The sequence below is a fragment of the Cytobacillus luteolus genome, from assembly GCF_017873715.1.
GTDB classification, from domain to species: Bacteria; Bacillota; Bacilli; order Bacillales; family Bacillaceae_L; genus Bacillus_BV; species Bacillus_BV luteola.
Window position 1 is genome coordinate 230,420 of the sequence record NZ_JAGGKM010000005.1, and the last position, 115,343, is coordinate 345,762.

Consider the following 115,343-nt stretch of genomic DNA (forward strand, 5'->3'; position numbering starts at 1 on the left):
TCTTGCAGAAATAGCAGTATCAATTACAACACTAGCTCAAAAAATGAGTGAAAAAAGACAAGGATACTATTATTAAAAAGAAAGAGGCAGGCCCTTGACTGGGTACTGGCTCTTTCCATTTTTATACTACAGAGGAAAAAATGCATATATCGACAAAGTTCGACACAGTATTTATAATAAATTTATAAGATTAGTAACATTTCTCCCTATTCCATACTTAGAATAGGGCTTTTTTTATGTCCTAATTTTGGGGCGAGCTGAACTTTTATCATTAAGGACAAAAATACATAGGTTATCGGCTTTAACTTAGGGGATATCGGCCTTATCTAAAATATATCGGCCTTAACTGAGAATTATCGGCATGAATATAATAAATATCGGTATTAACACAAAATCCTTATACCAATCATTGGGATCCGATTCTACCCATCAATTTACAAAAATACGAATAAGATTAAAAAGTAAGGACTATACTATAGGTAAGATTAGTATTCTCCCTGATATTTTAAGCGGGGGGAATCTTTTTATAAAGGTAACTTAAAATTTTTTTAGTAAAATTACCCACAACCGTTAAATTATGTGTTATAATCTATTTATCTTAAGTAATAAACATTTAATTACGTTAGTATTCTCCCTTCTCTCTTAGTAGAGAAGGGATTTTTTGCGTTAAAAGAGGGAAATTCCGTCTATCTGTGGAATAATTAATAAACTGCAGAGATACGGAGGATACATAGATGAAAAAACTAATTATCGTAATAGCAACTTTATCCTTTTTGTTAGTAGGCAATTCAGGTGTAATGGCAACAAGTTCTTGTGAAGGAGTAGGACCAGACACTAATATTTGGTGGGGGAAACTAAAACTTCGAGATGGGCAAATAGGAAAAGTAACTGTTAAACAAGCTATCAACCTTTGGACCCGTGAAAATAATAAGCTTGTATTCTCTCGTATATTGCAACCAGGAGAAGAGTACTCAGTCTACCGTTATGATGAGAAGTTTGGAGGACAATATGGTTTAGGGGCAAATCTATGGGTTACGAAAAACCCCGTAAACATAACTTATACAACCCCTTCTAAGAAAAAAATTGAACGTCTTGCATGTAAACAGCAAGCGCAAAACGGAAGAACAGGAGCAAATCACCCCTCTGTAATTACAAAGGAAAAGGGTTTGTATGCTGTCCTACTTGATACAATTCAAAATGTTAAAGATAAGGTTACTATACAGTCTCTAGCTATAAAAACAAACGATCGTGCTATTTTAGATGAACAATTTAGTAAAAACTTTATTGAACTATCAAAAACCCTTGAGCAAATAAATGCTGAGAATCCAGAAATTTTTTATTATAGGGGAACACACTACAAGTCTAATGGCGAACTAACCTTTACCTACTCACATACACCATCTGATGTTCAAAAAATGAGGCAGGAACTAGATACTAAAATAAAGGCAATTATAGAAAGCATTGATACGAACTTATCAAACTATGAAAAAGTTAAAAAAGTACATGATTATATTGTCTTAACTTCTGAATATGACTATCAAAACTTACTTTCAAATACACTTCCAAGTGAATCCTATAGCATCTATGGAGTTTTAGTGAAGAATGTGGCGGTATGTGATGGGTATTCGAAAACGATGAATTTACTTCTTTCGAAATTAGGAATTGAAGCGAAATATATCTCAGGAATGGGAGATGGGATTCCGCACTCTTGGAATCTGGTTAAGTTGGATGGACAGTGGTATCATGTAGACGCAACCTGGAATGATCCCGTACCGGATCGAAAAGGTATGGTCCGCTATGATTATTTCTTAGTATCCGATGAGGTTATGGAGGAAACACATGTTTGGAAGAAAGCTAGTTTTCCTACAGCAGCCAAAAATTATACCCATAAATAATGATATACCCCGCCTGATTTAAATCAGACGGGGATATTTTTTGTGTAAAAAAAGAGAGTTGCTACTTTTATGTAGGCACTCTCAAAAGTTAGGTAAGCACACTGATCATGGAAAACAAATTCACCCATTTTGCTAGTGTGTGTACTTATTAGACGTTTTAGAATTAAAATAGTTTCATATTTTATTAAAAAAAATTATTTAATGTCAATCACTCTAAATTCTTCTTTAGAATCCTCGGATGTAATTTCTTCCTGTTCTTCATCATTCTGATCTTTTTCATCTTCGACTTCATCCGCGTCTGGCAATACAGTTTCTTCACTAACGGCCGTTTCGGTAGAGACACTTTGTTCAGCTGAATCAGATAACGTATCTTCAGCTTTGAACTCTTTATACAAATATGGCCATAAAATGAGATTCGTTATAATAATAAAAGTTAGTAATGAGCTTAGAATGACTTTTTTAAACATAGAGTGCCTCATTCCACATCATAAGATAATCTTTCCACAACTTTATTTTCAGAATTATAGCCTTTAATAGACAGTTTGTCGCCTGATTTTATACCAGCTAGGTTCGCAGTAAATGTGTTATTACCTTCATACTGCATTTCAGATCCTTCAATTATGATTTTTACAATCGAGTTATTTGTTGTTTGAACCGTGAACTCAGATAAATAGGTAAAATGCTTGCTCTTTACCGAAATACTGGAGATCGCTGCAGCGGGCTTTTTATCCTCACCGGCTTGTTCCTTAGCCCTCGTTGATGTTGCATTGCTTTTTTTGTATTTGAACGGCATAACGGTATCAGCCCATAAAAACAATTTCTTAGTCGATCTTAGAGCATCATCCACAATAAGATAATACTGAGCACCTTCTATATAAGATGTACGAGGGGTAACTGTAACACTTAACCCATCTTTTCCGACTAATAATTTTGAAGGAATCTTTTTATTATTTTCATCTACTATATAGATGGTGTTGGCAGAAACAGTTGCAGGAGAAACCGCCATATTAAATGAAACAGTCCATTCCTTATTAGGATTACTTGTTACCTGTGAGGGTAGTTGATCCTCCGTCAATGAGAGAGTGGATGGTGAATAAAGAACTAATCCTAGCAATAGTCCAATTGGTACAATAAATACTATCTTGTAAACAATTGATCTTTTCATCATGGTCTTGAATTGACCTGAACTTTTACTTTGCGAATCTCATTTTCTTTCATTAGTGTGTTAAACAACTTCTCATCAGCAAGAAGCTGTTGTAAAGTGAACGACTTCCCAGCTGTCTCGTATTTATATGTTTCTTTTATATCAGTAATCAACTTTCCATCAGTAGTTCCGAATTTAATTATTTTGGCATCAATCTCTTGGTTATTCATATCAAAAACTCTCACGATTACATCATAATAACCGGGCATCTTTGAAAATCCAATATCAAAGTTAAGTGATCCAGTTTTAGAATCATAATTGAACTTTCTAGCAAACCCCTTGTTAACAAGTCTTCCATCTTTTTTAATATCGACATGTACGTTCTTAACTTCCGTACCTATTGTTTTAATGTCGATATTCGTAACACCATCGGTTGATATTTGATTATCTTCAAATTTACCTTTGTTTTTATGTAAAATATGTACCTCTTCAATATAACGTTTTGGAGTGAATACCTTAAGCTGACGAGGTGAGTAAATTGATAAAACCTGAGTCAATTTTGCTTCATTTAAGACCATTAACTCATAAAACTCCATATAGTTCGTCGAAAATGTAAACGTATATTCATGTGGGTAATATCCATTATTAAGTTCGACAACATATGCAGGCACGACAACCTTGTATTCTTTATTTAGCTTCAACTCATTCAACGTTATGAGTTTTATCGAATCATTGTCTTTTTTCACGTCTTGAAGAAAAACTTCTTTCGTAAAACCAAGACTTGTCTTTTCATATAATTTTACCAAACTAGAGTAAACATTTTTCACCTTATCATTATATGTAACCGTAATAACAGAATCTATCGGTGTATGTAAGTTATTAGGAGAAGGTGTCGAAGAAACGATTGCTGGGTAACTTATAGCTTGTACATCTTTTATAAATAGAAAAGTAAAACAGACTAGTAGTAAGATAGAAACGATCTTATGGTAGGTTTTTATAGGCATTTTGGTTTGTCCTTTCTCGATTGTTACTACAATTTTACTATTTATCTATAAAATAGACCACAGAATTTAAGAAAAAATTGGAATATTACTTTTGCTTAAAACATATTGTTAAAGGTCGATATAAAAGATATAGTAAGAATATGGGAGAATGTTGATTGAATTGTTAAAAAATTCGTCAAATAATCCCATATTGTTACAAAAAGTCTTAGAAATTGCTTTATTTCTAAGAAGAAATAGTATATTATAATGTATATAACTGATGTGGTAATAAAACACTCCATTGGTAAATATACTAAACTTTTTGGGAAGTATTGCATTACCAGGAAAGTTCTAGTATACTATTTTAATAGTTAGGTAAGCAATGAGAGAACATGATAAATAGATAAACAGATGACCTCATTCATTGCTAGAATAAAAAGGATATTTACATATCTGAAGGGAGAATACTAATCTTATGAAGAAAAAAGCTATCAAAATCGCTACTTCAACAGCGATCGCTGCATCTGCATTCGTAGCAGCAGCACCAACTCAAGCAGCATCTAACGTTGATGCACAAGTAAAAGCAGCAGTAGATGCTGGAACAGTACTAAAATGGGCTATCTCAATCGAGGGAACTGGTGACGGTCAAACTCGTCCTTGGGATGCTTACAATGATGCAAAAGCTAAATTAGCTAAAGCAGAGGCTGCAGTTGCTGGTCTTTCAGCTGCTGACAAAGCAGTTGCTTCTGCAAAATTAGAAGCTACTAAACTACAAATCTCTAGAGCGATGGCTTACATCGATGCTATCACTGCTGGTGAGAACATCACTACAGCTAGATTAGCTCTTGAAGCTGCTATCTCTAGTGGTAACCTAGACGCAGTTGAAAAAGCATACCACGGTATGACTGCTCAAGCTCGTAAACAAAACAAATTACTAGACCGCGTTTACGGTCAATCAACTCGTGACCTTATCCGTACTAACTACAAAGTAGCTGCAGAAAAAGTTCAAGCTTCTGTACTTTACGATGTAACTGTTAAAATGGCGTTAGACAAAGCTCAAGGTTTTGTTACTGGAAATGACCTTGATAAAGCAGAAGCATACCTTGCTGAGGCTAAAAAATACCTTGAAAAAGTATCTGCTACATTTAAAACACAACTTTCAACTAAAATTGATCAAGTTGAAGCAACTGTTACTCCAAGAGTTGTTGGCGTAAGTGCGATTAACGCTAAAGAATTACAAATCACTTTCAACAAAGCTATTACAAAAGCTTCAGTTATTGATAGCTCTGACGATTTAATTGCTAATATTATAACTTTAAATTCAACTGATGCTCGTAGTTTATCAGACAATGCTTACCTAAGTGCTGATGGTAAAACTTTAACATTAGTTGCTACTACAACATGGAACGGTTCATATGCTTTTGAAGTAGCTCAAAATAAAGTTGAAGCTGGCGCAACTAAGGTTGCAGAATATAAAGCATTTGTTTCTGCAAGTGATACAACTCGTCCAACTTTTGCAGGTGTATCTTACGAGCCATCTGGACTTGCTAAATTTTCGTTCAGTGAGCCATTAGATGAAACGGCTGCTCTAATTGCTTCTAAATTAGTAGTTTCTGGAGGAACAACTGTTGCAATTACTGATGCAGACATCACTCTTGCTGCTGATAAAAAATCATTCACTGTTTCTTTACCTTCAACAATGACTAAGGATGCTTCATATACATTTACTTTTACTGGATTAAAAGACTTTGCTGGAAACTTATTAAGTCCAAACCCACTTTCAGCTACAGTTGTTAAAGCTGACCGTGATACAGTAAAACCAACAGTAACGAACGTAGTTGCACTTGATACTGGCAAGTTACAAGTTACTTTCTCTGAAAAAATCCGTGCAAATACAGCTGTTGTAACAGTTGGTGCTGGAAATTATTCTACTTATACTCTTGATGCAACAGGAACAATTGCTACATTTACTGGAGTTACTAATTTAACTGCGGGTGTACAATCAGTTCAAATTAGTAGTGCTGCTGACTTAGCTGGATTAGTATTAGATACTATTACTCGTGTTGTTCAAGTATCTGCTGATACAACTGCTCCTGCATATGTTAACCACACAGTTGAAACTGTTGGTTCGGAACGTTTCTTAGTTGTTAATTACAACGAAGAAATTACTGCTAATCAAGCAGTGTCAGTTACTGGAACATATGTTAATTCAAACAGCATTACTCAAGCTATAACTCCAATTACTGGTGCGGATATTACTAGAGGAGCAGATAAAAAATCTGTTCGCATTAAACTACCTGCAACAGCTGGAACTTATACTGTACTTCTACCAGTTGCATTGGCTGAGGATACTTCAGCTGCAACAAACGATTCAGCAGCACGCACTGTATCATTCACTTTAGGTACTGCAGTTGATGCTACAAAACCTGTTACATCTGGTTATGCTCAAGTTGGTAACAAAGTTACTGTAACTTTTGACCGTGATGTAACTGCGGCTACAGCTTTAAATGTTGGTAACTACTCTATCGATGGCGTTTCTTCACCTTTCGAATCTGCTATCTTTAAAGGCAATGCTAGAACAGTTGAATTAACATTAAGACATGATGCAATTACTACTAATGGTGTTCGTAATTACACTGTAAGTAACGTAGCAACATCTGCTGGTTCAGTAATGGTATCTGAAACTTCTACTTATAACTTCAAGGAAAATGTACGTCCAACAGTCCTAGGTGCAAAAATAATTTCTGCAACTGAAATCGAAGTGACACTAAGTGAAGCTCTTGACAGTGCAACTGTAGGAACTGATTTCGATGTTTTCCAAGGGACATCTACAACAGCTTTAACAGATGTTGAAACAATCTCTGGAACTAATAAAGTTCTTATTACACTAGGAACACCACTAGTATCATTAAATGGTCTAACTCTTAAAGCTGCTTCTACAATTGACCTAACAGATGTTAATGGAAATACTGTTAACTTTGTTGGACCAATTACAGTAACTAGCAACTAATAATATTGGAAAGCTCTGTAGAGAGAAATCTCTATAGAGCTTTCTTTTATAGGTAATAAACGGAAAATAAAAATTATATTATAATCATGTACAGCAACATAACATACAGTGAAAATGTTGCTGCTTCAGTTGCTGGTGATGGAGAAGTAGACTTCAAAGTGTTAATTGATGGCGTAGATGTAAGTACATTTGGCACTCCTATTACTATTACTGAAGGTGCTACAACTAACAAAGTAACCCTTACATTAAGCAGAGCTTTAACTCCAGCAGAATATGGAAAAACTATTACTATTGCACCTGCTACTGACTTTGATGTAGCAGATACAAATGGTAATCTACAAGCTGGTTTTACTTCTTTCACAGTAACTAAGTAAGTTAAACCAATAAGATTGTTATAAGGCTATTATTAATAAAAAAAAGAGGTTGTTCCAAAAGAAATTTTGGTAACAATCTCTTTTTTATGATAAATATAAATAAAATGCCTGTGCACCTTAAAAAGTATATCTATGAGAAAAATAGGGAGTTTGGTGAAGAATTATTAGATGTAGTTAAAGAAGATATACTTATGTAATTGGCAAATAAAAGGGGAAATATATGAGTAAATACGTGTTAATTTAAGGAAGACATACGAAAGAAACCTTTCATATGTATGGTTTAGGGGAAATATGGTTTTTTGTATTAATAACTGCTTAAGTTACTTTTTTGTATGAAAGGTAGAGTCCATTCAATATAGGAGTAGCTTTTAATTTTGTCTCCTTTACAGGGGTTGGTAGAAAAGTAGGTGAAGGTACTGGTTGTACACTTCAAAAAGTCTATCTGATTAAATGAAGTCCTTTTTTAATGATACTTAATGTGGCTAAAAGCCTTTGAGTTGCCTTTGCTCAAAAGCCATATCATTTTGTTGCAGAAAAAAGTATATAAATATTCTAAAATTAAGAGGATTATCATAAGGATAATCCTCTATTTTTATTTAAAATAAAAAGTTGTTTAAAAAGTGTCTATGTAAGGTTTTAAGATATTTTAAAACATGGCGATATGAAAATTTTAAAAAATTATTGCATAATATGTTTTAAATTGAAAAATACTCCTAGCGTACCACTCTAATAAATGAGGGTATGCTTTTTAGCTTATATAATTAGTTTAGGTTTAATAGTTAACTAAAGTAGTTAACTAGGAGGTGAGTTAATAATTTAGAAGTTAGTAAATATTGTTCTTTTACCAATTAAACCAAACATTCATCGAAACAGCTGACTCATCATCAGCAAAATAGAAAAATCAAAAATGGAGTGTGATTAATGAAAAGAAAAGCCTTAGGCTATGCTAGGAAATCAATACGACCCTACGGGATTGAAGACCAAAATGAATCTGTTCAATATCAGATTCATCAAATTAAAGAGTATTGTGAAGTTAATGGTTTAGAGTTGATTGAAACATTTAGTGATATAGGATATTCTGGTGTACTAAAACATCGTCCGGAATTAGATAAAATGCTTAAGTTGCTGAAAAATGAAGAGGAAAATATAAATATCCTAGTTATCTATACACAAGATCGTCTTGCAAGGGACCTTCTTACAAGTATTGAATTGTTTAATGAGATTACTGAATTAGTTGAAGAAGTAGTATTTGTAGAAGAAAATTTAACTACAGAATCCCATCACTTCAGGGAATCGTTTCTAATGAAAGCTGCGTTTGCTGCAGTTGATAGGAGAAAGGTTAAACAAAAACTAAGGTTGGGTAGAATGTCGAAGGTTGTGAATAGTGGACTATACCGTTCAACTTATAAACCCATTGGCTATATTCAACTTAATAAAAAAGAGCTTTTATTAGCAACTAATGAAAGGACTCTTGATAAGAGTCTAAAGGTTGATCTAATCATTGTTCAATCTATATTTCTAGCTTATTTATCCCATATGAGTTTAAGGAGTATAACAAAATGGTTAAATGAAGAGTTTGGGTTAACAAAAAAGGGAAAGGAATGGGATTATAAATCGGTAAAATATATCCTTCAAAATCCAATATATGCCGGAATAATATCAGGTGTATTTGTAAAGAGACAAAATCTAGAACCAGTTAATACAGTGGAACCCCTATTAACCCTAGAAACATTCCATTTCATAAAAGAGAAACTAAATATGGAAGTAAGTGGGAACAAAAGAAAAATAAAAAAATATATACCTGATATATCAATTTGTATAAATTGTATTATGCCTTTGAAGGTAAATGGTCCTGAGTTAAAATGTCCTTCATGCCGAAATAATCTTGATATTGACTTGTATATTTACTTAGTAAGAAATGAGTTTATAGATATACTTGAAAATGGATTTAAACAAGTTAAGGTTGATGGATTATTTATGGAAAAGTGAGAACAACTAGGAATTCAACTTTTTTTTCTAAATAAGAAATTAGGGCAGTTAAAGCAAAGGTTAAGAGAGTTACAAGTGGAATATAATAACCAACCCCAAAAATTAAAGGATTTAATTGAAATAAATAATATGGAACAAAGTAAGATAAAGGAACAAATCGTTCTTGTTAGGTCATTCTATAATTTTATGGGTCATAATAATATTAGTCAGCCGTCTCTAGTAATTAAAGATTGTTATCAACCCTATATTTCTTTACCTTATTTAATATTGGTTGATTTTTTAAAGAAATGTATATATGTCAAATTTCATGAAAAGATCTTAACTGAAAATAATGAAAGGGGCCTATCTGATAATTGAAGAGACTATCAAAGGGACATGCATACCTACGGACATCGGGAGAAATAAACCCAGCTGATAGTATAGATAACCAACGTTTCTTTATAGAAGATTATGGACTGGCACATGGGATTGAAATAGTAGAGTACTTAGTTGATGAAAAAAGGACAGGAACAAATCAAAATAGAACATCGTTCCAAAAATTATTAATATTAATTAATAATGGTTTAGTCGATATTATTTTGGTAACCACGTTTGATAGATTAGGCCGGAACAATATTGAACTTGCACTATTTTTAATTAAGTTAAAATCTTTAGGCAACATTAAAGATATCTAAGGAACGCCTTGAGGATGGGCTTTTTTGTATGGATAGAAAAAGTGATAACAGTTTGAATTAAAAGGAATTGTTGTGCACTTCAAAAAGTCAATCTTAAGTTGAAACGGTGTGTTTGGTGAAGAATTGCTAGGTGCAGTGAACGAGATATACTGAAGTAATTGCAACTATGAGGGGAAATATACGAGTGAATACTTGTATATTAAAGAAAGACATATGAAAGGAACCTTCCATATGTAAGGTTTAGAGAAATATGGATTTTAAAATTAAAATTGCTTAAGCTACCTTTTGAGAATGGAAGAGTCCATTCAATATAGGAGTAGCTTTTAGTCTTTCTCCTTACATGGATTGAAAGATATTTAGGTGAAGGTACTGGTGTTTTTCCACCTAAACCTTGGTGTGTACGTTCGGTATTTTAATAGTTATTAATGTATTCACGGAGTACCTTACGTAAATGTAATTTGATTAAGAGGTATGACCTGGGTAGGTAATTCACGCTTGATTGTGCCAAAAAGGAGAACGGGATAGAAAGGAAAAAACCTTGAGATAGTTGACTTTGTATTGGAGTTTATGTATGGAGGGACCAGTAGGTTAGATTTGATACAGCGTATTTATATTGATAATAACTTTGCTAAGATTATTGTTCCAGGAAGAACTAGCGGTAAAACCATACAGATGTCTGACCGTCTACAAGACATGGCTGTGGAGTTTTGTAATGTAAAAAACATTAAACAGAGAGTTTTGAAATTGCATAAAGAAGTTCTTCAAGAAATATGGTTATGAATATGAAATTAATAGTCTACTGATGAGGTCAAATTAGAGGAACTAGCTTATAAAAACTCTAGTTCCTTATTTTTGAGGCCTGTTTTCACGAATTCACCACCTCAGTTATAACAAACTTTCATGTATATTGGAGGGATTTAAAAGTTGTATGAGTTGTATTCAATTGATGAAAGTCTTTACTTCCAGATAATTACTTCTAAAAGATTGGGAAGGCAGCGTATTCTATCCTATTATGAAATGATACAAGATATACAAACCTCCATTAAAAGCGGCTAATAATAGTGGGTGCATGCCCTCCAAATATATAGAAAGCATGGGTATTATATTAAAAAAGAATCAGCCATCAAACGATGACTGACTCTATCAGTTAGGTAAGCACACAAGATATAAACCTTTAATCCATATGCTAGTGTACAATTATATTTTAAACTAAGCTTGCTTAAATGAATATGTAGAATTTATGGTAAAAGTGGATAAAAATAAACAAATTTAGAAAAGCTGTTATAAGAAGATAATTGGTGTTCAAAAACTAAATCTAATGAGTAAAGTTCATTTTCCCTATATAATTCAGAAACCACTTCGTACTTTCTCTCAAACTATTAATTCCCGACAAACTAAAAACGAAACGATAACTAATAATTTTTTCTATTAATATGTAACCTTTTCTAAACTGTTAACGTCATAAGTATTCAGATAAATTCTCTAAAGTCAAGGGATTTTACCTAAAAAGTTTTATGAAACTAAGGATAATTGTCAAGTGAATTATTTCTAATATTTACTAAAAAATTACAATTTATCACTGGTTAAATAAACCCTCCATATGGTATTATCTCATTTGTGAACTTACTATAGTAATAGGAGAGTAGATTAAGATGAAAAAACAAATCATTGTTTTATCTAGTATGTTGTTATTTCTATTTACTTTAGCATTCTTACCAGTTGATACAGCTGAAGCTAGTGTAACTGCGGTTGAAAAGTTAGTAAAGCAAGCAGAGGCGAATGGAGCTAAACTGAAAAAGGAAATCTCAGTAGAATATACAAAAGGGGTAAAGATTCCTGATCAAAAGCTCTATAATGCTACGAAAGATTCATTACATAAGGCAATGGCAGAAGTAAATAAACTGAGTGCATCTCAAAAGCAAGCATATGAAAAACGTTTAAAGGACAATGTTGAGGTTCACTACATACGTGCACAAGCTTATATAGATGCAATGGTTTCGGGTAATAAGATCGTAGCAAAAACAAATCAGTTTAATGCTTTATATGCAGATAATCCGTTAACAGATCAAACAGAAGCCGCTTATCATGCGTTAACATCTGAGATCAGAAAACAAGCCAAACTTCTATACAGAGTATATGGCAAATCAACGCGTGAAGCAATTCTTGCAAAATACAAAGGCCCAGCAGAAAAAGCTAAAAATGACTCTGCGCTTGTTATTTCTGCAAAAATGACTTTAGACAAACTGATTACACTAGTTGAGACAGATGCAAATGAAGCATCCATCACAAAGCAGTTAGAGCTATTAGACGGGTTTTTAAACAAAATTAAAAATCAACTTGTTGTTTCAGCAATTAACGATCTATTATCAGAGTATTTCTTTACAGAAGAAGAAATGGCAGTTTTCGAATTAATTGAACGTAATGTAGATGTTTTTAATAATGAAGACGTTGACGGATACATGGCTGACTTGGCTTCTGATTATCCAAATTTAGCACAGACTAAAGCAACAATTGAAGGAACCTTTGCTATGTATGATTTACTAGCAGAGTTATTTGAAATAGACATTCTTGAAATAACTGAAGATACAGCCTCGGTTCGCATTGTGCTACAGACTACTTCATTAGTAGAATCAGATTTTAAAGACAATGTTGTTGAATTTGTTCAAGTAGTAAAGAAAGAAAATGGTAAATGGGTATTAACTGATCAAGTTGAGATTCTTGCAATTGAATATTTGGAATAAGTTAGAGAAGAACTTGCCAGAAGGCAGGTTCTTTCTTTTTAGCCCTATTTAACATAAAGTTTGTATGTTTTTTAAAGGAAATTCAAACCTTATGAGTAAGGAGGTTGAACATGTTCCTATCTCATAAAGTAACTGAATTAGAAGAAGAAACAATTGTTACGTTATATTTAGATCCACAACTTACGGAATATGCAGATGAATTTTCAGCTAAAAAAGAAGAGCAGAGTTTTAAATATAGTGTTTTTCAATATGTACAGACCCATTTACCGTCGGTTAAAGCAACTGCAATCCGAGTTATGGCGGGTTCTATTTTAGTAACAGTTATTCCATTTTCCACAGATAAAGTTTCAGCTAATGAACCAACTGCAACAGCTGTTAATGTTAACGCTGCAACTACATATATAGTCAAACCGGGGGATTCATTATATTTAATCAGTAAGCAACTTGGTATATCAGTTGACTCGTTGAAACAGGCAAACAACTTAACAAGCGACATAATCCATGTGGGACAAGTGTTAAAAGTTCCAACTGTTGGCCAAAAATCATCTGACACTTCGGTCGTTCTCAAAGGACCTAAAGGAGAAATTGGTTATGTGAAAGTCGTTAAACGTATTAATCTATGGAAAAGGGATGTTAACGGTAAACTTGAATTTGTACGAGTACTAAATCCGGGTGAACGATACCGTGTTTATGGTGAAGACCAGAAGTATGGTGGACAGTATGATGTAGGTGCCCGGCACTACATAACCAAAATGGCAGGCTACATAGAGTTTGAGGGTGTTTCAAATACAGTAGTGAAAGAACCAACTCAAACAAGTTTGCCTACTCCTGATACTGATGTGAGAGGACCACGTGGGGAAATTGGTCATATTCATATTAAAAAACGAATTAATCTCTGGAAGCGTGTAAATGGGAAACTTGAGTATGTGAGGGTACTAAATCCCGGAGAGGTGTATCGCGTATACCGGATGGATGATCGTTTTGGGGGCCAGTTTGATGTTGGAAGCAATCACTTTATTACAAATATGAGTGGTTTTGTTGATTTTCGTCCGTTACAACCAGTTACTCAGGAAACAGTCGGAAGCTTTTACACAGTACAAACTAATGATACGCTCTCTGGCATCGCTCTAAAATTTAAAACGTCTGTACAGAAGATAAAAGAGCTGAATGGATTGACTACGGATACTATATTCGTGGGGCAAAGGCTGAAAATTGAGGGGGATGTGCCTTCACTTACAAGCAAGACGTATATCTCACATACTGTTAGCCAGGGAGACACAATTTGGGGCTTGTCAGTTAAGTATGGAATCCCACAAAGTGAATTATTAAAGGATAACAGCTTAACAACGCAGTCTGTCCTTCGAATTGGACAACAGCTTCGTATCCCACAATATCAAATAGCCGTAAAAGAAACACCAACCCTAAATCACGGAGAATATGTAGATTGGTGGACTGAGGCTCAGTATCTTTTTCCAATAGGAGCGGTTGCAACCGTTACTGATTTTCAAACAGGAGTATCTTTTAAAGTGAAAAGAACCATTGGTGCAAACCATGCCGATTGTGAGCCTTTAACAGCTACCGACACCGAGATTGCAAAAGGGCTCTGGGGAGGATTTAGCTGGAAAGAACGAGCAGTTGTTGTAGATGTAAATGGACGGAAATTAGCAGCCTCGATGAGCTTTATGCCACATGATGTGCAATATATTACTAATAATAACTTTAATGGACACTTTGATATCCACTTTAATAACAGTACAAGGCACATTGATGGAAAAATTGATGTGGCTCATCAAGAACAAATAAGAATAGCTGCAGGATCTAGTTGAAATGGTTAGTGTCAGACTATAGTCTGACACTTTTCTTTTAGGTCAAAAGATGTTTTTTGAGTAAATTTGGTAAAAACTAGCGAAAAAGGTTTAATATTGTCATATAATAATAGATAGAGAGACAGAGACAGAGACAGAGACAGAGGAAATTTTACATAAGGGAGAGGAAGCATCATGTGGAGAAAGATAGTCGTTAGTTTAATGATTGTAGGACTTTTAATTGGAACACCTACAATCTCCCAAGCGGCACATGTTAAAGGTGTTTATTGGGATGGATTGTTAATGGTTAAAGGACAAGTAGGGAAAGTTAAAGTCATTAAACCTATAAATCTATGGCAACGTGTTGGTGACAAATTAGTATTTTCAAGAATCTTAAAACCAGGTGAACAATATCGTGTATATCGATATGATAACAAGTTTGGTGGACAATATGGTTTAGGTGGCGGTTATTACATAACCAATATGGCTGGGTTTATAGAATATAAAACCCCTTCAAAACGAAAGTTAGCTGAACTAGAGGCGTTATACCCTACAATGCCTGGAAAAGTGACATTATCAAATGGTGAAGTGACTTCTCAACTATCGAAAAAGGTTGCTCCAGGTGTGACTGAAACATCATTAGCAGTGAATCATTCACGAGGTAAACAACAAATTCATGTGTTAGACTTTAATCCATCTATTCAAAATATGAGCATGCAAACTTCATTAGCTAAAGGACAGTTATTTGGATTAGAAACCGTCAGTAGTCAAGCAAAAAATAACAGTAGTACAGCACACACAGTTATTGGTGGGGTAAACGGCGACTATTTTGATAGCAATGGTACCCCAATTGATTTGATGATGCAAAATGGTGAGATTTTGGCAACGAGTCGTACTCCACTAGATCAATTGGCTGTTTTTGGCGTGAAAGCGAATGGTTACGGAATCATTGGAAGTCCGGAAGTATCCCTTAATGTTAGTATTAATGGACAAACTACTTATAAAATAGATTCAATTAATCGGATCAGAAGTGCAAATCATTTAGTCGTGTACACACCTCATTTTTCAACTACAACAAGAACCAACCAACTAGGTACTGAGGTTATTTTAACCAATTTATCAGGTAGTATTAGTGGTAATGGGAAATTAACAGGAACTGTAGCTGAAGTTCAAATTGGTAAAGGTAGTGCAGCCCTTTCGAGTGGACAAGTCATTCTTTCTGGACACCATCTTGCTAGTGATTATTTAAAGACGGCAAAGCCTGGTGATCAAATTGAAATTTCATCTTCTTTTACAGACCCAAAATGGCATGATGTGAAGGAAGCAATTGGTGGCAGATATAGACTTGTTAGTAATGGAAATGTTGTAAAGTGGGATATAACAGGAGCTCATCCGAGAACTGCGATCGGCATTAAAAGGGATGGGAAAATCTTCACACTTGTTGTGGACGGAAGAAGCACAACAAGTGTTGGGATGACATTATCTGAGCTTGCGGTTTTGATGAAGGATCTTGGAGCAGTTGATGCAATGACGTTTGATGGTGGTGGGTCATCAACTCTTGTTGCACGTCAAGCTGGTGAACAGAATGTGAGTGTCGTTAACAAACCATCAGATGGATTTGAGCGTTCTGTAGCGAATTCCTTACTTTTCATTAGTAAGTGGGCAGTTGGACCACTTCATGAATTAATCGTAAACCCTAGTGAGGTAACCCTATTTGCAGGTGCAACCTATAATAATCTTAATCTATCAGTGAAAGGTGTAGATGTTTCGTATAATCCAGTTGCTCTATCGAATCCAGCAACAATTACATCTCCTGTATTTGCATCGGTAACAAATGGAATTTATAAAATAGTAGATACGCCAACAGAGGCTCAAATTACGGCAAAGTCTGGTTCAATAACTAATACAGTCAAAGCTAAAGTTGTGAACACACTAGAGAAAATTGATTTTAAACAACCAGATATTATGATAAATAAAAATGAAACAATTACATTAACGCCAAACGGAATAGTTGGCGGCAAAGTAATCGTAACTGACCCAACTATTTATATATGGAATGTTAGTAATAACATTGGTACAGTAAGTAAAACTGGTGTCTTTACGGCTGGAACAAAGGATGGTATTGGTACGATTACAGCTACTGCTGGTGGCGTGACGTCTACAATCAATGTTACAGTTGGTGTGCCTGAAAATGTAGTATTAGCTGATTTTGAAAAAGGTATTGGTAATTGGACGGCTTCTGGTGCGCGCTATAACACTGCAACAATTGAATTAGCAACCGACCAGGTGAAATTTGGCGTTCATTCTTTAAAAATTAACTATGATTTCACAGGGACATCGGGTACATCAGGTGTCTATGCAGGTCCATCTCAAGCAATTGCTATAAGTGGACAGCCTAAGAAGATTGGAATGTGGGTTTACGGTGATGGCCAGGGGCACTGGCTACGATCACAATTACGAGATAAAAATGGCCAAGAGGTTCATCTTGATTTTACAAAAAATCTAGATTGGGTTGGTTGGAAGTATGTTGAGGCAGTGGTTCCTACAACTGTTGCTTACCCAGTAAGTTTGGAAATGCCTGTAAGATACATGGAAACAAACGACGCAAATAAAAACGCTGGTACAATTTATATTGACCATATTCAAGCCATTTATAAATAAACATTTGAGGGGCATTTATCAAAAATGCCCCTTTTTCGGATTGATTTACTGACTTTTCTAAAAAATTTACACAAGAATATTTGATTTGTATAAAAAGTTATGGTACGCTAAAAAATGCAGTACGCTAAAATTGACGAACTATGTAGATACCTGTTTGTATATAAACGTAAATAATGTTTAATATTACATTACTATAGAATTTAAAAACTTTTGAGCCTTGCCTTTTTTACTGGAGGGATGATCATGTCTAAAAAAAATCAGAATACGAAAATCAATGAAATAACTAGTAATCTTAAGGAGAACCCTCCTACCATCATTGGAGGCTATAAAAGACAGGGATGGGCAGTTAAAGCACTAGAAAAAACAAGCAACGCTGATTTAGAAATCGAAAAAGGCGGTTTAGTTACTGCAAAGGCGATTTTAGAAGCAAAGGATGGCACTTTTTATCCTGCCTTTCTTTCAATAAATACAAAACAAAAAGGTCAAATCGTTGATGCGTTTTTCTTATCGGAAAACGACGACCAGTTTGATCTCATTCCGTTACAGATTGCACAAGAGTTTATTGGAAAAGATTCATCTGATTTAATGCCATTTAGATATAAGACACTTGAGAAAATTGAAGGTGATCAGTTCCAAGTAAACTGGCCTGATTTTTCATAGTGGTGTGACAAAGACGCTTTTGGAAGCGTCTTTTTGTGTGGAATTATTGATGAGGAGATGATCGTTGTGAATAAGTGTAAGGCTGGTATGTCGGTTGAGGCCGAAAAAAAATGAGTTAATGTCGATAAATCGATGGACGGGCCGAAAAAGAAGGAGAACAGGCCGATAAATCTAAGAAGAGACCGAAAAAAAACTTCATTCACTATAACCCCATGGTAAAACTTAGCCTCCACCAGCAGGATTTTCCCCTGAACTAGTCGAATACAAACTAAAAATAAAGAAAGGAAGTATACTTTTGATTATAAAACCCCGAACAAAACCATTATCGCTGTTGAAATTAGAGGCTTTACTAAGAAGATTACCCCAAACTCATCCCAAGCGTCCTAAAATTGAAGAGGATTTTGCTAAAAGGTTAGCTGGATACAAGGGTGAACAATCCCTAGATTTTTATCTTAGCCTCCTACCAGAACAGGACATCCACATTTTCCACGATCTACGACTTCCATATAAAAATCATCACTTTCAGATGGACACACTACTAGTTACATCCTCATTTATTAGTATTCTCGAAGCAAAACATTTTAAAGGGACTATCATTTTTGATCAAGCCTTCAGCCAAATGATTCGTATATTGGATGATAAGGAGGAGGCTTATCCTGATCCCATTCAGCAAGCAAAAAGTCATAGGAACAAGCTACAAGGCTTGTTGGAAAGATTCAACATCCCTCCTCTTCCAATCATCCCACTGGTTGTGATTACAAACTCATACTCACTACTTAAGCCATCCCAAAGTGCATCCAAACTCCCTTCAATGGTTATCCGTAGCTCTTTACTTCCAGAAAAAATAGAGGATATAAAACTAAAACACAAAGAAGATATACTTTCAAAGAACGAAATTAAGAAACTTTCAAAAGGACTAATCAAGCTTAACACTCCTCTAGACCAAGATATACTCGAAGTGTACCGTCTATCAGAGCAGGACCTCCTATCAGGTGTCCATTGTCCAAGTTGCTTCGCTCTTCCAATAATGAAGAAGAGAGGGAAGTGGGTGTGCCCGGCGTGTGCAACAGAATCCCAGGATGCTCATATTTTCTCGCTGTATGATTACTCCCTCCTCATTGGCTCAACCATTACCAATCAAAAAGCTAGAAAATTTCTGAATCTAGCTTCAGAATCAACGACAAAAAAGCTCCTCAGATCTCTACAATCTCCTTACTCTGGTATTAAAAAAGGTAGAGAATACTATCTATGCTTTGAAAAATATATGTCGAATCCTTAGGTATTATTTATTAACTAAATCTAGCAAAATTATCCTCTGACTCTGTTATAATGTTAAATAATAGAAGGATTTAGGAGTGATAGAGTTGCTTACCAAGTTTACTAGAAGAGCATTACTAGGTTTTTTATTAAGTATTTCGCTTTTATTTGGAACGACTGTTCAAGCAGAAGAACCGATAGAAGAGCTTAGGCATTATATTGATAATTATTATATTAAAGAGGTATCTGATTCAGTTTTAAAGGAAAGCACCCCGGAAGCAATTTTAAAGCATTTAGATCAACATTCTACTTATTTTACACCTGAAGAATTTCAACAGTTTTTTGAGAACCTAAATCGGACGTTTGTTGGAATAGGGGTAGCTGTTGAAAAACATGAAAAAGGTATTTTACTAGTTTCCATTTATAAGGGCAGTCCGGCTGAAAAAGTAGGGTTACAAGCAGGTGACATAATAACGGAAGTTGATGGAACATCAGTTGTTGGAAAACCTGTAGAAGAGGGAATTAACCTAATTAAAGGAAAAGCAGGTACACAAACGACAATAAAAGTTCTAAGACAAGCAACTAATAGTACACTTCAAGTAACTATTACACGCGAAGTAATTACCTTTCCTACAGTAGATTTTGAACGCTTGAGTGGGAACATAGGATATATTAGACTCTATAGCTTTAATGAAAAATCTAAAGCTGAAATGATAGATGCTATGAATAAATTAGGTAATGTGAATGGGTGGATTGTTGACTTTCGAGATAATGGTGGAGGTTTAGTCACAACTGCCCAAGAAGTAGGGGGATTTTTTAAAAATGTAAACAAAGCTTATTTATTGAAAAATCGAGTAAGCTTACCAACTGTTTATCCAACTATAAAACCAAGCAAGGTGTTTGAAGGTCCAGTCCATTTATTAGTAAATGGGTATAGTGCTAGTGCATCTGAAATGGTTGCCGCAGCTGTAAAAGAAGAAAAAGCTGCAGTTCTCTATGGGCAAACAACATACGGAAAAGGAACGATGCAGCAATTTTTTGAGCTTTCTGATGGAAGTGCAGTAAAGCTTACAACTTCAGAGTTTTTCTCACCTAAAGGAACAAAAATTGATAGTGTTGGTGTAAAACCAGATAAAACAACAGTATCCGGAGCGGAGTTACTAACCTCACACTACGATATGCTACGTGCAAATCTAAGCAAGTATACAAAATTAGCTTCATTAACAAATGTTCCAGTTGATAAGACATTTACAATAGAGATGTCTCATACAATGAAGTGGGGACAGTTCGGTAAAACAGATGTTCAACTTTTTGAGGTAGGCGGAAAAGAGGTTGAGCTAACGCTTAGTGCTAGTGGAACAAATAAAGTGATGGCAACACCAAAGGGAAATTTGAAAAAGGGCAGCACCTATTTCCTCGTTATCAATCCAAAATGGACAGGTAGTAATGGAAAAGCAATGTGGAAGGGTAGTTATCTAGAAGTTACAGTGAAAAAATGATGAAAAAGGCGTCAGGGCTAATCCTGACGTCTTTTTTCTGAGTAAAAAGAGTGCTTACTTGATGTTTATCGGCCTTAAGAAAGGTATTTTGACCTTATAAAAAATATATCGGCCCTATCAACATTATATCGGCCTTAACTCAAAATATTTCGGCCAAACCCTCAATACTTCACAGTACAAAAAGCCAAAGTCCTCCTAGACTTTAGCTACTATCACCTAATAAATCTCATTACCTACTACATCATACACACTCACTGCATACTTCGGTAAGTTAAAAACTGTTTCTTTAGAAATCACAATTAATTGTCCATTACGGTAGAACATTCGGTGAATGTCACTATCCATTTCGTAACGTTTCACTCGTTGCATAGTAGTGTAATCATAGATATCTAAGCTATTTTTTGTACTTGTAAAGAATTGATTATTCTCAAGACCAAACGTAATTTCTGAAAATGAGTGATAAAGCTTTGTTACGTAATGCATATTCGTTTCATTCGAATCAGACGCATAAAACACAACACCAGACCCATTAAAAATATATTTTCCATCTGGGGAAATAGCATAGTTAACATTTTGAGGGTATGTTCCATGGTATGGTGAACGAGTGGATCCTCCGGAAAGCACACCATTAACTATTCTAAACATTTCCATGTTTCTAGGGCTTGAGTCAGTTGTTATCGCATATAACTTATCTTCATTAGGATGTAATTCTAAATAGGATTGCTGTCTAATATTAACCCTTGATGTTTCTAGTAATGTTTCACGATCATAGCTCTTCATGCTTGTCCATTGACCAGAACCAGAAGTTACATAAATGCTCTGCGAATCAGCTACAATATCGTAGGGATCTAGATCGATGTTAAATTGATCTGACAATAAGAAGCTTTCCGCGTCAACAATTGCAATTGCGCCTTCTTGATTTTCATCCCACCAGGTTGAGTCATGAGCGCCTTTTAAGAGGGTTACATAAATTTCGTTATTTGCAAAGTATAACCGTTCAGGAACAAGGTTAAAGGTAATTCTTCTTTCCCCACCTGTTTCATAGTTTAATTCTACTAAATCTTTGTTTTCATTTAGAAAATAAATGCTTGGTAGAGTAGGGTGTATAACTGAATCTCTGACAAGGTCTTTAAGGTGCATTTTTCCAGGGTCAAAAGCTCCTGTCTCTCCAGTTACAGGTGTTTCCTCTGCCACAGGATATTCTTCCTGAGATACAGGTAAATCTGAATATGGAATAACCACAATTGAAGAGTGTTGTAACTTATTTAAATCATTTATCACACTTTTAATTTCATCAATTATAACCGCGAAGTTAAGGTTACCATCACCATAACCAAACGTATTAATACCAACTACCATTCCATCCATCGTAAATAAGGGTCCACCAGAGCTTCCATAAGTTATAGGAGCGGAAAATTGGATAAACTTTTGTGTGAATCCGTCATACTCATAGTCTCTTAACCCACTTATAATTCCAGTAGATACAGTATTTATTAAACCTTCTGGACTACCAATTGTTACAATAGGGTCTCCTTTTTGAAGTATAGCTGCTGTTCCCAATGATAAAGGTGTTAAACTCATTACTTTACTAGTTTTTAATAGTGCAAGATCTTTATCATAGTCATAATGGGCAACCCCTTCAATCGCAATTACTTCACCTGTATCTGATAAAACCTCAATATATTTAGCGCCTTCGATCACATGATAGTTAGTAGCTATAAGACTTTTACCAACAACAAATCCACTACCTTGTCCTAGGTACTCATCATTTTCATCATAGACTTCAATCATAACTACACTTTTCTCAAATTTAATAATATCTTTTAGAGTTAAAGTTGGTAGTGTGGATGGTGTTAGTGTAGAGTTCGTATAAACACTTATAAATTTAGTATTTAGACTAGACTGAACTTGTAAATTACTTATCTCATTTAATAGATTTCTAACAATAGTTGCTTGTTGCTCAATAGTTGCAGAACTAGCATTATTTTGGAGTAACTTACTTAATTTATCTATCTCAATTTTTGTACTGATAGCAAATTTCGTTGCTTGTCGTGCATTCTCACCAGGAGTCTTAAATTTTTCTAAAATAGCATCGCGTGTAGACTTTCCATACACTCTGTAAAGTAAGATAGCCTGCTTTCTAATTTCACTAGATAAGTCATGATAGGCTTGTTCGGTTTGATCGTCTGCTGGATTTAAACCATATAAGCTATAATAAGCTTGGGTCTTATCAATTATTTTCCTACCAGACGTAATTGCATCAATATAAGCCTGAGTTCTAGTAAAATGAATCGTTACATTTTCTTGTAGCCTTTTTTCTAATGGTACTTTTTGACTAGAAGATAGGTATTTTAAAGCATTTTGGGCATTAATCATTGCTAACTTTGTTTGATTATACAAAGTCATATTTGGATAGGTGATTGGGTCCTTAGAATATTTGGTTTGACGATATTCTAACGAAATTTCCCATTTAAGTGCACCAGCAAATCGTTCTGCTATTTGTACTAATTGTTCAGCGTCTTTATATCTATCAGCAGCTGAAACTGGTTTACCGACAGACAATAGTGTAGAAGCTAATAGGATAACTACTAGTAAAATGGAACTAAACCTTTTCAACCTAAATTCCCCCATTAATAAAATCTATAAAAAACCTCCTTTTATTCTATTTATTTTAGCTTTTTGTTACCATGGTAAATAATTCTAAAGCTCGTACGAGAATAGTATTTAAATCAACCAAAATTAGACAAGCTTGTAGTTTTATGTCAAGAAAAATCTCTCAATTGTTACCAAAATGTAACATATGAGGGTAATTTTAATAGAATTGAAATGTTACATTGTCTGAAAATATTGTAAAATTAGGACAGAAATAGCAGATTGCTTGTTTACTATAATTATCTGGAGGGAAAAAATGAGAAAATTTTTGTCAATCTTTGTGCTAACTATAATCATCAGTTTTCCAACAGTATTATTTGGAAATAATACCGCAGCTGCCGAAAGCCACGGGGAAGAAATTGCAACATATGGGAAAGAGTTCCTAGGAGTTTCATATAAGTTCGGTGGAACTACTCCATCATCAGGCTTTGATTGTTCGGGATATTTGACCTATGTTTTTAACAAATTTAATATCTCATTACCACGCACAGCAGCAGATCAATATCAAGCTGGTGAAAAGGTGAGTAACAAAGACATAGTTGTCGGAGATTTAGTATTTTTTACTACATATAAGTCCGGTGCTTCACATGCAGGGATTTACGTGGGCGATAATAAATTTATTCACGCAAGTTCAAGTAAAGGTATTATGATATCTAGTTTAGACGAACGCTACTGGAAAACGAGATATCTTGGCGCAAGAAGATTTATCACTTCTAGTACTAATCTGACTGTAAAAGACGGACAAATTGGTGTACTTACAATTAATGAATCTATTAACCTTTGGAAGAGAACAGATGATAATCAACTACAAGAAGTTCGTGTTCTCCAAAAAGGTGAAAAGTATCGTGTGTATGGGTACGATGATAAATTTGGCGGCCAATACGATCTTGGTGGAGGACTATACGTTACAAATATAGACTCACATATAGTGTATTCAGAGTTAACGAGCAAAAGATAAAGTGGTTACAAATTCCTAAAGTAGATTTCCTATTTTAGGAATTTTTATTTGTGATAGAATAATAGTAGAATCAAAGAGTAACTAGGATTACATAGGAGGTACAACATGAGTTCAAAACGGATGAAACACATGATGATCACATCACTTATTGTAGCAACAGGTATTACAATGCTTGCACCTAGCAATGCATCTGCAGCACAAACGGCAAATAGTTTAGTAGAAAAAGCAGTTAATGCTGGAACTGTTCTAAAATGGTCTATATCTATTGAAGGCTCGGGTGATGGGAAAATACGTCCTTGGGCTCAATATAATGCTGCAAAAGATGCATATTCTAAAGCTAAAATAGCGGTAGATAAACTACCCACAGATCAGAAACAGGTATTAACAGCTCAACTTGAGGAGAAATCGCTGTTACATATCAATAGAGCGATGGCTTATATTGATGCTATTACTGCTGGAGAAAAAATTAATGGTAAGAAAGCAGCGCTACAGGCAAAAAAAGACTTGAATATGTTAGATGCAGAAACAGTAAAAGCCTATCACGAATTATCAACTGAAATTCGTAAGCAAGCAATTTTACTAGACCGTGTATATGGTCAATCTACAAGAGACTTAATTCGTGATAATTATAAAAAGACGGCTGAAACATTAAGGAACGAAATGATGCATCCTGTATCAATTAAAATTTCATTAGATGATGCAGAGACCAAATTGGACCCAACTAAAATATCCGAAGTTCTTAGTCTTTTAGAGTCTAGTAGAGCCCTAGCTCCAATGGTTACAAATGAGCTACTATTTCAGCAATTGTCTAGCCAGTATACTAGAATAGCTAACTATGTCCAAAGTGTTACGGGGCAAGTTGTACCAGGTCTTTATAAAAAAGTAGAATTAACGATTCCAGAAATCAAACAAACTCTTACCCTTGAAGCTATTAAAAGAGGGATTCCACCGGAAGTTTTAAAATCAATAGCAGCGGCAGAAAATAGTGCCCTTAAACAGTTTAATGCTGATGGAACACCATATATGAGTTGGGATGGTGGTATTGGTATTATGCAGGTAACATTAGGCCCTACTGATAACAGCTATGATCGTGAACGTTTAAAATGGGACACTGTTTATAACATCCAGGCTGGTGCAGACATCCTTTTAGGAAAATGGAATTATGGTGGAAAAAGAACACCAACTGTAAATGACAATGATAAAGGTACAATTGAAAATTGGTATTTTGCAATTATGGCCTACAATGGTCTTTCGAAAAAGAATGATCCTTCTATCGCAGGAAATAACCCTTATCAATTAAAGGTGTTTGGCTTGATGGACCGTTATGCTGGGGTTAGACCTGAAATTATTCCTGGTAGTGAAGTTTTAACAACTTATGTTGACAACAGAATGTTATTTACAAATAAGATGAATTATATAACTACGATAAAAACGAAAAGTACTCAGATGTATGTTGCTGGAGATCAGGTTGTCCTTTCAGGTAACGCCAACCTTCGTATCGAACCGCGTACAGGGGTAGCTTATACTGTCTTACCTGCAACTACTACCGTAACCATTTTAGAAGGGCCGTTCCAAGATTCTAATTTTGTGAATTTATTCTCTTGGTATAAAGTGAGAGTAAATGATACAGGAGCAGAGGGTTATATCGCATCATTAAATTTGCAATAAACTTATACATTAATAAAAGAGTGCTACTATATAGCACTCTTTTATTCTATCTATTATTGTTGAGGTACGTAAGCCTTCCATCTTGAAAGATCCATTTCATCCTCTGTCTGTAAAGAAGCAGGGAAAATGAATGTCCATGGCTTACATGTGTTAGCTTTTACCTCGAAGTTTTCAAGTTTAAACAATCCTTTGGCTACGACTGAATTTGTCGCATCTTCGATCACGAGTGGTACTTGCTCTAGGTTGATATTTTGGTTACTAGCATTACGAATAAGAATGGTAGTTAAAAGCTCTCCACTTTCATTCTTAGTAGCCTGTATTCCCATGAAATTGACTTCACCAGGTTTTAGTGCTGGTAGTTTTTCTACCATTTCTCTTAGCTGCTGAACTTTATCTTCAGCTAGGGAATTTTTCCAGGACTCTTCTAAATCAAGTGTTAATTTCATAGGTGCGCTTTGTTTAAGTTCAAACGCTAGATTCCAATCACCATCTTGAGGTAATGGACCATCAATCAATTTATTTTCATTTTGGAATAAAAATCTCCATGGTCTACAACCCATTGAAGGAATCTCACCCAATAAATCCATTTCAAAAGTTTTTCTAGCTAGAGCATTTCCTTCATTATCAATTACCAAAAGATCGATTGTTTCAAATTCTATTCCCTTAGGAAGTGTATTCCTTAAGAAGGCAGTAACGACAAAGCCTTCATCATATTCAATTAAGTTAATACCTGAAACCGAAATTTGATTTGGTTGCAAAGGCTCTAACTTTTGATGTTTGAATTGATACACATACTTTTCGGAAGCGGGTAAGTCCCACTCTGGGTGGAAGCTCAGAGTGGTCTTAACTTGGGTTGTCTCCTCTTGTGATGTGTTGTGTTCATTATTTTCATCAAGCTCTTTTTGAGTATCATTAAAATGTCCCATTATTCGTTGTGTTCCTCCATTTCTTGCATTTGGATTTCCCAATGCTTAACATATGCTAGGAAGGATCTGCTAATAGTTGAGTCCAAGTCTCTTAATAAATGATTGAACTCCTCAAATGCATCAAATTCATATAAGCGATATGGATCTTCTTGACCGTAACTTCTCATGCTTATTCCTTCTTTTAGTACGTTCATTACTTCAATATGAGGAATCCACTTTGAATCTAGTTCTCGTAACATCATGCTTTTAATTTGCTTCTGGAAGTCTAGGTCTTTTTCAATATCTTTAAGTTCATTAACGTATTTATCATAAGCATCCGTAATTATTTTTTGAATTGCTTCTTTTTCGATACCGGTAAGGTCCTCTTGCTTCACATCTAAATGATGGATGGATAGGGTCAATTCCTCATATAATCCGGAGATATTCCATTCTTCAAACAATTCTTCTTCAAGGCAATACTTTTCAACCAGGTCGTTTAAGTGCTTTTTAATATGTTCAAGGACATCAGGAAGGACAATTTCAGTTTCCAGCAGTAAATTGCGTTTTTTATAAATGACTTTTCTTTGTTGATCTACCACATCATCCAATTTAAGAAGGTGTGATCGAGCAGAGAAGTGAGCTCCCTCAACTGTCTCTTGAACCTTGCGAACAAATTTAATAGGATCTGGTGTAATTACTAAGCCTTCTTCATTTGTTTTCAGTTTTTTCTTCCATCTATCTAACTCTTCAAGGTCATACGCATTAAATAAGTCATCTTCTAATGAGATAATGAATTGAGTCGAACCTGGGTCGCCTTGTCTACCAGTACGTCCTCGTAATTGCATATCGATACGTGCACTTTCATGTTTCTCTGTGCCAATAATATGAAGACCACCCAACTCTGCTACACCTTCACCTAACGTTATATCTGTTCCACGACCAGCCATGTTAGTAGCTAGCATCACTTGTCCTTTTTGTCCTGCAGTTGCTATAAGTTTTGCTTCATCTTCAACTGTTTTAGCATTAAGTATTCGATGCTCAATCTTAGCTTTCTTTAGATGCTCAGAGAGTTTTTCAGATTGTTCAATTGAGGTAGTCCCAATTAATACTGGGCGTCCATTTTTATGATGTTGAGTAACTTCTTGGACAATTCGTTTTACTTTGTCCTCTTTTTTTGCATAAACGATATCTTCCAAATCAATACGAATACGTGGTTTGTTTGTTGGAATTGTTACAACGTTAATTCCGTACGTGTCTAAAAATTCTCTCTTAGCAGGTGTCGCACTTCCAGTCATTCCACATAAAGTTTGATACATTCTGAAATAGTTCTGAACGGTAATTGTAGCTTGAGTGTCGTTTTCCTCTTTAACTACTACGCCTTCTTTTGCTTCAATTGCTTGGTGTAGACCTTCACTAAATGTACGCCCTTCCATGATACGACCAGTAAATTGGTCAACTAACAGAATATCATTGCCACGAACAATATAGTCTACATCTTTTCTCATTACTACAGCAGCACGGAGAGATTGCATCAAATGATGAAGTAATTCTCTATGTTCTGCGTCATAAAGATTTTCCAATCCAAAAGCCTCTTCAACAGCTTTAGCACCTGCTTCAGCTAAAACAATTTGCTTTGTTTCTGGATAAAATTCATAGTCCACATCTTTTGAAAATGTTTTTACAATTTCTGCTGTTACATAGAAAAGTTCAGTTGATAGATTTGATTTGTTTGCAATAATTAAAGGTGTTCTTGCTTCATCAATAAGAATTGAATCGATTTCATCAACAATTGCATAATGAAGTGAACGTTGAACTTTTTCTTCCGCATTATGAACCATATTATCTCTTAAGTAATCAAACCCAAATTCTGTCCCTGTACCATAAGTAATGTCAGCGTTATAGGCCTCTACTTTTTCATAAGGGGAGATTTGTGAAATATTCAGGCCAACTGTAAGGCCAAGGAATTCATGTATTTTTCCCATTGTTTCATAGTCACGTCTTGCTAAATATTCATTAGCAGTTATGATATGAACACCTTTTCCTTGAAGGGCATGTAAGTAGCTTGGTAAAGTAGCTACCAATGTTTTTCCTTCCCCGGTTTGCATTTCAGCAATGTCACCGTTATGTAGTACTAGGCCACCGATCATCTGGACATCATAATGACGCAGACCGAGTACCCTTTTCGATGCTTCACGTACCACTGCAAACGCAACTTCCTTAATATCATCCAGGGTTTTACCTTCTTGTAATTTTTGCTTAAAATGAGCAGTAGAGCTCATTAGTTCCTCATCTGATAGCCTTGAGATTTCTTCTTCTAACGCATTTATTTTATCAACATGTTTTGTTAATTTATGAACCTCTCTAGAACCTTCATCAAAGATACGTTTCATCATCGCTAACATTAAGCTCGCTCCTACCTATAGATTCTCGTCAAATTATAACATAGTCATCTAATTTTATCATTTTTTGTCAGTCTATTAATATGTTAAATCCTGCTAAAAAAGACACCATGTAAATATGGTGCCTCCATCAAGTTCTTAATTTGTCGAATACTTCCAAAGGTCTGCCTGATTTCTAAAATAAAGGTCGCCGTTATAATCCTGAGCCAGGTCATACGCTTCATTTTCTTTTAAGGTAGTATGTTTTAAACTGATAGGGTCTATCTGAAGAAGTCTTCCTTCTACTGTTGCATACACATAACCATCTTTTCCAACGATCATTTTCGCATTTTTTAGGCGTCCTGAAATCGTAGAGAGAATCTCTTTCCATCTAATACTATCGTCTTGTGGATTATAAACAAAGAGTGTCCCATTTGCCCATCCCCAAATTGTTTCGTAAGGTCCATGTATCAATCCTGTCACTAAACTAGAATTGACAGGGAGTGGGATAATCTCTTTCTTTGAAGGATTATCAATAGGAAATCTGAATAATTTAGCTGTGTACTTTGAAGCACTGTGATTAGAGAAAATGGATGTGCCTCCATAGATATATCCGTTATGTTTCGCAAATGAAACAATACTTTGTTCAGGTATATAGTTTTTAATCACTTTGTGTTCTTTTGAAATAGGATTGTATATCGCTAGAACTCCTGAATTAGTTTTGTTACCAGGGAATGTACCAACAAATAATTGATTAGAAGCATCATCAGCAATCATGGCAGTTGGTCGTTCTTGGCCGACTTGTTCTAATCTAAATAATTCTATAGGATTTGAAAAGTCCCAAGGTTGTTCTAAATCATATTCAAGTATACGTGCTTTTGGATATCCGCCAAAGTATAATTTACCATTAAGAAAGGCCATAGATTCCACTTGGCTTATTCCTTTTAAATCCTGTGAGTTCCCAGTTATTATATCGTAAATCCCTAAGCCTCCGGACATATAACCATTAACGAAAATTTGACCACCATCTAGACTTTCAATCATTGTATGGAGAGTGATTGGTTGACCAGGTAAGGCTAGTTTTTTTACGGTATGATTTCCAGAAGCTATATTGTAGATAAAGTAATTACCGTGATTATCAAGAAGACCTACTAATGACAATCCATCTTTTAATTGAACAAAATTGAGGGATAAAGCTGAAGTCCCCTCGGGAATTTTAGCACTAAGTTCATTCGATTTTTGGGTGAGTAGATTGTATTCATAAATAGAGCCTTTAGATGAATAATAAACAATTTGACCATTAGGAGATACAGGAGAAACTCCTCTAGAATCAGCTGGAAATTCATCTGCTAATGTATTAGTAGACGTATCAAATACAGCAATTTTTTTACTTGGATACATACGTGCAAATAGCTTGTTACCTGCTAAATCTAAATCCGAAATGAATTTTTCATTTGCATATTTTTTAGGTAAGAAATTACGTTTTAGTCCCGTGATGAGATCCATTTCTACTAATTCTGCATTTGACCCAACCCCAAGATAAATACTATTTCTTGGTTTAAAATATTTAACTGATTTTACAAATTCTTTCTTGTCTATAATCTGCCCATAGTTAATTAGTTCATCTGTTGTTGTTGAAAGCCCAAAAACAGATCCTCCGTATGCGGAACCTGCAAAAAGAATAGTGTCCTCTACATCGATATCTAAAATGGCTGTATCTTTTGGATTCTCTAATTTATTCCCATGATTTTTGAAGACATCAGTATTTGGGTCATAGCTATAAACAGAACCGTTATTTGTTCCGCCAACCCATAGTACTTGATTTTCATCAACATCAAGACCCGTAGCACTTGTAGAGTCTTCAAGGGTTAAAGTCCTTACAAGCGTCTCTGTGTTTAAATCAATGACTGCTACTACAGTTGGAGTACCGTGAAGGATAACGTACATAAGCGGTGTCCCTTTTGAGTCAGTACCAGTGGTTGCAGTTAAGGCCGAGGATGTGAAAACCTGAGGGCCGATTTTTGTAAACCTTGAATCGTTGTCAATCGTATGGTTGTTTTCAAAAGCGAATGTACTACTACTCGAAAAAATAAAAATAGAAATAAAAAGAAACATTACTAGTTTTTTCATATGTCTGTACCTCTTGTTTATTAATTAGATTTATATTATTTACCAATAACAATCATAACATAAAACAACTATTTTGTTTCCAGAAAGTGCTACATTTCTACTAATTTTCCAAAAATACTACAGAAATCTAGTAAACTTACCAATATTAGGTATAATGGTAATATAGCGAATGAACTTAATTACTTACAACTAGGTGAGAGGAGACTTATAGTAAATGTTTCAAAAAAGTATATTAATAGTTTTAGTAGTTTTATTTATAGGGGCGTTACCCAAAGCTACATATGCAACATCAGAACATATTTATGAAGAAGAAAAATTATTGATGGACGCTCACGCACTTGTTTTACAAGCAGAGAGTTTCTCGGGTTCATTAAGGTGGGCGATATCTATAGAAGGAACTGCTGATGGTAGGACGATTCCTTGGGATTTTTATAATGGAGCAGTAACTACTTATAAAGCGGCAAAACAAGCACTGACTCAGCTTCCTAATAGCCCTGAGAAAGAGCAATTAATGAATAGACTAGAGGCAAATGTTTACACCTTAATTAGTACTGAAAAAGGAAATGTTGGGCGAGCGGTTGCTTATATTGATGCTGTGAGTGCAGGTCAAAAGATTGATAAAGCAAGGTTGGCACTTGAGGGGAAATTAGCCAACAATATCTTAGATGATGAAGCTGAACGTTTATATCATTCATTATCGAATGAAATTAAAAAGCAAGCCTATTTGTTAGACAGAGTATATGGGAAAACGACAAGAGACTTTATTCGTGATCAATATAAGTATTCAGCTGAAGCGGTTAAAACCAAATTGCTTTATCCTATATCAATAAAAATGAGTTTAGATAATGCATCCAATTTCACTGAAATGAAGGATTTTAGACAAGCTTCTGATAATCTTAAAAGTGCATCTGGATTAATGAGAACTGGAATAGTAAGAGGTTTTCTTGAGCGAAATCCAACTCCTACAAGTATACAAGGACATCTTGAAACGCGTTATAAGCTTTTGGCTAATGAAATCCCAATGTTCATGATGTTTTCATTAATTGATAAGGACTCAGGAGTCAACAATAGTGAAATTTATAAAGGAAGAAATTATACAAATACTTCTTCTGAGCTATTAAATGAAGCAGATGAAATTGTTATTCGATTATTCGAACGGGCAGCATTTTCAGAAGTGGCAGTAACGAGTGGTTTAACACAAAGTGATTATATTGTAAAAGACTTTAATAACTATGATATAACGATTAATCTAAATGAATTCAAAAACTCAGGGTTAACCCAACAGCTTGATAGTTTGTCACTAAAAATTAAGATAACTGATGATGCTGGAAACATCCGAGAGCAAAGTTATCACTATAATGTTTCGAGTCAGTGATTGAAGAATGGGGGATCCCATTCTTCTTTTTAAATTGGGGGGAGGGTATTAATTTTTATTAAGTATCCCCATAATTCAGAAATTGAAACGTACTTTTTTAAGAGTAAGATCTAATTTCTTAACCAGTTAGCCAACGTAACTTATTGAATATAAATTACGACTGTTTTTATTGTAGCAGGAAAAATTAGGGGTGAATGGAAAGGAAAAAAAGATGTATATTTCTATCTTAATGTTGATTATGTTCTAATTCGGGAAGGTTAAACAATATCCTCGTTGAAACTTCATTGTTTTACAAGGTGTGACACGAATTTCACAAAAAAAATCATTGATTTCCTACACTTATGTGTTAAGATATGAATGTTGTGGGTAAGCTATTAAATTTACACGAAAAAGGTGATAACTAATGAATACACAAATGATATTCGCATTTTTTGCTGCTTTACTAACTGTATTGGTAGTTACACCAATTGTGATAAAGCTTGCTATTAAAATTGGTGCAGTAGACAAACCGAATGAGCGTAAAGTACATGAGAAATTAATGCCTCGTCTAGGTGGTTTAGCCATTTTTATGGGTGTTATTGCAGGTTACTTTGCAGGTGGAGTATACAACGAAAAAGTTACTGGAATTACAGTTGGAGCACTTTTAATTATTGTTATTGGAATCCTTGATGATAAATATGAGCTTTCAGCAAAAGTGAAATTTGCTGGTCAAATAATTGTTGCAGGTTTAGTAGTAGGTAGCGGGTTAACCATTGAATTTCTAACCATTCCATTTGTGGGAACATTCGATTTAGGCTTATGGACATATCCAATTACGATATTTTGGATTGTGGCAATTACAAATGCAATTAACTTAATCGATGGTCTTGATGGACTTTCAGCAGGAATCTCAGCAATCAGTATTGCTACAATTGCGGTTATGGCGGCATTAGCTGGTAAAGGGCTTATCTTAACACTTTCATTAATCTTACTAGGAGCTATTATTGGTTTCTTATTTTATAATTTCCACCCAGCAAAAATCTTTATGGGGGATACGGGTGCACTTTTCTTAGGGTATGCAATCTCCATTCTTTCTCTTTTAGGTCTATATAAGAGTGTTACATTATTCAGTTTTATCGTACCAATCATTATTCTTGGGGTACCGATTTTTGATACAACCTATGCAATCATTCGTCGATTAGTGAACAAAAGACCAATTTCGTCACCAGATAAATCACATTTACATCACAGATTACTTGCATTAGGTCTTTCACACCGTAATACAGTTCTTGTGATTTACTCACTAGGAATTTTATTCAGTGTTAGTGCGATTGTATTTTCAACATCAACATTATGGGGTTCAATTCTTATTATCTTCGGATTACTTCTAATCACTGAAGTTGTTGCAGAAATGATTGGACTTGTTCATGAGAAATATCGACCAGTCCTAGGCCTTTATAGAAAAGTAGTAGGAGTAAGAAAAGTCTCTGGAAGACAAAATTAAAACCAATGTCTTACCTAATAAATGATTAGTAACCGTTTGTGACATACTGTTACAAACGGTTTTTTTAATGTTTTAAAACTGTAACATAATTTCATACGTCATATTGTTACATAGAACGCGTAAACTGTTATAATGATTATCGAAGATTGTCAAAAAAGATAACTATATATTTGACAATTTGTGTTAAACTATACGTGTTATTAACTCTCAAACTTTATTGGAGGAATTTTCAAATGAAAGTACCTATGTTAGACCTAAGCGAACAGTATCAAGAACTAAAATCTGAGGTATTAGCTGCCCTTGATGAGGTTATGAGCTCTTCTCGCTTTATTCTAGGTGATCATGTAAAGAAATTAGAAACTGATGTTGCTACATATAGTAATGTGAAACATGGTATTGGATGTGGAAATGGTAGTGATGCTATACATATTGCACTGCAGGCTGCTGGGGTAGGACCTGGTGATGAAGTTATTACAACTCCATTTACATTCTTTGCAACAGGTGGTGCTGTTGCACGTGCTGGTGCTAAACCTGTTTATGTTGATATTGATCCTGTGACATTTAATATTGACCCTTCAAAAATTGAAGCGGCGATTACACCAAATACAAAAGCAATTATTCCTGTTCATCTGTATGGTCAAATGGCTGATATGGATCCTATCGTGGAAATTGCTAAAAAACATAATCTTGTGATTGTAGAAGATGCTGCCCAAGCAATTGGTGCAAAATATAAAGGTAAAAGTGTTGGTGAACTAGGGACTGCTGCTACATATAGTTTCTTCCCAACTAAAAACTTAGGTGCATATGGTGACGGTGGTATGATCGTTACAAATGATGATGAACTTGCTGAGAAAATGTCAGTTATCCGCGTACACGGAAGTAAGCCTAAATATTATCATCACGTACTAGGTTACAACAGTCGTCTTGATGAGCTTCAAGCTGCAGTTTTGAATGTGAAGTTCCCCCACCTAGATAAGTGGAGCACTCTTCGCCGTGAAAAAGCAGAAACGTATACTAGATTACTAAATGAAGCACTTGGCGAAAAGGTGGTAACACCAGTTGAAGTTGAAGGGAACTATCACGTATTCCATCAGTACACAATTCGTGTGCCACAACGTGATGAATTACAAAAATATTTAAATGAGCAAGGTGTACAAACGATGGTGTATTATCCACTACCATTACACGTACAACCAGTTTTCAAGGATTTAGGTTATAAAGAGGGCGATTTCCCTGAATCTGAAAAAGCAGCAAATGAGGCAATTTCACTCCCAATGTTCCCAGAATTAAAACAAGAACAACAAGAGTATGTTGTTTCAAAAATTGTGGAGTTTTTTAAGAAATAATGAGTTTGGAAAAGAGAACGTCGCCTAGATGATTTGGGGACGTTTTCTTTCTTGCATATATATTTGAAAGTTGGTGCAGAATTGTCTACACAAGAAAAACGTTTTGTCTTATACGAGTATTTATTATTTTTCTGGAGAAAAAAATGGGCGTTCGTTATTATCCCTGTTATTATGATTGCCCTTGGTGCGTTAGCATCACAGTTGTTTTTAAAAGAAACGCCATATGAAGGAAAAGCTACCGTGTTTACTGGTTCAGTTAAATCAAAAGGAGTAACAGATCCAGAGATTGTTGAAAGTAAGTATAAGGAATTTGTTACTGGTGGATTTGATGCGTATGTGGCGAGAGACAGCTATATTAGATTAACAATCAATGGTGATAATGCAAAAACAATTGAGAGTGAACTTAATGAAGTTGCAGAATCTTTATTGAATGATCTTCAAATACAGGCTGAGAACCGATTAAATAATACATCTAAATACGTTACAACTTTAGAGGAAAGAGCAGGGGCCTTAGAAAAGGCGCAAGCTATTTATGAAACACAATTAGCAAGAGTTGATTTGGAATTAGATGAGCAGAACAACTATCGCGAACTTGCAGTTTGGACAAAAGCTCAAATTGCAGAAACGAATGCTACTCTTAACCGAGTTAGAGGTGACTTACTTTTCTTTGAGAAACCAGCTTTAGTTTCATCTACTGTTGGTAAAACAAATACACACTTAAAAGAAAGCATGGCATTAGGTGCTATCTTAGGCTTATTAGCTACAGTTGCATTCTTAATGTTATGGAAGTATTTATTTGATGCAAGGAGGTACTACGAGCATGATTAAATTTGCTATCGTTGGTATGGGGCATATTGCTAGTAAGCATATTGATGCAATTGAAAAAGCAGAAGGTGCAAAGTTAACTGCAATCTGTGATACAAACACTGAACGTTTAAAAGAAGTCCCAACTGGGGTAAAGACTTATACAGATTTATCAGTAATGTTAGAGGAAAATAACGACATTTCTGTTGTAAATATATGTGTGCCTTCTGGCCTACATGCACGTTTAACTAAAATTGTAGCAGAACATAAACGCCATATTATTGTAGAAAAACCAATGTCACTTAAACTTGAAGATGCTGAGGAAATGATTGAAGTTGCTAAAGAAAACGGGGTTAAACTTGCGGTTGTTCACCCTAACCGTTTCCGCCCAGCGATTCAAAAATTAAAAGAAAAAGTTGAGTCTGGTGTGTTTGGCAAACTAAGTCATGCTAATGCTACGGTAAGATGGAATCGTAACCAAGAGTATTATGATCAAGCTCCCTGGCGTGGAACGAAAGAGTTTGATGGCGGGGTTTTAATGAACCAAGCCATCCATAACCTTGACTTAATGCTTTGGTTAATGGGACCTGTTGAATCGGTTCAATCAATGGTTGCAACTAGACTACGAAACATTGAGACAGAAGATGTAGCAACAAGTGTTGTTCGCTTTAAAAATGGAGCACTTGGGGTGATAGAAGCTGCTACAACAATTTATCCTAAGAACCTAGAAGAATCCATTTCGATCTTCGGTGAAACAGCTTCGGTCAAAATTGGCGGTCGTAATGCGAACTATATTGAGACATGGGATATAGAGGGTGTTACAGAGGAAGAAATTAATAGTACGGTTGAAGAAATAAAAGCTGATCCATTTGGTAAACCAGGGCATCAATGGATTATAGAAGATATGGTAGATGCAATCAAAGAAGACCGTGAACCAATTGTATCCGGTGAGGATGGAATGGCTCCAATTAAATTAATTTTAGCAATCATAGAGTCATCTGAAAAAGGTACACAAATTACATTATCTTAAAACAGGAGTGAACGTACCAATGAGTTTATTTGAACAATTACAATCTAAAATAGAAAATAAAGAAGCTGTTATCGGGGTAGTAGGACTTGGTTATGTAGGTCTACCACTAGCTGTTGAAAAAGCAAAAGCAGGTTATAAAGTAATTGGTTTTGACGTACAAGAAAGTCGTGTAGAACAAGTAAATATGGGTATTAATTATATCGGTGATGTTGTAAATGAAGACTTAAGCCAAATGATTAAAAGTGGTCAGCTTATTGCAACGACTGATTATGCCCGTATTGCTGATGTTGATGCAGTAGCAATTTGTGTACCAACACCACTTGATATATATCAACAACCAGATACTTCTTATGTAAAAAGCTCTGCAACTGAAATTGCAAAGTATGCACATGAGGGAATGCTTGTTGTTTTAGAATCTACAACTTACCCTGGTACTACTGAAGAAATCGTACGTCCAGCATTAGAAGCTAAAGGGTTAGTGACTGGTGAATCTGTATTTGTTGCCTACTCACCTGAGCGTGTAGATCCAGGTAACAAACAATTTAAAACAAAAAATACACCAAAGGTTGTTGGTGGTATTACTGATAATTGTACAAAAGTGGCAGCATCTCTATATCGTAGTGTATTAGAGGGAGATGTACACGAAGTTTCAAGTCCAGCTGTAGCTGAAATGGAAAAAATCTTCGAAAATACTTTCCGTCATATTAACATTGCATTAGCTAACGAAATGGCGATTCTTTGTGACAAGATGGGAATTGATGTATGGGAAGTAATCGATGCAGCTAAATCAAAGCCTTATGGATTCATGGCATTTTACCCAGGTCCTGGACTAGGCGGTCACTGTATTCCGATCGATCCATTCTACTTAACATGGAAAGCACGTGAATATAACTACCACACTCGTTTAATCGAGCTTGCAGGTGAAATTAACAATGGCATGCCTGAATTCGTAGTAAACCGTGCAATGCACATCTTAAACGAAGATGGAAAGGCATTACGCGGCGCGAAAATAACTCTTTTAGGTGTAGCTTATAAGAAAGATATTGATGATGTAAGGGAGTCCCCAGTGTTAAACATCCTTGATATTTTAGATAAACAAGGTGCTGAATTCTCAGTAGTAGATCCTTATGTTACATCATTCCGTTCTTGCAACCGTGTTGTAGAAACAGTTGAACTAACAGAAGAGCTTCTGAAAAATTCAGATCTAGTGATTGTAACAACTGATCACTCTGACTTTGATTACGAATTAATTGCAAAGCATAGCCCGGTGATTTTTGATACACGTAATGCATTAAAAGGTGTAGAAAAACCAAACAAATACATTAAATTGTAATAACAAGGGAGAATTTTAATGAACTTTATTGATTCAAGCGTAACCCTAGATGATTCCGTACAAGTAGGTTATTTTACAGTCATTGAAAAAGATGCAAAGATCGGAAAAAATGTCATCATTGGTAACCGTGTGACCATTCATGAAGGTACAGTTATTGGTGACAACACAACAATTGCGGACGGTGCAGTATTAGGCAAACCACCTAAACCTGCTAAAACAAGTACAGTTAAGCTATCAGCTGATATTCCTCCTTTACAATTAGGAGAAGATGTAACGGTTGGTGCTAACTGTGTGATCTATCGTGGCGCAACGATAGGTTCGAATACATTAATTGCTGACTTAGCTAGTGTTCGTGAAAATGTTAACATTGGAGACTATGTTATTGTTGGACGTGGTGTAACGGTAGAGAACTACGTGAACATCGGTACAAGAACAAAAATTCAATCAAATTCATATATAACTGCATATACAACACTTGAGGACCATGTCTTTATCGCACCTTGTGTAACAACAACAAACGATAACTTTATGGGAAGAACAGAAGAGCGCTTTGAAAAAATCAAAGGTGCAATTGTAAAACGTGGTGCACGTGTTGGTGGAGCATCCATCATTCTTCCTGGAATTACGATTGCTGAAGAAACATTTGTAGCAGCAGGTGCACTAGTTACAAAAGACACAGAACCAAAAACAGTTGTGAAGGGGATTCCTGCAAAGTTTAGTAAGAATGTAGACGAGCGGGAGTTGTTGTAGGTTGCTAGCTCAGTTAAAACGATTAGGAGGGGATTCCCTCCTTTATGCGTTAATGAATGTAGGTACAAAGCTGATCGCTTTTATCATGTTGCCGATCTATACACATTACCTGCCAAATCCGGCGGAATACGGTGTACTCGATTACTTAGACCGTATTACTGCGATGCTAACCTTTTTAGTTATCTTTGGTACTGATTCTGCGTTGGCATTCTACTACTTTGATACGAAGGATGAAGCTAAGCGGAAGAGATATGTTCAAAACGTTATGCTCTTTAGGTTAGGAATCGTTGCAGTATGTTTCTTAGCTATCTTAGTTGGAGGGCAATGGTTATCTAATGCTTTGTTAGATAATCCAAATTATGCACATTTTCTGTATTTAAGCATAGGTATTTTGCTTCTAGACACGGTCGTCGCACTTATATTGACAGTGTTACGTTATGAATTTAAGACACTAAAAGTTGTTATTTATACAGTATTAAAAATGCTCTTGGTCGCTGTCCTATCCTATGCGATTCTACGATACTTTTTAACATCAGTTGAAGGGATTTTAATCGGAAGAATTATAAGTGCAGTTGTTGTTCTCTTGTTAATCAGTAAGTACCTATTCTCTTATCTTCGTTTTTCAATTGATAAGCAGGTTTTAAAAGAAATCCTAAAATACGCTGCACCACTTGTCCCTGCTTCGATTGCATTTTGGGTCATTGTAAATGCGAATGTATTTTTCTTAAAAGAGTTCACATCATTCACAGAGGTCGGGATTTACGGAACGGCTATGAAATTTGCAGCACTTATTACTCTTCTAACAAGCGGTGTTCAAATGGCATGGAGACCTTACTCAATGTCGTTAAAAGATAAAAAGGGTAGTGAGCATGTTTTTTCTAAACTGTACATGGCGATTTTATTACTTGGGACAGTAGGGGTATTATTTGTTGCTACAATTATGCCTTGGGTCATCAAGTTATTAGACCAAAACTATTATGAGGCATATAAATATGTCGCTCCAATCGCTGCTGTAACATTTTTAAATTTCTTTTACATGATTATTTCAGTGGGCATTTTCTTCTCGAAACAAACGAAGTATATATCAATTGCATTTGGGATAGCTGCTCTTGTTAATCTAGGATTGAACTTTGTGCTAATTCCCTTATACTCCATTTGGGGTACCGTGGCAGCTTATTTACTATCTTATATTGTTGCTATTATCTTAATCTTTTTCAAAAGCCAAAAAGCGTATTATGTCCCTGTGTCATTTTTTAAAATGGCATTTTTGTTTAGTAATATGCTACTTGCTGTGTTTGCGATTATTTACATTCAAGAAAGTAGCTTACCAGGAATTTATATCCTAGCGGCATGGGGGTATTTCATTGTGATGACTGTCGTGAGCCGAGTTGATCGTGATTTCCGTAAAAAGCCTGTAACCGCTGAAACTTAAAAGATAAAGGTGATGTAATTGAACGGTACAAAAATCTTTCTTCAAAATGAACAACGTTGGAAACAAGGCACCCGTGGTGATGCAACATTTTATTTCAGTGGATATATCTATGTAGGTAATACTTTGTATACCAATCATACAATCACTGATTACCTTTCACAGGTGGAATTTACTGAAAAACTCATTACCGATTGGTCTGGAGAATTTGCAGTTATTTATCAAACTTCTAACTATACGTTTGCAGCATGTGACCGAAAAAGAAGTATTCCTTTGTTTTATTATAAAAAAGGGAATGAAGTGGTTGTAACCGATAGGTTGGTTGATGAAACCCAAGGCACTTCATTAAACCGTACTTCAGCTGTAGAATTTCTCCTTACAGGATTTGTAGCGAACGATCGAACATTGTTTGACGATGTTTTTCAAATAGAAGCTGGGCAATCAATCATAATTCGCCAAGATAAAATAGAAAAGTTACAATACTACCGTTATTATCACAATCCTGAAAACATGGATATCGAAACGGGTGTTGAGGAGTTAACAAAAAGCTTTCACAACTTATTTCAAAAGCTCTATGACAGAGTGAAAGATAAGCATGTAATGATTCCATTAAGTGGTGGCTACGATTCACGGATCATTGCACTGCTTTTAAAAGAATATGGTGTAAAAAGTGTTGAAGGCTTTACCTACGGACGTCCAGGTAATCAAGAAGCGAAAAAAAGTAAGGAAATTGCAGATAAACTTGGGATTCCATGGACCTTTATCCCTTATTCTAGAGAGGATTGGCAACGCTGGTATCACTCAAGTGAATGGAAAAACTATCTTCATTTTGCCACTAATGCCTCATCAATGGCCCACCTACAGGATTGGCCGGCCGTTACAGAGATCATTAATAAGGCAGATAAGGATTATGTGTTTATGCCGGGACATTCAGGCGATTTTATAGCCGGAAGTCACTTATCCTATGAAATTATCCAAGACAAATCTTATACTCTCGATGATGTAGTTGAGCAAATCATGAAAAAGCATCATAGATTATGGGAGACAAGTAATCAGGCAGCTGTGTCGGATGTAATCAGTGAAATTAAATCTTCTCTTAAAGGGTTAGATTATGATAATAAGGAACAAGCAAGTGCTTTATTTGAATATTGGGATTGGAAGGAAAGACAGGCGAAATTCATTATAAACTCGCTACGAGTGTATGAGTATTACAACCAAGAGTGGGAGATTCCACTATGGGATGATGAACTAATGAATTTCTTCCTAAAGGTGCCTACTGAATACCGTTTCAAGAAATATTTATACGATATGACGTTACATCACATGTATCCTACCTTTTTTGAGAAACCTATACAAAAAAGTGGAAGTGCTACTTCCTTGAAAAACAAGTATGGAGCACTCTACCCAATCCTAAAGAAGGCTTATAATAAAAAACGGGTTTACCAGCAGTATTACAAAGACCCAATGGAGTGGTTTGGGATCTATGGTGGATATGTCAACTATCTTCGAAATATATCCTTTAAATACGAAAAGGTAAGGTTCGAGAATCCTTATAATATTAATTCATTTTTGGCAAAAGATTATATTCAGAACGTGAAAGGATGAATGTAATGAAATTCATTACGGTTTTAGGTGCAAGACCTCAATTTATTAAAGCAGCTCCTGTTTCTCGTGAACTACGTAAAGAGCATGAAGAGCTTATTATTCATACTGGTCAACACTATGATGCAAATATGTCAGACATCTTCTTTGAAGAATTACATATCCCAAAACCTGATTTCCACCTTGGTGTAGGCTCAGGATCCCATGGAAAGCAAACTGGCGATATGTTAGCTCAAATCGAGGAAATCTTACTAGCTGAAAAGCCAGACTATCTTCTTGTGTATGGTGATACGAACTCAACATTAGCTGGTGCACTTGCGGCCGCTAAGTTACACATTCCAGTTGTTCACATTGAAGCTGGTTTACGAAGCTTTAATAAAAAAATGCCAGAAGAAATCAACCGCATAATGACAGATCATGTTTCAGAGTATTTATTCTGTCCAACGGATACGGCGATTGAAAACCTTACTAACGAAAACATCACCCACAATGTGATCAACGTTGGAGATGTAATGTATGATGCTGTTGTTTATAATAAAAAGCTCGCTAATGAAGGTTCAGAAATTTTAACGAAACATGGTTTAGAGTCAAAGCAATATCATTTAATTACAATTCACCGTGCTGAAAATACAGATGACGAACAAAAAATCAATAATATTTTAGAAGCGTTTAATAAAATTGACGAGCTGAAAGTTTGGCCAATTCACCCACGTACAAAACATAAGCTTGAGAGCTATGGATTAAAGCTAGATGAAATCCCCAACCTAAAGGTAATTGAGCCAGTAGGTTATTTAGATATGCTTACACTTGAGAGCAATGCCAAAAAAATCATTACAGATTCTGGTGGCGTTCAAAAAGAAGCTTACTTTATGGAAGTACCATGTGTCACTGTTCGTGAGCAAACAGAATGGGTGGAAACACTAGAAGGTGAAGCAAATATCCTTGTCGGCACTGACGTTAATAAAATTATTGAGGCTGTAAATAAAGAGGTTTCTCCTTCTTACAAATTAGTTTTCGGAGATGGAAATGCGTCCCGGAAAATTGTAGAAGCTATCCGAAAATGAGCTAGGTGATGACTATGCTTTATATCTTAATATGGTTTATCGTATTGATGACTTCCGTGATACTCTTTAAAAAAGTATCTGGAAGTCTCTCTATACTAAAACCGAATTTAAATTCAATTATTTTCTATTATTCCTTATTGGTCTCATCATTTATTGGGCCAATCTTTATTGTCTTAGGTAAGGACAATTACTATATGATCAATAAACTAGCACACGAACAATATCGTGTGATTGGTTTCTTAGTTATTTGTTTTGTCATGGTGTTTTTACCATTAACAATGTACATCTTAAGTAAATTGGTAGGCTTTGATGCAAAACATGAATTTAATGACTACTTAAAAAAGCCGGTTGAGCCGACTTTTGGAGTGAGGACTGAGTTTTACTTTTTCTTTGCGACCCTATCATTGATTAGTATGTTAGCCGTTGCTTATACCATGTTAAAAACAAATCAAATTCCCCTTTTAGAACTATTAAAAGGTAATACAGCGGAACTAGCAAAGCTACGTATCGAAGCAGCACGGAATTTCACAGGCAATGTACTTGTTCGTAACATCTTTGCTATTGCCCTTACACCACTTTTATCATTAATTGCTTATGTATATAGTGTAAAAACAGAACATTTTAAATGGAAGATTCTATTTCTAGGGTTGTTTGGTTGCTCGGTCTTGATTAGTGTATACGACCTTGCGAAATCGCCGATATTCTTTTATGTCATTATGTTCTTGTTAGTAAGTATTTATATTGGAAAAACGAAATTTACACCGATGAAAGTGTTTATAATTGGTTCTTTGGCAACGGCCTTACTACTAATTATGTATGTTTTTATTCAAGGTGTTACAAATATAGAATCATATTTATCAATCTCAACTGGTCCAATTGGCCGTCTAATTTTTGCGCAGATATCACCTACCTTCCTCCATCTAAATATCTTTGGAGAATCTCTACCATTTTTACAGGGGAGAAGCTTACCTGGAATGTTAGTTGGCTTATTTGATGTCGAACAAGTTCGATCAGCACGATTAGTAATGGAGCAGGCGTTCCCACAACGAGTTGCAGATGGTACAGGTGGAGTGTTAAATACCTTGTATGTTGCGGAAGCTTACGCAAATTTCGGATATTTAGGGATTGTAATGGCGACTATTTACATTGGTCTAGTCATTCAAGCTGTTTATATTGTGTTTTTAAGACTACCTAAAAACCCAGTGTTTGTTAGTTTATTTATATATTTTTCAATCAATTTACCTCGTACATTAGTTGGCGGGTTTGCAGACTTTTTATTTAACCCAATCTGGTTTATTCTAATCGTCCTATTTACAGGAATGCTATTATTTATTCGATTCCGACTAGATTTAACAGCTTATTTTAAAAGAGTTAGGGAGAATTAATATGAAAAAAGTTCTCGTATATTATCCATTTCAGTTAGCTGAAAATGCAAATAGTGGTTCAAAGGTTCGCCCACATGAAATGCTTAAAGCATTCAAGCAATGGGGTGAAAAGGAACAGGTTGAAATCATTTGCATACATGGAAATACTGTTGAGAGAGAGAAGCAATTCAAGCAACTTTCGCAACAGGGTGTTCTTGAAGATTTATGGTTTTGTTATATGGAAAATCAAACAATTCCACTGTGGTTAACTGACCCGGGTCATAAACCTGCCAGACCGCTTGTCGACCGTGAAATTCTATCCTTTTTAAAAAGAAAAAAAGTACCTGTTGGTATTTTTTATAGAGATGTCTATTGGAAATTCGATGAGCTTTATCCTCTAAAAGGGATTAAAAAGTTCATAATGAAATCCATCTATCGATTTGAAGAAAAGTTTTATGAAAAATACATGGATACCATCTTTCTGCCGAGCAATGAAATGGGAGCTTATGTAGACATTAATCGTCCGATGACTGAATTGCCACCTGGGGGTAAGAATACTGGGGAGTATCATAATTATGACTCAAAAAAACCTTACCAAGGCCTATATGTAGGTGGAATCAATAATGAGGATTATGGTCTCTATCTATTATTAGATGCAATCGAAAAAGTAAATAAGTCTGAACAACTTTGTAACCTGACTGTAGTGTGTCGTGAAGATGAGTATCAATCACTGCCACAAGACAAGCGGAGCCGAATAGAACAGTTGAAAGTTACTGTTAAGCATATTAGTGGGGCGAAGTTGGATGATTTATATAAGGAAATGGATTTTGCATTTATTCCGCGCTACCGCAACGAATATTACGATTTTTCAGTCCCTGTTAAGCTAGTTGAATACTTATCTGCAGGATTGCCAATTGTGGCAACAGATTGTACATCTCAAAAGCACTTCATTGAATCCGGTCAGTATGGTGCTATTTGTAAGGATGAGAAAGAGTCTATGGCTGAAGCCATCAACAATATGATTGCTAACAAAGAACAGTATGCCAAAAATATAAAAGAAACATTCATGGCGAAACATTCTTGGCTTGCACGGGTTGAAAAAGTGAAAAACACGCTTATCAAGGAGGTACTATGAGGGTATTATTACTAGCTCCTAGTAGATCAATTCATACACATAAATGGGCATTGTTTTATAAAAATCAAGGGATTGAAGTCAAAGTTGTAACATTTGCGGATCATTACTCAGAGGAAAATGCGAAAGAAGTCGAAACAGTGGTTTTACCAAAACTTTTTCCCGGGAAATTATCGTATATTTCGAGCTTATTTGCTCTAAAAAAACAGCTTTCGACATTCAAACCTGATATCCTTCATGCTCATTATGTGTCGAGTTATGGCTTCGTTGGTGCTTTAGCTAATTATCATCCATTTTACGTTTCGGTTTGGGGAAGAGACATTTATCAGTTTCCCCAACAAAACCCTGTTAATAAACAAATTGTTGAATTTACATTACGAAAAGCGGATGTTATTTGCTCAACAAGTCACGTGATGGCTGGTGAAACGAGAAAATATATTAATGTTCCGATAGAGGTTACTCCTTTTGGTGTGGACCTACAGAAGTTCAAACCGATCCAGGGTGTAAATAATGATAACGAAACGGTTACCATAGGAACGGTTAAGGCTTTATCTGATAAATATGGAATTGCTGACTTAATAAAAGCTTTTTCCCTTGTCCACGCTAGTAACAACAATACCAAGCTTTTAATCGTAGGAGATGGACCACAGCGTGCGGAATACGAACAGATGGTAGAACAATTGGGTCTTAAGGAAGTAACAACCTTTACAGGTAGAGTTCCTAATGATGAAGTGCCAACCTATATAAATAAAATCGACATTTTTGCAGTCCCTTCAACGGAAAATAGTGAGAGCTTTGGTGTAGCTGCTGTTGAATCTATGGCTTGTGGTGTGCCAGCAGTAGTTTCAAATGTCGGTGGATTACCTGAGGTTGTGATAGAAGGTAAAACAGGGTTTGTTGTACCTAAAGAGGATCCGGAGGCATTAGCCGTAAAATTCATTACCCTAATTGAGGATTCAGATTTACGAAAGCGTATGGGTGAAGCCGGAATCGAGCATGTTAAGGAAAACTACAATTGGACGGACAACGCAAATGGAATGTTAGAGTTATACGGACGAACTCTGAAAGGGGTATAAGATATGAAAAAGGTAAGAAAAGCAGTCATACCTGCAGCAGGTCTTGGAACACGTTTTTTACCTGCCACAAAAGCACAACCAAAAGAAATGCTTCCAATTGTTGATAAACCAACTATTCAATTTATCATTGAAGAAGCGGTTAAGTCTGGAATCGAAGATATTATCATTGTGACTGGACGTAATAAAAGGGCGATAGAAGACCACTTTGATAAATCAGTAGAGCTTGAACTTTTACTTGAAAAGACAGGGAAAAAAGAAATGCTTGAAGTGGTTGAATCCATCTCTAATATGGTCGACATTCATTATGTTCGTCAGAAAGAGCCTCTAGGACTTGGTCATGCAGTACTATGTGCGAAAAAGTTTATCGGTAATGAACCTTTTGCCGTTTTACTAGGAGACGACATTATCGATAGTGAGGTACCTGCACTAAAGCAAATGATTGATCAATATAACGAAGTAGGGTCAAGTATTTTAGGTGTACATGAAGTTCCTCGTTCTGAAGTAAATAAATACGGAATTGTAGACTATTCAGAACAACAAGATGAACTGTTTAAAGTAAACAGTCTTGTAGAAAAACCGGATGTAGAAGCAGCACCTTCTACTCAAGCGATTATTGGTCGATATGTGTTAACACCAGAAATATTTGATTTGTTAGAGAAGGGTCAGCCTGATAAAAAAGGTGAAATACAGCTAACGGATGCGATCGATGCTCTATTAAAAGAACAATCGATCTACTCTTATGTAATTAAAGGTAACCGTTATGACGTTGGTGATAAGTTCGGCTTTTTACAAGCATCCATTGATTTCGCGCTTAAACGCGATGATTTAAAAGATAAACTAGAACAATATTTAAAACAAATTCTGAAATAGCTAATTGTGATTGGAGTAAGACAATGAGAGTAATTTATCTATGTCAACACTTTCCGCCAGAAACGGGAGCACCACAAATACGTGTATATGAAGTAAGTAAAGAGCTTCTTAAACGAGGTCATCAAATTGAGGTGCTAACCGCGTTCCCACATCATCCCCATGGTATCATTCCAGAAGAATACAAAGGGATGTGTTACAAGTTCGAGGAGTACGATGGAATTCCTGTTCATCGATCATGGATCTATCCATCACCAAAGGGAAGCTTTTGGAAAAGGCTAGCCTCATATTTCTCATTTACTTTTAGTTCGTTCTATTCTATGTGGAAAGCCAAACCAACTGATGTAATTATCTGTAATTCTCCACCCCTGTTTTTGGGAATAACAGGCTATGTTGCAGCTAAGTTCAAACGTGCTAAGTTTGTTTTTAACATTGCAGACATCTGGCCTGAATCAGCAGTAGAGTTGGGAATCCTTAAAAATAAAACATTTATAAAACTGGCAACTTGGCTCGAGCACTTTTTATACCGAAAGTCTTGGAAAATTGCTACTGCGACAGACGGTATTAAAGATTATATGATTAAGCATGGCAAAAAGGAAGAAGATGTTTTCCTCTTACCAAATGGGGTAAATACTGACTTCTTTGTGCCAATGCCAAAGCATGAAGGACTTATTAAAGAGCTTGGGTTAGAAGGTAAGAAGGTATTTACTTATGCAGGTGCACTTGGATATGCTCAAGCACTTGATTCCATTTTACGAACGGCAGCTCTTTTAAAAGAAGAGTATCCAAATGTCCACTTTCTGTTTGTAGGAGATGGACAGGAAAAGGATAAGTTGTTGAAGCTAAAAGAAGAACTGGAGCTTTCGAATGTAACATTTTATGGCTCTGTTCCAGTTTCAAGAATGCCAGAGATCTTTTCGATTTCGGATTATAGTATTGTTTCTCTGCGAAATATCGAGCTTTTTAAAGGGGCGCGACCTTCGAAGATATTCCCTGCGATTTCTACAGGTACTCCTGTGTTGTATTGTGGGGATGGCGAGAGTGCTAGTATCCTGGAAGAACATAACTGCGGAAAGATTGCCCCGCCTGAAAACCCAGAGGGGATTGTGAATGAAATCCGCAAGTTAGTGGAGCTATCTGAAGAGGAATACAAGCAACTATCTGAAAATGGCCGGAAACTGGCTATAGCTGAATATTCGTGGTCGAGTATTGTGGATGATTTGTTACGGAATATTGAGAAGTGAATGAGGAAAGAGTGCTAAATCAATAGCACTCTTTTTTATTGTCGAGGGGCTGATATTTAGTGAATGGCCGATATTTTGTTAGTTGCGGCCGATAAAATTGAGTTAAGGCCGATATCCTTCAGATAAGGCCGATAAATCTGATTTGAGGCCGATATCCCGACAAAGAAGGGTGAAAAAACATAAAAGCTTGGAGGTATATAATACTTCCAAGCTTCACATCATTATTTTGAAACGGTTGTACCTTTATAATAATGAGTTAGTATTTGTTCCGCAGTCCACCCATTTTCAGCGTATCCTTTCGCACCATATTGGCTCATTCCAATACGATGACCCCAACCTTTTCCGTTTACCTTTACTGATTCAACGCCACCAGTAGTTGAAATTGTACCGTTTGCTGTTTGAACTGACATATTATCAGTAGAAATGGTTTGGGTACCTGAAGTAGTTTGAACAACATGTCCCTTAACCGAATCTATATTTAGCAGGTTAGAGGTCGTTTGTACTAAGAAACTTCTCACTTCTTTGCTTAGTTCAATAGAAAACCAATTTGATAGAAGTTGATTGTATACACGTGTGTCATTCAGAGGAAACAGCTTTCTTATAACACTTTCATTACCACGAATGGTTTTTTCACCTTCACTTGTTTTTACAGTTACACCACCGACTTCTCCATTCGCACCTTTTTGTTCAGTGATTACATCATACAAAATCGTTGACTCTGAAAAGCCAAAGGATTTTAAAATCGTTAAAGCAGAGAAGGTATGTGACCAAACACTATGTGGAGAGTTTTCAAATCGATCTTCTACACTTACTAAGTAGGGGAAGTTCGCTTGGTTTGAATTCCAGACGTCTCCAACGTTTGCTGTTCTTCCTCCACTTGTTGAATGGAAAAAGGTTTGAATAGGCCTTCCATTATATTTTACAAGTAATCCTCTAGTTGCAGCGATTGCTTCGTTTGTTCGAGGATGTTCTCCCGTAAAACCACGATATACTTGGCTTGTTGCTGTGTTTGATAAAATCATTGAATTTTGAGCAAAGCTTCTAGCTGCAATTGCTTGGGCCTTTAAAGCTTCCATATGCCAAGAAGCAGGCATTTCACTAGGAACAACACCTTTTAAATAATCTTCCATATCTAACACATTGATTGCTTGAATTTTATCGCTTTTTAATCTGATATCAAAACTTCCACGGTATCGTACACCGTTGATTGTAGTAAGAGATAGAGAATTAGCTTCGATAAGTGATGTTGTTGTGCTTTGTACCCAACCAGTCATTTTGTTTGATAGTGTAACACTGTACCAAGTTTCTCCTGAGCCATTTATAAAAATGTCGTTGTAAGTAGCAGTTGTACCAGCTGTTGCAACTGTTAGTTGTTCATAACTCGTGGTCGCACCTTTTCTTACAATCGTGTCTTGAGAAAATGCTGCTACTTTCCCAATGATCTCTTGTATTAAAAATCCGTTAGCTGAAGTGTGAACAGTTTGTCCATTTGTAATGACAACATTGGTACCTGACTTTGATATACCTAATGGATTGGATTGTAAAACAGTTGTTGCTCCAGTCTGTTTATTAACCAACTGATAGTTGCCATTAAGGGTAGCTGTGTAACCAGTGCTATTTTCAAAGATTAATACAGTAACAGGATTCGGGTAAACTAGATTTTGTGCTTTTGAATTCCCAGGTAACACGAGAAGTAGAGCGATAGTCAGCACTGAGAAAAGTAATTTGTTCATTACTTACCTCACCTCGCCTAATTTTCCGAAGATCCACCCACGTTTTCCTGTTGCGGTTTCCACATTATACCATGATTCACCAGCACTATTAGTAAAGACTGATATATACTTTAAGGTTGTACCCTTTTTTAATGTTTCAATTACCCCATAAGAAGTAGTAGCACCTTTTCTAAGATGGACTTCACCAACTGTTACAACTTGTGAAGGAGTTTTTGCTGCAACATCTCCTTTTGTACTAGAAACATTTCCAGAGAAAATCCATCCTTTAAGGGTCGAAGAAAGTTCAATTCGATACCAAGTACCGTTGGATGATACATGTTGATCAATTACCTTTAACGCTGCACCAGATGTTCTTGTAGCAATTACTTTGTAGCTAGCTGTAGCTCCTGAGTGAAGTGTTGCCGAAGCCGTAGATACATATACTGTTGACGGCAGTGAAGTTGATGGCGCAGATGGTGCAGGAGATGTCACTACAGGTGGTGTATATGTTCCACTTCCTACTCCATTTGCAATTTGTTGTTTTAATGTATTAATCTCTTGTTGTTGCTGGTTGATTCTTGTTTCAAGAGCCGTAATTTGAGATTTCATAGGGTTTATCTGTGAGTTCACCCAATCAACACTCGCAAGAATAACGTTATTGGAAGCTGTAATTGAACTAGGTACAAAAGCGGCAATTCCAATTCCTACTGCTAATGTTCCAGTGATAAATAAATGCTTTTTCTTCATATTCGTTTCCCCCATTTTATATATAGTATTTAGTTTAAAAAGTAGAGAAATATTCTTCTAGTGCATTTTTTATAGCCAATGCTGCTTTGTAACGAAACTCAGTCGTTTTTAATAATGCTTCTTCCGTTGGGTTTGATAGAAAAGCTAATTCTATTAGAATACTAGGAAGTTCATTTCTTTTATTCACGTAAAATTCTTGATTTTTTACCCCTCTATTAGATGTGCCTAGGTTCGCTATCAAATGTTTTTGAACTGTTTGTCCTAATTGATAACTCTTAGTGCTATTAAAATTTAATGAAGTATTATAAAAAGTTGTTGTTCCTTTTGCATCCCTATTTGTAAATGAATCTGTGTGTAAACTAATAAAAGCATCATAGTCTGATAGATTTGAAAGTAGAGTTCTATCTTGAAGTGTTAAGAATTTATCATCACTTCTAGTGAGTTGAACGATAGCACCTGCTTTTTCTAATTCTGCTTTTAGTAATAGTGCGGTATCCAGTGTCACTACTTTTTCATATAACCCAGAACGACCAATCGCTCCTGGGTCAGATCCACCATGGCCAGCATCAATGAGAATCTTCTTACCAACCAAGCCAACTTCCATCACCTTTAAGGATAAGGAGTCTGCGTGATTTCTAATAGTAAATGTGTATCCAGGTTGAAAATGAATGATTAGTGAATGGTTAGTAGGACTAATTTTATTTAATTCATATCTAGTGATACCCGGAATTAGGGTGTTAGGTATATCAATCTGTGTTAGTCCAGCTAGTTCCAACCTGTTATTAGATAACATTTTGTATGGGAAACTGAATCCATTAGGTTTTTTCCAGATTAGATGGCTTTCACCATTTATTAATTCGAAGCTAGGTGATAGTAGTTTCTTAATTGAAGTAGGAGAGGTATCACTTTGTTTCACCCAACCTCGTTTACCATCCTTTGTTTCGACATTTAGCCAGTTTCCATGCTGCCATAGACGGATAAGTTCATCTCCTGCTCTGAACGTTCCTGCAACTGCATAGCTATCTGCAGCGCCCTTTCGAATCGATCCATCGTTAAATGGATAAACATACTTATAATCTTGGACTGAAATAATAGCTTCCCAACTTGGAATCCAACCTATTTTTCCGGAAGGAGTCTTTACTCTAAGCCACCTTTGGTTAGAGGCATTTATAAACTCTTGTAACACCGTTACTTTTGAAAAGTAAGTTAGATTTTCTATGGTACTATATTGTAGAGTTGCTCCCTTGTATAACTTCGCATGGCGTGTACCAATAGCCATTAGACGTTGAACTGGCACAACCTTGTCAGTAACAACAGATTCATGCACCCAAGCTTGGGTATTATCTTCAGATAAAAATTTGTACCAGATCTGGCGATTAGTGTCTATGCTTTGGTCAATTACTTTTAGTGCAGTTCCTTTTCTTAAAGTTGTCAACTTGGACTCTGTTAAGGCAGGTCCTTTTCTTACGTTTGCTACATCCACACTAATATAAAATGTTTTATTTACTATTGCTTTTTGTTGTAGGATTTCTTCCTTAACCCAACCCATTTTCCCTAGGGTGTATTCGACTCGGTACCATAGGACTGAATTAGGATCAATAAAATGATCAACAACTGTCACTTTTTGACCAAGTGTTAGGGTACTTACTGATGCATAGGTATGCGAAGCACCTTTTCTCACTGACTCCGATAATGATGTACTGTACATGATTGTCCCGTTTGGAACTGCTTTCACAGTAGGTTCAGGAATCTTCTCCTGGGCAGGGTTTTCTTCAGTAATTGGAGGGTCAGTAGGTTCAATTGTTTCCTCTTCAGGTACTGATACGTTTTCTGAAAGTGCATTTTTAACAAATGCTGTGCTGTGAACCCAGCCTTTTACTGAACCAAGGTCAACACGATACCATAAATCACCTGAAGCATTTGTAAATTCATCAATAATAGATACCTGTTGATCTTGTTTTAAAAAGGATACAATCGGATATGATGTAGTAGCACCTTTATGAACAGGTGCATTCCCAACCTGTATTTGTTTTTGATTAGTCGTTTGTTGAGTTACTAGATTAGATGCTTCAGTCCACCCCTTAACAGAGCCAAGGTCGATTCGAAGCCATTTTTGACCGGTTGAATTGGTAAACTCATCAATGACAGTAACTTTAGCACCTTGTTTTAAAGTAGAAACTATCGGGTAAGATGTAGTAGCACCTTTTCTTACTAAAGCGTTTGTAACTTGTATTAGTTGTTGATCACTAGAAATAGTTTCCTTTTTTTCGATATTAGAAGATTCAGCCCATCCTTTTATTGAACCAAGATCGAGTCGATACCATCTTTCACCAAAGGCATTGGTGAATTCGTCAATTACTGTTACTTTTTGTCCTGCAGAGATTTCACGTACTTTCGCATAAGCAGTGGTAGCACCTTTATGAACAGTTAGCTTATTGATAGCCTTTAGTTCAATCGGGTAGTTTACTTGTGCATTTGTTTCATTTGCCTGAACAAATAAAGGTAAGAATGTGCTAGTGGCAAGGATTGTCGAAACGAGAAGTTTTTTCACACTTTTCCCTCCATATTTTGTAGAAATTTCTCAATATGTATAATAATATCTGATAATAGGTAATAATCCAATCGGTATAAAGTAATAAGGTAAAAAAAATAACGCTAAGAGAACCTCAGGTAGGTTCTCTTAACGTTATTTAATTGAAACATTTTCATTTTTTTCATCAGTATCTATGCTTGAGCTTGTACTGTCATTTTCAAGTACAGCCTTAAGAGTAGTATTAATATTCTTAATGGACTCTTCTTTTGGAATGAAGTAATAGACGCTATTTATATAATCATCATAACCTTCAAGTTGTAAAGTTTGCACTTCGGTGCTCTTCATTTTGTTATAAAGTTGAACAAATGATAAGATATCTTTCGTTGGTAAGTTTGTTTTAACATTTTCGCCAACATCACGAAGTACATCGTCAACCTTAGTAATTGAACCAACAGATGTCCCTTTATCCACAATTGCTTTAATTACTTGTTTTTGTCTATCGTTACGTCCCATGTCACCACGTGGATCTGATTTTCTCATTCTGACATATGCAAGGGCTTCATTTCCATTTAGTTCCATTTCACCCTCGGTATACGTTTTCCATGCAAGTGAACCTGTTAACTGAGCCTTAAAAGTAAATGGAACGTCGACTGTAATTCCATTTAGAGAATCGACAATGTCTTCAAAACCTTGAAAGTTTGTAGTTACATAGTAATCAATTGGGATATCAAATAGTTCTTGAACAGCCCCTACAGTACTACTAACCCCGCCGTAATATGAGTGAGTTATTTTATCGTTCTTCCCAAGTTCAGGTATATATGTTCGAGTATCACGAGGGATACTCACTAGATATGTTTCTTTTGTTTTTGGATTAATGGTTATCAACATTAAAACATCAGAACGTGGTTTCCCACCCTCCTGATTTTCGAGTCCGATAAGAAGGATTGTAACAGGGTCCTCTTTAAGTTTAATCTTTTCAGTGCGGTGACTTGGGATCTTCTCACGATCTATTTCTTCATATGTTTTATTCGCAATAGAATTTGCTGTGTATAAAATATATGCGGCATATGTGCCGGCAGCAACTAGCATAATAATAAAGGATGTAATGAAGAACTTCTTTGTTTTACTAGTCCTTCTCCTTTTATTCATCCTTCTACGGGTTCTTGAATCTTTCATAAAAGCCCTCGTTTCTTTTTAAGTGGCAATATAGTTAATAGAACAACTTCTAATTTTATCTAAAATTCGACAAACAGTAAATAAGAAAAATTTAGGTTGTTCAAAAAAGATTAATTTACCACTTCTTCTAGGTAGGTAACCTCACCCTCAACTATCTCGCTTTTCCCATTTGTGAGCTCAATCATCCAATCGATAAACTGCTGTTTTTGTCCTTCTTCTACATAGGTTTCTACTTCAACTGAGTCTAAATACTTAATTTCTTTAATTTTAAATACAGACGATCTCAATTCGTTTTCTACTTTACCTAGCCACGTATAATCTATCTTCGTATGAATGACTCTCATTAGTGTACGTTCAACAATACCTGTAGCATTTAACCCCTCTGAGGTCGACTTTCCATACGCACGAATTAATCCACCTGCACCTAATTTTATTCCACCGAAATAGCGAGTTATGACTACAACTGTGTCTTTTAGCTTCTTTTTTTTCAGCACTTCCAAAATAGGAACGCCAGCCGTACCACTAGGTTCACCATCATCATTTGCTTTTTGGATGTGATCATGTTCACCGATAATATAAGCTGAGCAATTATGGTTTGCGTCCCTATGCTTCTTTTTAATTTCTAAAATAAAATTCTGTGCTTCTTCCTCTGTTGTCGCACGATTTATATAAGCAATAAATCTTGATTTTTCAATAATAATTTCATGTTCCCCATAGCCTTTTACTGTATAATAATGTGTAAGCACTGGGTCACCTCCCAAATTTTAGGTACTACCCTTTTAAAATTAAGAAAATTGTCGTATTCTTTTATTATAGAACGACAAATTTTTTACATCAAATAAATTAGTATTAAAGTATCTATATAAAAAATAACAATTTGTCGAAATAGCCTTTTAAAGAAATATTTCTAATCTGGAGGTGGGGACATGTCCACCAAAAAAATTGATAGTAAAATGCTAGATAAAATTTTAGAAAAAATGGTAACAACGGTTAATCATAGTAAGAGTGAAGTCTTTAAAATAGGTGAACAAACGCGTAAACAATATACTTCATTAACTGAAGAGTTGAAGGATATAAAAGATAAGGTCCTCGAAGTGATTCAAGAAGGGGACAAGCTAGAGGTTTATGCTCGATTTGCCAGGAATCGCTTATCTGAAGTAAGTGGTGCATTTAATAAGTTTTCGGAATCTGAAATTCGTGAAGCCTATGAAAAAGCACATAATCTTCAAATGCAACTAACGATTATAAGAGAAAAAGAAAAGCAGCTTCGAGAGCGACGTGATGAGCTTGAACGTAGGTTACTTGGACTACAGGAAACAATCCAAAGAGCAGAGCATCTAGTTGGTCAAATCAGTGTGGTACTAAACTATCTGACAAGTGACATGCGACAAGTTGGTGAGATGCTAGAGGATGCGAAGCAAAAGCAGGACTTTGGCTTTAAAATCATTGAAGCTCAAGAAGAAGAGCGTCGCAGGCTATCGCGTGAAATTCATGATGGTCCAGCCCAAATGCTCGCTAACGTGATGATGAGATCACAATTGATTGATCGAGTGTTCCGTGAAAAAGGTGCTGAAGACGGTTTTAAAGAAATTAAAGACCTTAGAAAAATGGTCCATTCCGCGCTGTATGAGGTTCGACGAATCATTTATGACCTCCGTCCAATGGCACTGGATGATTTAGGTTTAATTCCTACCCTCAAAAAATACCTATCTACTATCGAAGAATATAACGGGGGCGAACCTACTATTTCTTTTAAGAATCTAGGTCCTGAAAAAAGATTACCCTCTAAGTTCGAGGTTGCATTATTCCGCTTGGTTCAAGAAGCTGTTAGTAACGCACTTAAGCATGCGGATGCTAAGGAAATACTGGTAAAGGTTGACCTAGGGAAAGAACATGTAACTGTTATCGTAAAAGACAATGGAAAAGGCTTTGATCCCGTAGAAAAGCCAGAAAGTTCTTTCGGAATTCTAGGTATGAAGGAACGTGTAGAGTTGTTAGAAGGGGAAATTACCTTCGACTCTAAAAAAGGTGCAGGCACCATTATTATGATACAAGTCCCATTGAAAGAGTAAAATATTAGCAAAAAAACCATACGAAAGTCATATTGACCAGTTTTCTGACAATTGTCAGAATGATAGGGGGAGGAGAAGGCATGAAAACTAGCATTGTAATTATTGATGATCACCAATTGTTCAGAGAAGGGGTAAAACGTATTCTAGATTTTGAATCTAGCTTTGAAGTAGTTGCTGAAGGCGATGACGGTGATGAAGCGTTAGCGCTAGTTCAGGCTCATAACCCAGATGTTGTTATCATGGACATTAATATGCCAAATATTAATGGTGTGGAAGCAACTAGACAGCTGATCGATGCAAACCCAAATACAAAAGTTATTATCTTATCCATACATGATGATGAAAGCTATGTAACACACGCATTAAAATCTGGTGCGAATGGTTACTTATTGAAGGAAATGGATGCAGACTCTTTAGTAGAAGCAGTAAAAGTAGTAGCTGATGGAGGATCATATTTACACCCTAAAGTTACACACAACTTAGTGAAAGAATTCCGCCGTCTTTCAGCAGACGGACAAGCTAATGGTGCTGGCATGGTTCAAACAATTGAAATCCGTCGTCCACTGCATATCCTTACACGCCGTGAGTGTGAAGTTCTTCAACTGCTTGCTGACGGAAAAAGCAACCGTGGAATCGGTGACGCATTATACATTAGTGAAAAAACGGTTAAAAACCATGTGAGTAATATTCTACAAAAAATGAATGTAAACGATCGAACCCAAGCTGTTGTAGTAGCTATTAAGAATGGTTGGGTCGAAGTGAAATAATATACTTAATTAAGAAACGAAATGCCGATGGTGGTGTTTCGTTTTTTTGTTATTGGACAAATGCCATTCGACAAATGCCACGTACTTGTCGAAAGGGTTTGAGTGTGGCTGTAATCGACAAATGCCATGTACTTGTCTAAGGGGATGGTGTAAAGGGTGAAATCGACAAATGCCACGTACTTGTCGAAAGGGTTTGAGTGTGGCTCTAATCGACAAATGCGATGTACTTGTAGAAATACCTTATCTTACTAAGTAGTGACCTAAATCATTGCTTGTTTACATTATTTATGTGAGAATTTCTTTGCACACATTAGAAGAAAGGAAGTATAGTACATTGTCTAGGAAGAGAAAGAAATTTTATAACGAGTTGTTCTACCATGTTGTTTCACGAGGTGTAAGGAGAGAGGCAATTTTTATTAATCACTCAGATTTTTCAGCCTTTTTATACATACTCAATCAAACCTATGATCAATTCTCCTATGAATTACCTTCTTACTGTCTCATGAATAACCACTATCATCTCCTGATACGAATCAAATCCCATTCCTTAGCCGAGTTTATGCATTGCTTAAACAAAAGATATGCAAGTTATTTTAATAATAAATATGGTTATTCAGGAAGAGTCTTTGACCATAATTATTTTTCCAGTGCCATTTATACTTATGAGAGTCTCTTAAAAGTTAGTAAGTATATCCATTTGAATCCTCTTAGAGCCCACCTTGTCAAAGACCTCGTAGATTATCCTTGGAGTAGCTATTCCTTCTATAAGTCAGGTAATGTATATCCACCGACCTTTATTCCTATCGCCCATTTGCTCGATACATTCAACGGAACAATAAATGAACAGAGAAGAAGCTATTGTGATTTTGTGGAAGAGTAATTCGACAACACCGTGGCATTTGTCGAATTAGGACTAACCCCAAAAGTAACCGACAAAGTACAGGGCAATTGCTGAATAATTCGTCACTATTCGACATCAATGTCAATATATGTCGGTAAAAACTTTGTTGATATTGGAATTATTTTGAAGGTCAAAGCTACAATTTGTCGAATTAAACTTAAGGAAACTAGGAGGTGGCAAATGGATAGGAATTATAACATTCAAGAGTTAGTACAACAATCCCAGCTATCATTACAGCATTTTGAAGAAAATTACGGCCAACAACTTGCACCTTTTCAGCAAAAAATCTTTATGATTGGATTTGCATTAGGGAAAGTCGAACAAGGTAAAACCTCTGTTGATACGATAGCTTTGAAGAGGTTGATAATGGAAGGGATATAGTAGTAATATTTGCACCCAGGTTGGTGCATTTTTTGTTAGATTTGCCGCTTAAGTAAAAACTCTAAGTAACACTTAATATTTTTTACTATAGAAGTAGTGTAAAACTATCATAACAAGAGTTTTTCCTTTTAAAAATTAATGCTTTTTCCATTTCTATCATATAAAATGTAAGGTAGTTAATTCGGAAATAAAAAAAGTGAGGAAGGTTACTACTATGAAAACGGCAATAGTTACCGATAGTACAGCTTACATCCCAAATGAATTGCGTGAAAAATACAATATACATATGATCCCCCTAAGTGTAAATTTTGGAGTCGAATCGTACCGTGAAGAGATTGATATCACAGCAGATCAATTCTTCGAGGAAATAAAAGCAAAGAGTGAATTACCAACAACCTCACAGCCACCTGTTGGTGAATTTGTTGAGCTTTTTGAAAAGTTAGGACATGACCATGATGCTGTAATTAGTATCCACCTATCAAGCGGAATTAGTGGTACATATCAAGGAGCTGTTTCAGCTGGTGAAATGGTTGAGAATGTAAAAGTGTTTACATTTGACTCTGAGATTAGCTGTATGGTTCAGGGTTTCTATGCATTAGAGGGGGCTGAGTTAGCTCAAGAAGGCAAAACGGCTGAAGAAATCATGGCACGCCTTGAAGAAATGAAAACGACAATGAAAGCCTATTTTATGGTCGATGATTTAACGAATCTTCAACGTGGTGGACGCTTAAGTGGTGCACAAGCATTTGTAGGTAGTTTATTACAAGTGAAACCAATCCTTCACTTCCAAGATAAAGTGATCGTTCCTTTTGAAAAAATTCGTACCCGTAAAAAAGCATTAAAACGTTTGTTTGAATTGTTTGATGAAGTGGCAAGCTCAAATGAACCAATGCGCGCAGTGCTTATCCATGCAAATCGTCCGGAAGAAGCAGAGGAGCTTAAAACAGAACTTGCTCAAAAATACCCGAATGTAGAATTTTTAATCAGCTACTTTGGTCCAGTTATTGGTACGCACCTTGGAGAAGGTGCAATTGGACTAGGTTGGTATAAACGATAAAATATCTGACGCCTTGTCATTTCTTTAGGCAAGGCGTTATTTTTAAAAATATAAAGGAGAACAAAATGAGATTTGTTGAAACTAATGGATTACTTACCCCAGAACTACTAATCACTACCACGCAGGACCCCGTTAAAATTAGCAAAATTCCACAAATACTAACTCCAGAGCTAAACCTACATTATCCATTCACTAATGAACTTCAAACACACCTCCAAGGAAAACAACTACTCTTAGACGAACTACCATTCTCTCTCTCACAACTTTATGAACATTACTTAAATGGGTATATTTCCTTTAGAAAAGGGATTCTAAACCAAAATAAAATACTTAATTGTACAAGGTGCGGTAACGAAGACCCAGCCCTGTTTGCTTCCTTTGATTGCGCACGTTGTCACACCCATTGTAACTATTGTCGAAAGTGTATAACGATGGGCAGAATTAGTGAATGTACACCTTTAATCTCATGGACTGGTCCAGAATCATCATTCCCTCCTCCCGACCAAATCCTCACCTGGTCAGGTACTCTTTCTCAAGGCCAGCAAACAGCTTCAGATAAAGTTGTAGAAGCAATTCAGAACAACTCGAATCTACTTGTTTGGGCTGTATGTGGTGCAGGGAAAACAGAAGTGCTTTTTAAGGGAATCGAAACAGCTCTTTATTCTAAAAAGAACGTATGTATAGCAACTCCAAGGACAGACGTTGTTATTGAACTTGCTCCCCGAATAAAGGATTCATTCAATACCATTGATGTTATCGCCCTTTACGGAGGCAGCGAAGACCGCACAAAAACAGCCCCAATAACGATCACAACCACCCACCAGCTGCTCCGATATTATCAGGCTTTTGACGTAATCATTATTGATGAAGTGGATGCATTTCCTTACTCAGTCGAACCGATGCTTCAGTATGCAGTAGAGCAAGCGAAAAAGAAAAACTCGACTACTATTAATCTCACAGCAACACCGAATCAACAATGGCAGCGTGAGTTAAAAAAAGGAACCCGACCAACAGTAACCATACCTGCAAGATATCACCGTCATCCTCTGCCAGTTCCACAATTCAAGTGGTGTGGAAATTGGCGGAAACACTTGAAAAAGGACAAGCTACCTCCAACTTTGTTAGGATGGATTAATTTTCATCTATCCATCAACAAACAAGGTTTTCTATTTGTACCGAGAATTGATTTACTAGAACAAATCGTCATTATTTTAAAAAAGCTCAATAATAGAATAGAAGGGGTCCATGCTGAAGATCCATTTAGAAAGGAGAAAGTCACTTCCTTTAGAAAAGGAGAAATCCCAATCCTAGTCACAACAACCATTTTAGAAAGAGGAGTAACTGTCCCTAATATTGATGTTGCAGTATTAGGTTCCGAAGATCAAATTTTCACAGAAAGCGCACTTGTTCAAATTTCAGGAAGGGTAGGACGTAGTGCAAAGTATCCTACAGGAGACATCATTTTTTATCATTATGGAAAAACAAAAGCAATGCTAGCTGCAAAACGTCAGATACAAAATATGAACAAAGAAGCAGTTGAGCAAAATCTACTAAATTAGCATTTCCACTTTCTGTTATTCTGTGGCATAATGTAATCATATTTACTTTAAGGTGGTAGAGTGATGATGTTGGTGAAAAATGCGATGGAACCATTAGTAGCAGAGGTTTTAAATGATAATTGGCAATTGATCAATATGCCATGTAAATGCGAACAATGCAAAAACGATGTCTTCGCGCTAGCATTAAACCTAATTCCCCCACGTTATGTGTCAAAAGCAAATGGATATGCGTATGTGAAGGCGCAGTATTTTGACAAACAGATGCATGCGAATATATTAGTGAAAATTGGAGAAGCAACTAGAAAAGTTTCAGAACAGCCGCAATGTGATAACTATACTAAGGAGGGTGTTAATGCTTAGCTGCCTTATATGTAATGGTCCCCTGATCTGTACTAATACCTGGGGGAAGCTACTATCTCTGTCTAATTCTTCTTCACTATGTGAACAATGCTCCAGTAAACTAGAAAAAATCAAAGGTGAAACCTGCTCAATTTGTGACCGTCCTTTTTCTAATCTAGCTCCCGAATACCGCCAAGAAAATACATGCCTTGATTGTATGAAGTGGCAAAAGGACAATCGATGGCAGGATATCCTTATTAAAAACAGATCCGTCTACACCTATAATCCCTTTTTAAAAGAAACCCTTTCCCTATTCAAATTTCGTGGTGACCACGCAATCTCACAAATCTTTAAGCAAGACTTTAAAAGAACCTTCACTAAACACTTCGATAAAAAATCTATCATAGTCCCGATTCCACTCAGTAATGAACGATTATATGAACGAGGTTTTAACCAGGCGAAAGTGCTTGCTGAATTACTTCACCTACCCATTAGCGAACCCCTAACTCGAATCCACCTTGAAAAACAATCAAAAAAGTCCCGAAGCGAAAGACTCCGAACAACTAACATATTCCACTTAAAAGAATCAATTAAGTTAAAAGGGGCAGAGATTGTTTTAATCGATGATATATATACAACTGGCACAACACTCCGTCATGCTGCAGAAATATTGAAAGAAGCAGGAGCTCTATCTGTATCCTCCCTTACATTAGCTAGAGGTTAAACTTTTACCAATCGACAATTCCCAACAAATTTCTTCTTTATATATCACTCAATTAACCGATATAATACTTACAGAGATATTTTTAGGGGGAACCGGAAAAATGGCACTAACAAATTGTCCAAACTGTAATGCTTTATTTGTAAAAACAAATCTTCGTGATGTATGTGAAGCATGTTATAAAGAAGAAGAAAAACAATTTGAAACGGTATATCAATTTATTCGCAAACGTGAAAACCGCACAGCAACAATGTTACAGGTAGTAGAAGCGACTGAGGTTGAGGAAGAGTTGATTTTAAAATTTATAAGAACAGGACGTTTAAAACTAGCGAACTTTCCTAATTTAGGGTATCCATGTCAGAAGTGTGGAACGCTAATTAGAGAAGGTAAATTATGTGGGCATTGTTCTTCGGATATACGTTCTCAACTTTCTGAGCTAGAAAAAGAGCAAGTAAGACAACGCGAAATTAAGGATCGTAATAAAACAACATACTTCAGCTAATTTTTAGCGTGAAATGTAAACTTTTTTAATTCATAGCCGATACTAAGAGTAGAAAGAATTGATGCGGTTATGAAAGTGAGGAAAACGTCATGAAAATTAACAATCTTGGTCCAACGGGAATTAATCCATATAAAAAACAAATGAACAAAATGGCGGCTGTTGAAAGTAAGGCTTCTAAAGCAGATAAAGTAGAGATCTCTTCAGAAGCTAAACAACTGCAAGAAACTTCACCTGTAACGGTAGCTAGACAAGAGAGAGTAGATGCATTAACTAAACAAGTACAAAGTGGAAACTACAAAATTGATGCAAATGCCATCGCAAAAAGCGTATATGATTTTTATACAAAATAAGAAATCAGTAATTACTAATTACTGATTTCATTATGTTCATTGAGGAGGGGGAAGAATGTCGACTGAACAATTAGTAAAAACATTACAAAAGCTAGCTGTTTTGCATGAGCACTTATTAACGATTGCCAAACAAAAATCAGACATACTAAAAAATGGCGACATTGATGCCCTCAACCAACAAATGAAAGAAGAACAGAAATACGTACTTGCTATAAAACAAATCGAAAATGAGCGGATAATGCAAGTTCAACATCTTTTAGAAAATTATAGACTCAGAGACGAAGAGTATACACTAACAAAAGTGATTGAAATCTCAAAAGAACCTTTCAAACAAAGGTTAATTGATATCCAGCAAAAACTAGTATATATCCTTGATGAACTTAAGCAAGTAAATGCTTTAAACCAGCAACTAACACATCAGTCACTACAGTTTGTGAATGTGACACTAGATATGTTGAGGCCGGAAATAACAACAACAAACTATGGTCACCCCGAAAAAAAACAAAAAGACGAACACAGTAACCGCTCGATGTTCGATTCAAAAGCGTAAGGTAGGAGGAAAAAGAAATGCGTTCAACCTTTCATGGTTTAGAAACTGCCCGCCGAGGTATGTTTACACAGCAAGGAGCATTACACACAACTGGACATAACATTGCAAATGCGAACACACCTGGATATACACGCCAACGTGTTAATTTCGTGCAGACTTCCCCTTACCCTACAGCTGCAATGAATCGACCACAAATTCCAGGTCAAATGGGAACAGGGGTAGAAGCAGGCACTGTACAACGTATTCGTGAAAGCTTTTTAGACGTTCAATATCGTAATGAAAATAATAAAGTGGGTTACTACGAGTCACGTTCGAACGCTCTTCAGAAAATGGAAGAAATCATGAATGAGCCATCTGAGGCTGGATTATCAGTAACACTAGACCGTTTTTGGCAGTCGCTTCAAGACTTAGCGGTCAACCCGTCAAATGCTGGAGCACGTTCAGTTGTTCGCCAACGTGGGATTGCAGTAGCTGAAACTTTTAATTATCTATCAAGTTCGTTAACTGGTATTCAAAAAGATTTAAAGAATGAGATAACTGCTGTTGGAACGGAGGTAAACTCCATTGCAAGGCAAATACACACCATTAACAAACAAATAGGTGATATTGAACCGCATGGTTACTTACCTAATGATTTGTACGATGAACGTGATAGATTGCTAGATAGTTTATCAAAGCTTGTTAATATTAAGGTTACTCCAGAGGCAAGCGGTGGAAATTCCTTAAATATTGCTGAAGGTAAATTTAAAGTTGATATAGTAGATGCTGCTGGTAATTCAATTGCTACTCTAGTAGATCCTGCAGCTGCAGATATTAATGAGTTACAGGTAAATTATAATAGCAATGGCCTGGTTGACAGTGTTACTGTCGGAGGAACAACCGTTCCGTTAGATAGTAAAGCTGGAAGCTTAACTAGTCTAATCCATTCATATGGTTATATGGATAATGGCCAGGAAAAAGGCTTATATCCTGATATGCTACGTGATCTTGACGAAATGGCCTTTGAATTTTCGAAAGAGTTTAATAGAGTTCATAGTGATGGCTGGAATATCACTAGCATTAATTCGGATCCGCAAACACATACAGGAAGTAATTTCTTTGCATATGATTCTAACGTTGCATCACCAACTGATACCAATAAAAAAGGGGCAGCATCAGCACTTATTTTAAGCACAGATATTAAGAATTCACTAGATAATATTGCAGCGGCCTCTGCTCCTCAAACGGGTAACAAGGCATTCCTAGGTGATGGAAGCAATGCAATCGCTCTAGCGGAGGTTAAAAACAAAAACTTAACGTTAGGTGGTAACTCTACCAATTTACAAAACTACTATGAAGGTATGATAGGCGAAATGGCCGTACTTTCTCAGGAAGCAAGACGTATTACGAACAATAGCGTAGTTTTACGTGAATCAGTAGAAAACCGCCGCCAATCGGTAAGTGGTGTTTCACTAGATGAAGAGATGACAAATATGATTAAATTCCAGCATGCATATAACGCCTCTGCTCGTATGATTACGGTTACTGATGAAATGCTTGATAAAATTATTAACGGTATGGGTGTTGTAGGAAGGTAGGTAGATAAATAATGCGAATTACTCAAAATATGTTAGCCAATAACTCACTTCGTCATCTTAGTAAAAGTTATGAACGCATGGGTGTCTACCAAGACCAACTTGCAACTGGAAAAAAAATTAACCGACCATCTGATGACCCAGTTGTTGCGATGAAAGGGATGCACTATCGAACCAATCTAACTGAGATTGAGCAATACAAACGTAACCTATCGGAAGTGTATGCTTGGATGGAAAATTCAGACTCGAGTTTAGACCATGCAAATTCGGTGCTTCATCGTGTGAATGAACTCACTCTTCAAGGGAAAAATGGTACTAACAGCCCTGAAGACCGCCAGGCAATTGCTAGAGAGATTGAACAGCTAATGCAGGACGTGAAAACTGTTGCAAATACGCAGGTTGCAGGAAAATATATCTTTAATGGAATAAACATAAATGAAGCACCCGTGTCAGGAGATAACACTTTAATAGTTACTCAAAATACTCAACCCTTTGAGGTTGAAGTATCAAAAGGAGTAAAATTAAAAGCGAATATTAACCCTAGTAACGTGTTTTCTCAAGATCTATTCAACACTTTACAACAAATTAAAGAAGGATTAGAAACGAATGATATTTCTAATATGGATGACCTTCTAAATCAACTAAGTGGACATCAGGAAAGTTTATCAGCAGAACGCTCAGAGCTTGGTGCACGTTACAATCGGTTAGAATTAGTTGAATCTCGTATTGATGTACAAACTATTATTGCTTCAAGAATACTTTCAGATAATGAAGATGCAGATATTGAGAAGGTAATAACAGATTTAAAAATTCAGGAATCTGTACACCGCGCGGCCTTAGGTGTTGGCGCACGAATTATCCAGCCATCTTTATTAGACTTTTTACGTTAAGCTATCTTAAAGATAGCTTTTTTACTAGGGAGTGATTTAATTGCAACTACCGCAGATTCGATTAGAAAGCAAATATGCTAAAATTGGAATGAGAACCTCAAAGCCGGTACAGGATATTCAACAAACACCAGCTGATCTATCAATCAAACAACTTAAAGCTGATTTGAAAATAAGAACACTTCCTGGAAAATTAACAATCGACCAAACACAGGCAAGAGCCGACGTGGATTTAAAAAGTATTGCTCGACGAATCGAAGAATTTTCTAATGAAGGATACCAAGCTTTGCTAGATGGAATTGCTAGAAGAGCTCAGGAGGGTGACCAAATAATGAAAGTTGAAAACGGTGGCCATCCGATAGCAGAACAAGCAGAAGTGAATAGTAAGAACCCTATATATGATTTTAATATTGGGTGGGTTCCATCACATGGGAGCGTTAAGATAAATTATTTACCTAGTGAAGTAAACATAGATGTTACTGTTAATAAACCTATTATTGAGCCAGGAATTAATAAAGCCAAAACAGGCTATACCCCGGGAAAAACAAATATTTACTTAGAACAACAGAATTCGCTTGTGATCGATTTTGATAACTTAAGGTTCATTGGGATAAACTATGAACAGAAAATCTAAGTGTAATAAGGTAGTGATAAAATGAAAATACAATCAAAGTATCATGGGGAAATTGAAATAAATGAGAGTGAGATTATACAATTTGAGGGTGGAATACCAGGGTTTTTAGAAGAAAAAAGATTTGTTATTGTTCCACTTGCTGAAGAAGACAGTCCCTTACACATTTTGCAATCGGTAGAGACATCACAACTAGCATTTGTAACAACAAACCCGTTTACATTTTTTAAAGATTATGATTTTGAAATACCTGATGCAGTAGTAAATAATTTAAATATCCGTTCTGAACAAGATGTAGCTGTGTTAGTTATACTAACTGTAAAAGAATCCTTTGAAGAATCAACAGCAAATTTGCAGGCTCCTATTATTATTAATATGAAAGATCAGCTTGGGAAGCAAGTCGTCCTTAATGACCCAAGCTTCAAAACAAGGCATTTATTATTTAATCCTAAACCCTCAATAGGTCAGGAGGTAAAATAAATGCTAGTGCTAACGAGAAAGCTTAATGAGTCGATTAGGATTGGTGATGAGATAGAATTAACAATTCTATCGATTGATGGTGAGCAAATAAAACTTGGCATAAAAGCACCAAGACATATTGATATTCATCGTAAAGAAGTATATCTTGCTATTCAAGAAGAAAATAACACAGCTACTTCAGGATCATTAGATTTGCTAAAGAAGCTAAATACACAATTAAAACACTCAAAATAAAGAGTGTTTTTTTTTTTTTTAATAGAAATTTATAAAAACTATTAAACAATGTGGAAATATGTCGATATTAGTATTGTAAGGTTAGTAGTAAGAAAAGACGGCCGCTTTTTCTTCTACTATCTAAAAACAACTATAATTGCTACCACAAGGATGTGGAACTAGCAAAAATTCAAGGAGGAAAATTAAAATGAGAATTAATGCCAACATTTCAGCATTAAACACTTACAACAAGTTAAATAGTGCAACTAATGCACAAGCTAAGTCAATGGAGAAGTTATCTTCAGGTCTTCGTATCAACAAAGCAGGAGATGATGCTGCAGGTCTAGCAATCTCTGAAAAAATGCGTGGACAAATCCGTGGTTTAGATCAAGCTACTCGTAACTCACAAGATGGAATCTCAATGATTCAAACTGCTGAGGGAGCTTTAAACGAAACACATTCAATTCTTCAACGTCAACGTGAGTTAGCTACTCAAGCAGCAAACGACACAAACACAGCTGAAGACCGCAAAAACATCCAAGACGAAATGGACCAATTAGGTAAAGAGATTGACCGTATTGCTGAGACTACACAGTTCAATACGAAAAATCTTTTAGATGGTTCTATGGATAGATCAACAACTGCAGGAGCTAATGTTAATACTAACTCATCACTTAAAATTGCTGGTGCAGCTGGTGGAACAGCTATTGCAGCCGATACAGCAGTCCTTACTACATTAGGAGATAAAGACGGAAATAGCTTAGGGATTCAAGCTACTGACACTGTCACTGTATCTTATGTTAAAAACGGAGAAACAAAAACAGTAACATTAGCTGGTGATGACACTATTGCTGATATCGTTTCAGCAGGAGATTTTGGAGCGGCAGCTGTTGCTGATGGGAATATCTCTGTTACTGCAACTGGTACAGGTCATACAGGTGCAATCCATGGGTTAACAGTTACTGTTAAAGATGCTGATGGAAATGTAAGAAGTGGAGCTTCAAGTGCACTTTCTAGCTTTGGTGAGACAACTCAAGCTACAGATACAAACTCTGATGGTTCTGCGACATTCCAAATCGGTGCTAACACTGGACAGACTATTAACTTAGCGATTAAAGACATGGGTACTTCAGCTCTTGGTGTTAAAGACATTAAAGTTGGTTCTGCAGGTCAAGCAAGCACAGCTATCAAAGTTATCGACGGTGCTATCCAAAAAGTATCTGCACAACGTTCTAGCTTAGGTTCTGTACAAAACCGTTTAGAGCACACAATCAACAACTTAAGCACATCTTCTGAAAACTTAACTGCTGCTGAGTCTCGTGTACGTGACGTAGACATGGCTAAAGAGATGATGGAATCTACTAAAAATGGAATCCTTTCTCAAGCAGCTCAAGCAATGTTAGCTCAAGCTAACCAACAACCACAAGGTGTACTTCAGTTATTACGTTAATAATTATTAAAAGAGGCACAGGGGCTTTTCCCCTCCCTCTTTTTTCTATTTAACGCTTAAGGGTGAAGGGATGTAGGCAATTGAATTATTTATAACATAAGTGCATTAATAATTTTGCCTAAAGGCACCTCAAGTTGTTCTCAAAATTATACGTTAAGTCTTCAAAAAGATGGTTAATTCTATGGAACCATCTTTTTTGTTGTTCAATTATAAAAATTAATTATGTATGAAATTCATACAAATAAATTTACCTCAAGCTTAAGAAATTTTATATATTTCCGATATAACTATTAAAGGAAGTTAGTCTAGGAGGATAATACTATGTCCATTGAGCGTATCTCTTCTAACTCAACAGTGAACAACAACATAGATTTGGTTAGATATCAAACTAAACCAATAGAGGTTATTGATCTTGAAGCAGTAAAAGAAATATCAAAAAAGGAAACAGATGATAAACAAAAAATATCTAAAGAAAGTGTACAGGATATCATAGATAGTATGAATGATTTCTTGCAGCCTACACAAACATCTTTAAAGTTTCAGCTCCATGAGAAGCTACAGGAATACTATGTTTCTATAGTTGATAATAAAACGCAAGAAGTAGTTCGAGAGATTCCATCTAAGAAATTATTAGATGTATATGCAGCAATGACGGAATTTGTTGGATTAATGGTAGACAAAAAGATTTAAAGGTGGTGCATCTAGGTGAGAATTGGTGGATTAGCAAGTGGTATGGATACTGACACCCTAATAAGGGATTTAATGAAAGCAGAACGAATGCCGCTTGAAAAACTTACTAGAAAAAAGCAAACATTAGAGTGGCAACGTGATGAATACCGAAACGTAAATAAGTTATTAACTGAATTGAGAAATATGTCATTTGATATGAGACTTCAAGGAACTTATTTTTCAAAAACAACAACTAGCTCTTCTACAAGCGTATCTGCAACAGCAAATGCATCAGCTTCAGAAGGTACTTATAACGTTAAAGTAGAGCGTTTAGCAACGGCTGCGGTTCGTGTAAGTCAATCATCAATATCGAATAACCCGGCTGCAAAAGTTGATCCTAATGCAAAACTATCCACTCAAGAAGGAAAGTTTAATAGTGGTTTCGATTTGAATGCAGATGGTATGATTGAGTTTTCATTAGTAAGTTATAATGAGAATGGAACAAAAAACCAACCAGCTCCATTTGTTTTTGATCCCACACAAGTTTCTTTAAATGATGTATTAAAACAAATTAATGATTCATCATTGGGTGTAAGAGCCTTCTATGATGCTACTGCAGATAAAGTAGTTATGGAACGTACTAAGACCGGGAACTTTAATCAAACAACTGAATTTTTAGGGGCAGAGATTGGTTACAATGGTACAACAGCGTCGTTTTTAGCTAATACGTTACAAATGAAAGCTGGAGATAATTCTACAGGGACATGGGTATCAACAGAAACGGGTGGTACAAATGCTAAGTTCACTTATAATGGAGTATTAACAGTTGAGCCACCAACAAATCAATATACTATCAACAATATCACTTTCAATTTTTCAGAAGCAACTAACACTGAAGAAACAATTACAATATCTTCTAACACTGATAAAGCATTCGATAGCATTATGCAGTTTGTAAAAAAATACAATGAGGTTATTGAAAACCTAAATGGTAAAATCTCTGAAGAAAAATTTAGAAGTTATCAGCCTTTAACTGAAGAAGAAAAAGAAGCGATGACTGAAAAGCAAGTTGAACTCTGGGAAGAACGTGCAAAAAGTGGATTACTTCGTAGTGACACTATTATATCAAGTGGTTTAAACCAAATGAGAGTCAATATTTATACACCGCATTCTGGAGCAATTGATGGGTATAAACAGTTGAGTGATTTAGGGATTTCTTCTAGCTCTAATTACCGCGATGCTGGAAAGTTGTCTGTAAATGAAACCGAATTACGTAATAAACTAAGAGAAAATCCAGAGGCAGTATGGCAGTTATTTGGCTTAAATGGAAATACAAATGAAACTAAAGGTATTGCTAGAAGATTACAAGAAACAATTGATTCTACAATAAAAAAAATTGAAAATAGAGCTGGGAACAACCTCCGTACTAATCAGCAATTCGGAATTGGAAGAAACTTAATCAATGTAGATAGACAAATCAATAGATTCGAAGACAGGCTTGTCCAAGTTGAAGATCGTTACTGGAAGCAGTTTTCGGCAATGGAGAAAGCAATTCAGAAATCAAATCAGCAATCCATGTATTTAATGCAGCAATTTAGCCTAGGAATGTAAGAAAAGGAGTGATTCAACCATGGCTACAACTAATCCATATGCATCCTATCAAACAAACTCGGTGACAACAGCGTCACCTGGTGAGCTTACATTAATGCTTTACAATGGCTGTTTGAAATTTATGAAGTTAGCAAGAAAAGGCATTGAAGAGAAAAATATCGAGCTTAAAAATACAAACCTTCAAAAGGCACAGAACATCATTCGTGAGTTAATGGTTACATTGAATATGGAATTAGAAGTATCTAAAAACTTAATGTCCATGTACGACTATATTAACCGTCAATTAATGGAAGTTAATATAAAGAATGATTTAGAGATTCTATCAGAAGTAGAAGGCTATGTTACTGAGTTCCGAGACACTTGGAAACAAGTAGTTCAACTCAACCGTCAACAGCAACATTCACAAGGTGGCCAAGCCTAGTGAGTGCAGTGAAGGCTCTCTATCTAGTAACAAAGGAACTTTATGACCTTTTGCAAAAGCCGTTTACTAGTGAAGAACGGGATTCATTGATACCTAACATTGAAGAATTACTAAAAACTAGACAAAACATCATAGAGAAGGTAAATCCTCCTTATACAGATGGAGAAAAGCAACTAGGGGCAGAGGTAGTTAAACTAAACAAAGTTATCGATGAAAAACTAGCCCAACTTAAACAAGAAATCCAACTAGATCTCAACCAACTAAAAAAGACAAAAACATCAACGAATAAGTACACGAATCCTTATGAGTCTGTTTCCTCAGACGGGATGTTTTTTGATAAACGAAAATAGGTGAATGTATGATACAACTTAGTGTTTTTCAATATGATATGTTGGAACGTTATATCGCTTTACTGGATACTGTAGAAGAAGCATTTGAGTATGTAGTAGAAGGCTTTGAAAACTATGAACGTACTCAAGGAGATCAAGTACTTGCTGATATTTTCTCTGCTTTTTCTCAAATTGCGAGTACGAATGAAAATCTGGTGGCGCTTTTCTCAGGGGAATTGATGATACTTCAACACTTAGATCAATTCAGCGGAGTGATTAAAGAGGTTGAGAAGCTCGAAGGCGCTTATGATAATCACACACTAAAACAACAATTGATTACTCAATCTATCTTTCCTGCGTATCAGGCCTGGAAACTTTCCATTCAGAAATCCTTATCTAAATATACTAGTCAATAATTAATGGCTCCCGACATAGGGAGCCTTTTTATTTTCTAGTAAGTGTAACAGAAATAACGTATTTTTAGTTCAATAGCCCCAATACGATTTGGTCTGTATGCACTATTCCCTACAACCACATTTCGACATATGATAATCTTATAGTTTTTAGAATATTCTGAGTGAAAAAAGGCAAATCACGGGAAACTTTGAGACGCAAAGCCATGGGCCTGACCTACGATAATGATATACGTAGATGGCAGCCGGTTGCCACAAGGAGTCATAGTCCTAGTCTATGAACCTTGATAAGGTTTTTTTATTTGGAAAAATTAAATTAAAGGTGGGACTATGTAATGAATAAACAAGCTTTTCGAATGTGGACTTTTGTAGTAATGCTCGTCATAGTATCTCAAGCATCTTTAATGCCTGCTAGCAAAACAGTTGCAGAAACGATGAACACTCTCCAGCCGCCTAGTAACGTTACGTTAAGTATTGAAAATGAGAACGACATTGTGCTACGTTGGTCTCCAGTTCTATACGCTACAGGCTATAAAATCTATCAAATTATTGATGGACAAGCTGTTTTAGTAAGAACAACTACAGGTATAGCAGCTTTATTTTCGAATATGCCTGCAGGGGAGTATAGCTATACTGTTCACTCTTATAGTAGTAGTTTAGGAGAATCTGGTCCTTCAAAAATTGTAACAAATGTATCCAACAAAGATACTGAAGCTCCAGTTACTAGAAGTACTGCAAATGAAAATTGGCTAACGCAGGATACAGTCATAGAGTTGTTTGCAACAGATAATGAAAGCGGTGTAGCAAATACATATTACTCAATTAATAAAGGGGCTTTTAGAGAAGGTTCAGTCTTTACACTAACTGAAGAGGGGATCAATAACGTATATTTCTATTCAGTTGATAATGTGGGGAATATAGAAAAAATACAAACCCAAGAGGTTAAAATTGATAAAACACAACCTGAACTTTCTATAGACTTACAAGATGTTTATTCATTAGGTGCAGAGGTTGTTCTTACTTATCATGCTGATGATAAAGTATCTGGTATCTCTTCTGCAGAACTGACGGTTAACGGTCAGGTGATAGAGAATGGTGGAAGTTTTAAATTTGACCAACCAGGTGAATATTTGGTTAAAATTGAAGCTGAAGATCACGCTGGATGGAAATCAACTTATGAGAAAAAGGTTATTGTCCAAATCCCAGTGAGTATCGAAGTAACTCCAGGTATATTAAAAGATAATAATGGACTTTTTACCGTAAAAGTTTATCTGCCAGATGTTCTTACTATGAAAGATATAGATTTAAACAGTGTAACCTTAAATGGTGTTTCTGCTAAATCGGGTACTGAAGGTTTGCAAGAACAGGCTGAGTTAGGACAGTTTAAGTTTAAACGTGAGGATTTTGACTTAGTATCGGGGGAAGTTACTTTGGAATTTAGAGCTTCTCTAGGGGACCATGATATTGTTGGTAAAGCAGTTGTAAAGGTAAAATAGCTATACAAATGACACTTTCAATTACATGAGGGTGTCATTTTTTAATTTTCCTTTCAATCCCGAGAATAAATAAAAGCTCCCTCAGGCGTTAGGGAGCTCCAATAACTTCTACTTTGTTGCCATGGTCCACAATCTCCAACTTACTAGCCTTTCGCAAGTCCATATACTCCTCACTGATCCTCACCAGTGGTTGATGTGGCTCATTTTCATGAATAAACACAATTTCAGCAATTTCTCCATTACTTAATTTTACTTCTTCACGAATGTATTGCCTCATCAAATACCTTACAAACGGAACGACAATCGCAGGGTTTAGCTTATTGCTATTCGCTTCCTTCATCAGTTCATTAATGGCTGCAAATACACTCTTCTTCGGCTGGTAACTCCTTTCAGAACATATCGCATCAAAGGTATCTGCAACTGAGACGATTTGTACAAGGAATGGAATATCCTTTTGCTTCAATCCGTTCGGGTAACCAGATCCATCTAATCGTTCATGATGTAGTAAAGCAGCGACAATCACATTAAGGTCAACATTTGTTGCTTTTTTAAGCATTTCAAATCCCTTAGTGGTGTGTTGAGATACTTGTGCCCATTCAGCCTTTGATAGTTTATCAGGCTTATTTAATAAGTCTGGGGGAACGGTCATTTTACCGATATCATGTAATAATCCCATTTGGCCTAGTTTGGTTAATTCTTTTTTTCGAAGACCTAATAGTTTACCGATAATGGCTGCTGTTATTCCTACATTTAAGCAGTGCCGGTAGGTATATTCATCAAAGCTCATGCTTTCGTTTATTTGATTGATAAACTTTGTGTTCTCTATTGATTTTTCAAATAAAGGCACGAAATCTTCAAAAATCTGTTGCATGGGTGGCAACAGATCTGGGTGATGATCATTAAAGATTGCTTTCATCTTCTTTAGGTTTTCACTATATAATTCCTGAAAACTTTGTAATGGGCTCGGCTCAGAACTGTTATCTTCCTCAACATTTATGAATGCTCGGTTTTGATAGTTTTTAAGTTGTAAAATGTGGGTCTCGTTTAAGACTGTTCCTTTTTTTAACAATAGGATCCCATGGTCAGAATAGATGTCATCTGAGAGTGTTTCGCCAACTAGTTCAAACGAAACCTGCATACTTTTTGTTTTCATGAGGAGTCTCCTTATCTACGTAGTATCTGTATCTTGCGGTTATTTTTACGTTCAAACCAATCTATTCTAATTTTAACAAATTTCTACTATATTCGACAATATTTTTCTGAATTTTTAAATCAATTTAAATTCGACATCTTATAGCCTTCTATTTATTAACAATTCTGTCACACCCACCATGTTTTACCACCATTAATATAGGGTAAAATAAAGGTAGGGAGAGTAGTACAGTTCTACTAAACCCCTTAGCTTATCCAATGAGAAACAGATACATTCCTAGCACCTGTCATAACCGGTGAATTCAAGTCATATACTCTTATACTTAAAATTATTTGAATTCACAAAACATTCACAAAATATTTTTAGGTTTAAGCAGGAATAGGAAAGGGTAATGTAGAATTGTAGTAATATAGCCACAAGAAATAACTTGTTAACTCAGGTTATGTCGAAAGGCTAGGCACTTCAAGGTTGGTGCTAGTAATCCCTAATGACTAGTCACTCTGGTCGATTTCAAAGGAGGAGTTCATGTATGAATTACAACGTTCGCGGTGAAAACATTGAGGTAACTCCAGCATTACGAGAGTATGTTGAGAAAAAACTAGGTAAATTAGAACGCTATTTTGACGGTACTCCGGATGCCAATGTAAATGTAAGCCTAAAAGTCTACAATGATAAGCAATCTAAAATAGAGGTAACGATTCCAATGACGGGATTAGTACTACGTGCAGAGGAATCTCATGTTGATATGTATGCAGCGATTGACCTCGTAGTTGATAAACTAGAGCGTCAAATTCGTAAACATAAAACAAAAGTAAATCGCAAGCTTCGTGATCAAGGCGGCACTCGTGCATTCTTTGAAGCAACAAATGGCACAACAACTAACGTGGCTGTTCAAGATCTGGATGACGAAGACTTTGAGTTAGTGAGAACAAAGCGTTTCAACCTAAAACCAATGGACAATGAAGAAGCCATCCTACAAATGAACATGTTAGGCCATAACTTCTTCGTCTTCACAAACGCATCTACTAACAACACAAATGTTGTTTACAAACGCCGTGATGGCAAATACGGAATTATTGAGCCGAATTAATATCTAAGGGTGTAGTCATATGGCTACACCCTTTCTACTTCCTTTTCCCGTTAAATGTTGTTCCGATTCCCTATTAATGTTAAAATTAAAGTTGATTTATTTTACAAGCTATAACCACCAATATTTACGTTCTATCAAGATATAGAACGTAGACAGGTTATTTTTTACATATAAAAACCATCTAAATGAAAACAGAGGAGCGTTTTTGATGCTTGGAATTTTAAATAAAGTGTTCGATCCGAATAAACGTAGCTTGAAGAAGCTTGATGCGCTAGCTGCTAAAATTGAAGAGTTACGTCCAGAGATGGAGAAGCTCTCAGATACTGATTTCCCTTTAAAAACAGCTGAATTTAAAGGTCGCTATGAAAAGGGAGAAGCACTAGATAGTCTATTAATAGAAGCATTTGCGGTTGTTCGTGAAGCTGCTAAGCGTGTACTAGGCTTACATCCATACCATGTTCAGTTAATGGGGGGAGCTGCCCTTCATGAAGGTAATATCGCTGAGATGAAAACAGGGGAAGGTAAAACATTAACTTCGACAATGCCTGTTTATTTAAATGCGCTAACTGGCAAAGGTGTTCACGTAATCACGGTCAACGAATACTTAGCAAGCCGTGATGCTAGAGAAATGGGCGAGCTATATAATTTCTTAGGTTTAACAGTTGGGTTGAACTTAAATGCTCTTTCTCGTGAGGAAAAAATTGAAGCGTACCGCGCTGATATTACATATGGAACAAATAATGAGTTTGGCTTCGATTACCTACGTGATAACATGGTCCTTTACAAGGAACAAATGGTTCAACGTCCACTTCATTATGCAGTAATTGATGAGGTTGACTCCGTATTAATCGATGAAGCACGTACACCGTTAATCATTTCAGGTTCAGCTCAAAAATCGACTTCTCTTTATATTCAAGCTAACGGATTCGTTCGTACGCTGACCAAAGAAGAAGACTATACGTATGATGAAAAATCAAAAGGTGTTCAATTAACGGATAAAGGAATTGAAAAAGCTGAGAAGGCATTCGGTATCGAGAATTTATTTGATATCAGCCATGTAGCTTTAATTCACCACATTAATCAGGCGCTAAGAGCGAATTCAAGTATGCACCGAGATGTAGACTATGTTGTTGATGAAGGTGCGGTTGTGATCGTTGACCAATTTACAGGTCGTTTAATGAAAGGCCGTCGTTATAGTGATGGATTACACCAAGCAATTGAAGCAAAAGAAGGCTTGGAAATTCAAAACGAGAGCATGACACTTGCTACGATAACGTTCCAAAACTACTTCCGTATGTATGAAAAGTTATCCGGTATGACGGGTACAGCAAAAACTGAGGAAGAAGAGTTCCGTAATATTTACAATATGTATGTTGTCTCAATACCGACGAATCGACCAATCGCTCGTGATGACCGTCCTGATTTAATTTTTAAATCAATCGATGGCAAGTTTAAATCAGTGTGTGAAGATATTGCAGAGCGCCATGCTAAAGGACAACCAGTACTTGTTGGTACGGTTGCGATTGAGACATCTGAGTTAATTTCTAGATACTTAACGAAAAAAGGCATCAAGCACCATGTTTTAAATGCGAAAAACCATGAAAAAGAAGCTGAAATCATTGAGAATGCTGGTCAATATGGTGCGGTAACCATCGCAACAAATATGGCTGGTCGTGGTACTGACATCAAGCTTGGTGAAGGTGTAAAAGAAGTAGGCGGCCTTGCAGTAATTGGTACAGAGCGTCATGAAAGTAGACGTATTGATAACCAGCTACGTGGACGTTCTGGACGTCAAGGTGATCCAGGTATTACGCAATTCTATCTTTCAATGGAAGATGAGTTAATGCGTCGCTTTGGTTCAGACAATATGAGAGGCATGATGGAGCGTCTTGGAATGGACGATACTCAGCCAATCCAAAGTAAAATGGTATCAAAAGCAGTTGAGTCAGCACAAAAACGTGTTGAGGGTAATAACTTTGATGCTCGTAAGCAGCTTTTACAATATGATGATGTTCTTCGTCAACAACGTGAAGTTATTTACAAACAGCGTTTTGAAGTACTAGATTCAGAAAACCTTCGTGAAGTGGTTGAACGTATGATTCAATCAACGGTTGAAAAGAACGTAGGCATTCATACAAGCAGTGACTTACCAGAAGAGTGGGAGTTAAAATCAATTGCTGAGTTTGTTAATGGTAACCTATTAAACGAAGGTGACCTTACTGAGCAGCAATTAAAAGGTAAAGAGCCAGAAGAAATCACTGAGCTTATCCTTTCAAAAGTAAAAGAGCGTTATGATGAAAAAGAAAATGAGCTATCAGCCGAACAAATGCGTGAGTTTGAGAGAGTAGTTGTTCTTCGTGCAGTTGATAGTAAATGGATGGATCATATTGATGCCATGGATCAGCTACGTCAAGGGATTCACCTACGTGCTTACGGTCAAACAGATCCTTTACGCGAATACCAATTTGAAGGATTTGCAATGTTTGAAACAATGATTGCATCAATTGAAGAAGATGTTGCAAAATATATCATGAAAGCTCAAATTCGTAACAACCTAGAACGTCAAGAGGTTGCAAAAGGTCAAGCAGTTCATCCGAAAGATGGCGACGAAAAACCGAAGAAGAAACCGGTTAAAAAGTCTCTAGACGTTGGGCGAAATGACGCTTGTATTTGTGGAAGTGGCAAGAAGTATAAAAACTGTTGTGGTCAATAAAGAAATCAAGGTGAGAGGCTTTTCTCTCACCTTTTAAGATTGACATCATTTTATGAGGTGAACGTATGGAACTAGTAGAGATAAAACAAGAGCTTGAAAAAATGGATAAACGTTTAAACGACTTTAGGGGGTCTCTTTGACTTAGAGGCTAAGCAAGCACGAATTACAGAGCTAGAGGAGCAAATGACAATGCCGAATTTCTGGGACAGTCAATCTGCTGCTCAGAATGTGATTAACGAATCAAATGCCTTAAAAGAATCAGTAGATCAATTCACAGAGCTATCAGAGAACTATGAAAACCTTCAACTAACGTATGAGCTTGTAAAAGAAGAGCCAGATGAAGAGCTATTAGCTGAACTTGTGACTGAAATCAAGGCTCTATCAAAAGAGCTAAATGAATTCGAACTCCAGTTATTATTAAGTGGAGAGCATGATAAAAACAATGCCATCCTAGAGCTTCACCCCGGAGCTGGTGGTACAGAGTCTCAAGATTGGGGTTCAATGCTCCTTCGTATGTACACTCGCTGGGCTGAGAAAAAAGGCTACAAGGTAGAGACACTAGACTACTTACCTGGAGATGAAGCGGGTATCAAGAGTGTTACCCTATTAATTAAAGGACACAATGCGTATGGCTACTTAAAAGCAGAAAAAGGGGTTCATCGACTCGTCCGTATTTCTCCTTTCGATGCATCAGGCCGTCGCCATACTTCCTTCGTATCTTGTGAAGTTATGCCTGAATTCAATGACGAAATTGATATTGAGATTCGTACGGAAGACTTAAAAGTTGATACGTACCGTGCAAGTGGAGCGGGTGGGCAGCATATCAATACAACCGACTCAGCGGTTCGTATAACCCATACTCCAACAAATACGGTAGTAACTTGTCAAACAGAGCGTTCACAAATTAAAAACCGTGAACGTGCGATGAAAATGCTTCAAGCTAAGCTTTACCAATTGAAGATAGAGGAGCAAGAGGCTGAGTTAGCAGAAATTCGTGGAGAACAAAAGGACATTGGATGGGGAAGCCAAATCCGTTCTTACGTCTTCCACCCCTATTCGCTAGTAAAAGATCACCGTACCAACACTGAGGTAGGAAATACCCAAAGTGTAATGGATGGTGACTTGGATCCATTTATTGATGCGTACCTACGTTCTAAATTAAATTAAACACTATGTAACCATCGAACAACTCTGTTCGATGGTTTTTTGTATTTATTTACCACTATATAAGACAAAATATATAGCCGATATATGAGATACAGAAACCTTAGCTTCGAGATATTTCAAATGATATATTAAGATAGTAAAAACAAGCAATTATAAATAAAATCTAGTTTTACACTATTTACCAAGTGTTAATGTTTTTTTCATACTTTTGTATTAATTCCAACAATTTTCGACAACTTATTTCTTTTGGTATAAAAATATTGTAAAATTGTACTAGTATCAACAATTGGGGGGATTCTTTATGTCAGAGCAAGTCAATTCACTTAAGCAGTTACGGTTACTAGACATTACTCGTAAAAATAAACTAGTAGCAACCGTAACATTCATTTCAGTTATTTTAGCTATTATTGTTGACATTGCAATTAAACAGCCTTTATCTATGATTCTAACCATTGCGATCGGAGGAGGACTATTTGTCCTGATTCTATTTTTACTAAACCACAAGAAAATTTGGATTACTAAAACTCCTTATTTTTCAATAGTAGGTTTGAGTGTTGTTTTGTATTTTATTATGATTGCTAGTGAATCAGTAACAATGATTCTAATTCCGTTTTACTTGTTAACGACAATTGCAATTTATAACATGCGCTCTACATTAATTACTGGAGTTGTATTTGCAGTAGCATTAAGTGCTAACTTCTTTTATATCTCTAGTGCTACCCTTCAATTCGATTTAAGAGTCATTGTTACTTATTATTTATTATTTTCACTTATTGTCTTAACTCTTATATTTTTAAATCGAGTATCACTCAAAATGCAGAGCGATATGAATGAATTACAACAAAAAACACAATTGTTATTTGATCAACAGACTAAACAGGGTGAGCAGCTGATTGAAGGGACGAAAACAATTAGTGAAAACCTTGGTAAAGTACGTGTTCAAAGTGAAGAGCAGCTTCATTCTTTTAATGAAATGAGTATAGCAGTTGGAGAAATCTCTTCTGGTATGGCTACTCAAAACGAGGCAGCTAGCACAATTACAGAATCAATTGAGAGTCTTAATCTGACGGTTGTCAAGTTAGTAAACGCTGCAAGTAACTTAGGATCTCAAACAGATGAAGCGAATGGAGCTTCAAAAGCTGGTAGCGAAACAGTTAATACTTTATTGTCGAAAATCTCAGAGTTCCAAAAATCGATCGACAGTATGTCAACAACGATGAACCAGTTAGTTGAAAAGATTCATGAAACGACTGGATTTACAGATCATATCCAAGAAATTGCGTCTCAAACAAACTTACTAGCACTAAACGCTTCGATTGAGGCAGCACGTGCGGGTGAAAGTGGAAAAGGCTTTGCAGTAGTAGCTGAAGAAATTCGAAAGTTATCATCAGTAACGTCAAATGCGGCAGACCGTATTTCTACGAACCTTTTACAGGTTAATGAAAGTACAAAAGTCTCAAAAACACAAATGGAAGAAAATGCGAAGAAAATGGTTGAGAGTGTAGACCTTACTAAGCAAACAATGGATGCCTTCTCAAGAATTGATAAAACCGTCAATGAATTAAACAGCACAGTAGACCACTTTGAGGAAATTACTTCGGTCATTGGCACATCTTCAAAAGCAATCGAAACATCCGTTGGTGACTTTGCAGCCATAATAGAAGAAACAACAGCATCACTAGAAGAAATCTCAGCATCACTCGAAAACCACAACAACCAAAACAGCCAGCTTGTCTCCTTCATCCAAAACACGGACAACGCTACAGCTAAGTTGGTTGAGTTAGTAAAAGAATAACCGTGGAACCTCTGGATGTTTTCAGAGGTTTTTTTGTTTGATGTTTATTCGACAAATGCCACGTATCTGTCGAATTCTTCAGGATTGGGGGATGTGTTCGACAAGTGCGTGGCATTTGTCGAACGGGCAATAACCTCGCTCAGCATTCGACAAGTGCGTGGCATTTGTCGAATCCTTCGCATGCATCCACCCACATTGACACAAACTATTCACAAAAGCACAAAATCCGTCTTGAAGTTGCTGTATCAGCAAAACAAGAATTTTGTCGCTTTAACACGTTATACCAATGGCGTTTACACATTTACACACCCGTGCTATACTCTCAAAGGTTGTATGAACAACTGTTAGTATTCGCAGTGTTTGGGGGAAATAAATTATGATGATGTCAGCAAAACAAAGACGTAGAAATAATACATTTAATCCTAGGATTCAATTACTCAAGGAGTATATTTACATATTAATTGGCTCAGCAATCGTCGGGATTGGATTCAACTTATTTCTATTACCAAACAGAGTTGCTTCTGGTGGAGTAAGTGGGATAAGTACAATTTTTGATTCATTATTCGGGTGGGAACCGGCCTTTGTTCAATGGGCTTTCAATATTCCACTTTTTATAGCAGGTGTTATTTTTCTAGGAAGACAGTACGGAATTAAAACATTAATAGGAACACTCTTTTTACCATTTGTCGTTTTCCTTACAAGAGACATGGAGCCTGCCACATTAGACCCACTATTAGGTGCCCTGTTCGGTGGAGTGGTAGTAGGTATAGGATTAGGATTGGCGTTCAGGGGAAATGCTTCGACAGGTGGAACGGACCTGGCAGCACAAATCGTGAATAAGTTCACAGGTTTATCTCTTGGTACATGTGTTGCCCTAATTGATGGAATGATTGTTATTGCAGCAGCTTTTGTTTTTGACCTTGAAGGTGGCCTTTATGCTTTAATTGGTTTGTTTGCAACGAGTAAAACAATCGATTTAGTTCAAGTAGGCTTTGGTTATTCAAAGATGGCTATTATTATCACTACTAAACAAGATGAAGTGAGCAAGGGAATCTTTGAAAAAATTGATAGAGGGGTTACAAGACTATCAGCAGTGGGCGGTTATACAGATGATGAGCGTCCAATCCTTATGTGTGTCGTTGATCAAACAGAATTCACTAAATTGAAACAATTGGTCAAAAGCATTGATGCGTCTGCGTTTGTCGTGGTTATGGACGCTTCCGAGGTGTTGGGGGAGGGTTTTAAACGAGCGTAAATTGGTTATAATAGAGATGTATTTCCAAATATTACTCTAGGGGGAGTATTGTGTGAAGAAAAAGCTACTTGCTTTACTATTCGGAACATCGCTAGTGCTAGCAGCATGCGGCGGTGGAGGCGATAATGCAGCTGAACCGGCTGATACTGGGGATGCAGGCGCTACAACTGCAAACGCCGAAAAAATCTATCAACAAAGCTGTGCAGCATGTCACGGTGGAGATTTAACTGGAGGAGCTGGACCTGCATTGAATGCTGTAGGATCTAAGTACTCTCAAGAAGAAATTGAATCAATTATCTTAAAAGGCCAAGGTATCATGCAAGGTGGTATCGTTAAAGGCGAAGAAGCAACAGCTGTTGCTGCTTGGTTAGCTGGTAAGCAATAAGGTAACCAAATGAAGGTTTCTGTCATTGACGGAGGCCTTTTTTGTTTTTTGGTTTTGAGTCTACGACTTATTCAGCCAGGTTTCGCTATAATCGCATCAACGAGTCCGAATCAGCCACTTATTCAGACAGGTTATCCTGCAAACGCACCAAACGTGTCCGAATCCAGCAGTTATTCAGACAGGTTCCCTTGCAATCGCACCAAACGCGTCGGAATCCACCCCTTATTCAGCCAGGTTTCCCTGTAACCTCATCCAACGAGTCGGAATCCACCCTTTATTCAGCCAGGTTTCCTTGTAACCTCATCCAACGAGTCGGAATCCATCACTTATTCAGCCAGGTTTCCTTGTAACCCCATCAAACGAGTCGGAATCCAGCACTTATTTAGACAGGTTCGCCTGTACCCACACCAAACGAGTCGGAATCCATCACTTATTCAGACAGGTTTCCCTGTAACCTCATCCAACGAGTCGGAATCCACCCCTTATTCAGACAGGTTTCCCTATAAGCCCATCCAACGAGTCGGAATCCAGCAGTTATTTAGACAGGTTCGCCTGTACCCACACCAAACGAGACCGAATCCGCCACTAATTCAGCCAGGTTCGCCTGTACCCACACCAAACGAGTCGGAATCCGTCACTTATTCAGCCAGGTTCCCCCTGCAACCTCACCAACCCCTACCGAACCTAAATCTCACCTCTACAATACAGCCTTCTCCAAACATATTCATGTTCCTCTACACAATAATTATTCCAACATATGACAAAAATCCCTCCATGAAATAAAAATGTAATAATTTTAGGTCTGATTTTGGCGAAATATGATGGTATAATGAAAAAGGTGAGAAAGAATTATACTATTTTGTAGAAAAGTAAAATATTAGATTCGGCATTTCTGATAGAAGAATGTCGTCAAAAACATAAGGGTTTGACTATAAACTAACAATCAGGTGAATGATCATGATAGAAATGCTAGATGTATATAAAAAATACCCTAACGGCGTCCTCGCAGTTAATGGGATTAGTATAAAGATAAAACAAGGTGAATTTGTCTATGTTGTTGGACCAAGTGGTGCAGGGAAGTCAACTTTTATCAAAATGATGTACCGTGAGGAAAAACCAACAAAAGGTGTCATTATGATAAATGGAATCAACCTTTCAAAGTTGAAGGAAAAAAAGGTTCCACTTTTACGAAGAAATATTGGTGTCGTGTTTCAAGATTTTAAACTATTACCAAAACTATCAGTATATGAAAATGTTGCCTTTGCCTTAGAGGTCATCGAAGAAAATCCACGTCATATTAAAAAGCGTGTCATGGATGTTTTAGACCTAGTTAAGTTAAAACATAAAGCTAGATTTTTACCAGACGAGCTGTCAGGTGGAGAGCAACAACGTGTATCAATTGCTAGATCAATTGTAAATGCACCAGGCGTAATGATTGCGGATGAGCCTACAGGAAACCTTGACCCTGAAACGTCGTGGGAAATTATGAGGATTTTTGAAGAAATTAATAACCGTGGTACTACCATTGTTATGGCTACACACAACCGTGAAATTGTTAATACAATTAAGAAGCGTGTAATTGCCGTTGAAAATGGAAAAATTGCACGTGATGAAGTTAGGGGTGACTACGGCTATGAAGTTTAGTACCTTAATTCGTCATTTACGTGAGAGCATCAAGAACCTTGGACGTAATGGCTGGATGACATTTGCCTCCGTTAGTGCTGTGACCGTAACCCTATTACTTGTAGGTGTCTTTATCGTTATAATGATGAACCTAAATAGCATGGCTACTTCCATTGAAGAAGATGTGCGTATACGTGTTCATATTGACCTTACAGCTACACCTGAAGATCAGGAAGAGCTCAGAAAACAAATCGAAAAAATACCACAGGTATCAGAAATCGTGTTTTCATCCAAAGATGAAGAGCTTGAAAATTTGAAAAAAAGCTTGGGGGATGAAGGGTCTATCTTCGCACTAGTTGAACAAAATAATCCATTACATGATGTTTTTGTTGTAAAAACAACAGTACCGAATGATATTTCGGTTGTTGCTAAAAAAATTGAACGTTTTTCAAATGTAGCTTCAGCTAAATATGGACAAGGTGAAATTGAAAAGTTATTTAGTGCAGTAGAGATCTCTCGTAATATTGGACTCGCATTAATTATGGGACTAATATTTACAGCGATGTTCTTAATCTCTAACACTATTAAAATAACGATTGTTGCCAGAAGAAAAGAAATTGAAATTATGAAACTAGTAGGAGCTACGAATTCATTTATTCGCTGGCCGTTTTTCCTAGAAGGTCTATTTTTAGGGGCATTGGGTTCAATTATTCCAATTTCAGTGATTCTAGGTTCTTATAATTATCTTTTAGATTTGATACAACCCAAATTAGCAGGAACATTTTTTCAATTACTTCCATTCCAACCATTTGCCATCCAGGTTGCTATCCTTCTAGTATCAATTGGTTCGATTATCGGAGTTTGGGGAAGCTTAATGTCAGTTCGTAAATTCTTAAGAGTTTAATAGTTTTTATAAAAGAAAGATATGGTATCTGTACTTCATGAAGTCACTTAACCTCAAGCGTTCGTTACCATGACCATTGAAAATAGAAGGGAGTAACAGGATAAATGAGAAGACGTTTTTTACTTATCAGTATAGGAATGATGGTTGCAATCGGTACATTCCTATCAACCTCATCTATTGACACTGCATGGGCTGTTGGAAAGAATACACAGCTTGAAAATGAAAAGAAGAAGGTTCAGGAGAAACGTTCCGATGTGAAATCTGAAATGAATGAAAAAGAATACGAGATTTCATCACTTCAGGGGGAACAAGCAAAATTAGAAGCAGATATTAAACGACTAGATATCTCAGTTGCTGAAACAAACGCAAAAATGCGTGAAAAAGAAGCGGAAATTGCTGTTACACAAGAAGAAATTCAACTGCTTCAAGCACAAATTTTGGAAGTTGCTGAAAGAATCAAAAAGCGTGATGCATTGCTAGAAGAAAGAATGCGCTCGATTCAGGAAAGTGGCGGAGTCGTAAGTTATATTGATGTTTTATTAGGTGCACAAAACTTTGGCGACTTTATTGATAGACTTAGTGCATTATCTACTTTTGTTCAGGCAGATAAAGATATAATTAAAACACATCAAGAGGACAAGCTTCTAAAAGAGAAAAAAGAGGAAGAAGTAACAGTCCACTTAGCTAATTTAGAAAATCAATTAACATCTCTTGAAGCCATGAAAGTGGAACTAAATAAGCATATTAAGGAAAAAAATGAGATCATGTCTCAATTAAAGAAACAAGAGGAAGAAATTCACTCCCACCTAGAAGAGCTTGAAGATGAAGAAAAACTTCTAGCTGCACAGGAAGCTGCGATTAAAAAAGAAATCAAAGCATGGGAAAAGAGACAACGTGAAATAGAGGAAGCAAGAAAAAAAGGACAAACTCCTAAAGTGACAGATGGAAACTTTATGAATCCAACAACAGGAAGACTAACTTCGGGCTATGGACATCGTTGGGGGTCATTGCATGCAGGGGTAGACATTGCGAATCGCTCTGCGAATGTCCCGGTAGTTGCAGCAGCAGCCGGTACCGTTTTCCGTTCGTATTATTCAAGTAGCTATGGAAATGTAGTGTTTATAACCCATAATATTAATGGACAAATTTACACAACAGTTTACGCACACTTAGAGTCACGTAATGTGAGTGAAGGCCAGTCTGTTGATAAGGGTACAAGAATTGGTTACATGGGGAACACGGGTAGATCTTATGGAAAGCATCTACACTTTGAAATCCATAAAGGACCATGGAATAATTCAAAATCCAACTCAGTAGACCCTCGTAAATATATAAACTTTTAACCTATGAAACCACATCTTTGAATTAGATGTGGTTTTTTATATCTCCTCACAAAACCAGTCCCATCTTCGAACCCTATCGTAAAAACATAACTCAAAATACATACCTACCATACTTCGACATTTATCGTGAAAAAATGGTAAAATAAACATATCTTATAGTTGTCGTTATGAAGTAGCATGAGGAGGGGACTTATGAAGTATTTTATCTTATTATTTATTCTTACTATGGTGTTAGCTGGTTGTGCGCAGGATGAGAAGTCTGAAGTTACGAATGAGGCTCCAGAATCTAAGGAAACGGCTCCACAGAACGAAGAAACAGCTGAAAGCCCAACTCATGAGTTTTTCAATGAAGATTTTAAAAACTTGCTAAATGAGGGCAAATTAGCAAATGCAGATTTCGGCATAGGTTCAACAGCCGCAGAAATAAAAGAAACTCTAGGTGAGCCTGATCTTGAGGATGTATGGGATGGAGCAAACATACTTCAGTATGGAAATTATGTGTATGGGTACTCTTACTTAGAAGAAGACGATACAATTTATGTAATCGAATATGCACCTGAAAAAGAGTATTATCTAGCAGATTTAACTGCACTATTGGGAGAACCAGAGATATCAGAAATTAGTGATGTAAATGGAAGATATTTCGTGCTTTATCACTTAGAAGGTTTAAAAGAGCTTTGGGTTTATAATCAGAGTGAACAAGAAGATTCTCCTATAGCGAGTATAAAGCTTATAAAGAAATATTAAATATAATGAATTTCACTTGGATTCCATCGGGATTCAGGTGTTTTTTATTTCAAATTGTTTTTTGTAAGGGGTTGATTTTAAGTATATTTTGAAGTCAGAGTGGGATGAAGCGGAAGGCACTTGACTCCTGCGGGAAGTAGAGGAAAGGTCGAGACCCCGCAGACGGAACGTCGAGGAGGCTCGACTTCCTCCCCACGGAAAGCAAGTGCCTGCAGCGAAAAGGAACGGGTACCATTTGAACACTATAATCTTTTAACTTTAAAAAACCTCCTCTACTGAGAAGGTCTAATCACCCGATGAACAAACTCCTGAAAACTATCTGCTAACTCACTAAACCCACTAGCACGGTAACGATATAACTCTGCACAACACTGATCCGTATGATACACACTAATTAACCCAGCAGAACGTAGTGCCATGATATGATGATGTACCGTACTTTTAGAAATATTAATGTAATTCAAAATATCCGTAAACGTTCTCGGCTCATTTGCAACGTATTGTAAAATGCGTAGACGATTTTCATCTGCCAGAGCCTTCGTTAACCTCACTAACTGCTTAGATGGTTGGGAAGCGTCCTCACTACCTATATCTACAGGATAGCGAATGATATACGTATTCTTGTATTTCCAATATACCGTGAGAGGTGTATTATGATAACCCGGAACAAGTACAACCTCCTTAAGCCCTTCAAATGGCTCGATACGAATCCCACCTGAAGCCTTTTCAACTAAGTCTGTTGAATATTTGGTGGTTGATAAGCTTTCATAATAAGCCTTTGATTTCTTAAGTTCCTCTAATACTTGCGGATCAAAGGTAGAAAAATAAGCTTTGTTCCATAGTGATAGATAATGGACATAGCTATCTCGAATCGTTCCTAAATCATTAGGTAGGTTATCAGCGATTATTGGAGAAAGTAGCTCATACAAATTACCAGGTGTTAGCTCTTGTAGCCAGTTTATAAATCCAGTAATCTCTTCTTTTTGCGGTGATAGATATAAAAGAACATTTAAGTAAGAAAGGCATGGGACATCCTTTGAACGTAATTCCTCAAGCAAACCTGGTTCAATCTGTTCTTCAACCGACTTTACCCAATCAATGCCTAAATCTAGGCTCTTCACAAACTTCTTCGAAACAAATAACTCAAGACTATTTATCAACTCATAGATAGGTGAATAATCAACCTTAACTTTATATGTCATGTTTCTACCTCCAACGAACAATACTCTTGTTTTGATAATAACAAAACAATCCCACATTAACAATTAAACAAACTACAAATAATTTTTTATATTTTTTGGTTGAAATTGTTAATTATTCGATTATAATAAGATTAACTATTAAGTTCTATAAAAATAGAACAAAACTAATTAACTCAATACATTAGAACGGAGAGAGACTTATGAATGTTTTAATCGTCTATTCACACCCAAGTCCAACTTCTTTAAATGCGGCTTTGAAAGATACGGCCGTTGAAGTTTTAGAAAAACAAGGACATAAAGTAAAAGTATCTGATTTATACAAAATGAATTTCAAGCCAATTGCAGACCTGGATGATTTTACTGCGATAAAAAACTCAGATAATTTTAGTTACATTAGTGAACAGTATCATGCATCACAAAACCGAACATTCTCAAAAGATATTTTAGACGAGCAAGAAAAACTTACTTGGGCAGACCTTGTTATTTTTCAATTTCCGATGTGGTGGACTGAAGCTCCAGCTATTTTAAAGGGCTGGTTTGATCGGGTGTTTGCTTATGGATTTGCCTATGGGCCAGGTGCATATGATCAAGGAAACTTACGAGGCAAAAAAGCAATGCTTTCATTTACAACTGGAGGTAAAGATTTACGGAACTTCGGTAAAAATCATTTGAAAGGGGAACTTTCTGAGAGATTATTTAACATCCAGCATGAAAAGCTTTATTTTGTCGGAATGGATGTGATTGAACCATTTGTCTTCACAGCTGGAATTGATGAGCAAGGAAAAAAGGAACTTTTTAAACAGTTTGAAGAACGTCTCATTCATATAGAAAGTGCCCCTGTTATTCCGTTTAGACCTGTATCTGACTATGAAAATGGAAAATTAAAAGAAACAACATATTCATAAGGAGTGGAAAAAATGAGAGCAATTGCGATTGAAAACTATGGTGGAATTGAACAGTTAAAAGAAATTGAAGCACCACTACCTGAAGTTGGACCAAAAGATATTCTAATAGAAGTATATGCTTCAGCAATAAATCCCGTAGATATAGCGATTAGAGAGGGTTATTTTAAAGAACGAGTAGCTCACGAATTTCCTGTTGTATTGGGATATGATGTAGCTGGGGTAGTGGCTGCAGTTGGTTCTGATATTAAGAAGTTTAAGGTAGGAGATGAGGTATACAGTTATACTTCCTTAGATAGAAATGGGACATATGCAGAGTTTGTTGCAGTAAATGAAGAGTTTGTTGCTCTAAAACCTAGTAATCTCTCATTTGTTGAAGCTGCTTCTGTGCCTTTAGTTGGAATTACAGCTTGGCATGCACTAGTTAAAGAGGCGATAGTGAAGGAGGGTCAAAAAGTCCTTGTGTTAGGTGGATCTGGTGGTGTTGGAAGCTTTGCAGTTCAGTTGGCAAAAGCACAGGGGGCCATTGTTTCAGCCACGACAAGCACAAAAAACAGTGAACTCGTGAAAGAATTGGGAGCAGACTTTGTCCTTGATTATACAAAAGAAAGTCTTCCAGCATCAGAATACGATGTCATTTTTGATACAGTTGGGGGATATCAAATTAAAGAATTAGTTGGTGCTACAAAAGAGGATGGAAAAATTATTTCAATCACAAGTCGACTTTCTCCAACGAGTCAACAACTAGTAGATGCAAAAGGTATACACTATAACTTGATATTTAGTAGCCCTGATGGGGAAAGCTTAGACCAACTTTCTACCTTGCTATCAAAAGGAAAGATTCGCCCGGTAGTTGGAACTATCTTCTCTTTATCTGATGTAAAAGAAGCGCACTTGCTTAGTGAGTCAAAAAGAGCTGTAGGAAAAATCGTAATCCAAGTTAAATAATCATTACCTAAAATCCAATCAAACGTTTGATTGGATTTTTCAACACCTTGATAACACTGGGCTCAACCCAATTCATCAAACGTTTGTTTGAAAAATAAATGCGCTGAGATAATCTCTGGCGCACTTTATTTTTATAGTGTTTTTACAAACGCATAGCTTGTTTTGGCATATCCCATTTTCTCTTCATAAAAACGGTGTGCATCTTTACGTTGAAGTCCTGAAGAGAGGGCAACGGACGAACAGCCTTCCTGCTCTGCTAGAGTATGAATGTAAGAGAGTAACTTTTCACCATAGCCCTTTGAACGGTACGCCTCAGCTGTAACTAAATCATAGACATAAATATGTTTGCCATTATAGAAGTTTGTTAGCTGGATAATGCCTGTTACAGCTACAATCTCGCCGTCCTCTATGGCAACCAACATACGATACCCTTCGCTAAGCATAGGTTCAAGTAATTCTAAGTAACCTTCTTCATCTAGATGAGTGCGTAATTCATGCATAACCTTAAAAGCTTCAATAAAGTCTTGTTTTGCCGTAAGCTCTTTAAATGCTACCATCCCACATATCTCCTCAGTAATCAGATTCTATCAATACCATAAATTATATATAAAAAAGTAAAAATCCACACCAGAATTTTATCGGTGTGGATTGAAGAATGTTTATTCTTCAGATGTTTTTGTTTTCAATCGTTTTTTAGGGACACGTAAAAGCAAGATTCGCTTACGTCTTAATGAATTGATTAGAAGCTTATTTTGCTTAAGTGTTGGCTCTTCGTACATTTTATCTTCATTTGCAAGATTAGTGTAGAATTCTACTAATTTCATCGCATCATCAAGTGGATATGTTTTGACCGTTTCAAATATTGGTAGGTCATAGCCCTGTGTATAACCTTCCATACTTGATGCAAATACGAATACTTTGAAGCCGTCAGCCTTTTGGGGAGCAGCCACCCTGATATTCCAGTGAGTAGAATGGCGCAAATCTGTAAGCTGATAATTTCTTTCTAAAAAACGGACTCGATCCTGTGATTGCATGCTTACAACCTTGCTAGGATACTGTATAGAATACTTTTGTTGTTTACTCATAAGGACCTCCTTAAAAAAATATGTGATACCACGCGTACCTTTTTACCTAATCATGTACGTATGATGAAGTGTCTAGTTGTAGTGCCAACAGGTATATCAATGTATATGAACCTTTTGGGCCATTTATACGTCGAACAATTATTTCTCATTGTCTTTACACATTTGCGATTAACTTCAATCTTTAGAAAAGGTTTTACTTTACATCATTTAAAATTAACCTATAATTAATAGTAGTCTACATTATTTAAAAATTCATAAAATGAACAAGCTTTTCATATAGTTAACCAAAGGCATCGCACAATGCATGTGTGGTGCCTTTTCCTGCAAGTGTAATGGAAGAAAAAGAAATAGAATAAGAAATTTCCATAATCATACACTAATGATATTGCACTTGTTCTATTTAGGCTGTTTTATAAGAAATGGCTACCTAAGGCATTTATACATTAGTAAAAAACAGCGATTGGTAAAGGGATAGGAGGATGAGTCGTTTGAGTCGTAAAATTCTTGCAATGTACATGGCACTATCAATGCTAATTGGTGCAGGGGGAATGTATGTAGCTACAGAGGTACTAGATGGTACACCATTAGTAGCGGGTAATGATACAGCCTCGGAAAATCAAGCTGCACAGCCTGAACCGAGCGAAGATGCTCAAGAACAGTTAAAGAAGATTGGGCAAGCATATGACTTAATCAAGTCAAGATATGTTGAAGAAATGGATGAAAATGAGTTAATTGAAGGTGCTATTCAAGGGATGGTCAGCACATTAGAAGATCCTTATTCTGTTTATATGGATAAAGATACTGCCGAACAATTTAACCAGTCACTTGATTCCTCTTTTGAGGGAATTGGTGCAGAAGTGAGTATGATCGATGGGAAGGTAACCATTGTTGCTCCATTTAAAGATTCTCCAGCTGAAAAAGCTGGTTTGAAGCCAAATGATCAAATTCTTGCAGTAGACGGTGAAAATGTTGAGGGCTTAGATTTATATGAAGCTGTTTTGAAAATTCGTGGTGAAAAAGGAACGGTTGTTAAGCTAGATGTCATCCGTCCTGGAGTTACTGAAATTATAAAAATTGATGTGACACGAGATGAGATACCAATTGAAACCGTCTATAGCTCTGTAAAAGAGAGCAATGGTAAAAAAGTGGGTTACATTGAAATTACATCGTTTGCAGAAGACACTGCAAAGGATTTTGTTGTAAGCCTAGATGAGCTGGAAAAGCAAAAAATTGATGGGCTAGTAATAGATGTTCGTGGAAATCCTGGTGGGTACCTCGAAAGTGTTGAGGAAATCCTTAAGCATCTAATTACAGAGGAAAAACCTTATGTACAAATTGAAGATCGTACAGGTAATAAACAACGCTTTTTCTCTACACTAAAAGAGAAGAAGGGCTATCCAATTAATGTACTAATTGACCGTGGTAGTGCTTCGGCATCTGAGATTTTAGCAGGTGCACTGAAAGAAGCGGGTGGTTATCATGTTGTTGGTGAATCTTCATTTGGTAAAGGCACTGTTCAGCAAGCTGTCCCAATGGGTGATGGAAGTAATATTAAACTAACGATGTTTAAATGGCTTACACCTGATGGCAATTGGATTCATAAAACTGGAGTAGAGCCTACAATTGATGTAAAACAACCTGACTACTTCTACAGTAATCCAATACAACTTGAAAAGGATTTAGTACCTGATATGAATAATGAGCAAGTGAAAAATGCTCAGCTTATGCTAAAAGGACTTGGATTTGAAACAGGACGTATTGATGGCTATTACAGTAAAGAGACTGAAACTGCCGTTAAAGCATTCCAACAAACAAATAAGGTAACGCCTACAGGTAAAATAGATAAAGCGACAGCTGAATTAATTCAAACACAATTACTTGAAAAAGTACGTGAAGAAGCAAATGATATCCAGCTGCAAACAGCGATGAAAGTGTTGTTTCAATAGGTGAAATGAGATCCCCTCCCGTTGATGGAGGGGATTTTTATATGAGGTTTTTTCTGAATGGGATATCCTGATAGACCGATACATCTCTCCGATTGACCGATAAGATGTCAAAATCAACAGATAAAATTTCAGATTGACCGATAAGAAGTCGAAATCGACCGATATGATATCTAATTCGACCGATATATATTGAAAACCCGGAAAATGTAAAGAAAGCAACAGATATACAGTCCTACCTGACTGATATATCACACGTAAATGATTGAAATGTCCAGCATTTAACCCCCATTCTAAATTTTCCAATAAAATCCGTATGCTTTCGTAAGAGGTTTTGGTAAAATAAAGGATAAGTTTACTAGAATCGTAGTGAGAAATGGATAAAGGGCGGTGATAAGCATTGATAGAGTTGTGGTTAGTTGAATTTTTAAAGGGAATTGGTCGGCTTTTTCTCCACCCACTTTTTTATGGGCTCTTTGGTATGGCGGTCTTCCTTGGTTATTTACGGGTAAAGCGGGAGAGAAAAGTGTTTCATACGAGGCTGCATGATGGGTTCTATGAATTACGTTCACTCTTACCAATGGGGGTTATTTTAGGTTTAGTGCTGTCTATTATAACCATTGGTTCAGGAGTGGTTATGCCGTTCGGGACAATTGCTTTAATTGGGGTTATCACTATTTTATTGAGCTTAACCTTTAGTCTACGTTGGTTATCACCATCCTATGTTATTGGCTTTTCGATGTTTGGTATCATCTTTCTATCAACTCTAAGTAGTGAGTCTAGCTTTTTACAAGGTTTGATAGAAGATTTTAAAAATACGTCTTTAACAGCTGTTGTAGTGTTATTAGCACTGCTAGTTATTTCAGAGGGGTTACTCGTACTAAAGAATGGTACCAAGGGGACATCTCCTCATATTGAACAAAGTAAGCGTGGCTTACCGGTAGGCTCACACCTTACAAGACGTTTGTGGATGGTTCCTGTTTTTCTAATACTTCCCGGTGAGGTACTTCAAACACAATTTCAATGGTGGCCACTTTTTTCACTTAATGATGGCCAATATGCACTTACATTCGTTCCTTTTGCAATAGGATTTCAAAATAAAACACTAGGTATGCTTCCTTCTGATGGTATACGGTTTATTGGGAAACGCATTATTGCTCATGGAATCGTACTTGCTGCATTAGCAGTAGGGAGCATTTGGTATCCGTTACTCGCCATTGTTGGCGCTTCCTTAGCACTAATTGGGCGAGAACTCATATCCATTCATCACCGATTAACAGACGATTCAATGCCGTTCTTTTTTTCAAGAAAGGACCATGGTTTAATGATATTAGGGATCATTCCAAAAACTCCTGCTGAAAAAATGGGCTTACAAGTGGGTGAAATAGTTACAAAAGTAAATAGCATCCCGGTGAAATCTGAAGGTGGATTTTACGAAGCTCTTCAAAAAAACAGAGCATATTGTAAACTGGAAATTGTCGATACGAATGGTGAAGTCCGTTTCGTACAACGTGCACTTTACGACGGTGAACATCATGAATTAGGTATATTGTTTGTATATGACCAGAAAAAGTGGGAAAATAAAGCGGTTTAACGAACTTAGCTTATATTCTAACTAAAAACATATGTACAAAAAATCCAACAGCGCATGTTGGATTTTTTTCATCTTTAAAGGGCTATCTTTCCTATTCACTTTCTATTATAAAATTAAAATCTTCTTCTAAATCCAGCTCCAGGTCCATACCCGCCAAAACCAGGTCCGAATCCAGCACCATAGCCAGGTCCATAACCGCCAAAACCAGGACCATATCCAGCTCCAACTCCTGGGCCATATCCACTAAAGCCAGGTCCAAATCCAGCACCTACACCAGGGCCATATCCACCAAAACCAGGTCCATAGCCTGCACCATACCCAGGATAACCATAACCAGGGTAATCAGGTCCGTCTAAGAGCTCGGCGCCTAAATAACCAATTCCAGCACCAATTAGTCCGGTAGTTAATGGTCCTAAACCTGCTCCTCCTAGAAATCTTGTATCGTTTGGATGGGCATTTCTATACATATCATTTCCTCCTAGATATTCGTTTACTTTGTTCACTTATACCCTATGGAGGAAAGCTTGTTCTCGGATGGGCAGGAGTACAAATTTACGTAAATTAGGAGAAATGCCTAAGAAGGTGAATGCTCAAAAAAAGAGCATTGTATGAGGTACTGACTCTACAATGGTCTTGCTAACATTACAACTGGTCTTGTTCACTAGTTAATACTGTCTCGCTTTTACTCGCATCAATCATAAGCACAATAGCTGTTACAATATGCATAATCATCCCTAAAAATGGAATCCAAGCAAGACAAGATGTAACAATTCCTAAGATATTGCCATGTCGCTTTTCATTTTCCTTCACAGAGAAAACAAGGGCAACAATATGAAGAATAAGCATGAGTATTAATGGCGTCCAGAGGAACCCGATCACGATTGACCCACCAATGATGGGGATTCCTAATAATGCTTCAAGACCACCTGTTACCCATTTTAAAATTCTAGAGGTTTTCAAAGTAACTCCACTCCGTTCTCTTTTTACTTTTAGTCTATTCGAAGGGTGGACAAATAATAGTAAAATGATAAAAAAAACTTAAAAAAATAGATGTGCAAAAAGCACGATAATTGGCAATGTAATAAATGTCCTCTGTAGAAAGATAATCACTAAATCAGTGAAAGATACAGGTAATTTTGACCCTAGTAACAGACCTCCTACCTCTGACATATAAATCAATTGCGTCACGGAAACGGCTCCGATCACAAATCTAGTCAGTTCACTTTCAATACTACTTCCGATGATTGCGGGTAGAAACATATCTGCAAATCCGATAACCATCGTTTGTGCTGCTTCATTTGCCTCAGGCACCTGGAGCACATTTAAGATGGGAACAAACGGTGCACCTAAGTATGTGAAGACAGGTGTGAATTCAGCAATGACTAAAGCAACCGTTCCAATGGCCATCACGATTGGTATGACACCAAGCCACATATCAAGTACATTTCCGATACCACCTTTTACAACAGCACCATAATTATTATTTCTTTCAGCATGTGATACTGCTTTAAGGAGGCCCCATCTAAAAGGAGTTAAACCTTCAGGGATAGTTTCATCAAGCCTTTTTTCTGCCTCTTCATAATACGTATCAGGTTTTCGTGACAAAGGAGGAATTCTTGGGCAGATGATTGCAGCAACCAATCCTGCAACCACAATTGATAAATAAAAAGGGCCAAACATATGCTCAAGATCCATATAGGCAATGATTACAATTGTAAAGGTAATGGAAACGACCGAGAAAGTTGTTCCTATCACAGCTGCTTCTCGTTTTGTATAATATCCTTCCTCATACTGCTTTGTCGTTAGTAGGACACCAATTGTTCCATCTCCTAACCAGGATGCTAAACAATCAATAGAGGACCTACCAGGTAAAGTGAAAAGAGGACGCATGATTTTTTTAAGCATTGCTCCACATAAATCCAATAAGCCAAAGTCGAGCAATAACGGTAAAAGTAAACCCGCAAATAAAAACACGGAGAATAGAACAGGTATAAGTTCAAATAGTAATAATCCTCCAGTTACATCTGACCAAATCCATTCAGGCCCGATTCGAAATAAGGCCATTATCGAAAATACCATTCCGATGAGTCTTGCAATCAACCAAAAGGTAGAAACTTTAAAAAGTTTACTAAAGAAAATAGATTTCGTAATAAATCTTGGTTTTACTAAGCTTGTGAAGAGAGAGAGTACAACCGCAAGAACGACGAAAGCTGTCGCAATATAAGGCAATGAATCTGAAAGGATCGCTTGGACCTGCTTGGCTAAAATTGCAACCGGAATGGTTACGCCTTCCTCATATGGAAAGGGTATAACAAACAGAATAATACCAATGGCAGATGGAATAAAAAATTGTAAAAAACCACTTGTACTAATTGACCTGTTTAATTCGACTTGGCCTTTATTTTTCAATCCCTCGTTTTCCATGCAATTCACCTCAATACATTTAAGTTTTGTAAAAAACTAGTCATTATTCATTTATTTTTATTCGACTGCATTTGATAATCTTCATTCTTTTAGGACAATATACCTGTTTTTATGACTTATATCCCACATTTATATTGCCAAATGAATTTAGTTCCATATAAGATAGAATTATGAAATAACTTCTAGAGTAAGCTTAATCTAAGGTGGGGGAAAAATGGGGAAGCCAGGCTTTTCATTTAATATGAAAAAAACAATGCTTTTAATGATAGTAGCAATTCTGATTGGTTTCGTAGTATCTCATGAATTATTTGAAGACACGATCCATAGCCTAGGATTACCTGTTTTATTAGAGCTGTCAATTGAGTTTTTACTTTTTATCGCAATAAGTATCCCCTTCTTCTACTTCATGGTATTTAGGGACTTACAAAACAGGAAGACAGAAGATGAGACACTGTTAGATGAATATGCTACATATAAAATGATTTTAGAGAATTCGCCGTCGGCAGCGTTTATCTATGGTGATAAGGGTTTTATCTACATAAGTCCAACATTCTGTTCTACTCTTGGGTATGAATCAGATGAGATTATAGGGAAAACATTTGGTGAGATTCCTTTTATAAACAAAAAAACAGTAGATTTACTGCTTGAAAATCGTAAGAGGCGTGCGATTAATGAGGAAGTTCCGCAAGCTTATAATATTCCGGCCATACGAAAGGACGGAACGGATATCATTCTTGAATTGCGTCCTACTTGGTCCCTTTTTAAAGGACAACCAGTTACAATTGGAACACTTGTTGATGTAACGGAGAAAGTTTTAATTGGAAAGCAAAAGAAAGAAAATGAAAATAAATATAAATCGCTTTTTGAAAACAATATGGATGCAGCCTTTGTTATTGATAATAAAGGGCTTGTGGTTGAAGCCAATTCAAGAGCACTTGAAATGACTAAACAAACAAAAGAAGAAATCAAAGGAAAGTCCTTTATTCAATACATTGCATCGTCTGATTCTGCAGTTGCGTCGGAGAAATTTAAGTATGTCTTACAGGGTCAACCATTACATCATGAATTCAATGTAATCATTAAAGGTAAAAAGTATTTGTATGATGTGAGCGTTGTTCCGATCATTGTTGAAGAAGGGATAAAGGGAATCTTTTGTTTAGCACGTGATGTGACTGAACAACGAAAGTCAGATGAGTTAATAAAATGGTTAGCCTATCACGATTCCATGACCAGCTTGCCAAATCGACATTATTTTATCGATCAATTAGAACTTAAAATGAACTATTGTGATACACATATGGATTCCCTCGCCTTATTCTATCTAGATTTAGATCGAGTGAAAATCATTAATGACAATCTAGGTCATCAAATCGGGGATATGTATCTAAAAGAAGCGAGTGTTCGTTTAAAGAATTTTGTTAAAGGTAAAGGCTTAATATCGAGATTTGGCGGTGATGAGTTCGCACTACTGTTGCCATCTGTCTCAAAAGAAGAAGCTGACAGCATTGCACAAGAAATTTTACACATCTTCGCTGAACCATTCGTAATAGGTGGACAAATTGTTCCTGGAAACACTAGCATTGGAGTTGCTATTTATCCAGGTGAAGCACAAGATGTACAAGCATTACTACGCGAGGCAGATAAGGCGCTTTATGTTGTGAAAAAGAGTGGTGGTGGAAACTATCGTATTTATGAGGAAACGATGGAACGTGCAAATAGCTATCGTTTTGGATTACAAAGTGATTTTAAACGTGCGCTACACGATGAGGAATTTTACTTAGTTTATCAGCCAAAAGTAAATGCAAATACAGGGAGTATTTCGGGAGTGGAAGCACTACTCCGTTGGAATAAAAACAATCAGGAATTGATTCCCCCAGCAGATTTTATCCCATTAGCTGAGGAGACAGGATTCATTGTACCTCTTGGCGAATGGGTCATTAAAAGAGCATGTGAACAAAATAAGCAGTGGCAAGATGCGGGCTTTACACCAATCCGTATTGCTGTCAATGTGTCTGCGGTACAATTTCAACGCTCCAAAATGGATGAGATAGTCGAAAGAATATTAGCAGAAACAGGTCTTGAACCACAGTGGTTAGAAATTGAAATTACAGAGGGTACATTAATGGTACAAGATGAGTTCACGATTCGATCGATAACAAGACTTAAAGAGTTAGGGGTTATTATTGCACTAGATGATTTTGGAACAGGTTACTCATCGATGCAATATTTAAAGCAATTCCGACTTCATTCATTAAAAGTGGACCGATCCTTTATTCAAGACTTACATGAGCATCATGATCGTGCTGCCATTACCGAAGCAATCACCCAACTTGCCCATGGGCTTGGAATGAGTGTAGTTGCTGAAGGTGTAGAAAAGGATGAAGAGCTAGAATTCGTCAAATCAATTGGTGCTGATGAAATTCAGGGCTATTACATCTCAAGACCACTTTCAAAAGAAGATTTTGAATCCTACTTACAGTCGGATAGTAAAGTTAGTTAAAAAACTAGTGTAATAACTAGTTTTTTCTACTTTAACAAGTTCTAACTCAGTAAATCACTAGATAGGAGTGAATAATCCATGAAAATTAATGAGCTAATCGAACGAATTAATAAATGTATGGATGATTTAGATTTAATTACAGCACGAAAGTACATTGAAGAGAATGAACAACTTCTATCAGAGTATGATTATAAAAGGCTTTTAAAAAAGAATGCACGAGAACTTTTAGATTTTCTTATTGATCAAAAAAATAACCCAGAACATCAGCCTTTAACAAGAGAAGAAAAATCTATGATACTTGCTGTCAATACCTATGCAACGAAATTCGATATTAGAGGTGTCAAACTTACAATATCGAAACGAGAACACCTTTTGCTGAAGAAACAGGTAATAGATTATTTAAATGCAGATGCAAAAGCTTTGTTAGAGGGTATGAATTTAATCGAAAAGAGGTAAGTAGGGGGAGAGGGTAGGCATGTCAATCAAAGGAGTCATTTTTGATTTTGATGGATTAATTGTTGATACAGAGTCAATTTGGTATGAGGTTTATAAAGAGACTGTATTAGAATATGGAGTCGAGTTGGCCTTAGAGGAATTTGCAAAAGTGATTGGAACAACGGATGAAGTGCTTTATGCCTATCTTGAGAAACATGCAACCAAGCCATTTACAAGAGATGATATAGAAAAAGCTGCCCACGAACTATATAAAACGAAAATAGATACCCTTACCCTTAGAGAAGGTGTAGAAGAATACCTAAAGGAAGCAAAGGAATTAGGATTGAAAATAGGACTCGCATCTAGCTCTAGTCGTGCTTGGGTTACAAGCTATCTAAAAAAATACAAGATTCTTGAATACTTTGAAGTGATAAGAACAAAAGATGACGTAGCAAAAGTTAAGCCTGACCCTGAGCTATATATTCAAGCACTAAAAGGCCTTGATATAGCTCCTGAAGAAGCTATTGCTTTTGAAGATTCAGTTAACGGCTCTACAGCAGCAATTAAAGCAGGAATATCATGCGTCATTGTTCCAAATCCAGTAACAGAACAGCTAGCTTTTACTTCTTATAGCTATAGACTTTCTTCCATGAATGAAATGCCACTTTCTACTTTATTGGATAAAATAAACAAGTAACATATTTTTTCATTTCTTGCTCAAACTAACCTTAGTAAATTTCACTATGAGGAGTTGGGTAAGAAAACATGATTTTCTACGCTTGCGTCAAATACGATGAGTCACACCCCGATACATATCATGGCATTGAAGTAACCACACTCGGAGATTCATATGATGTTGTTGCATCGTTTGAATCGTATGACCCGTTACAAGACTATCGTAACTTTGCGAGCTGGTCTGAGAGTATTGGGGAGGACAATGTCGGAATTTGCGATACGTTAAAGCATTTTGCAAAGGATTACAAGAGTGTAAATTCTGATGCATCAACTGAAATGCTGTCTATGATTTATGGAGATCATCAACATTGTGATGGAGAATATGGAGATGTAGCTCAATAATCTTAAAAGAGTAAGCAATAGACTGTGCTTACTCTTTATTTTTACACGATATACTCATAATATCTTTCATTCATTTGTGTATCTTCACACCATTTTTCCTCGTTAAATGAGAAGTTAAGTTTCTCAAGAATTTTCCATGATCCGATATTTTCAACTGCAGCACTGGCTATCACTTTTTTAGGTTTAAGCTTTTCAATAGTATAAGGAAAAATAGATTTGGCTGCTTCATAGGCATAGCCTTTCCCCCAAGTATCTTGGCGGTAGTGATATAAAAATTCTAAGACATCTTCTTCACCTGTTTTTTGAAAACCGCAAATGCCAATTAAGTCATTTGTTTCTTTTTCAACGACCGGAAAAAGTGTTGTATAACCAAAGGTATCTTGGAATCGAATGTATGATGAGACTGTCTGCTCCACTTCCTCCTTAGTCATTCCACCTGCACAATAGTGCATCGTTTCATTGTTTCCCCAAAAGAGGAATGCTTTTTCAGCATCATTTTGTTCCCAATTTCTTAAGATCAGTCGTTCTGTTTGAAGTATTAACATAATAGCCTCCTAAATGGCTCATTTATTCAAGATTCTCAGCATCGTCATTCTTATAACTCAATACCAAGAATGTGTACTTTGATTTTTTTTCAAGTTCTTCTTTTGTCATGGAAAACTGATTTCCCATTTCCTCTGCTATATCTTTCTTAACTTCCGCCTTATCCCTAATGGCATATACCATATTGGAATTGGCCTCAAGCCATTCTTTCCCGGTTAAATCAGAAAAATTTATGGATAAACTTACTTGTTTTTCATAAGAATCTTTGTTGTTTTTTAGTTCAGAAGATAGCAATCTTAAACCAGGTTCAAGTAATCTCATAACCTCAGCCATCACTGTATCAGAATGTTCAGCTAAGAGAGATTTGTCTAGTTCGAATGCATCAAAGCCAGATACAGATTTGTAGTATTTCTCGATTAAGTTACCTTGCTGACGAGTTTCAACCAACTCTAGTAGTCCTGCATCTTCAAGCTTTTTTACATGATAATAAAGTCTTGATGGCTTTTCATTCAATGCTTCTGCAATTTGTGTAACAGTAACTGGTTCATCTTTTGCTATATCAAAAATATTTCTTCTCCTTGGATCCATGAGAATTTTTGCAAGTTCAATATCGGTAATTTTTTTACTACTAGCCATATTAAGACCTCCACAATTAATCTATAACAAGTTCAGCATTTTCTGGTGCAACCGTAGGAGTAGCTTGATTATTAGGTTTAATTTTGTGTAGCTCTTTGTATCCTTTAAGAAATGGAAAAGCAATTACTGAGAAGATTAGCAGTATTCCAGATATCGCGGTTCCATTTAAAACGCCAGCTACACCTGCTAACCAGCCACCTGCAAGTAAACCAATCATTTGGGATGCGCTTGCAGTAACACCTAATAGCGCTGAGCCTCTTCCTCTAAAATAAGCGGGTGTTGTTCCTAAAAATAAACTACTTAAAGGTACGTTGATTAACGTATTAATAACCCCTACCATTATACACCATATATAGATTGGACCGATTCCAAACGCTAATCTTGCTTCATTTAATGGAAGAACTAAAATCATCCAAGACCCCATAATCATTGTTCCTAGTAGTAATAGATTACTAGGTCTAATTAGTTTTAGAAGAAGTGGTCCAATGACAATTGCACCAGCAATGGCCCCGACACCTATTGCAGATTCTAGCAAACCAAAGTGGGCAGGTGTTACTTCGAATACATTTGTTAAAACCGCAACAAGATTTGTATTCAATACCCCAGCAACTAGTGTTACAGGAATAAGAAGGATGAGTAGGAAACGTAAAGCAGGAATGCCTGTTACTTGTTTCACACCAGATACGATAGACTCAAAGTAGTTTTCTTGTGCATTTTGAGTAGTGTCTTGCTTGGCTCTGACTATTGGCAAAGTTAAGATGAGTAGAGCTGATAATAAGAATGTTATGGCATCAAGGAAAAAGATACTAGTAAAGTTATTCATTAACATTAGCACACCACCAATTGATGGGCCGATAATATCCATTGCTGCTCGTGTACCTTGTGACAAGCCAATCGCAGCTTGAATATTCTTTTCACCAACTAAGTCCGGTATAGAAGCCGAACGTGCTGGATCAAATAGAGCGGATCCAATTCCTTGAAGAGCAATTAGAGTGATTAGGATTGGCACTGAGTCATGAAAAGGAATCATCAATAAAATGATCATCATTCTGTACAAATCTGAGATTACCATCAACCATTTTCTTGAATATTTGTCTGCTAAGGGGCCAAAGAAAATACCGAAAACGGCTGTAGGAAGTAGTTGTGCAAATATAACAAGACCAATCATTAGTGGATCTTTAGATAATGTGGCAATTAAATAGATTACTGCAATTCTTGTGATTCCATCTCCTAAGTGTGAAATCACCTGTGCAAGCCAAAAACGGAAAAATTCCTTATTTTTTAAAAGTTGAAGCATTTTAAAAACACTCCTTTAAATTTTTATTTACCGTTAAAATTTATTTTAGTGATAAATATAATTTAAATGGTTTGGATGAAAATGTAAATAGGTATTTAAGAAATAATGGAAAATAATTTATTTACCTATTTTTTTGTTGATCCAATATACAATCTTCCTTTTTAAAACAAACTTATTGTATAGTAGAGTTATGGAATTAGGGAGAGGGTTATCCATATGTTGATAAAATTATTACTTGCGTTGATTCTTCCATGCTTATTAGTCATTCTGTTTACGAGAGTAACTTATAGCTTATATGTAGGAACTCTATTAACAATCTTGCTACTTGTAGCGTCCGTATATCAGGGCTACACTGACTCAATCTTAATTGGTGTAGTTGATGTGATTTCATTAGCAGCGGGATATATCTATTCGAAAAAAATGGTAGAAGGATATAAAGGATAAATAAAGCAGTGGCTTCCGTTGAGGAAATGCCGCTGTTTTTTTTTGAAAAAGAGTTGATTTTTCCAATTAAATAGAAATACTTACCTGTATTCTATAAATACTTAATTCAAACGTTTAAATACTTAACTTAATCGTGAAAATACTTACCTGAAGAGAGTACTTACTTTCCTAAAACAGGTAAATACTTTCCTTAAAAAAAATACTCACAAAAAATCGAATATCAGTTCGTGTTTTTGGTGATTTTTACTAAAGTTGTGGTACAATATTTTTACAACAAGATCGGACCTTATTTTTCAGCCTAGAAAAGGTATCAAATGCAAATCTGAATTGAAACTAATACTAACAATAGATCAACATTTCCGAATGGAGGCTTTTTTGTGAAGGATCAATTTGAGTTAGTCTCAAAGTATTCACCACAAGGCGATCAGCCAAGAGCAATCAAACAAATTATCGAAGGAATTAATGCAGGAAAGAAACATCAAACCTTATTAGGGGCTACTGGAACTGGAAAAACCTTTACGATTTCAAACGTAATCAAAGAACTAAATCGACCAACCCTCATCATTGCCCATAACAAAACATTAGCAGGTCAGCTTTATAGTGAGTTCAAAGAATTCTTCCCGAATAATGCGGTTGAATACTTTGTTAGTTACTACGATTACTATCAACCTGAGGCTTATGTTCCATCGTCTGATACATTTATTGAAAAAGATTCGAGTGTCAATGATGAGATTGATAAACTTCGTCACTCTGCTACTTCTGCCTTATTCGAGCGTCGAGATGTCATCATCATTGCGAGTGTTTCCTGTATTTATGGTCTAGGTTCGCCAGAAGAATACAAAGAGCTTGTCGTTTCCCTACGAGTGGGAATGGAGCTTGAGCGAAATCAATTATTACATAAGCTAGTAGATGTTCAATATGAACGAAATGATATCGACTTCCGACGTGGGACTTTCCGTGTGCGCGGTGATGTGGTAGAGATATTCCCAGCATCTAAAGATGAGCACTGTATTCGAATTGAATTTTTTGGAGACGAAATTGAAAGAATTCGTGAAGTAGATGCATTGACTGGTGAAATTCTCGGAGACCGTGATCATGTTGCAATTTTCCCGGCATCCCACTTCGTTACCCGTGAGGAAAAAATGCAAATTGCCATTAAAAATATTGAAGTGGAGCTAGAGGAACGTTTAAAAGAATTTCGAGATAATGGAAAATTACTGGAAGCGCAACGGATAGAGCAACGCACAAAGTATGACCTTGAGATGATGCGTGAAATGGGCTTTTGCTCAGGAATTGAGAACTATTCACGCCATTTAACCTTAAGGCCATCAGGGTCCACTCCATATACGTTAATGGACTTCTTTCCAAGGGATCTGTTAATCGTCATTGATGAATCACACGTAACAATCCCGCAAATTCGTGGGATGTTTAACGGTGACCAGGCAAGGAAACAGGTACTAGTAGATCATGGTTTCCGTTTACCATCTGCCATGGATAATCGTCCACTACGGTTTGAAGAATTCGAAAACCATATTGACCAAATTGTTTATGTTTCAGCAACACCTGGTCCCTACGAGCTTGAAAAAACACCAGAGGTTGTACAACAAATCATAAGACCAACTGGATTACTTGATCCACCAATTGATGTTCGACCAATCCAAGGTCAAATTGATGATCTACTGGGTGAAATTCAGGAAAGGGTTGAGAAAAACGAACGTGTGTTAATAACCACCTTGACGAAAAAAATGTCTGAGGACCTAACAAATTACTTAAAAGACATTGGGATTAAAGTGAACTATTTGCACTCAGAAATTAAGACATTAGAACGTATTGAAATTATTCGAGATCTTCGTTTAGGTAAATATGATGTGTTAGTTGGAATTAATCTATTAAGAGAAGGTCTGGATATTCCAGAGGTTTCACTTGTAGCCATTTTAGATGCAGACAAAGAAGGCTTCCTGCGCTCAGAGAGATCACTAATTCAAACCATTGGTCGTGCAGCGCGTAACGCGAACGGAAGGGTTATTATGTATGCTGATAAAATGACGAACTCAATGGAGATTGCAATAAGAGAAACGGGACGACGTCGAGAAATACAAGAGGAATACAATAGAAAGCACGGAATTACACCACAGACGATTAAGAAGGATGTTCATAATCTCATCAAAGCTACTCATGCTGCTGAGGTTACAGAAGACTACGATGCAACTCCGAAGCTATCAAATTTAACGAAGAAAGAACGAGAAAAAGTAATCAAGGATTTAGAAGTAGAAATGAAAGAGGCAGCAAAAGCGCTTGACTTTGAACGAGCAGCAGAGCTTCGTGATCTTCTATTAGTGCTAAAGGCGGAAGGATGACAGTAGTATGGCAATGGATAAAATTATCGTAAAGGGAGCAAGGGCTCATAATCTAAAAAATGTCGATGTCACGATACCCAGAGATAAGCTAGTTGTCCTAACTGGCTTATCTGGCTCAGGGAAATCTTCACTCGCATTTGATACGATTTATGCAGAAGGTCAACGCCGCTATGTTGAATCACTTTCAGCCTATGCTCGTCAATTTCTAGGGCAAATGGATAAGCCAGATGTAGACGCAATTGAAGGTTTATCACCAGCAATTTCAATTGATCAAAAAACAACAAGCCGTAACCCCAGGTCAACTGTCGGTACGGTTACTGAAATTTATGATTACTTAAGATTATTGTTTGCAAGAGTAGGAAGGCCAACCTGTCCCAAACATCATATCGAAATCACCTCTCAAACAATTGAGCAGATGGTGGATCGCATTATGGAATATTCTGAGCGTACGAAGCTTCAGGTGTTGGCACCTGTAGTATCTGGACGTAAAGGTACACATGTAAAAGTGTTAGAAGATGTTAAAAAACAAGGCTATGTACGTGTTCGTGTAAATGGTGAAATGCAAGAACTCTCAGATGATATTGAACTTGAAAAAAATAAGAAGCATTCCATTGAAGTGGTTATTGACCGTATTGTAGTTAAAGAAGGTGTTGAATCGCGTTTAGCTGATTCGTTAGAGGCTGCCTTAAAGCTTGGTGAAGGACGAGTCATTATTGATGTAATGGAACAAGAGGAATTACTCTTCTCAGAACTACATGCATGTCCCCAATGTGGATTTTCAATTGGTGAATTAGAGCCGAAAATGTTCTCTTTTAACAGTCCGTTTGGAGCATGTCCGGAATGTGATGGTCTTGGTTCAAAACTGGAGGTAGATGTTGATCTAGTCATTCCTAACTGGGATCTTACATTACGGCAGCATGCCATTGCACCATGGGCACCAACAAGTTCACAATATTATCCACAGTTATTAGAATCAGTCTGCAATCATTACGGAATTGATTTAGATATACCAGCAAAGGATATTCCAAAACATCTAATGGATAAAATTTTGTACGGAAGTGATGGAGAAGAAATCTATTTCCGCTATGAAAATGATTTTGGACAAGTCCGTGAGAACTATGTAGCCTTTGAAGGTATCATTAAGAATGTTGAACGACGCTATCATGATACAAGCTCCGACTATATCCGTGAGCAAATGGAAAAATACATGGCACAGCAGCCTTGCCCAGGCTGTAAAGGGTACAGATTAAAGAAAGAAAGCCTTGCTGTTCTTATATCAGGAAAGCATGTAGGAGAGGTCACATCTTTTTCAATTAATGAGGCTCATGATTTTTTCTCATCTCTAGAACTGACTGAAAAGGAAATGCAAATTGCTCGAATGATTTTCCGTGAAATTGAAGAACGATTAGGTTTCCTAATTAATGTAGGATTAGATTATTTAACATTAAATCGTGCTGCAGGAACTCTTTCTGGAGGAGAGGCACAGCGTATTCGTCTTGCCACTCAAATTGGTTCGCGGTTAACTGGCGTTCTGTATATACTAGATGAGCCTTCCATAGGGTTACATCAAAGAGACAATGATCGTTTGATTTCCACCCTTCAAAGCATGCGTGACATTGGAAATACATTAATTGTTGTTGAGCATGATGAAGATACAATGATGGCAGCAGATTATTTAATTGATATAGGACCAGGCGCAGGTGTTCATGGGGGGCAAATTATCTCTGCTGGTTCTCCAGAAGATGTAATGAATGACCCAAATTCTTTAACAGGTCAATACTTATCAGGAAAAAAGTTCATTCCATTACCAATTGAGCGTCGTCAACCAGATGAGCGCTTCATCGAAGTCCTTGGTGCAACTGAAAATAATCTTAAAAATGTAAGTGTACGCTTTCCATTAGGAATGTTTATTGCTGTAACAGGTGTTTCTGGTTCAGGAAAAAGTACATTGGTTAATGAAATCCTTCATAAATCATTAGCACAACGTCTATACAGCTCAAAAAGTAGACCAGGCGAGCATAAGGAAGTAAAGGGAATTGAGTACCTTGAAAAAGTAATTGATATTGATCAATCACCAATCGGTCGAACACCTCGTTCAAATCCAGCAACCTACACTGGTGTGTTTGATGATGTTCGTGATGTGTTTGCGACAACAAATGAAGCGAAAGTACGTGGTTATAAAAAAGGTCGCTTTAGCTTTAATGTAAAGGGTGGAAGATGCGAAGCTTGCCGTGGTGACGGAATTATCAAGATTGAAATGCACTTTCTCCCTGATGTCTATGTTCCATGTGAAGTCTGTCATGGAAGACGATACAACCGTGAAACATTAGAAGTTAAATACAAGGATAAAAATATCTCTGATATTTTAGACATGACAGTCGAAGATGCACTAACCTTTTTTGAGAATATCCCAAAAATTAAACGTAAGCTACAAACTATTTTCGATGTAGGACTAGGGTATATCACACTTGGCCAACCCGCAACCACTCTTTCAGGAGGAGAGGCGCAACGTGTTAAACTAGCCTCTGAATTGCACCGACGCTCAACAGGACGATCATTCTACATCCTCGATGAGCCAACAACCGGACTACATGTAGATGATATCGCTCGACTCTTAAAAGTCCTGCAAAGACTTGTGGAAAATGGAGATACAGTTTTAGTGATCGAACATAACCTTGACGTAATCAAAGCTGCTGATTACCTAGTAGACCTAGGCCCTGAAGGCGGAGACAAAGGCGGACAAATCGTAGGCACAGGCACACCAGAAGACCTTGCCAACAACCCAAAATCCCACACAGGCCACTACCTAAAACCAATCCTAGAACGAGACAGAAAACGAATGAAAGAACTAATCAAAGAAAAAGAGACTGTAACAAAATAATTTCTAAAGATCAATCACTTGTTGGTTGATCTTTTTTTAGTTTATTTTCAGTGAGTTTATTCTTATCATATCTACAGAGTGGATTGGAGCGGAAGACACTTGACTCCTGCGGGAAGTAGAGGAAAGGTCGAGACCCCACAGACGGAACGTCGAGGAGGCTCGACTTCCTCCCCGCGGAAAGCAAGTGTCTGCAGCGCAAAGGAACGGTCAACATTCAAGTTGTAGTAAGACTAAACAAACGTTTGATTAAAAACGACCAAAAATTAAACAAACGTTTGATGAATAGGGTTGAGCCCTTGCCACACAAGCACTTGAAAAAACCAATCAAACGTTTGTTTAGCCATAAAATCTTTTTTTCTCCTTTTATAAAAATTTGAAACTAATTAACATCAACTCCGTATATGTATGTATAAGGAGTTGATAAAAATGGAAACAAATAAAATCATTTCTTCACTATGTTACTTCAGCATCTTCTTTGCGGGATTTTTACTACCAATCGCAGTTTATTTTATAGTACAGGACCAAGAGGTAAGAGAACATGCGAAAAAAGCATTCATTTCACATCTTATTCCCTTTATAACTATCATTTTCTTCGTCTTACCAATGTTCGTTATGGGTTCAATGGAAGCAGCAGTAGGCGGAATGCTTATTTTCTTTGCTCTATTTAGTTTAATAAGCTTCATTGTTGTTATTTGGAATGTTGTAAAAGGGATTCAAGTTTTAGCAAAATAAATCAAACACTGTAAGGGGGTATTAACATGATTGAAGAGCGTAAACGTATTTTAAAGCTAGTTGAAGAAGGAAAATTAACAGCAGAAGAGGCCCTTCTATTAATTGAAAAACTAGAAGAAAAGAGTGCCACAGGTGAAAGTCAAAGTGCTTTTCAAGAACAAGTAGTTACAGAGCTTTCAACAAATGTAAATAGTGAGGGTAGTCAGTATAGTAAAAAAGAGAATTCATCCTACAAACAATCTTCTACAAAAGTGAAATTTTTGGACTTTATAGATAGTGCGTTAAAGAAAATAAAAGATATTGACCTAGATTTTAATTTTGGTAATGCTGTTGAAATTCAACATATTTTCCAGAATTCAAACTCACTTATCAATCAAATTGATTTGGATGTGGCAAATGGAAGCGTAAAACTAGTACCTTGGAATGAAGATGATGTTAGAGTTGAGTGCAATGCTAAGGTGTACAGAGTTGATACTCAAGACGAGGCACGAAAAGCATTTCTTCAAGATGTACTTTTTTCAATTGAAAGGAACCGCTTAATTTTCTCAGTACAGAAAAAACAGATGAAAGTAAATGCAGTTCTATATATTCCTCAAACAGATTATGAAAAAATAAAGGTTCGAATGTTTAATGGGCCGATTTCAGGGGAAAATCTACAAGTGAACGAGTTCAAGGCAAAGACTGCAAATGGTTCAATTGATGTGAAGAATATCCGATCAGTTGAATTAGAACTTGAAACAGCTAATGGTCATATAAAGGCAGAAGAGTGTTCAGGTCAGGAGCTCGAGGCAGAAACAATTAATGGTACTCTTTCTGTTAACGGTAGTTTTGGAAAAGTAGATTTACAAAGCTTTAATGGCAACATTATATGCGCGCTGCAGGATGGTGAACCTCACACAGCTCATATGAAGACAACAACAGGGAATATCGATTTGTTTGTACCTACACAAGTATCAATTGATGGTGAACTGAAAACGAATCTTGGTAGCTTTAAGTGTGAAATCCCGAATATAGAGATTGTGGAAGAGAAGAGTGAAGTTGTGCAAAAATCACTTCGTTTTCAATCAAATAAACAAAGCACAAATGTACTACATGTATTTGCTGAAACGAAAACCGGCTCTGTTATTGTAAAGCCTTCAGGAGGTGCTTAAATCGTGAAAAAGTTATATCGCTCACGCTCAAACCGAATGCTTGGAGGAGTCCTTGGGGGCTTAGCTGAGTATTCAGGTATAGATGCTTCACTACTCCGAGTACTATTTGCTTTGGCATTCATTTTAGGAGTAGGTACACTGGGTCTTGTGTATATTATATGGATTTTTGTGGTGCCAAATAGAGAGGATGTAATCTAGAAATGAGATGGCTTGCTAGCATATTAGTGAACAGTCTAGTATTAATTGTAGTAGCAGGATACCTAGAATCATTCCACCTTGAAGGAATTGGTGCAGCCATTTTAGCAAGCTTTATTCTTTCTATCCTAAATGTGATTGTCAAACCAATTCTTGTGGTATTAACTCTACCAGTTACTTTTTTTACTTTAGGTTTGTTTTTATTCGTGATCAATGCAATTACTTTGTATTTAACTCAAGCACTAATGGGAGATTCTTTTGTTATTGAAAGCTTTGGTACTGCCATTTTTGCCGCTATCATTATTTCAATCCTGAATGTACTTATAGAAATGGTCATTATTAAACCTTTGCAAAAGAAGAAAAAGTAGATAATCCAGAACGCTCAATTAGGGCGTTCTTTTTTTATCTGTCAATTTGAACCTTGCCCGTTAATTTCCACTGCAGTCACTTGCTTTCCGCGGGGAGGGATTCGAGCCTCCTCGGCGCTTCGCACCTGTGGGGTCTCGAACTTCCCTCTATTTCCCGCAGGAGTCAAGTGCCTTCCGCTCCAATTCACTCAGAATATAATACTAAAAATTACCATTTTAGACACAGTAATAATAAGTGGTTTATAGTAATATTGACCTATACAGTAGGATAGGGGGGATGTCTTATGTTAGGAATTGATGAAAAGAATCAATTGTTAGGTAAAGTAATTGATGCAACAACACAAGGTGTAACGATTACCGATGCTGAAGGTACAATTCTATATGTGAACAAAGCCTTCATGGATATTACTGGTTTTTCTGAAAATGAAGTAATTGGTCAGAACCCTCGTATTCTTAAGTCTGGTTTACATAAGGCATCTTTCTACCGTCACCTTTGGACCAGTTTGATTACGAAAGGTTATTGGCAAGGTGAAATATGGAATAAAAATAAACTTGGTGTTCCGTATCCAGAATGGTTAAATATTACTGCCATTAGAGATGATAGTGGGAAGATAGAAAACTATGTAGCTGTTTTCTCGGACATTACTGAATTGAAAAAGATAGAAAAGGAACTTGTTGAAGTCAACGAAACATTAAGTAAACTAACTAATTTGGACGGATTAACTGGAATAGCAAACAGGCGGGCCTTTAATGAAAAGTTGAAATATGAATGGAAGCGGTCTAGACGATCTAAGAGTCCACTTTCTATGGTTTTGTTAGACATAGACTATTTTAAAAGATTCAATGATACATATGGACACCAACAAGGAGACGAATGTTTAAAACAGGTAGCAATGGTGCTAGAGGCAACAGCCACTCGTACAGGAGACCTTGTTGCTAGATACGGTGGTGAGGAGTTCGCCGTCATACTCCCGGATACAGATCAAAGTGGTGGAAGAGTAATCGCAGAGGAACTTAGAAGAAATATCGAAGCTCTGAAAATTCCTAATGAGAAATCAAGTGTCGCTCCATATGTAACAATCAGTGTTGGTGTATCTACCTACTACCCTATCACCAGGGGCTTGACTCACGATAAGTTTGTCGAGTTAACTGATACTGCATTGTATGAGGCAAAAAGAAAAGGACGAAATAGAGTTCAAGTTGCTGACATAATTAGTGAGTGTAACTAAATAAAGGATTAGCCAATGTAGGCTAATCCTCTTTATTGTTATCTGCCCATTTTCGTCTTAACGATTGTTTTAGCCATAGCTAACAGTCTGTTAATTGCTATCTCTTCCTCTGTATGAATGGTTAATTTCATGTTAGGAAAATGAGCTCTATCTTTTATTAAAATGACTTGTACAGACTTTTCTTCATTTCCTGCATGCAACATAACCGCTCCCTTTAATAACGGATCTGGCTGATCCCATACCTTGCGATGAACCGTTTTACTTACAATGTTGTTTAACATTTTATATGTGTCATATTCAAGCTGAAAAAAATTAATATTCTCTGGCATTAACTCAATTTCCATATGTATATCTCGATTTTCCTTATGTATTAGTACATCTTTATGTGGTGTCACGGCCTCT

General features: G+C 36.4%; 101 protein-coding genes and 1 riboswitch (2 of these 102 running past the window's edge). Of the genes, 78 read left to right on the forward strand and 23 right to left on the reverse strand.

Going from position 1 to position 115,343, the window contains the following annotated elements; all coding sequences use genetic code 11:
* Together J2Z26_RS15645 and J2Z26_RS15650 are read left to right on the forward strand one after the other, a co-directional pair.
* Nucleotides 1-76, forward strand: the 3' end of a protein-coding gene (locus J2Z26_RS15645) for an S-layer homology domain-containing protein (protein WP_193534584.1). 2,192 nt of this gene lie to the left of the window's left edge; the window shows 76 of its 2,268 coding nt (coding positions 2,193-2,268); the start codon falls outside the window, past its left edge; its stop codon occupies nt 74-76.
* Between the two features lie 658 nt (nt 77-734).
* Nucleotides 735-1,895, forward strand: a complete 1,161-nt coding sequence (locus tag J2Z26_RS15650) for a transglutaminase domain-containing protein (protein ID WP_193534583.1) — start codon at nt 735-737, stop codon at nt 1,893-1,895.
* Between the two features lie 194 nt (nt 1,896-2,089).
* Here the strand turns inward: J2Z26_RS15650 and J2Z26_RS15655 are convergent, their stop codons facing one another.
* From J2Z26_RS15655 to J2Z26_RS15665, 3 genes are read right to left on the reverse strand one after another with little or no spacing between them, the layout of a single operon-like run.
* Nucleotides 2,090-2,362: a hypothetical protein gene (locus J2Z26_RS15655; protein WP_193534582.1), complete on the reverse strand. Its 273-nt coding sequence runs from the start codon at nt 2,360-2,362 to the stop codon at nt 2,090-2,092.
* 8 nt (nt 2,363-2,370) lie between these two features.
* Nucleotides 2,371-3,063 carry an Ig-like domain-containing protein gene (locus J2Z26_RS15660; protein WP_209794382.1) on the reverse strand — a complete coding sequence of 231 codons (693 nt, stop codon included), beginning with the start codon at nt 3,061-3,063 and terminating at the stop codon, nt 2,371-2,373.
* Nucleotides 3,060-4,043: an Ig-like domain-containing domain gene (locus J2Z26_RS15665; protein WP_193534580.1), complete on the reverse strand. Its 984-nt coding sequence runs from the start codon at nt 4,041-4,043 to the stop codon at nt 3,060-3,062. The genes J2Z26_RS15660 and J2Z26_RS15665 overlap by 4 nt, the downstream gene beginning before the upstream one ends.
* 454 nt (nt 4,044-4,497) lie before the next feature.
* On the opposite strand from J2Z26_RS15665, the gene J2Z26_RS15670 reads away from it, so the two are divergent.
* The 10 genes from J2Z26_RS15670 to J2Z26_RS15715 all read left to right on the forward strand — a co-directional run bounded on the left by J2Z26_RS15670 (nt 4,498) and on the right by J2Z26_RS15715 (nt 20,692).
* On the forward strand, nt 4,498-7,032 hold the full coding sequence (locus tag J2Z26_RS15670) for an Ig-like domain-containing protein (protein WP_193534579.1): 2,535 nt from the start codon (nt 4,498-4,500) through the stop codon (nt 7,030-7,032).
* An 86-nt stretch (nt 7,033-7,118) separates the two neighbouring features.
* The gene (locus J2Z26_RS15675; protein ID WP_193534578.1) at nt 7,119-7,406 is read left to right on the forward strand and encodes a hypothetical protein; all 288 of its coding nucleotides are present in this window, start codon (nt 7,119-7,121) and stop codon (nt 7,404-7,406) included.
* 921 nt (nt 7,407-8,327) lie between these two features.
* Entirely contained in the window at nt 8,328-9,395 is a 1,068-nt protein-coding gene (locus tag J2Z26_RS15680) for a recombinase family protein (protein ID WP_193534577.1), read from the forward strand.
* A gap of 353 nt (nt 9,396-9,748) precedes the next feature.
* Nucleotides 9,749-10,069: a recombinase family protein gene (locus tag J2Z26_RS15685; protein WP_193534576.1), complete on the forward strand. Its 321-nt coding sequence runs from the start codon at nt 9,749-9,751 to the stop codon at nt 10,067-10,069.
* A gap of 1,652 nt (nt 10,070-11,721) precedes the next feature.
* A complete protein-coding gene (locus tag J2Z26_RS15690; RefSeq protein ID WP_193534574.1) occupies nt 11,722-12,810 on the forward strand; it encodes a hypothetical protein in 1,089 nt (362 codons plus the stop codon).
* 110 nt (nt 12,811-12,920) lie between these two features.
* A complete protein-coding gene (locus tag J2Z26_RS15695; protein ID WP_193534573.1) occupies nt 12,921-14,636 on the forward strand; it encodes a muramidase family protein in 1,716 nt (571 codons plus the stop codon).
* Between the two features lie 174 nt (nt 14,637-14,810).
* Nucleotides 14,811-17,276, forward strand: coding sequence for a phosphodiester glycosidase family protein (locus tag J2Z26_RS15700; protein WP_193534572.1), 2,466 nt, complete (start codon nt 14,811-14,813; stop codon nt 17,274-17,276).
* A gap of 243 nt (nt 17,277-17,519) precedes the next feature.
* Nucleotides 17,520-17,936 (forward strand): hypothetical protein, encoded by a 417-nt coding sequence (locus J2Z26_RS15705; RefSeq protein WP_193534571.1) that lies wholly within the window; start codon nt 17,520-17,522, stop codon nt 17,934-17,936.
* A gap of 295 nt (nt 17,937-18,231) precedes the next feature.
* Nucleotides 18,232-19,215 (forward strand): nuclease-related domain-containing protein, encoded by a 984-nt coding sequence (locus tag J2Z26_RS15710; protein WP_193534570.1) that lies wholly within the window; start codon nt 18,232-18,234, stop codon nt 19,213-19,215.
* An 85-nt stretch (nt 19,216-19,300) separates the two neighbouring features.
* Complete coding sequence (locus J2Z26_RS15715) at nt 19,301-20,692, forward strand: S41 family peptidase (protein ID WP_193534569.1); 1,392 nt, start codon at nt 19,301-19,303, stop codon at nt 20,690-20,692.
* A 216-nt stretch (nt 20,693-20,908) separates the two neighbouring features.
* Here J2Z26_RS15715 and J2Z26_RS15720 read toward each other — a convergent pair whose 3' ends face one another.
* Entirely contained in the window at nt 20,909-23,308 is a 2,400-nt protein-coding gene (locus J2Z26_RS15720; RefSeq protein ID WP_193534568.1) for a trypsin-like peptidase domain-containing protein, read from the reverse strand.
* Between the two features lie 292 nt (nt 23,309-23,600).
* On the opposite strand from J2Z26_RS15720, the gene J2Z26_RS15725 reads away from it, so the two are divergent.
* A complete protein-coding gene (locus tag J2Z26_RS15725) occupies nt 23,601-24,302 on the forward strand; it encodes a C40 family peptidase (protein ID WP_193534567.1) in 702 nt (233 codons plus the stop codon).
* 105 nt (nt 24,303-24,407) lie between these two features.
* Entirely contained in the window at nt 24,408-25,970 is a 1,563-nt protein-coding gene (locus J2Z26_RS15730; protein WP_193534566.1) for a hypothetical protein, read from the forward strand.
* A 53-nt stretch (nt 25,971-26,023) separates the two neighbouring features.
* On the opposite strand, the gene J2Z26_RS15735 is transcribed toward J2Z26_RS15730, so the two are convergent.
* The 3 genes from J2Z26_RS15735 to J2Z26_RS15745 form a co-directional block, all read right to left on the reverse strand.
* Nucleotides 26,024-26,896 carry an accessory Sec system S-layer assembly protein gene (locus tag J2Z26_RS15735; protein ID WP_193534565.1) on the reverse strand — a complete coding sequence of 291 codons (873 nt, stop codon included), beginning with the start codon at nt 26,894-26,896 and terminating at the stop codon, nt 26,024-26,026.
* Entirely contained in the window at nt 26,896-29,277 is a 2,382-nt protein-coding gene (gene secA2 / locus J2Z26_RS15740) for an accessory Sec system translocase SecA2 (protein WP_193534564.1), read from the reverse strand. Before secA2 ends, J2Z26_RS15735 begins: the two co-directional genes overlap by 1 nt.
* Nucleotides 29,278-29,412: 135 nt before the next feature.
* Complete coding sequence (locus J2Z26_RS15745; protein ID WP_193534563.1) at nt 29,413-31,383, reverse strand: WD40 repeat domain-containing protein; 1,971 nt, start codon at nt 31,381-31,383, stop codon at nt 29,413-29,415.
* 214 nt (nt 31,384-31,597) lie between these two features.
* On the opposite strand from J2Z26_RS15745, the gene J2Z26_RS15750 reads away from it, so the two are divergent.
* The 15 genes from J2Z26_RS15750 to J2Z26_RS15820 all read left to right on the forward strand — a co-directional run bounded on the left by J2Z26_RS15750 (nt 31,598) and on the right by J2Z26_RS15820 (nt 49,282).
* Nucleotides 31,598-32,758: a hypothetical protein gene (locus tag J2Z26_RS15750; RefSeq protein WP_193534562.1), complete on the forward strand. Its 1,161-nt coding sequence runs from the start codon at nt 31,598-31,600 to the stop codon at nt 32,756-32,758.
* 403 nt (nt 32,759-33,161) lie between these two features.
* Nucleotides 33,162-34,241, forward strand: a complete 1,080-nt coding sequence (locus J2Z26_RS15755) for a glycosyltransferase family 4 protein (RefSeq protein WP_193534561.1) — start codon at nt 33,162-33,164, stop codon at nt 34,239-34,241.
* 233 nt (nt 34,242-34,474) lie between these two features.
* Entirely contained in the window at nt 34,475-35,587 is a 1,113-nt protein-coding gene (locus tag J2Z26_RS15760; RefSeq protein ID WP_193534560.1) for a DegT/DnrJ/EryC1/StrS family aminotransferase, read from the forward strand.
* Between the two features lie 51 nt (nt 35,588-35,638).
* On the forward strand, nt 35,639-36,415 hold the full coding sequence (locus J2Z26_RS15765) for a GumC domain-containing protein (RefSeq protein ID WP_193534559.1): 777 nt from the start codon (nt 35,639-35,641) through the stop codon (nt 36,413-36,415).
* Nucleotides 36,408-37,421, forward strand: a complete 1,014-nt coding sequence (locus J2Z26_RS15770; protein ID WP_193534558.1) for a Gfo/Idh/MocA family protein — start codon at nt 36,408-36,410, stop codon at nt 37,419-37,421. The genes J2Z26_RS15765 and J2Z26_RS15770 overlap by 8 nt, the downstream gene beginning before the upstream one ends.
* Nucleotides 37,422-37,440: 19 nt before the next feature.
* Nucleotides 37,441-38,754 carry a nucleotide sugar dehydrogenase gene (locus J2Z26_RS15775; protein WP_193534557.1) on the forward strand — a complete coding sequence of 438 codons (1,314 nt, stop codon included), beginning with the start codon at nt 37,441-37,443 and terminating at the stop codon, nt 38,752-38,754.
* Between the two features lie 18 nt (nt 38,755-38,772).
* The gene (locus J2Z26_RS15780) at nt 38,773-39,504 is read left to right on the forward strand and encodes an acyltransferase (protein WP_193534556.1); all 732 of its coding nucleotides are present in this window, start codon (nt 38,773-38,775) and stop codon (nt 39,502-39,504) included.
* Between the two features lies 1 nt (nt 39,505).
* Nucleotides 39,506-40,936 carry a lipopolysaccharide biosynthesis protein gene (locus J2Z26_RS15785; protein WP_193534555.1) on the forward strand — a complete coding sequence of 477 codons (1,431 nt, stop codon included), beginning with the start codon at nt 39,506-39,508 and terminating at the stop codon, nt 40,934-40,936.
* A gap of 18 nt (nt 40,937-40,954) precedes the next feature.
* Entirely contained in the window at nt 40,955-42,538 is a 1,584-nt protein-coding gene (locus tag J2Z26_RS15790; RefSeq protein ID WP_193534554.1) for an asparagine synthase C-terminal domain-containing protein, read from the forward strand.
* 5 nt (nt 42,539-42,543) lie between these two features.
* Nucleotides 42,544-43,599 (forward strand): non-hydrolyzing UDP-N-acetylglucosamine 2-epimerase, encoded by a 1,056-nt coding sequence (gene wecB / locus J2Z26_RS15795; RefSeq protein ID WP_193534553.1) that lies wholly within the window; start codon nt 42,544-42,546, stop codon nt 43,597-43,599.
* A 194-nt stretch (nt 43,600-43,793) separates the two neighbouring features.
* Nucleotides 43,794-44,984, forward strand: a complete 1,191-nt coding sequence (locus J2Z26_RS15800) for an O-antigen polymerase (RefSeq protein WP_227413595.1) — start codon at nt 43,794-43,796, stop codon at nt 44,982-44,984.
* Nucleotide 44,985: 1 nt separating this feature from the next.
* Nucleotides 44,986-46,098, forward strand: a complete 1,113-nt coding sequence (locus J2Z26_RS15805) for a glycosyltransferase (protein ID WP_193534551.1) — start codon at nt 44,986-44,988, stop codon at nt 46,096-46,098.
* Entirely contained in the window at nt 46,095-47,171 is a 1,077-nt protein-coding gene (locus J2Z26_RS15810; RefSeq protein ID WP_193534550.1) for a glycosyltransferase, read from the forward strand. The genes J2Z26_RS15805 and J2Z26_RS15810 overlap by 4 nt, the downstream gene beginning before the upstream one ends.
* 3 nt (nt 47,172-47,174) lie before the next feature.
* On the forward strand, nt 47,175-48,041 hold the full coding sequence (gene galU, locus J2Z26_RS15815) for a UTP--glucose-1-phosphate uridylyltransferase GalU (RefSeq protein ID WP_193534549.1): 867 nt from the start codon (nt 47,175-47,177) through the stop codon (nt 48,039-48,041).
* A 23-nt stretch (nt 48,042-48,064) separates the two neighbouring features.
* A complete protein-coding gene (locus J2Z26_RS15820; protein ID WP_193534548.1) occupies nt 48,065-49,282 on the forward strand; it encodes a glycosyltransferase family 4 protein in 1,218 nt (405 codons plus the stop codon).
* Between the two features lie 221 nt (nt 49,283-49,503).
* Here the strand turns inward: J2Z26_RS15820 and J2Z26_RS15825 are convergent, their stop codons facing one another.
* From J2Z26_RS15825 to J2Z26_RS15845, 5 genes are all read right to left on the reverse strand, one after another.
* A complete protein-coding gene (locus tag J2Z26_RS15825) occupies nt 49,504-51,015 on the reverse strand; it encodes a SpoIID/LytB domain-containing protein (RefSeq protein ID WP_193534547.1) in 1,512 nt (503 codons plus the stop codon).
* Nucleotides 51,016-51,018: 3 nt separating this feature from the next.
* Complete coding sequence (locus tag J2Z26_RS15830) at nt 51,019-51,741, reverse strand: SH3 domain-containing protein (protein WP_193534546.1); 723 nt, start codon at nt 51,739-51,741, stop codon at nt 51,019-51,021.
* A gap of 34 nt (nt 51,742-51,775) precedes the next feature.
* The gene (locus J2Z26_RS22445) at nt 51,776-54,292 is read right to left on the reverse strand and encodes an N-acetylmuramoyl-L-alanine amidase family protein (protein WP_193534545.1); all 2,517 of its coding nucleotides are present in this window, start codon (nt 54,290-54,292) and stop codon (nt 51,776-51,778) included.
* A gap of 135 nt (nt 54,293-54,427) precedes the next feature.
* Complete coding sequence (locus J2Z26_RS15840) at nt 54,428-55,450, reverse strand: LCP family protein (protein ID WP_193534544.1); 1,023 nt, start codon at nt 55,448-55,450, stop codon at nt 54,428-54,430.
* A 110-nt stretch (nt 55,451-55,560) separates the two neighbouring features.
* Nucleotides 55,561-56,196, reverse strand: a complete 636-nt coding sequence (locus tag J2Z26_RS15845) for a YigZ family protein (RefSeq protein ID WP_193534543.1) — start codon at nt 56,194-56,196, stop codon at nt 55,561-55,563.
* Between the two features lie 180 nt (nt 56,197-56,376).
* Here J2Z26_RS15845 and J2Z26_RS15850 point away from each other — a divergent pair, with 180 nt between their 5' ends.
* The 23 genes from J2Z26_RS15850 to J2Z26_RS15960 all read left to right on the forward strand — a co-directional run bounded on the left by J2Z26_RS15850 (nt 56,377) and on the right by J2Z26_RS15960 (nt 74,823).
* The gene (locus tag J2Z26_RS15850; RefSeq protein WP_193534542.1) at nt 56,377-57,522 is read left to right on the forward strand and encodes a sensor histidine kinase; all 1,146 of its coding nucleotides are present in this window, start codon (nt 56,377-56,379) and stop codon (nt 57,520-57,522) included.
* Between the two features lie 80 nt (nt 57,523-57,602).
* Nucleotides 57,603-58,289, forward strand: a complete 687-nt coding sequence (locus J2Z26_RS15855; RefSeq protein WP_193534541.1) for a response regulator — start codon at nt 57,603-57,605, stop codon at nt 58,287-58,289.
* A gap of 289 nt (nt 58,290-58,578) precedes the next feature.
* The gene (locus tag J2Z26_RS22500) at nt 58,579-59,169 is read left to right on the forward strand and encodes a transposase (RefSeq protein ID WP_406565542.1); all 591 of its coding nucleotides are present in this window, start codon (nt 58,579-58,581) and stop codon (nt 59,167-59,169) included.
* A gap of 201 nt (nt 59,170-59,370) precedes the next feature.
* Nucleotides 59,371-59,571, forward strand: a complete 201-nt coding sequence (locus tag J2Z26_RS15865) for a hypothetical protein (protein ID WP_193534539.1) — start codon at nt 59,371-59,373, stop codon at nt 59,569-59,571.
* 214 nt (nt 59,572-59,785) lie between these two features.
* Nucleotides 59,786-60,628 carry a DegV family protein gene (locus J2Z26_RS15870; RefSeq protein WP_193534538.1) on the forward strand — a complete coding sequence of 281 codons (843 nt, stop codon included), beginning with the start codon at nt 59,786-59,788 and terminating at the stop codon, nt 60,626-60,628.
* A gap of 65 nt (nt 60,629-60,693) precedes the next feature.
* A complete protein-coding gene (locus J2Z26_RS15875) occupies nt 60,694-62,187 on the forward strand; it encodes an ATP-dependent helicase ComFA (protein WP_193534537.1) in 1,494 nt (497 codons plus the stop codon).
* 63 nt (nt 62,188-62,250) lie between these two features.
* Nucleotides 62,251-62,547: a late competence development ComFB family protein gene (locus tag J2Z26_RS15880; protein ID WP_193534536.1), complete on the forward strand. Its 297-nt coding sequence runs from the start codon at nt 62,251-62,253 to the stop codon at nt 62,545-62,547.
* Complete coding sequence (locus J2Z26_RS15885; RefSeq protein ID WP_193534535.1) at nt 62,540-63,250, forward strand: ComF family protein; 711 nt, start codon at nt 62,540-62,542, stop codon at nt 63,248-63,250. The genes J2Z26_RS15880 and J2Z26_RS15885 overlap by 8 nt, the downstream gene beginning before the upstream one ends.
* A 100-nt stretch (nt 63,251-63,350) precedes the next feature.
* Nucleotides 63,351-63,749, forward strand: coding sequence for a TIGR03826 family flagellar region protein (locus J2Z26_RS15890; protein WP_193534534.1), 399 nt, complete (start codon nt 63,351-63,353; stop codon nt 63,747-63,749).
* Nucleotides 63,750-63,838: 89 nt separating this feature from the next.
* Entirely contained in the window at nt 63,839-64,099 is a 261-nt protein-coding gene (gene flgM / locus J2Z26_RS15895; RefSeq protein ID WP_193534533.1) for a flagellar biosynthesis anti-sigma factor FlgM, read from the forward strand.
* A gap of 55 nt (nt 64,100-64,154) precedes the next feature.
* Nucleotides 64,155-64,649: a flagellar protein FlgN gene (locus J2Z26_RS15900; RefSeq protein ID WP_193534532.1), complete on the forward strand. Its 495-nt coding sequence runs from the start codon at nt 64,155-64,157 to the stop codon at nt 64,647-64,649.
* Nucleotides 64,650-64,666: 17 nt separating this feature from the next.
* The gene (gene flgK / locus J2Z26_RS15905) at nt 64,667-66,226 is read left to right on the forward strand and encodes a flagellar hook-associated protein FlgK (RefSeq protein ID WP_193534531.1); all 1,560 of its coding nucleotides are present in this window, start codon (nt 64,667-64,669) and stop codon (nt 66,224-66,226) included.
* 11 nt (nt 66,227-66,237) lie between these two features.
* Nucleotides 66,238-67,113 (forward strand): flagellar hook-associated protein FlgL, encoded by an 876-nt coding sequence (gene flgL, locus J2Z26_RS15910; RefSeq protein ID WP_193534530.1) that lies wholly within the window; start codon nt 66,238-66,240, stop codon nt 67,111-67,113.
* 40 nt (nt 67,114-67,153) lie between these two features.
* Nucleotides 67,154-67,744 carry a DUF6470 family protein gene (locus J2Z26_RS15915; protein WP_193534529.1) on the forward strand — a complete coding sequence of 197 codons (591 nt, stop codon included), beginning with the start codon at nt 67,154-67,156 and terminating at the stop codon, nt 67,742-67,744.
* A 21-nt stretch (nt 67,745-67,765) separates the two neighbouring features.
* The gene (fliW, locus tag J2Z26_RS15920) at nt 67,766-68,221 is read left to right on the forward strand and encodes a flagellar assembly protein FliW (RefSeq protein WP_193534528.1); all 456 of its coding nucleotides are present in this window, start codon (nt 67,766-67,768) and stop codon (nt 68,219-68,221) included.
* Entirely contained in the window at nt 68,222-68,455 is a 234-nt protein-coding gene (gene csrA / locus J2Z26_RS15925) for a carbon storage regulator CsrA (RefSeq protein WP_193534527.1), read from the forward strand.
* Nucleotides 68,456-68,642: 187 nt separating this feature from the next.
* Nucleotides 68,643-69,884, forward strand: coding sequence for a flagellin N-terminal helical domain-containing protein (locus J2Z26_RS15930; RefSeq protein ID WP_193534526.1), 1,242 nt, complete (start codon nt 68,643-68,645; stop codon nt 69,882-69,884).
* Nucleotides 69,885-70,205: 321 nt separating this feature from the next.
* The gene (gene flaG / locus J2Z26_RS15935; protein ID WP_193534525.1) at nt 70,206-70,574 is read left to right on the forward strand and encodes a flagellar protein FlaG; all 369 of its coding nucleotides are present in this window, start codon (nt 70,206-70,208) and stop codon (nt 70,572-70,574) included.
* Between the two features lie 15 nt (nt 70,575-70,589).
* Nucleotides 70,590-72,164 (forward strand): flagellar hook-associated protein 2, encoded by a 1,575-nt coding sequence (locus J2Z26_RS15940; RefSeq protein WP_319638014.1) that lies wholly within the window; start codon nt 70,590-70,592, stop codon nt 72,162-72,164.
* Between the two features lie 19 nt (nt 72,165-72,183).
* Entirely contained in the window at nt 72,184-72,585 is a 402-nt protein-coding gene (gene fliS / locus J2Z26_RS15945) for a flagellar export chaperone FliS (protein ID WP_193534524.1), read from the forward strand.
* Nucleotides 72,585-72,935 carry a flagellar protein FliT gene (fliT, locus tag J2Z26_RS15950; protein WP_193534523.1) on the forward strand — a complete coding sequence of 117 codons (351 nt, stop codon included), beginning with the start codon at nt 72,585-72,587 and terminating at the stop codon, nt 72,933-72,935. The genes fliS and fliT overlap by 1 nt, the downstream gene beginning before the upstream one ends.
* 8 nt (nt 72,936-72,943) lie before the next feature.
* Nucleotides 72,944-73,330 (forward strand): DUF8042 domain-containing protein, encoded by a 387-nt coding sequence (locus J2Z26_RS15955; RefSeq protein ID WP_193534522.1) that lies wholly within the window; start codon nt 72,944-72,946, stop codon nt 73,328-73,330.
* Nucleotides 73,331-73,490: 160 nt separating this feature from the next.
* Nucleotides 73,491-73,584, forward strand: a riboswitch (cyclic di-GMP riboswitch).
* 78 nt (nt 73,585-73,662) lie between these two features.
* Entirely contained in the window at nt 73,663-74,823 is a 1,161-nt protein-coding gene (locus tag J2Z26_RS15960) for a fibronectin type III domain-containing protein (RefSeq protein ID WP_193534521.1), read from the forward strand.
* Between the two features lie 88 nt (nt 74,824-74,911).
* Here J2Z26_RS15960 and J2Z26_RS15965 read toward each other — a convergent pair whose 3' ends face one another.
* Nucleotides 74,912-75,976 carry an HD-GYP domain-containing protein gene (locus tag J2Z26_RS15965; protein ID WP_193534520.1) on the reverse strand — a complete coding sequence of 355 codons (1,065 nt, stop codon included), beginning with the start codon at nt 75,974-75,976 and terminating at the stop codon, nt 74,912-74,914.
* Nucleotides 75,977-76,505: 529 nt separating this feature from the next.
* Between J2Z26_RS15965 and hpf the strand changes: the two genes are divergently transcribed.
* The 10 genes from hpf to J2Z26_RS16015 all read left to right on the forward strand — a co-directional run bounded on the left by hpf (nt 76,506) and on the right by J2Z26_RS16015 (nt 88,998).
* Nucleotides 76,506-77,066: a ribosome hibernation-promoting factor, HPF/YfiA family gene (hpf, locus tag J2Z26_RS15970; protein ID WP_193534519.1), complete on the forward strand. Its 561-nt coding sequence runs from the start codon at nt 76,506-76,508 to the stop codon at nt 77,064-77,066.
* Nucleotides 77,067-77,274: 208 nt separating this feature from the next.
* On the forward strand, nt 77,275-79,779 hold the full coding sequence (gene secA, locus J2Z26_RS15975) for a preprotein translocase subunit SecA (RefSeq protein WP_193534518.1): 2,505 nt from the start codon (nt 77,275-77,277) through the stop codon (nt 79,777-79,779).
* 65 nt (nt 79,780-79,844) lie between these two features.
* Nucleotides 79,845-80,946 (forward strand): peptide chain release factor 2 gene (gene prfB, locus J2Z26_RS15980; protein WP_193534517.1). Its coding sequence is split into 2 segments (ribosomal slippage): nt 79,845-79,916 and nt 79,918-80,946, totalling 1,101 coding nucleotides; the frame shifts between segments, so codons are not numbered across the junction.
* 301 nt (nt 80,947-81,247) lie between these two features.
* Complete coding sequence (locus J2Z26_RS15985) at nt 81,248-82,741, forward strand: methyl-accepting chemotaxis protein (RefSeq protein WP_193534516.1); 1,494 nt, start codon at nt 81,248-81,250, stop codon at nt 82,739-82,741.
* Nucleotides 82,742-83,123: 382 nt separating this feature from the next.
* Nucleotides 83,124-83,996 (forward strand): YitT family protein, encoded by an 873-nt coding sequence (locus J2Z26_RS15990; protein ID WP_406565545.1) that lies wholly within the window; start codon nt 83,124-83,126, stop codon nt 83,994-83,996.
* A 52-nt stretch (nt 83,997-84,048) separates the two neighbouring features.
* The gene (cccB, locus tag J2Z26_RS15995; protein ID WP_193534514.1) at nt 84,049-84,381 is read left to right on the forward strand and encodes a cytochrome c551; all 333 of its coding nucleotides are present in this window, start codon (nt 84,049-84,051) and stop codon (nt 84,379-84,381) included.
* Between the two features lie 957 nt (nt 84,382-85,338).
* The gene (gene ftsE / locus J2Z26_RS16000; protein WP_193534513.1) at nt 85,339-86,025 is read left to right on the forward strand and encodes a cell division ATP-binding protein FtsE; all 687 of its coding nucleotides are present in this window, start codon (nt 85,339-85,341) and stop codon (nt 86,023-86,025) included.
* Nucleotides 86,015-86,908: a permease-like cell division protein FtsX gene (ftsX, locus tag J2Z26_RS16005; protein WP_193534512.1), complete on the forward strand. Its 894-nt coding sequence runs from the start codon at nt 86,015-86,017 to the stop codon at nt 86,906-86,908. Before ftsE ends, ftsX begins: the two co-directional genes overlap by 11 nt.
* Before the next feature lie 104 nt (nt 86,909-87,012).
* The gene (locus J2Z26_RS16010; protein ID WP_193534511.1) at nt 87,013-88,251 is read left to right on the forward strand and encodes a murein hydrolase activator EnvC family protein; all 1,239 of its coding nucleotides are present in this window, start codon (nt 87,013-87,015) and stop codon (nt 88,249-88,251) included.
* A 192-nt stretch (nt 88,252-88,443) separates the two neighbouring features.
* Nucleotides 88,444-88,998 (forward strand): DUF4309 domain-containing protein, encoded by a 555-nt coding sequence (locus J2Z26_RS16015; RefSeq protein WP_193534510.1) that lies wholly within the window; start codon nt 88,444-88,446, stop codon nt 88,996-88,998.
* A gap of 272 nt (nt 88,999-89,270) precedes the next feature.
* Here J2Z26_RS16015 and J2Z26_RS16020 read toward each other — a convergent pair whose 3' ends face one another.
* On the reverse strand, nt 89,271-90,200 hold the full coding sequence (locus J2Z26_RS16020) for a winged helix-turn-helix domain-containing protein (RefSeq protein ID WP_193534509.1): 930 nt from the start codon (nt 90,198-90,200) through the stop codon (nt 89,271-89,273).
* Between the two features lie 200 nt (nt 90,201-90,400).
* On the opposite strand from J2Z26_RS16020, the gene J2Z26_RS16025 reads away from it, so the two are divergent.
* Both J2Z26_RS16025 and J2Z26_RS16030 read left to right on the forward strand, forming a co-directional pair.
* On the forward strand, nt 90,401-91,105 hold the full coding sequence (locus tag J2Z26_RS16025) for an NAD(P)H-dependent oxidoreductase (protein WP_193534508.1): 705 nt from the start codon (nt 90,401-90,403) through the stop codon (nt 91,103-91,105).
* Between the two features lie 12 nt (nt 91,106-91,117).
* Nucleotides 91,118-92,050, forward strand: coding sequence for an NADP-dependent oxidoreductase (locus tag J2Z26_RS16030; RefSeq protein ID WP_193534507.1), 933 nt, complete (start codon nt 91,118-91,120; stop codon nt 92,048-92,050).
* A gap of 131 nt (nt 92,051-92,181) precedes the next feature.
* On the opposite strand, the gene J2Z26_RS16035 is transcribed toward J2Z26_RS16030, so the two are convergent.
* Entirely contained in the window at nt 92,182-92,607 is a 426-nt protein-coding gene (locus tag J2Z26_RS16035) for a GNAT family N-acetyltransferase (protein ID WP_193534506.1), read from the reverse strand.
* Nucleotides 92,608-92,709: 102 nt separating this feature from the next.
* On the reverse strand, nt 92,710-93,135 hold the full coding sequence (locus tag J2Z26_RS16040) for a hypothetical protein (RefSeq protein WP_193534505.1): 426 nt from the start codon (nt 93,133-93,135) through the stop codon (nt 92,710-92,712).
* A 488-nt stretch (nt 93,136-93,623) separates the two neighbouring features.
* Between J2Z26_RS16040 and J2Z26_RS16045 the strand changes: the two genes are divergently transcribed.
* The gene (locus J2Z26_RS16045; RefSeq protein ID WP_193534504.1) at nt 93,624-95,081 is read left to right on the forward strand and encodes a S41 family peptidase; all 1,458 of its coding nucleotides are present in this window, start codon (nt 93,624-93,626) and stop codon (nt 95,079-95,081) included.
* Between the two features lie 397 nt (nt 95,082-95,478).
* Nucleotides 95,479-96,672, forward strand: a complete 1,194-nt coding sequence (locus J2Z26_RS16050; RefSeq protein ID WP_193534503.1) for a PDZ domain-containing protein — start codon at nt 95,479-95,481, stop codon at nt 96,670-96,672.
* A gap of 113 nt (nt 96,673-96,785) precedes the next feature.
* On the opposite strand, the gene J2Z26_RS22325 is transcribed toward J2Z26_RS16050, so the two are convergent.
* The 3 genes from J2Z26_RS22325 to J2Z26_RS16065 form a co-directional block, all read right to left on the reverse strand.
* On the reverse strand, nt 96,786-97,139 hold the full coding sequence (locus J2Z26_RS22325; protein WP_193534502.1) for a hypothetical protein: 354 nt from the start codon (nt 97,137-97,139) through the stop codon (nt 96,786-96,788).
* A 175-nt stretch (nt 97,140-97,314) separates the two neighbouring features.
* Nucleotides 97,315-97,632, reverse strand: coding sequence for a hypothetical protein (locus J2Z26_RS16060; protein WP_193534501.1), 318 nt, complete (start codon nt 97,630-97,632; stop codon nt 97,315-97,317).
* 78 nt (nt 97,633-97,710) lie between these two features.
* Nucleotides 97,711-99,096 carry a YjiH family protein gene (locus J2Z26_RS16065; RefSeq protein WP_193534500.1) on the reverse strand — a complete coding sequence of 462 codons (1,386 nt, stop codon included), beginning with the start codon at nt 99,094-99,096 and terminating at the stop codon, nt 97,711-97,713.
* Nucleotides 99,097-99,310: 214 nt separating this feature from the next.
* Between J2Z26_RS16065 and J2Z26_RS16070 the strand changes: the two genes are divergently transcribed.
* The 4 genes from J2Z26_RS16070 (at nt 99,311) to J2Z26_RS16085 (ending at nt 103,108) form a co-directional block, all read left to right on the forward strand.
* The gene (locus J2Z26_RS16070; protein WP_193534499.1) at nt 99,311-101,596 is read left to right on the forward strand and encodes a sensor domain-containing protein; all 2,286 of its coding nucleotides are present in this window, start codon (nt 99,311-99,313) and stop codon (nt 101,594-101,596) included.
* 78 nt (nt 101,597-101,674) lie between these two features.
* Nucleotides 101,675-102,052, forward strand: coding sequence for a hypothetical protein (locus J2Z26_RS16075; protein ID WP_193534498.1), 378 nt, complete (start codon nt 101,675-101,677; stop codon nt 102,050-102,052).
* Nucleotides 102,053-102,077: 25 nt separating this feature from the next.
* The gene (locus J2Z26_RS16080) at nt 102,078-102,728 is read left to right on the forward strand and encodes an HAD family hydrolase (RefSeq protein ID WP_193534784.1); all 651 of its coding nucleotides are present in this window, start codon (nt 102,078-102,080) and stop codon (nt 102,726-102,728) included.
* A gap of 68 nt (nt 102,729-102,796) precedes the next feature.
* Nucleotides 102,797-103,108 carry a hypothetical protein gene (locus J2Z26_RS16085; protein ID WP_193534497.1) on the forward strand — a complete coding sequence of 104 codons (312 nt, stop codon included), beginning with the start codon at nt 102,797-102,799 and terminating at the stop codon, nt 103,106-103,108.
* Nucleotides 103,109-103,149: 41 nt separating this feature from the next.
* Here J2Z26_RS16085 and J2Z26_RS16090 read toward each other — a convergent pair whose 3' ends face one another.
* From J2Z26_RS16090 to J2Z26_RS16100, 3 genes are read right to left on the reverse strand one after another with little or no spacing between them, the layout of a single operon-like run.
* The gene (locus tag J2Z26_RS16090; protein WP_193534496.1) at nt 103,150-103,653 is read right to left on the reverse strand and encodes a GNAT family N-acetyltransferase; all 504 of its coding nucleotides are present in this window, start codon (nt 103,651-103,653) and stop codon (nt 103,150-103,152) included.
* A 22-nt stretch (nt 103,654-103,675) separates the two neighbouring features.
* Nucleotides 103,676-104,287 carry a winged helix-turn-helix domain-containing protein gene (locus J2Z26_RS16095; protein ID WP_193534495.1) on the reverse strand — a complete coding sequence of 204 codons (612 nt, stop codon included), beginning with the start codon at nt 104,285-104,287 and terminating at the stop codon, nt 103,676-103,678.
* 16 nt (nt 104,288-104,303) lie between these two features.
* Entirely contained in the window at nt 104,304-105,584 is a 1,281-nt protein-coding gene (locus tag J2Z26_RS16100) for an MFS transporter (RefSeq protein ID WP_193534494.1), read from the reverse strand.
* Between the two features lie 216 nt (nt 105,585-105,800).
* Between J2Z26_RS16100 and J2Z26_RS16105 the strand changes: the two genes are divergently transcribed.
* The 8 genes from J2Z26_RS16105 (at nt 105,801) to J2Z26_RS16140 (ending at nt 114,941) form a co-directional block, all read left to right on the forward strand.
* Entirely contained in the window at nt 105,801-106,028 is a 228-nt protein-coding gene (locus tag J2Z26_RS16105) for a DUF2198 family protein (RefSeq protein ID WP_227413592.1), read from the forward strand.
* Between the two features lie 377 nt (nt 106,029-106,405).
* Nucleotides 106,406-108,385 (forward strand): excinuclease ABC subunit UvrB, encoded by a 1,980-nt coding sequence (uvrB, locus tag J2Z26_RS16110; RefSeq protein ID WP_193534493.1) that lies wholly within the window; start codon nt 106,406-106,408, stop codon nt 108,383-108,385.
* 7 nt (nt 108,386-108,392) lie between these two features.
* Complete coding sequence (uvrA, locus tag J2Z26_RS16115; protein WP_193534492.1) at nt 108,393-111,266, forward strand: excinuclease ABC subunit UvrA; 2,874 nt, start codon at nt 108,393-108,395, stop codon at nt 111,264-111,266.
* 426 nt (nt 111,267-111,692) lie between these two features.
* Nucleotides 111,693-111,998 carry a magnetosome magnetite crystal formation protein family gene (locus J2Z26_RS16120; RefSeq protein ID WP_193534491.1) on the forward strand — a complete coding sequence of 102 codons (306 nt, stop codon included), beginning with the start codon at nt 111,693-111,695 and terminating at the stop codon, nt 111,996-111,998.
* Between the two features lie 26 nt (nt 111,999-112,024).
* Nucleotides 112,025-113,149 (forward strand): DUF4097 family beta strand repeat-containing protein, encoded by a 1,125-nt coding sequence (locus J2Z26_RS16125; protein WP_193534490.1) that lies wholly within the window; start codon nt 112,025-112,027, stop codon nt 113,147-113,149.
* 3 nt (nt 113,150-113,152) lie between these two features.
* Nucleotides 113,153-113,347, forward strand: a complete 195-nt coding sequence (locus tag J2Z26_RS16130; protein ID WP_193470408.1) for a PspC domain-containing protein — start codon at nt 113,153-113,155, stop codon at nt 113,345-113,347.
* A 2-nt stretch (nt 113,348-113,349) separates the two neighbouring features.
* Nucleotides 113,350-113,712 carry a phage holin family protein gene (locus J2Z26_RS16135; RefSeq protein WP_193534489.1) on the forward strand — a complete coding sequence of 121 codons (363 nt, stop codon included), beginning with the start codon at nt 113,350-113,352 and terminating at the stop codon, nt 113,710-113,712.
* 284 nt (nt 113,713-113,996) lie between these two features.
* Entirely contained in the window at nt 113,997-114,941 is a 945-nt protein-coding gene (locus J2Z26_RS16140) for a GGDEF domain-containing protein (RefSeq protein ID WP_193534488.1), read from the forward strand.
* Nucleotides 114,942-114,979: 38 nt separating this feature from the next.
* On the opposite strand, the gene J2Z26_RS16145 is transcribed toward J2Z26_RS16140, so the two are convergent.
* On the reverse strand, nt 114,980-115,343 hold the 3' portion of the coding sequence (locus J2Z26_RS16145; RefSeq protein WP_193534487.1) for a hypothetical protein. 266 nt of this gene lie beyond the right edge of the window; only the last 364 of its 630 coding nucleotides appear in the window; its start codon lies off the right edge, out of view; it ends in the stop codon at nt 114,980-114,982.

Bases quoted from the DNA above. Each gene is read 5' to 3' on its own strand.
- J2Z26_RS15650 (WP_193534583.1), top strand. From the start codon at position 735: ATGAAAAAACTAATTATCGTAATAGCAACTTTATCCTTTTTGTTAGTA.
- J2Z26_RS15655 (WP_193534582.1), bottom strand. From the start codon at position 2,362: ATGTTTAAAAAAGTCATTCTAAGCTCATTACTAACTTTTATTATTATA.
- J2Z26_RS15660 (WP_209794382.1), bottom strand. From the start codon at position 3,063: ATGATGAAAAGATCAATTGTTTACAAGATAGTATTTATTGTACCAATT.
- J2Z26_RS15665 (WP_193534580.1), bottom strand. From the start codon at position 4,043: ATGCCTATAAAAACCTACCATAAGATCGTTTCTATCTTACTACTAGTC.
- J2Z26_RS15670 (WP_193534579.1), top strand. From the start codon at position 4,498: ATGAAGAAAAAAGCTATCAAAATCGCTACTTCAACAGCGATCGCTGCA.
- J2Z26_RS15675 (WP_193534578.1), top strand. From the start codon at position 7,119: ATGTACAGCAACATAACATACAGTGAAAATGTTGCTGCTTCAGTTGCT.
- J2Z26_RS15680 (WP_193534577.1), top strand. From the start codon at position 8,328: ATGAAAAGAAAAGCCTTAGGCTATGCTAGGAAATCAATACGACCCTAC.
- J2Z26_RS15690 (WP_193534574.1), top strand. From the start codon at position 11,722: ATGAAAAAACAAATCATTGTTTTATCTAGTATGTTGTTATTTCTATTT.
- J2Z26_RS15695 (WP_193534573.1), top strand. From the start codon at position 12,921: ATGTTCCTATCTCATAAAGTAACTGAATTAGAAGAAGAAACAATTGTT.
- J2Z26_RS15700 (WP_193534572.1), top strand. From the start codon at position 14,811: ATGTGGAGAAAGATAGTCGTTAGTTTAATGATTGTAGGACTTTTAATT.
- J2Z26_RS15705 (WP_193534571.1), top strand. From the start codon at position 17,520: ATGTCTAAAAAAAATCAGAATACGAAAATCAATGAAATAACTAGTAAT.
- J2Z26_RS15725 (WP_193534567.1), top strand. From the start codon at position 23,601: ATGAGAAAATTTTTGTCAATCTTTGTGCTAACTATAATCATCAGTTTT.
- J2Z26_RS15730 (WP_193534566.1), top strand. From the start codon at position 24,408: ATGAGTTCAAAACGGATGAAACACATGATGATCACATCACTTATTGTA.
- J2Z26_RS15735 (WP_193534565.1), bottom strand. From the start codon at position 26,896: ATGGGACATTTTAATGATACTCAAAAAGAGCTTGATGAAAATAATGAA.
- secA2 (WP_193534564.1), bottom strand. From the start codon at position 29,277: ATGTTAGCGATGATGAAACGTATCTTTGATGAAGGTTCTAGAGAGGTT.
- J2Z26_RS15745 (WP_193534563.1), bottom strand. From the start codon at position 31,383: ATGAAAAAACTAGTAATGTTTCTTTTTATTTCTATTTTTATTTTTTCG.
- J2Z26_RS15750 (WP_193534562.1), top strand. From the start codon at position 31,598: ATGTTTCAAAAAAGTATATTAATAGTTTTAGTAGTTTTATTTATAGGG.
- J2Z26_RS15755 (WP_193534561.1), top strand. From the start codon at position 33,162: ATGAATACACAAATGATATTCGCATTTTTTGCTGCTTTACTAACTGTA.
- J2Z26_RS15760 (WP_193534560.1), top strand. From the start codon at position 34,475: ATGAAAGTACCTATGTTAGACCTAAGCGAACAGTATCAAGAACTAAAA.
- J2Z26_RS15770 (WP_193534558.1), top strand. From the start codon at position 36,408: ATGATTAAATTTGCTATCGTTGGTATGGGGCATATTGCTAGTAAGCAT.
- J2Z26_RS15775 (WP_193534557.1), top strand. From the start codon at position 37,441: ATGAGTTTATTTGAACAATTACAATCTAAAATAGAAAATAAAGAAGCT.
- J2Z26_RS15780 (WP_193534556.1), top strand. From the start codon at position 38,773: ATGAACTTTATTGATTCAAGCGTAACCCTAGATGATTCCGTACAAGTA.
- wecB (WP_193534553.1), top strand. From the start codon at position 42,544: ATGAAATTCATTACGGTTTTAGGTGCAAGACCTCAATTTATTAAAGCA.
- J2Z26_RS15800 (WP_227413595.1), top strand. From the start codon at position 43,794: ATGATCAATAAACTAGCACACGAACAATATCGTGTGATTGGTTTCTTA.
- J2Z26_RS15805 (WP_193534551.1), top strand. From the start codon at position 44,986: ATGAAAAAAGTTCTCGTATATTATCCATTTCAGTTAGCTGAAAATGCA.
- J2Z26_RS15810 (WP_193534550.1), top strand. From the start codon at position 46,095: ATGAGGGTATTATTACTAGCTCCTAGTAGATCAATTCATACACATAAA.
- galU (WP_193534549.1), top strand. From the start codon at position 47,175: ATGAAAAAGGTAAGAAAAGCAGTCATACCTGCAGCAGGTCTTGGAACA.
- J2Z26_RS15820 (WP_193534548.1), top strand. From the start codon at position 48,065: ATGAGAGTAATTTATCTATGTCAACACTTTCCGCCAGAAACGGGAGCA.
- J2Z26_RS15825 (WP_193534547.1), bottom strand. From the start codon at position 51,015: ATGAACAAATTACTTTTCTCAGTGCTGACTATCGCTCTACTTCTCGTG.
- J2Z26_RS15830 (WP_193534546.1), bottom strand. From the start codon at position 51,741: ATGAAGAAAAAGCATTTATTTATCACTGGAACATTAGCAGTAGGAATT.
- J2Z26_RS15840 (WP_193534544.1), bottom strand. From the start codon at position 55,450: ATGAAAGATTCAAGAACCCGTAGAAGGATGAATAAAAGGAGAAGGACT.
- J2Z26_RS15850 (WP_193534542.1), top strand. From the start codon at position 56,377: ATGTCCACCAAAAAAATTGATAGTAAAATGCTAGATAAAATTTTAGAA.
- J2Z26_RS15855 (WP_193534541.1), top strand. From the start codon at position 57,603: ATGAAAACTAGCATTGTAATTATTGATGATCACCAATTGTTCAGAGAA.
- J2Z26_RS15865 (WP_193534539.1), top strand. From the start codon at position 59,371: ATGGATAGGAATTATAACATTCAAGAGTTAGTACAACAATCCCAGCTA.
- J2Z26_RS15870 (WP_193534538.1), top strand. From the start codon at position 59,786: ATGAAAACGGCAATAGTTACCGATAGTACAGCTTACATCCCAAATGAA.
- J2Z26_RS15875 (WP_193534537.1), top strand. From the start codon at position 60,694: ATGAGATTTGTTGAAACTAATGGATTACTTACCCCAGAACTACTAATC.
- J2Z26_RS15880 (WP_193534536.1), top strand. From the start codon at position 62,251: ATGATGTTGGTGAAAAATGCGATGGAACCATTAGTAGCAGAGGTTTTA.
- J2Z26_RS15885 (WP_193534535.1), top strand. From the start codon at position 62,540: ATGCTTAGCTGCCTTATATGTAATGGTCCCCTGATCTGTACTAATACC.
- J2Z26_RS15890 (WP_193534534.1), top strand. From the start codon at position 63,351: ATGGCACTAACAAATTGTCCAAACTGTAATGCTTTATTTGTAAAAACA.
- flgM (WP_193534533.1), top strand. From the start codon at position 63,839: ATGAAAATTAACAATCTTGGTCCAACGGGAATTAATCCATATAAAAAA.
- J2Z26_RS15900 (WP_193534532.1), top strand. From the start codon at position 64,155: ATGTCGACTGAACAATTAGTAAAAACATTACAAAAGCTAGCTGTTTTG.
- flgK (WP_193534531.1), top strand. From the start codon at position 64,667: ATGCGTTCAACCTTTCATGGTTTAGAAACTGCCCGCCGAGGTATGTTT.
- flgL (WP_193534530.1), top strand. From the start codon at position 66,238: ATGCGAATTACTCAAAATATGTTAGCCAATAACTCACTTCGTCATCTT.
- fliW (WP_193534528.1), top strand. From the start codon at position 67,766: ATGAAAATACAATCAAAGTATCATGGGGAAATTGAAATAAATGAGAGT.
- csrA (WP_193534527.1), top strand. From the start codon at position 68,222: ATGCTAGTGCTAACGAGAAAGCTTAATGAGTCGATTAGGATTGGTGAT.
- J2Z26_RS15930 (WP_193534526.1), top strand. From the start codon at position 68,643: ATGAGAATTAATGCCAACATTTCAGCATTAAACACTTACAACAAGTTA.
- flaG (WP_193534525.1), top strand. From the start codon at position 70,206: ATGTCCATTGAGCGTATCTCTTCTAACTCAACAGTGAACAACAACATA.
- fliS (WP_193534524.1), top strand. From the start codon at position 72,184: ATGGCTACAACTAATCCATATGCATCCTATCAAACAAACTCGGTGACA.
- J2Z26_RS15955 (WP_193534522.1), top strand. From the start codon at position 72,944: ATGATACAACTTAGTGTTTTTCAATATGATATGTTGGAACGTTATATC.
- J2Z26_RS15960 (WP_193534521.1), top strand. From the start codon at position 73,663: ATGAATAAACAAGCTTTTCGAATGTGGACTTTTGTAGTAATGCTCGTC.
- J2Z26_RS15965 (WP_193534520.1), bottom strand. From the start codon at position 75,976: ATGAAAACAAAAAGTATGCAGGTTTCGTTTGAACTAGTTGGCGAAACA.
- hpf (WP_193534519.1), top strand. From the start codon at position 76,506: ATGAATTACAACGTTCGCGGTGAAAACATTGAGGTAACTCCAGCATTA.
- secA (WP_193534518.1), top strand. From the start codon at position 77,275: ATGCTTGGAATTTTAAATAAAGTGTTCGATCCGAATAAACGTAGCTTG.
- J2Z26_RS15985 (WP_193534516.1), top strand. From the start codon at position 81,248: ATGTCAGAGCAAGTCAATTCACTTAAGCAGTTACGGTTACTAGACATT.
- J2Z26_RS15990 (WP_406565545.1), top strand. From the start codon at position 83,124: ATGTCAGCAAAACAAAGACGTAGAAATAATACATTTAATCCTAGGATT.
- ftsE (WP_193534513.1), top strand. From the start codon at position 85,339: ATGATAGAAATGCTAGATGTATATAAAAAATACCCTAACGGCGTCCTC.
- ftsX (WP_193534512.1), top strand. From the start codon at position 86,015: ATGAAGTTTAGTACCTTAATTCGTCATTTACGTGAGAGCATCAAGAAC.
- J2Z26_RS16010 (WP_193534511.1), top strand. From the start codon at position 87,013: ATGAGAAGACGTTTTTTACTTATCAGTATAGGAATGATGGTTGCAATC.
- J2Z26_RS16015 (WP_193534510.1), top strand. From the start codon at position 88,444: ATGAAGTATTTTATCTTATTATTTATTCTTACTATGGTGTTAGCTGGT.
- J2Z26_RS16020 (WP_193534509.1), bottom strand. From the start codon at position 90,200: ATGACATATAAAGTTAAGGTTGATTATTCACCTATCTATGAGTTGATA.
- J2Z26_RS16025 (WP_193534508.1), top strand. From the start codon at position 90,401: ATGAATGTTTTAATCGTCTATTCACACCCAAGTCCAACTTCTTTAAAT.
- J2Z26_RS16030 (WP_193534507.1), top strand. From the start codon at position 91,118: ATGAGAGCAATTGCGATTGAAAACTATGGTGGAATTGAACAGTTAAAA.
- J2Z26_RS16035 (WP_193534506.1), bottom strand. From the start codon at position 92,607: ATGGTAGCATTTAAAGAGCTTACGGCAAAACAAGACTTTATTGAAGCT.
- J2Z26_RS16040 (WP_193534505.1), bottom strand. From the start codon at position 93,135: ATGAGTAAACAACAAAAGTATTCTATACAGTATCCTAGCAAGGTTGTA.
- J2Z26_RS22325 (WP_193534502.1), bottom strand. From the start codon at position 97,139: ATGTATAGAAATGCCCATCCAAACGATACAAGATTTCTAGGAGGAGCA.
- J2Z26_RS16065 (WP_193534500.1), bottom strand. From the start codon at position 99,096: ATGGAAAACGAGGGATTGAAAAATAAAGGCCAAGTCGAATTAAACAGG.
- J2Z26_RS16070 (WP_193534499.1), top strand. From the start codon at position 99,311: ATGGGGAAGCCAGGCTTTTCATTTAATATGAAAAAAACAATGCTTTTA.
- J2Z26_RS16075 (WP_193534498.1), top strand. From the start codon at position 101,675: ATGAAAATTAATGAGCTAATCGAACGAATTAATAAATGTATGGATGAT.
- J2Z26_RS16085 (WP_193534497.1), top strand. From the start codon at position 102,797: ATGATTTTCTACGCTTGCGTCAAATACGATGAGTCACACCCCGATACA.
- J2Z26_RS16090 (WP_193534496.1), bottom strand. From the start codon at position 103,653: ATGTTAATACTTCAAACAGAACGACTGATCTTAAGAAATTGGGAACAA.
- J2Z26_RS16095 (WP_193534495.1), bottom strand. From the start codon at position 104,287: ATGGCTAGTAGTAAAAAAATTACCGATATTGAACTTGCAAAAATTCTC.
- J2Z26_RS16100 (WP_193534494.1), bottom strand. From the start codon at position 105,584: ATGCTTCAACTTTTAAAAAATAAGGAATTTTTCCGTTTTTGGCTTGCA.
- J2Z26_RS16105 (WP_227413592.1), top strand. From the start codon at position 105,801: ATGTTGATAAAATTATTACTTGCGTTGATTCTTCCATGCTTATTAGTC.
- uvrA (WP_193534492.1), top strand. From the start codon at position 108,393: ATGGCAATGGATAAAATTATCGTAAAGGGAGCAAGGGCTCATAATCTA.
- J2Z26_RS16120 (WP_193534491.1), top strand. From the start codon at position 111,693: ATGGAAACAAATAAAATCATTTCTTCACTATGTTACTTCAGCATCTTC.
- J2Z26_RS16125 (WP_193534490.1), top strand. From the start codon at position 112,025: ATGATTGAAGAGCGTAAACGTATTTTAAAGCTAGTTGAAGAAGGAAAA.
- J2Z26_RS16135 (WP_193534489.1), top strand. From the start codon at position 113,350: ATGAGATGGCTTGCTAGCATATTAGTGAACAGTCTAGTATTAATTGTA.
- J2Z26_RS16140 (WP_193534488.1), top strand. From the start codon at position 113,997: ATGTTAGGAATTGATGAAAAGAATCAATTGTTAGGTAAAGTAATTGAT.